Annotated in this window: 105 protein-coding genes and 1 pseudogene (2 of these 106 cut by a window edge); 52 read left to right on the top strand and 54 right to left on the bottom strand. The window is 72.1% G+C overall.

From position 1 onward, the window contains the following. The 5 genes from O7617_RS27840 to O7617_RS27820 all read left to right on the top strand — a co-directional run. On the top strand, positions 1-356 hold the final stretch of the coding sequence (locus O7617_RS27840) for an enolase C-terminal domain-like protein (protein ID WP_282259182.1). The gene continues 949 nt to the left of window position 1, outside the view; only the last 356 of its 1,305 coding nucleotides appear in the window; its start codon lies beyond the left edge, outside the window; its stop codon occupies positions 354-356. Continuing rightward, positions 347-1,840 (top strand): mannitol dehydrogenase family protein, encoded by a 1,494-nt coding sequence (locus tag O7617_RS27835; protein ID WP_282259181.1) that lies wholly within the window; start codon positions 347-349, stop codon positions 1,838-1,840. Before O7617_RS27840 ends, O7617_RS27835 begins: the two co-directional genes overlap by 10 nt. After that, positions 1,830-3,044, top strand: coding sequence for a Gfo/Idh/MocA family oxidoreductase (locus O7617_RS27830; RefSeq protein ID WP_282259179.1), 1,215 nt, complete (start codon positions 1,830-1,832; stop codon positions 3,042-3,044). The genes O7617_RS27835 and O7617_RS27830 overlap by 11 nt, the downstream gene beginning before the upstream one ends. 87 nt (positions 3,045-3,131) lie before the next feature. Then, the gene (locus O7617_RS27825) at positions 3,132-3,857 is read left to right on the top strand and encodes an HD domain-containing protein (protein ID WP_282259178.1); all 726 of its coding nucleotides are present in this window, start codon (positions 3,132-3,134) and stop codon (positions 3,855-3,857) included. A gap of 146 nt (positions 3,858-4,003) precedes the next feature. Further along, positions 4,004-5,491, top strand: a complete 1,488-nt coding sequence (locus O7617_RS27820) for an FAD-binding oxidoreductase (RefSeq protein ID WP_282259176.1) — start codon at positions 4,004-4,006, stop codon at positions 5,489-5,491. A 208-nt stretch (positions 5,492-5,699) separates the two neighbouring features. Here the strand turns inward: O7617_RS27820 and O7617_RS27815 are convergent, their stop codons facing one another. From O7617_RS27815 to mptB, 17 genes are all read right to left on the bottom strand, one after another. Continuing rightward, the gene (locus O7617_RS27815) at positions 5,700-6,482 is read right to left on the bottom strand and encodes a BTAD domain-containing putative transcriptional regulator (protein ID WP_282259175.1); all 783 of its coding nucleotides are present in this window, start codon (positions 6,480-6,482) and stop codon (positions 5,700-5,702) included. A gap of 137 nt (positions 6,483-6,619) precedes the next feature. After that, on the bottom strand, positions 6,620-7,747 hold the full coding sequence (locus tag O7617_RS27810; RefSeq protein WP_282259174.1) for a hypothetical protein: 1,128 nt from the start codon (positions 7,745-7,747) through the stop codon (positions 6,620-6,622). Positions 7,748-7,760: 13 nt separating this feature from the next. After that, positions 7,761-10,106 (bottom strand): hypothetical protein, encoded by a 2,346-nt coding sequence (locus O7617_RS27805; protein ID WP_282259173.1) that lies wholly within the window; start codon positions 10,104-10,106, stop codon positions 7,761-7,763. An 11-nt stretch (positions 10,107-10,117) separates the two neighbouring features. After that, positions 10,118-11,554 carry a baseplate J/gp47 family protein gene (locus O7617_RS27800; protein WP_282259172.1) on the bottom strand — a complete coding sequence of 479 codons (1,437 nt, stop codon included), beginning with the start codon at positions 11,552-11,554 and terminating at the stop codon, positions 10,118-10,120. After that, on the bottom strand, positions 11,547-12,050 hold the full coding sequence (locus O7617_RS27795) for a hypothetical protein (RefSeq protein ID WP_282259171.1): 504 nt from the start codon (positions 12,048-12,050) through the stop codon (positions 11,547-11,549). The genes O7617_RS27800 and O7617_RS27795 overlap by 8 nt, the downstream gene beginning before the upstream one ends. Position 12,051: 1 nt before the next feature. After that, positions 12,052-12,375, bottom strand: coding sequence for a hypothetical protein (locus O7617_RS27790; protein ID WP_282259170.1), 324 nt, complete (start codon positions 12,373-12,375; stop codon positions 12,052-12,054). 11 nt (positions 12,376-12,386) lie between these two features. Further along, the gene (locus O7617_RS27785; RefSeq protein WP_282259169.1) at positions 12,387-14,414 is read right to left on the bottom strand and encodes a hypothetical protein; all 2,028 of its coding nucleotides are present in this window, start codon (positions 14,412-14,414) and stop codon (positions 12,387-12,389) included. After that, positions 14,411-15,061 (bottom strand): hypothetical protein, encoded by a 651-nt coding sequence (locus tag O7617_RS27780; protein WP_282259168.1) that lies wholly within the window; start codon positions 15,059-15,061, stop codon positions 14,411-14,413. The genes O7617_RS27785 and O7617_RS27780 overlap by 4 nt, the downstream gene beginning before the upstream one ends. After that, positions 15,061-15,561: a hypothetical protein gene (locus O7617_RS27775; protein ID WP_053659787.1), complete on the bottom strand. Its 501-nt coding sequence runs from the start codon at positions 15,559-15,561 to the stop codon at positions 15,061-15,063. Before O7617_RS27775 ends, O7617_RS27780 begins: the two co-directional genes overlap by 1 nt. A gap of 2 nt (positions 15,562-15,563) precedes the next feature. Continuing rightward, complete coding sequence (locus tag O7617_RS27770; protein WP_282259167.1) at positions 15,564-17,042, bottom strand: hypothetical protein; 1,479 nt, start codon at positions 17,040-17,042, stop codon at positions 15,564-15,566. Continuing rightward, positions 17,039-20,260, bottom strand: coding sequence for a hypothetical protein (locus O7617_RS27765; RefSeq protein ID WP_282259166.1), 3,222 nt, complete (start codon positions 20,258-20,260; stop codon positions 17,039-17,041). Before O7617_RS27765 ends, O7617_RS27770 begins: the two co-directional genes overlap by 4 nt. 2 nt (positions 20,261-20,262) lie before the next feature. Then, a complete protein-coding gene (locus O7617_RS27760; protein ID WP_282259165.1) occupies positions 20,263-20,517 on the bottom strand; it encodes a hypothetical protein in 255 nt (84 codons plus the stop codon). Between the two features lie 28 nt (positions 20,518-20,545). After that, the gene (locus O7617_RS27755; protein ID WP_234582446.1) at positions 20,546-20,974 is read right to left on the bottom strand and encodes a hypothetical protein; all 429 of its coding nucleotides are present in this window, start codon (positions 20,972-20,974) and stop codon (positions 20,546-20,548) included. Positions 20,975-20,991: 17 nt separating this feature from the next. Next, positions 20,992-22,161: a hypothetical protein gene (locus O7617_RS27750; RefSeq protein ID WP_282259164.1), complete on the bottom strand. Its 1,170-nt coding sequence runs from the start codon at positions 22,159-22,161 to the stop codon at positions 20,992-20,994. Positions 22,162-22,198: 37 nt separating this feature from the next. Further along, positions 22,199-23,140, bottom strand: a complete 942-nt coding sequence (locus O7617_RS27745; RefSeq protein WP_282259162.1) for a hypothetical protein — start codon at positions 23,138-23,140, stop codon at positions 22,199-22,201. Positions 23,141-23,390: 250 nt separating this feature from the next. After that, positions 23,391-24,668 (bottom strand): glycosyltransferase 87 family protein, encoded by a 1,278-nt coding sequence (locus tag O7617_RS27740; protein WP_282259161.1) that lies wholly within the window; start codon positions 24,666-24,668, stop codon positions 23,391-23,393. Further along, entirely contained in the window at positions 24,665-26,068 is a 1,404-nt protein-coding gene (gene mptB, locus O7617_RS27735; protein ID WP_282259160.1) for a polyprenol phosphomannose-dependent alpha 1,6 mannosyltransferase MptB, read from the bottom strand. Before mptB ends, O7617_RS27740 begins: the two co-directional genes overlap by 4 nt. Before the next feature lie 187 nt (positions 26,069-26,255). Here mptB and O7617_RS27730 point away from each other — a divergent pair, with 187 nt between their 5' ends. The 3 genes from O7617_RS27730 (at position 26,256) to O7617_RS27720 (ending at position 28,467) form a co-directional block, all read left to right on the top strand. After that, positions 26,256-27,065, top strand: a complete 810-nt coding sequence (locus tag O7617_RS27730; RefSeq protein WP_282259159.1) for a hypothetical protein — start codon at positions 26,256-26,258, stop codon at positions 27,063-27,065. 261 nt (positions 27,066-27,326) lie between these two features. Further along, the gene (locus tag O7617_RS27725; RefSeq protein ID WP_282259157.1) at positions 27,327-27,929 is read left to right on the top strand and encodes a hypothetical protein; all 603 of its coding nucleotides are present in this window, start codon (positions 27,327-27,329) and stop codon (positions 27,927-27,929) included. A 37-nt stretch (positions 27,930-27,966) separates the two neighbouring features. Further along, a complete protein-coding gene (locus O7617_RS27720) occupies positions 27,967-28,467 on the top strand; it encodes a hypothetical protein (RefSeq protein WP_282259155.1) in 501 nt (166 codons plus the stop codon). A 311-nt stretch (positions 28,468-28,778) separates the two neighbouring features. Here the strand turns inward: O7617_RS27720 and O7617_RS27715 are convergent, their stop codons facing one another. Together O7617_RS27715 and O7617_RS27710 are read right to left on the bottom strand one after the other, a co-directional pair. Further along, positions 28,779-30,404, bottom strand: coding sequence for an anibiotic ABC transporter (locus O7617_RS27715; protein ID WP_282259154.1), 1,626 nt, complete (start codon positions 30,402-30,404; stop codon positions 28,779-28,781). A gap of 185 nt (positions 30,405-30,589) precedes the next feature. Next, positions 30,590-31,486, bottom strand: a pseudogene (locus O7617_RS27710) (ABC transporter ATP-binding protein); the annotation flags it as partial. Between the two features lie 108 nt (positions 31,487-31,594). Here O7617_RS27710 and O7617_RS27705 point away from each other — a divergent pair. Then, the gene (locus O7617_RS27705; RefSeq protein ID WP_282259153.1) at positions 31,595-32,377 is read left to right on the top strand and encodes a TetR family transcriptional regulator; all 783 of its coding nucleotides are present in this window, start codon (positions 31,595-31,597) and stop codon (positions 32,375-32,377) included. A 46-nt stretch (positions 32,378-32,423) separates the two neighbouring features. On the opposite strand, the gene O7617_RS27700 is transcribed toward O7617_RS27705, so the two are convergent. After that, complete coding sequence (locus O7617_RS27700; RefSeq protein ID WP_282264884.1) at positions 32,424-34,202, bottom strand: ABC transporter ATP-binding protein; 1,779 nt, start codon at positions 34,200-34,202, stop codon at positions 32,424-32,426. Positions 34,203-34,299: 97 nt separating this feature from the next. On the opposite strand from O7617_RS27700, the gene O7617_RS27695 reads away from it, so the two are divergent. After that, positions 34,300-34,722 (top strand): MarR family winged helix-turn-helix transcriptional regulator, encoded by a 423-nt coding sequence (locus O7617_RS27695; RefSeq protein WP_282259151.1) that lies wholly within the window; start codon positions 34,300-34,302, stop codon positions 34,720-34,722. Between the two features lie 142 nt (positions 34,723-34,864). After that, on the top strand, positions 34,865-36,649 hold the full coding sequence (locus tag O7617_RS27690; RefSeq protein ID WP_282259149.1) for an N-acetylglutaminylglutamine amidotransferase: 1,785 nt from the start codon (positions 34,865-34,867) through the stop codon (positions 36,647-36,649). Between the two features lie 17 nt (positions 36,650-36,666). Here the strand turns inward: O7617_RS27690 and O7617_RS27685 are convergent, their stop codons facing one another. After that, positions 36,667-37,800 (bottom strand): glutamate--cysteine ligase, encoded by a 1,134-nt coding sequence (locus tag O7617_RS27685; RefSeq protein WP_282259148.1) that lies wholly within the window; start codon positions 37,798-37,800, stop codon positions 36,667-36,669. Between the two features lie 159 nt (positions 37,801-37,959). Here O7617_RS27685 and O7617_RS27680 point away from each other — a divergent pair, with 159 nt between their 5' ends. Next, on the top strand, positions 37,960-38,688 hold the full coding sequence (locus tag O7617_RS27680; protein WP_282259147.1) for a hypothetical protein: 729 nt from the start codon (positions 37,960-37,962) through the stop codon (positions 38,686-38,688). A 12-nt stretch (positions 38,689-38,700) separates the two neighbouring features. Here the strand turns inward: O7617_RS27680 and O7617_RS27675 are convergent, their stop codons facing one another. Then, on the bottom strand, positions 38,701-39,909 hold the full coding sequence (locus O7617_RS27675) for an RNA polymerase sigma factor (RefSeq protein WP_282259146.1): 1,209 nt from the start codon (positions 39,907-39,909) through the stop codon (positions 38,701-38,703). A gap of 2 nt (positions 39,910-39,911) precedes the next feature. Continuing rightward, positions 39,912-40,271 carry a YciI family protein gene (locus O7617_RS27670; protein WP_282259145.1) on the bottom strand — a complete coding sequence of 120 codons (360 nt, stop codon included), beginning with the start codon at positions 40,269-40,271 and terminating at the stop codon, positions 39,912-39,914. 176 nt (positions 40,272-40,447) lie between these two features. Here O7617_RS27670 and O7617_RS27665 point away from each other — a divergent pair, with 176 nt between their 5' ends. Then, a complete protein-coding gene (locus O7617_RS27665; RefSeq protein ID WP_282259144.1) occupies positions 40,448-41,773 on the top strand; it encodes an FAD-dependent oxidoreductase in 1,326 nt (441 codons plus the stop codon). Positions 41,774-41,869: 96 nt separating this feature from the next. On the opposite strand, the gene O7617_RS27660 is transcribed toward O7617_RS27665, so the two are convergent. Together O7617_RS27660 and O7617_RS27655 are read right to left on the bottom strand one after the other, a co-directional pair. Further along, positions 41,870-44,095 carry a discoidin domain-containing protein gene (locus O7617_RS27660; RefSeq protein WP_282259143.1) on the bottom strand — a complete coding sequence of 742 codons (2,226 nt, stop codon included), beginning with the start codon at positions 44,093-44,095 and terminating at the stop codon, positions 41,870-41,872. A 599-nt stretch (positions 44,096-44,694) separates the two neighbouring features. Then, a complete protein-coding gene (locus tag O7617_RS27655; protein ID WP_282259142.1) occupies positions 44,695-45,897 on the bottom strand; it encodes an ROK family transcriptional regulator in 1,203 nt (400 codons plus the stop codon). 236 nt (positions 45,898-46,133) lie between these two features. Between O7617_RS27655 and O7617_RS27650 the strand changes: the two genes are divergently transcribed. From O7617_RS27650 to O7617_RS27630, 5 genes are all read left to right on the top strand, one after another. After that, positions 46,134-47,432 (top strand): sugar ABC transporter substrate-binding protein, encoded by a 1,299-nt coding sequence (locus tag O7617_RS27650; RefSeq protein ID WP_282259141.1) that lies wholly within the window; start codon positions 46,134-46,136, stop codon positions 47,430-47,432. A 70-nt stretch (positions 47,433-47,502) separates the two neighbouring features. Continuing rightward, entirely contained in the window at positions 47,503-48,495 is a 993-nt protein-coding gene (locus O7617_RS27645; RefSeq protein WP_282259140.1) for a sugar ABC transporter permease, read from the top strand. Beyond that, positions 48,488-49,327, top strand: a complete 840-nt coding sequence (locus tag O7617_RS27640; protein WP_145781198.1) for a carbohydrate ABC transporter permease — start codon at positions 48,488-48,490, stop codon at positions 49,325-49,327. The genes O7617_RS27645 and O7617_RS27640 overlap by 8 nt, the downstream gene beginning before the upstream one ends. A 29-nt stretch (positions 49,328-49,356) precedes the next feature. Next, complete coding sequence (locus O7617_RS27635; protein WP_282259139.1) at positions 49,357-50,733, top strand: GH1 family beta-glucosidase; 1,377 nt, start codon at positions 49,357-49,359, stop codon at positions 50,731-50,733. Positions 50,734-50,839: 106 nt separating this feature from the next. Then, complete coding sequence (locus O7617_RS27630) at positions 50,840-51,508, top strand: TMEM175 family protein (RefSeq protein ID WP_282259138.1); 669 nt, start codon at positions 50,840-50,842, stop codon at positions 51,506-51,508. Here O7617_RS27630 and O7617_RS27625 read toward each other — a convergent pair. Continuing rightward, positions 51,482-52,072 carry a nucleotidyltransferase family protein gene (locus O7617_RS27625; RefSeq protein WP_282259137.1) on the bottom strand — a complete coding sequence of 197 codons (591 nt, stop codon included), beginning with the start codon at positions 52,070-52,072 and terminating at the stop codon, positions 51,482-51,484. The two genes, O7617_RS27630 and O7617_RS27625, sit on opposite strands and share 27 nt — an antisense overlap. A gap of 72 nt (positions 52,073-52,144) precedes the next feature. Between O7617_RS27625 and O7617_RS27620 the strand changes: the two genes are divergently transcribed. From O7617_RS27620 to O7617_RS27595, 6 genes are all read left to right on the top strand, one after another. Then, positions 52,145-52,696, top strand: a complete 552-nt coding sequence (locus tag O7617_RS27620; protein ID WP_282259136.1) for a 2Fe-2S iron-sulfur cluster-binding protein — start codon at positions 52,145-52,147, stop codon at positions 52,694-52,696. Further along, the gene (locus O7617_RS27615; protein ID WP_282259135.1) at positions 52,693-53,676 is read left to right on the top strand and encodes a xanthine dehydrogenase family protein subunit M; all 984 of its coding nucleotides are present in this window, start codon (positions 52,693-52,695) and stop codon (positions 53,674-53,676) included. Before O7617_RS27620 ends, O7617_RS27615 begins: the two co-directional genes overlap by 4 nt. Further along, positions 53,673-55,754 carry a xanthine dehydrogenase family protein molybdopterin-binding subunit gene (locus O7617_RS27610; RefSeq protein ID WP_282259134.1) on the top strand — a complete coding sequence of 694 codons (2,082 nt, stop codon included), beginning with the start codon at positions 53,673-53,675 and terminating at the stop codon, positions 55,752-55,754. Before O7617_RS27615 ends, O7617_RS27610 begins: the two co-directional genes overlap by 4 nt. A gap of 28 nt (positions 55,755-55,782) precedes the next feature. Further along, the gene (locus O7617_RS27605) at positions 55,783-56,148 is read left to right on the top strand and encodes a metalloregulator ArsR/SmtB family transcription factor (protein ID WP_282259133.1); all 366 of its coding nucleotides are present in this window, start codon (positions 55,783-55,785) and stop codon (positions 56,146-56,148) included. Beyond that, entirely contained in the window at positions 56,148-56,789 is a 642-nt protein-coding gene (locus O7617_RS27600; RefSeq protein ID WP_282259131.1) for an SRPBCC domain-containing protein, read from the top strand. Before O7617_RS27605 ends, O7617_RS27600 begins: the two co-directional genes overlap by 1 nt. Before the next feature lie 143 nt (positions 56,790-56,932). Continuing rightward, a complete protein-coding gene (locus tag O7617_RS27595) occupies positions 56,933-57,448 on the top strand; it encodes an NUDIX domain-containing protein (protein ID WP_282259129.1) in 516 nt (171 codons plus the stop codon). 104 nt (positions 57,449-57,552) lie between these two features. Here O7617_RS27595 and O7617_RS27590 read toward each other — a convergent pair whose 3' ends face one another. Both O7617_RS27590 and O7617_RS27585 read right to left on the bottom strand, forming a co-directional pair. Beyond that, the gene (locus O7617_RS27590; RefSeq protein ID WP_282259128.1) at positions 57,553-59,001 is read right to left on the bottom strand and encodes an ATP-binding protein; all 1,449 of its coding nucleotides are present in this window, start codon (positions 58,999-59,001) and stop codon (positions 57,553-57,555) included. Continuing rightward, a complete protein-coding gene (locus O7617_RS27585; RefSeq protein ID WP_282259127.1) occupies positions 58,998-60,656 on the bottom strand; it encodes an FAD-dependent oxidoreductase in 1,659 nt (552 codons plus the stop codon). Before O7617_RS27585 ends, O7617_RS27590 begins: the two co-directional genes overlap by 4 nt. A 149-nt stretch (positions 60,657-60,805) precedes the next feature. On the opposite strand from O7617_RS27585, the gene O7617_RS27580 reads away from it, so the two are divergent. The 3 genes from O7617_RS27580 (at position 60,806) to O7617_RS27570 (ending at position 64,237) form a co-directional block, all read left to right on the top strand. After that, positions 60,806-63,061, top strand: coding sequence for a hypothetical protein (locus O7617_RS27580; protein ID WP_282259126.1), 2,256 nt, complete (start codon positions 60,806-60,808; stop codon positions 63,059-63,061). Between the two features lie 65 nt (positions 63,062-63,126). Further along, positions 63,127-63,618, top strand: coding sequence for an SsrA-binding protein SmpB (gene smpB / locus O7617_RS27575; protein WP_282259125.1), 492 nt, complete (start codon positions 63,127-63,129; stop codon positions 63,616-63,618). A 226-nt stretch (positions 63,619-63,844) separates the two neighbouring features. Then, entirely contained in the window at positions 63,845-64,237 is a 393-nt protein-coding gene (locus O7617_RS27570; RefSeq protein WP_282259124.1) for an SCO5389 family protein, read from the top strand. A 47-nt stretch (positions 64,238-64,284) separates the two neighbouring features. Here the strand turns inward: O7617_RS27570 and O7617_RS27565 are convergent, their stop codons facing one another. Beyond that, positions 64,285-65,151 carry an aldo/keto reductase family oxidoreductase gene (locus tag O7617_RS27565; protein ID WP_282259123.1) on the bottom strand — a complete coding sequence of 289 codons (867 nt, stop codon included), beginning with the start codon at positions 65,149-65,151 and terminating at the stop codon, positions 64,285-64,287. A gap of 142 nt (positions 65,152-65,293) precedes the next feature. Here O7617_RS27565 and O7617_RS27560 point away from each other — a divergent pair, with 142 nt between their 5' ends. From O7617_RS27560 to O7617_RS27535, 6 genes are all read left to right on the top strand, one after another. Continuing rightward, positions 65,294-65,737 (top strand): helix-turn-helix domain-containing protein, encoded by a 444-nt coding sequence (locus O7617_RS27560; RefSeq protein WP_282259122.1) that lies wholly within the window; start codon positions 65,294-65,296, stop codon positions 65,735-65,737. A 163-nt stretch (positions 65,738-65,900) separates the two neighbouring features. Next, positions 65,901-66,320: a MerR family DNA-binding transcriptional regulator gene (locus tag O7617_RS27555; RefSeq protein ID WP_282259121.1), complete on the top strand. Its 420-nt coding sequence runs from the start codon at positions 65,901-65,903 to the stop codon at positions 66,318-66,320. Then, a complete protein-coding gene (modA, locus tag O7617_RS27550) occupies positions 66,320-67,105 on the top strand; it encodes a molybdate ABC transporter substrate-binding protein (protein WP_282259119.1) in 786 nt (261 codons plus the stop codon). The genes O7617_RS27555 and modA overlap by 1 nt, the downstream gene beginning before the upstream one ends. Beyond that, on the top strand, positions 67,102-67,917 hold the full coding sequence (locus O7617_RS27545) for an ABC transporter permease (protein WP_282259118.1): 816 nt from the start codon (positions 67,102-67,104) through the stop codon (positions 67,915-67,917). The genes modA and O7617_RS27545 overlap by 4 nt, the downstream gene beginning before the upstream one ends. Further along, positions 67,914-68,981, top strand: coding sequence for an ABC transporter ATP-binding protein (locus O7617_RS27540; RefSeq protein WP_282259117.1), 1,068 nt, complete (start codon positions 67,914-67,916; stop codon positions 68,979-68,981). The genes O7617_RS27545 and O7617_RS27540 overlap by 4 nt, the downstream gene beginning before the upstream one ends. Positions 68,982-69,130: 149 nt before the next feature. Then, complete coding sequence (locus O7617_RS27535) at positions 69,131-69,709, top strand: dihydrofolate reductase family protein (protein WP_282259114.1); 579 nt, start codon at positions 69,131-69,133, stop codon at positions 69,707-69,709. On the opposite strand, the gene O7617_RS27530 is transcribed toward O7617_RS27535, so the two are convergent. From O7617_RS27530 to O7617_RS27515, 4 genes are all read right to left on the bottom strand, one after another. Next, complete coding sequence (locus O7617_RS27530) at positions 69,691-70,401, bottom strand: helix-turn-helix domain-containing protein (RefSeq protein ID WP_282259113.1); 711 nt, start codon at positions 70,399-70,401, stop codon at positions 69,691-69,693. The genes O7617_RS27535 and O7617_RS27530 overlap by 19 nt on opposite strands. 82 nt (positions 70,402-70,483) lie before the next feature. Continuing rightward, the gene (locus O7617_RS27525) at positions 70,484-70,897 is read right to left on the bottom strand and encodes a type II toxin-antitoxin system Phd/YefM family antitoxin (RefSeq protein WP_282259112.1); all 414 of its coding nucleotides are present in this window, start codon (positions 70,895-70,897) and stop codon (positions 70,484-70,486) included. 39 nt (positions 70,898-70,936) lie between these two features. Continuing rightward, the gene (locus O7617_RS27520; protein ID WP_282259110.1) at positions 70,937-71,509 is read right to left on the bottom strand and encodes a GNAT family protein; all 573 of its coding nucleotides are present in this window, start codon (positions 71,507-71,509) and stop codon (positions 70,937-70,939) included. Between the two features lie 144 nt (positions 71,510-71,653). Next, on the bottom strand, positions 71,654-72,868 hold the full coding sequence (locus O7617_RS27515) for a hypothetical protein (protein WP_282259109.1): 1,215 nt from the start codon (positions 72,866-72,868) through the stop codon (positions 71,654-71,656). A 174-nt stretch (positions 72,869-73,042) separates the two neighbouring features. Here O7617_RS27515 and O7617_RS27510 point away from each other — a divergent pair, with 174 nt between their 5' ends. From O7617_RS27510 to O7617_RS27500, 3 genes are all read left to right on the top strand, one after another. Further along, on the top strand, positions 73,043-74,602 hold the full coding sequence (locus tag O7617_RS27510; RefSeq protein ID WP_282259108.1) for an NAD(P)/FAD-dependent oxidoreductase: 1,560 nt from the start codon (positions 73,043-73,045) through the stop codon (positions 74,600-74,602). Positions 74,603-74,719: 117 nt separating this feature from the next. Beyond that, a complete protein-coding gene (locus O7617_RS27505; RefSeq protein WP_282259107.1) occupies positions 74,720-75,238 on the top strand; it encodes a sigma-70 family RNA polymerase sigma factor in 519 nt (172 codons plus the stop codon). Further along, a complete protein-coding gene (locus tag O7617_RS27500) occupies positions 75,235-75,702 on the top strand; it encodes a hypothetical protein (RefSeq protein ID WP_282259106.1) in 468 nt (155 codons plus the stop codon). Before O7617_RS27505 ends, O7617_RS27500 begins: the two co-directional genes overlap by 4 nt. A gap of 5 nt (positions 75,703-75,707) precedes the next feature. Here O7617_RS27500 and O7617_RS27495 read toward each other — a convergent pair whose 3' ends face one another. Next, positions 75,708-76,205, bottom strand: coding sequence for a YcxB family protein (locus tag O7617_RS27495; protein WP_282259105.1), 498 nt, complete (start codon positions 76,203-76,205; stop codon positions 75,708-75,710). A 74-nt stretch (positions 76,206-76,279) separates the two neighbouring features. On the opposite strand from O7617_RS27495, the gene O7617_RS27490 reads away from it, so the two are divergent. Together O7617_RS27490 and O7617_RS27485 are read left to right on the top strand one after the other, a co-directional pair. Next, entirely contained in the window at positions 76,280-77,206 is a 927-nt protein-coding gene (locus O7617_RS27490; protein ID WP_282259104.1) for a PaaX family transcriptional regulator C-terminal domain-containing protein, read from the top strand. Between the two features lie 172 nt (positions 77,207-77,378). Beyond that, the gene (locus O7617_RS27485) at positions 77,379-78,581 is read left to right on the top strand and encodes a cellulose binding domain-containing protein (RefSeq protein WP_282259103.1); all 1,203 of its coding nucleotides are present in this window, start codon (positions 77,379-77,381) and stop codon (positions 78,579-78,581) included. A 58-nt stretch (positions 78,582-78,639) separates the two neighbouring features. Here the strand turns inward: O7617_RS27485 and O7617_RS27480 are convergent, their stop codons facing one another. Further along, a complete protein-coding gene (locus O7617_RS27480) occupies positions 78,640-79,227 on the bottom strand; it encodes a hypothetical protein (protein WP_282259101.1) in 588 nt (195 codons plus the stop codon). Next, positions 79,224-80,078, bottom strand: coding sequence for a protein phosphatase 2C domain-containing protein (locus O7617_RS27475; protein WP_282259100.1), 855 nt, complete (start codon positions 80,076-80,078; stop codon positions 79,224-79,226). Before O7617_RS27475 ends, O7617_RS27480 begins: the two co-directional genes overlap by 4 nt. A 48-nt stretch (positions 80,079-80,126) precedes the next feature. Here O7617_RS27475 and O7617_RS27470 point away from each other — a divergent pair, with 48 nt between their 5' ends. After that, positions 80,127-81,122: a DUF1152 domain-containing protein gene (locus tag O7617_RS27470; RefSeq protein WP_282259099.1), complete on the top strand. Its 996-nt coding sequence runs from the start codon at positions 80,127-80,129 to the stop codon at positions 81,120-81,122. Positions 81,123-81,139: 17 nt separating this feature from the next. Here the strand turns inward: O7617_RS27470 and O7617_RS27465 are convergent, their stop codons facing one another. Further along, on the bottom strand, positions 81,140-81,961 hold the full coding sequence (locus O7617_RS27465) for an SAM-dependent methyltransferase (protein ID WP_282259098.1): 822 nt from the start codon (positions 81,959-81,961) through the stop codon (positions 81,140-81,142). A 177-nt stretch (positions 81,962-82,138) separates the two neighbouring features. On the opposite strand from O7617_RS27465, the gene O7617_RS27460 reads away from it, so the two are divergent. Beyond that, positions 82,139-85,600 carry a ThuA domain-containing protein gene (locus tag O7617_RS27460; RefSeq protein WP_282259097.1) on the top strand — a complete coding sequence of 1,154 codons (3,462 nt, stop codon included), beginning with the start codon at positions 82,139-82,141 and terminating at the stop codon, positions 85,598-85,600. Positions 85,601-85,767: 167 nt separating this feature from the next. Next, positions 85,768-86,304 (top strand): AAA family ATPase, encoded by a 537-nt coding sequence (locus O7617_RS27455; RefSeq protein ID WP_282259096.1) that lies wholly within the window; start codon positions 85,768-85,770, stop codon positions 86,302-86,304. A gap of 58 nt (positions 86,305-86,362) precedes the next feature. On the opposite strand, the gene O7617_RS27450 is transcribed toward O7617_RS27455, so the two are convergent. Further along, on the bottom strand, positions 86,363-89,470 hold the full coding sequence (locus tag O7617_RS27450) for a S8 family peptidase (RefSeq protein WP_282259095.1): 3,108 nt from the start codon (positions 89,468-89,470) through the stop codon (positions 86,363-86,365). Between the two features lie 562 nt (positions 89,471-90,032). On the opposite strand from O7617_RS27450, the gene O7617_RS27445 reads away from it, so the two are divergent. After that, on the top strand, positions 90,033-90,614 hold the full coding sequence (locus O7617_RS27445) for a GNAT family protein (protein ID WP_282259094.1): 582 nt from the start codon (positions 90,033-90,035) through the stop codon (positions 90,612-90,614). A gap of 6 nt (positions 90,615-90,620) precedes the next feature. Here the strand turns inward: O7617_RS27445 and O7617_RS27440 are convergent, their stop codons facing one another. Genes O7617_RS27440 through O7617_RS27410 form a run of 7 tightly spaced genes read right to left on the bottom strand, consistent with a single transcriptional unit; the run spans position 90,621 to position 96,056 of the window. Then, positions 90,621-90,878, bottom strand: coding sequence for a hypothetical protein (locus O7617_RS27440; RefSeq protein WP_282259093.1), 258 nt, complete (start codon positions 90,876-90,878; stop codon positions 90,621-90,623). Further along, complete coding sequence (locus O7617_RS27435; protein ID WP_282259092.1) at positions 90,871-91,674, bottom strand: sugar phosphate isomerase/epimerase family protein; 804 nt, start codon at positions 91,672-91,674, stop codon at positions 90,871-90,873. Before O7617_RS27435 ends, O7617_RS27440 begins: the two co-directional genes overlap by 8 nt. Beyond that, positions 91,671-92,846 (bottom strand): dihydrodipicolinate synthase family protein, encoded by a 1,176-nt coding sequence (locus O7617_RS27430; RefSeq protein WP_282259090.1) that lies wholly within the window; start codon positions 92,844-92,846, stop codon positions 91,671-91,673. Before O7617_RS27430 ends, O7617_RS27435 begins: the two co-directional genes overlap by 4 nt. After that, complete coding sequence (locus tag O7617_RS27425) at positions 92,843-93,994, bottom strand: Gfo/Idh/MocA family oxidoreductase (protein ID WP_282259089.1); 1,152 nt, start codon at positions 93,992-93,994, stop codon at positions 92,843-92,845. Before O7617_RS27425 ends, O7617_RS27430 begins: the two co-directional genes overlap by 4 nt. Positions 93,995-94,032: 38 nt before the next feature. Next, entirely contained in the window at positions 94,033-94,827 is a 795-nt protein-coding gene (locus tag O7617_RS27420; protein WP_282259088.1) for an ABC transporter ATP-binding protein, read from the bottom strand. A gap of 4 nt (positions 94,828-94,831) precedes the next feature. After that, the gene (locus O7617_RS27415) at positions 94,832-95,836 is read right to left on the bottom strand and encodes an ABC transporter substrate-binding protein (protein WP_282259087.1); all 1,005 of its coding nucleotides are present in this window, start codon (positions 95,834-95,836) and stop codon (positions 94,832-94,834) included. A 34-nt stretch (positions 95,837-95,870) separates the two neighbouring features. Continuing rightward, complete coding sequence (locus O7617_RS27410; RefSeq protein ID WP_282259086.1) at positions 95,871-96,056, bottom strand: hypothetical protein; 186 nt, start codon at positions 96,054-96,056, stop codon at positions 95,871-95,873. 93 nt (positions 96,057-96,149) lie between these two features. Between O7617_RS27410 and O7617_RS27405 the strand changes: the two genes are divergently transcribed. Next, a complete protein-coding gene (locus O7617_RS27405) occupies positions 96,150-97,223 on the top strand; it encodes a LacI family DNA-binding transcriptional regulator (protein ID WP_282259085.1) in 1,074 nt (357 codons plus the stop codon). Then, positions 97,220-98,239: a phosphotransferase gene (locus O7617_RS27400; protein ID WP_282259083.1), complete on the top strand. Its 1,020-nt coding sequence runs from the start codon at positions 97,220-97,222 to the stop codon at positions 98,237-98,239. Before O7617_RS27405 ends, O7617_RS27400 begins: the two co-directional genes overlap by 4 nt. An 87-nt stretch (positions 98,240-98,326) precedes the next feature. Here the strand turns inward: O7617_RS27400 and O7617_RS27395 are convergent, their stop codons facing one another. Further along, entirely contained in the window at positions 98,327-99,106 is a 780-nt protein-coding gene (locus O7617_RS27395; protein ID WP_282258046.1) for a transposase family protein, read from the bottom strand. A 71-nt stretch (positions 99,107-99,177) separates the two neighbouring features. Between O7617_RS27395 and O7617_RS27390 the strand changes: the two genes are divergently transcribed. Beyond that, the gene (locus O7617_RS27390) at positions 99,178-99,663 is read left to right on the top strand and encodes a GNAT family N-acetyltransferase (protein WP_282259081.1); all 486 of its coding nucleotides are present in this window, start codon (positions 99,178-99,180) and stop codon (positions 99,661-99,663) included. A gap of 271 nt (positions 99,664-99,934) precedes the next feature. Here O7617_RS27390 and O7617_RS27385 read toward each other — a convergent pair whose 3' ends face one another. Further along, entirely contained in the window at positions 99,935-101,215 is a 1,281-nt protein-coding gene (locus O7617_RS27385) for an MFS transporter (RefSeq protein ID WP_282259079.1), read from the bottom strand. A gap of 125 nt (positions 101,216-101,340) precedes the next feature. Here O7617_RS27385 and O7617_RS27380 point away from each other — a divergent pair, with 125 nt between their 5' ends. After that, positions 101,341-102,543 carry an FAD-dependent oxidoreductase gene (locus O7617_RS27380; RefSeq protein WP_282259077.1) on the top strand — a complete coding sequence of 401 codons (1,203 nt, stop codon included), beginning with the start codon at positions 101,341-101,343 and terminating at the stop codon, positions 102,541-102,543. After that, positions 102,540-103,457, top strand: coding sequence for an RNA polymerase sigma-70 factor (locus O7617_RS27375; protein WP_348774154.1), 918 nt, complete (start codon positions 102,540-102,542; stop codon positions 103,455-103,457). Before O7617_RS27380 ends, O7617_RS27375 begins: the two co-directional genes overlap by 4 nt. 91 nt (positions 103,458-103,548) lie before the next feature. On the opposite strand, the gene O7617_RS27370 is transcribed toward O7617_RS27375, so the two are convergent. Next, the gene (locus O7617_RS27370) at positions 103,549-104,109 is read right to left on the bottom strand and encodes an NAD(P)H-dependent oxidoreductase (protein ID WP_282259076.1); all 561 of its coding nucleotides are present in this window, start codon (positions 104,107-104,109) and stop codon (positions 103,549-103,551) included. A 138-nt stretch (positions 104,110-104,247) separates the two neighbouring features. Between O7617_RS27370 and O7617_RS27365 the strand changes: the two genes are divergently transcribed. Beyond that, positions 104,248-104,721: a MarR family winged helix-turn-helix transcriptional regulator gene (locus O7617_RS27365; RefSeq protein ID WP_282259075.1), complete on the top strand. Its 474-nt coding sequence runs from the start codon at positions 104,248-104,250 to the stop codon at positions 104,719-104,721. 12 nt (positions 104,722-104,733) lie between these two features. Here O7617_RS27365 and O7617_RS27360 read toward each other — a convergent pair whose 3' ends face one another. From O7617_RS27360 to O7617_RS27335, 6 genes are all read right to left on the bottom strand, one after another. Next, on the bottom strand, positions 104,734-104,904 hold the full coding sequence (locus O7617_RS27360) for a hypothetical protein (protein WP_282259074.1): 171 nt from the start codon (positions 104,902-104,904) through the stop codon (positions 104,734-104,736). A gap of 2 nt (positions 104,905-104,906) precedes the next feature. Beyond that, positions 104,907-106,646 carry an IucA/IucC family siderophore biosynthesis protein gene (locus O7617_RS27355; protein ID WP_282264882.1) on the bottom strand — a complete coding sequence of 580 codons (1,740 nt, stop codon included), beginning with the start codon at positions 106,644-106,646 and terminating at the stop codon, positions 104,907-104,909. 101 nt (positions 106,647-106,747) lie between these two features. After that, on the bottom strand, positions 106,748-107,356 hold the full coding sequence (locus tag O7617_RS27350) for a GNAT family N-acetyltransferase (protein WP_282259073.1): 609 nt from the start codon (positions 107,354-107,356) through the stop codon (positions 106,748-106,750). Then, a complete protein-coding gene (locus O7617_RS27345) occupies positions 107,353-108,630 on the bottom strand; it encodes a lysine N(6)-hydroxylase/L-ornithine N(5)-oxygenase family protein (protein ID WP_282259072.1) in 1,278 nt (425 codons plus the stop codon). The genes O7617_RS27350 and O7617_RS27345 overlap by 4 nt, the downstream gene beginning before the upstream one ends. 52 nt (positions 108,631-108,682) lie before the next feature. After that, positions 108,683-110,221 carry an aspartate aminotransferase family protein gene (locus O7617_RS27340; RefSeq protein WP_282259071.1) on the bottom strand — a complete coding sequence of 513 codons (1,539 nt, stop codon included), beginning with the start codon at positions 110,219-110,221 and terminating at the stop codon, positions 108,683-108,685. A gap of 79 nt (positions 110,222-110,300) precedes the next feature. Next, entirely contained in the window at positions 110,301-111,332 is a 1,032-nt protein-coding gene (locus O7617_RS27335; RefSeq protein ID WP_282259070.1) for an ABC transporter substrate-binding protein, read from the bottom strand. A 157-nt stretch (positions 111,333-111,489) separates the two neighbouring features. Between O7617_RS27335 and O7617_RS27330 the strand changes: the two genes are divergently transcribed. The 4 genes in view from O7617_RS27330 to O7617_RS27315 are tightly spaced (at most 29 nt apart) and all read left to right on the top strand, a layout consistent with a single transcriptional unit that may run on beyond the window. Next, positions 111,490-112,518, top strand: coding sequence for an iron chelate uptake ABC transporter family permease subunit (locus tag O7617_RS27330; protein WP_282264881.1), 1,029 nt, complete (start codon positions 111,490-111,492; stop codon positions 112,516-112,518). Further along, positions 112,515-113,543: an iron chelate uptake ABC transporter family permease subunit gene (locus O7617_RS27325; protein ID WP_282259069.1), complete on the top strand. Its 1,029-nt coding sequence runs from the start codon at positions 112,515-112,517 to the stop codon at positions 113,541-113,543. Before O7617_RS27330 ends, O7617_RS27325 begins: the two co-directional genes overlap by 4 nt. A 29-nt stretch (positions 113,544-113,572) precedes the next feature. After that, positions 113,573-114,385: an ABC transporter ATP-binding protein gene (locus O7617_RS27320; RefSeq protein ID WP_282259068.1), complete on the top strand. Its 813-nt coding sequence runs from the start codon at positions 113,573-113,575 to the stop codon at positions 114,383-114,385. Continuing rightward, positions 114,382-115,343, top strand: partial view of a penicillin acylase family protein gene (locus O7617_RS27315; protein ID WP_282259067.1) — the beginning only. The gene runs 1,093 nt beyond the window's last position; 962 of the gene's 2,055 nt are visible here — the first part of the coding sequence; it begins with the start codon at positions 114,382-114,384; its stop codon lies off the right edge, out of view. Before O7617_RS27320 ends, O7617_RS27315 begins: the two co-directional genes overlap by 4 nt.

Genomic DNA, 115,343 nt, shown 5'->3' with positions numbered 1-115,343 from the left:
AGGCCGAGGCGATCGGCGTGATGCAGGTCGACGCCTGCCGGGTCGGCGGCGTCGACGAGGTCCTGGCCGAGCTGCTGCTGGCGGCGAAGTTCGGGGTGCCGGTCTGCCCGCACGCCGGTGGGGTCGGCCTCTGCGAGTACGTCCAACACCTGGCGATCTTCGACTATCTGCGGGTGGGCACCGCGCTCGACGGTCGGATGATCGAGTACGTCGACCACCTGCACGAGCACTTCGTCGACCCGGTGCGTACCCGCGGTGGCCGTTACCTCCTGCCCGAACGGCCCGGATACAGCGCCACCATGAAACCGGCGTCGATCGCCGAGTTCCGCTTCCCGGACGGTCCGGCGTGGCGGTGACCGTCGGCGCCTCCCGGCTCGGCCTGGGCATGGTGCGCCACCTCCCCGTCGAGGCCCGCCCCCTGATCCGGCCCGGTACGGTGCCGACCGGCGTCGTACACCTGGGATTGGGCGCGTTCCACCGCGCCCACCAGGCGGTCTTCACCGAGGCGGCGATCGGCGCGGCCGGCGGCGACTGGGGCATCGTGGCCGTCGCGCCGCGCAGCACCGCGGTCGTCGAGGCGCTCGCCGCCCAGGACAACCTGTTCTCCGTCAGCGCCCTCTCCGCGACCGGCAGTGCCACCCGGGTGGTGGGCGCGCTGAGCGGTGTCCGGCACGCGGCCGGCGACCCGGACGCCGTGGTGGCGCTGCTCGCCGACCCGGCCGTACGGGTGGTGACGCTGACCGTCACCGAGAAGGCGTACCAACTCGACCCGGTGACCGGCCGCCTGTCCCCGGACTCGGCGCTCGCCGCGGACCTGGCCGGGGGCCGTCCGCCGACCACCGTGCCGGGGCTGCTGCTGCGCGGGCTCGCCGCCCGGGCCGCCGCGGACGCCGGACCGGTGGCAGTGGTCAGCTGCGACAACCTCCCCGCCAACGGCCGGCGGCTGCGGGGCATGCTCGACCAGACCGTCGGACGGGCCGCCGGGGTGCCCGCCGGGCTGGTCGAGTGGGTGGCCGCCAACGTCTCCTGCCCGGGCACGATGGTGGACCGGATCGTCCCGGCCAGCACCCCGGAGACGATCGAGGCGGTACGCCGGGCGCTCGGCGTGACCGACTTGGCGGCGGTCGCCGCCGAACCGTACGCGCAGTGGGTGATCGAGGACGACTTCCCCGGCGGTCGGCCGGGCTGGGAGCACGCCGGGGCGGTGCTCACCGACGACGCCGGCCCGTGGGAACGGTTGAAGCTGCGCGCGCTCAACGGCGTCCACTCGGCCACCGCGTACCTCGGCGCGCTCGCCGGTCGGGAGACCGTAGCCGAGGCACTGGAGATCCCGCACCTGGGCGACGTGCTGCGCCGGCTGATCGCCGAGGACGTCGCCGCCAGCTTCACCCCACCGGACGGGGTCCGGGTGGTCGACTACGGCGAACAGGTCCTCGCCCGGTTCGCGAACCCGGCGATCCGCCACCGCACCCTCCAGGTGGCGATGGACGGCTCGCAGAAACTGCCCCAGCGCGTCCTGCACACCATCGTCGACCTGCGCGCGGCCGGACGGTCCGCGCGCTGGGGCGCGCTGGTCGTGGCCTCCTGGTTGCGCTTCGCGCTCGGGTACGCCGACGACGGCCAGCCGTTGCCGTTCCAGGACCCCCTCGCCGGGCCGATCCGCGCCGCGCTCGACGCCGGCCGGCAGAGCCCGGCGGGCGCCGTCGACGCGCTCTTCGCGCTGCGTGAGGTCATCCCGGTGGAGGTCGCCGAGGACGACGAGGTCCGCGCCGACGTGGTCGCCTGGCTGACCGCGCTCGAGCGGCACGGCGTAGAGGCGACAGTGGCCGGTGCCCGATGAGCGGACCGACACGGGCCGGTGGGCGGTGAACGGGGCGACGCCGCCGCCCCGGGTGGCGGTGATCGGGGCGAACGGGCACGGCCGGTGGCATCGGCGGACGATCGCGCCGCTGCACGCCGACGGCCGGTTGCGACTGGTCGCCCTGGTCGACGTCCGGCCGGTGGAGGACGACCCGGCGGCGCCGGTGCCTCCCGGCGTCCAGGTGTTCACCGACCACCGGGCGATGCTCGCCGCCACCCGGCCGGACGTGGTGGTGATCTGCACGCCGCCGCACACCCACCTGGCGATCGCCCGCGACGCGCTGGCCACCGGCGCGGACCTGCTGGTGGAGAAACCCCCGGTGCTGTCGCTGGCCGAGCACGAGGAGCTGACCTGGGCCCTCGCCGCCGCCGGACGGGTGGCCCAGGTCGGCTTCCAGGCGCTCGGTTCGGCGGCCCTGACCGCGCTGACCGACGCGCTGGCCGCGGGTCGACTGGGCACCGTCACCCGCATCTCCACGGTGGCCGCGTGGCAACGGCCGGACGCCTACTACGCCCGCTCCCCGTGGGCCGGCCGGCGGAGCCTGGACGGCCGGCCGGTGCTGGACGGCGCGTTGGCCAATCCGCTAGCGCACGCGGTGATGCAGTGTCTGGCCATCGCCGAGGCGCTCGGCGGCGCGACGCCCTGGCCGGTGGCGATCGAGGTGGAGCGTTACCGGGTCCGCCCGATCGAGGTGGAGGACACCGCCGTGCTGCGGGTCCGGTTCCGCGCCGGCCCGCCGATGCTGGTGGCGGTGACCCTGGCCGCCGAGGAGTTCGTGGCGGGCGAGGTCGTGGTGACCGGCACGGCCGGGCAGGCGGTCCTGGAGTATCCGACGGACCGGCTGCGGCTGCCCGGCGACGTGGTGACCCGTCGGGTGCCGGGGCGGTCGGGACTGCTGGAGAACCTGCTCGCGCACCGGGCCGACCCGGCCGGGGTGCCGCTGATCGCGCCGCTGGCCCGTACCGCGCCGTTCACCGCGCTGCTGGACGCGTTGCGGGCCGCCCCGGAGCCCCGGCTGCTCGACGGTGACCTGGTGACCACCGTCGGCGAGGGCGGGGAACGGGTCCGTCACCTGCGCGGCGTCGTCGACGTGCTGCGGCGGGCGGCCGAGCGGGGGGCGCTCCCGAGCGAGCTGGCGGTGCCCTGGGCGGTCGCCGCGTACCGCGCCGAACTGACCAGATAGCCGGACCCCCGGGTCCGGGCGGAACTCATGGTCGGGTCGGCGACGTACGGGCTCATCGATGTGGGGAAGATCGGTTATAAGTGACGCATGGATTTCCCGCCGCACCTGGGCAGCATGCCGATGCACGCGATCACCGAGATCCACGGCGAACCGGGCCTGCTGGAGCGCTTCCGGTTGGAGGTTCAGCAGTTCGACGACGCCGCCCGGGCGCGGTTGACCGCCGCGCTCGATCTCGCCGCCGACCTGCACCGCCACGACCGACGCGTCCGTGAGCCTTACCTCAACCACCTGTTGCGGGTGGCGATCCGGTTGATGCACCACTACCAGGTGCGCGACGTGGATGTGATCGTCGCCGGTCTGCTGCACGACGCGGTCGAGGACCACCCGTCCGAGTTGGCCGGCGGTGACCCGGGGGCCGACCCGACCGCTGCCGCGTTGAGCGCGCTCGCCGCACGGTTCGGGCCGCGGGTGGCCACCCTGGTCGCCGCCGTCACCAACCCGGTGTACGACCCCGAGCGCGACCGCAACGCGCAGTACCGGGAGCACCTGGCGGTCAGCCTGGACCGGGAGCCCTGGGCCCGCGTGATCAAGGTGTCGGACTTCACCGACAACGGTGTGGGGGTGATCCACACGGTCGGGCCGAAGGTGGTGTCCTCGGCTCGCAAGTACCGGCCGCTGGTGCCGCTCTTCCGGGACCTGATCGGCCGACCGGACACACCGCTGTCGCCCGCGGTGAAGCGGCACATCTTCGGCCAGCTCGACCTCGCCGAGGAGCGCTTCAGCGCCATCCTGGACCAGCCGGCCCCGAACTGACACTCGCCGCGTCACCCGACCGGGTTCTGCGACAAGTTCTCGGGTCTGCGTTCACGTCCTCGACCTTACGGTTGGTCTGCGCCAGATGAGGCATTCGCCCTCTCGTTCCCGATTCCTGGCGTACCCCGATCGAGAGGACTCGGACCATGCGCGACCTGTCCCGTCGCGATCTGCTCAGGGCGACGGCCGCCGGTGCCGGCGCGTTCGCTCTTCCGAGCGTGATCGCCGGCAGTTCCGCGACCGCGGCCGACGGCCCGTCCTCCGGTGACAGATTCCCGCCGGCCGAGCTGACCGGCCGCGTCGTCCGTCCGCAGAGCCCGAACTACGCGGACGCGAGCCTCGGCTGGGACGAGTTGTTCGTGCACTACCCGCTGGTCATCGTCTTCGCCCAGGAGACCCGGGACGTGGTCAACGCCCTCACCTGGGCGCGGCAGCACAACGTCGCGCTGCGGGTGCGCAGTGGACGCCACAGCCTCGAGGGCTGGTCGAACGTCGACAACGGCATCGTGATCGACGTCAGCGAACTGAAGGCCAGCCACATCGATCCCGCCGGTCGCATCGCGAAGGTCGGCGCGGGGCTGAACCAGTTGGAGGCGGTGACCGCGCTCGGGGAGCACGACCTGGCCGCCACCACCGGCACGGAGGGGACGGTCGGCCTGTCCGGCGCGACCCTCGGTGGCGGCTTCGGGTTCCTCACCCGCTACCTCGGGATGGCCTGCGACAACCTGATCGGGGCGGAGATCGTCGTAGCGGCGGGCGCGGACGGCGCGAAGGTGCTCGAGGTGGACCCGTGGAACCACTCGGACCTGCTCTGGGCGCTTCGCGGCGCGGGAAACGGCAACTTCGGGATCGTCACCGCACTGACCTACAAGGTCGCCCCACTCACGAGCGTCGCCTACCTCCAGGCGACCTGGCCGGGCCTCGACGACCTGCACGGGGTCTTCGACACGTGGCAGCGCACCGCGCCGTTCAGCGACCCTCGCCTCGGCACCCAACTGGAGATCCACCGAAACGAGATCCTGCTGTTCGGGGTGCTCGCGGAAGGGTCGGAGGCCGAGGCCAGGAAGCTGTTGGCGCCGATCCTGTCCATCGGCGATCCCACCGTCACCGTGCAGATCGGCGGCTGGGGCGACACCTACGCCGGGTTCCAGATCCCCACCGAGGACGAACCCGCGAACTGGAAGTTCTTCTCCCAGTTCACCAGGGAGCCGTTCCCGGAGAAGGCGATCAGCGTGATCCGCGACTTCATGCGGAAGGCACCCACCGACGACAGCAACTTCTTCACCCAGGCATTCGGCACCGGGGCGCAGCGACACGAGCCGTTCGGTGGTGCGGCCTTCCCGCACCGCGACGCGCTCTTCTACTCCGAGCCGGGAGCGGGTTGGGGCACCCGCGGCGAGCCCGACAGCGGCGACGCCCTCACCCCGATCGCCCAGGCGTGGATCGCCGAGTTCAGCCAGGCACTGCGGCCCTACGTGGACGGGGCCTACGTCAACGTGCCCAACGTCGGGATGGCCGAGTGGGAGACCGCCTACTGGGGACGCAACGTCGACCGGCTGCGCCGGATCAAGGCGAAGTACGACCCCCACAACGTCTTCCAGTACGAGCAGAGCATCCCACCGGCGACACACTGACTGACCGCACCGCGCCCCCCACCCACCGCGCCTCGCTCACCTCACCTCGTGCGCGTCCTTTGCTCTGCACCCATGGGCGCACCGGCTACAGACGGTGACTGTCGCCTCCGCGGGTGCAGAGCAAAGGACGGAAGGGAGGTGTCCGGGGGACGCGGCTGTGGACGGCCGAGAGAGGGCGGGCGAAAGTGCGGGGCCGGGAAGGCGCCGGCTACGGAGACGGCACTGTCGCACCGGTCGCACCGGCGCGGACCAGCTGCTCCAGCCAGGGTGTCGGGGCGACGCCCAACTCCCGGCCCAGGTCGGCGCGGAACAGCTCGAACCGCCGTACCGCCTCGTTGATGTTGCGCTCGGCCAGGTGCACGGCGATCAACGCCCGGGTGGCGCTCTCCCGCAGCGGCTCCAGGTGCACGGCGGTCAGCGCCACCTGCACCGCCTCGCTGAACCGGCCCTGCGTGGTGAGCCGCTCGGCGAGGGCCTCCAGCGCGTACAGCCGGGTTTGGCGCAGGCGTTCCCGCTCGGTCAGGACCCAGTCGTCGTACCAGCCGGGCAGCAACTCGCCGATCGCCAGCGCGGGCACGCCCGGGCCGACACCGACCGCCGGTGATCCACCGGCCAGGAGGGCGGTGGCCGCCGCGCCCAGGGCGGCCACGTCGCTGGTGACCCCGGGGGCCAGGGCCAGCCGGTCGTCCTCCCGCACCAGCGGTTCGGGGGTCACCCGGTGCAGCCGCCAGAGCATGGTGCGCAGGTTGGCGCGGGCACGCTCCTCGTGCGAGCCGGGCCAGAGCGTGCCGGCGGCCTCGGACCGGGCACAGCGCTGACGGACGCCGAGGTAGGCCAGCAGTCGACGGGCGCCCTGCGGCACCGGCACCGCCCGGCCGTCGCGTTCCAACCCGAACCCGCCGAGCAGCCGTAACGCGTACCGGGGAGGCACCCCCGTGTCGGTCTCGGGTGTCCCGGTGCGATGGTCCCGCGTCACCTCGTGAACAGCCATGCATGCGCCCTTCGCACCCGATCGCCCCGTGGGAGTTCCACGGTCGGGTGTGGACGATGGTCACACCAGCGCAGTGTCGTCACACCGACCCGGCGAGCGGCGTGGATCAACCGTTCGCCGGAGTCGGTGCCAGCCGTTCAGCGCAGCTTGCTCAGCGTCTGGGCGTAGCCGGTCCACTCGGCGGCATCGCCGACGTCGGCGCGTACCCCGGCCTCCTTCATGATGCCGAGCACCTGCTCGGCGGGCGCGTCGGCCAGCTTCCCGAGGGTGCTGATCCCGGCGCGGGCCAGCGCGGCGCGGGCCTTGGTCGGCACCCCGGCGAGCATGGCGATGTCGGCGTCGGCGATGTTCTCCAGCTCGGCTTCGACGCCGAGCGCGGCGGAGACCGCCGACTGGGCGCCGACCGTCGTGCGGACGATGACGGCCTCCCGCTCGCTCACCTCCGCGAACATCGCGTCCAGGCTGGGGTAGCTGGTGTCGGCGGGCAGCACCTTGAGCACGTCGCGGATGGTCCGGCCGTCGGCCACCTCGTCCTCGCCGAAGAACCGGATGAACTCCACCAGCTTCACCTCGCGCGGGAAGCGCTGCCGGACGTCGCCGTGCTCGGCGGCGTACCGGGCGAGTTGGGCGGCACCACGGACCTTCGGTCCGACCACCACGTCCACCCCGAGGGTCTCCACGGCGGGCAGCACGATCGTGCCGGCCTTGGTCTGCCAGATGCTGACCTTCTTGTCCATGAACATCGTGGTGCCCATGTACTTGCCGAAGTCGAGCGCGCCGATGTAGTTGGGGATCTGCTCGAAGGTGTACGGACCGGGCACGATCTTGTTCTCGTGCACCGTCGAGTGCAGCCGGTTGATCTCCGCGCGGATCTCGTCGAGCAGCCGGCGCAGGCTGACCCGCATGGCCGCCATACAGGAGAACGCCTTCGCCAGGTCGGCGCCGAGGTGGTCCAGATCGTGCTCGATGCGGTGGAACCGCTCGTTGAAGCCCTGCTCGCCGGGGGTCTGCCCGGCCTGCACCACGTCCTCGCCGTCGACCCAGTCGGTGTGCGCGAAGGTACGCGCGAACGGTGGCGGCGCGCAGCCCGGCTCCACCGCCGGGAACGACTCGGCGTAACTGAACACCCGCTTCGCGGTGCCCACGTTCTCGTAGATCCAGGACGAGACCAGCACGCTGGCGTCGGACGCCGGAATGCCGTGCTTGGTGAACGCCTCGTACAGCTCGGTGACGGTCACCCCGTCGTAGTTGATCTCACTCGCCATGGTGGTGTCCCTCTCAGAGCTGGTCGTACACGCCGCGGTGCCGGCGTTGCTGGAAGGTGCGGAAGGTGCGGGCCACCGCCGGGCGCAGCGGCTCAGCGGTGCCGTCGTCGTCGAGGTCGACGTGGTCGCGACGGATGCCGAACGTGTTGACCTCCACGCCGAGCGGACAGACCCGCGACAGCGCGTTCATCAGCCGCTCGTACTGCTCCAGGTTCACCGTCACCCCGTCGGGCAGCTCCACCCGGAACTCGTACGGGTCGGTCCGGCCGGTCCGCACGTAGGACAGCGCCACCACGGCGACCAGCCCGGTGTGGGTGGGCCGCAGCACGGTCCGCGCGCCGACCGCCTTGATCTCCGCGGTGCCGCCGCCGAGCCCCACCGTGTACCAGCGGAACCCGGTGGCCCGGCGCTCGGCCAGGTTCAGCCCGGCCTGCGGCAGGCCGATCACGCTGCACACCAGCAGGATCCGGTTGCCCGTCTCGACGAGGGGCAGCGCGGCGGCGAGGTGCTGGTCGCGCAGCAACCCGACCAACCGGGCGAGCCGGTCACCGGCGGCCGGCTGGCCCGCGATCAACGCGGCGGCCAACGCGGCCGGCAGTTCGATGGTCTCCACCAGCTCGTCGGGGAGGCGGTTCAGTGCGGCCACCACCGGCGCCGGGTCCCGTACCGCCGGCAGACCGGCGGCGGCCAGGACCGCGTCGACCGGTTGACCGGCCGGTCGGGTCGGCACGGCCGCCCACCGGGTTCGCGCCACCGCGTCGGTCAGCGGGTTCCACGCCGTCTCACCGGCGCTGGTCCAGGCCGTCCCGGCCGCGGCCAGCCCGGCCAGCAGCAACGCGTTACCGCCCGGGTCGCCGGGCGCGTGGAACTGCGCCTCGACGTTCGTGTCCGCGCCGACCGCCGCGCTCAGCGGCGCGGTCACCGCCAGCCCTCGGGTGGGCAGGTGCGACAGGTACATCCGGGTGGTGCTGATCCGGTGCGTGGTCGGCAGCCCGCAGACCCGCCACAGCCACGCCACCTCGCCGTCGGCCGCCACGGTGGGCACACCGGCGGCGCGGGCGGCGGCGATCAGTGCCTCGGCGGTCCGGTCGGCGGTGACCGCGCGCCCGGTGTCCAGCACCCGGTTGCGCAGGTCGGTCGCCTGCGCGGGGGTCGGCCAGCTCACGTCCACGCCGAGACCCAACTCGTAGCGGCTGCCACCGGCGTCGTCCTGGGCCCGGGTCACCTGCCACACGATCGACGAGCCGAGCGCCCGACAGACCCGCCCCGCCCGGTCCAGCGCGGCGGCCAGCGGCGGCGCGATGCCGTGCGTGCTGTCGAAGGTGTACGACTGGCGCAGGCTGGCCCGCAGCGCGGTGATCTCGGTCAGCCGGTTGGCGGGCAACGCCCGGCCGGCGTGCACCGTGTTGTTCGGCGGGGTGTTCGCGGGCAGCACGAGACGGTCCCGGCGCAGGTGGGCGAGGAAGTTCGTGCGGTGCTGGGGATCACCGGCGGCGACCAGCCGGATCGCCACCGCGAACCGGTCGTCGTCCTCGCGCAGGGTGAACCGTGCGCCGCCGGGCAGGTCGGCGAAGAGCCCGGTGTTCGGGTCGGTGTCCGCGCCGGGGCCGTTGAGCAGCGTGCGTACCGCACCCGGTGTGGGCAGCAGGAACCGTCGGTAGAGCCCGAGCCGGTGGGCGTACGCGGCGTCCGGCTCGCGGGCCGGTGGGGCCAGGCGGCGGGCGTACACCTCGCCGTTGGTGGGCTCGTGCACCAGTTCGTCGACGAAGCGGGCCACCCCGACGTCCGCGCCGATCCGGTCCAGCGCGTCGCGGCGGGCGTGCGCCAGGGTGCGGTAGGCGTGCACCTCCCGGGCCGCGCGGCGCAGCCGGTTTTTCTCGTACGACACCAGGTAGAGCAGTCGACCCAGGTTGCCCTCCAGCACGGCCAGCTCGATCAGCCCGGTGAGCGCGGCACCGGTGACCGCCGTGGCGGCGGCGCCGTCGACGGCGCGCTCGGCCGTGACGGCGACGGCGAACGAGGCCACGAGGGGCTCGTCGGTGGTGTCCGGGACGTACGCGGGCACCGACGCCCCGGCCGCCGACCACGGCGCGAAGACCACCGGCGGTAGCGCCCGCTCCCCCGCGCCGCCCGGGTCGACGGTGACGGTCACCCGCACGGTCTCCTCGGCCAGGTCGCGGCGCAGCACGACGGTGAGCAGCGGATGCCGGCTGGTCCAGTCCAGCACCGCGGCGCCGGTGCCGGTGAGGGGCACCACCACCCGCCGGACCGTTCCGGGGTAGGGGCCTTCCAGCTGGTCGACGAGGTTACGTTCGACGGACGGGTCGGCGCCGTCCACCGGTACCCGGATGTCGGTCATCGGGCCCCCGCTCAGACGATCCGGAACGGCCGGGGGTCGTCCCGGTCGACGTAGACGGGCACCTGGTTCGCGGCGAGTACCGCGTTGTCGCCGACCGGCAGTCGCTGCACGCCGTCGCCGGTGGGCGCGGTGCCGGTCACCACCACCGCCGAGTCGGCCGGGAAGCGGACCAGCCGCAGGTCGCGCACGTCGGCGACGCCCGGCTCGTTCATCAGCGTCCAGATCACCTCGGCGGCGCGGACCGGCTCGCCGAAGGGCAACTCGTCGACGTAGCGGCGCAGTCGGGCGTGCAGTCGGGCCCGCAGCTCGGCGGCGGCGGTGGACGCGTTCACCGTCTCCTTCGAGCCGGTGGGCAGTGGCAGGCCCCGGATCACCAGGTCGGCCTCGACGCCGATGCCCACCTCGTCGGCGCGGTCCACCGAGGCGAAGATGCCCACCGGGCGCAGATCCTCGATGACCGACTCGACGGCGGCGTGCAGACCGTCCGGGCCGTCCCAGATGGCGGCGGCGGTCGGCGCGACGAGGACCGTGACGTAGTACGGGTTGCCCAGGTCGCGTTCGGTGCTGAAGACCCGCTCGATGAAATTGAAGTTGCCGAAGATGGACTGGTTGAGGTCCAACCCGCCCCGGCCGTCGAAGACCTGCACCTGACGTACGCCGGGCACGGTGGCCACGGCGAGGCCGATCGCCTCGGCGGTCCAGATGGAGCGGGGCGCGGCCAGCAGCAGTTGCCGGTAGCGGGCGTCGGGAACCTGCTGTTCGCCCCCGGTGAGCGCGACGGTGTGGGTGATCTCCACCAGCTCCGACCCGGCGGCCTGTTCGGCGTCGTCCAGGTCGGCCAGCAGGGTGTCGGCCCGGTTCCACCTGTCGATCTTCTGGTTGGGTTGTGCGGGGTCGAGGTTGTGCGCGGGGCCCGGGTAGAAGGCGGCGACGGCCGGCACCCGTTCGGCCACGGCGGTGGAGAGCACCACCGTCTCGTCCAGGGCCACGTGGTGCCCGCCGGGGGTGGACAGTCGGGCGCCCCGGGGCAGGGTGAGCTGCGTGCGGCCGGTGGGCAGTGCGGCCTTCAGTTTCAGCTTCACCGTGCCCCGCGCCGGCAGGTACGGGCGGGGGATGCCGAGTTCCTCGCCGAGGCGGGTCAGCGCGTCGGCGGTCGCGGACACCACGTACGAGTTGTCGTAGACGGCGCCGAGCGCCGCCCAGAGACGGGCGTCCTCCAGCGCGGCCAGTTCGAGGACCTTGCGCAGCACCGCGCCGCTGGTGAGGTCGATGTCGTCGCCGAGAAGCAGCCGGGCGGTGGCCAGCTTCTCGGCGAGCAGTCGGGCGAAGGACTTCGGTACGAAGCCGCTCTCGACGATGCCGAAGCCGGTCGAGCCGGTGGACCGCAGCGCGGCGGCGTCGACGGCCAGCACGTCGGCCAGCTCGGCCGGGACTGTCGGATCAGACATTGGGCAGCTCCCCGAGATGCACCGAGAGCCGGTCGTCGGTGATGGTTTCGAACTGGACCTGGACCTGGAGGGTGCGCGACGCGCGCAGCGCGGCCGCCGCCGCGTCGTCGGCACGGCCCGCGCCGAGGCGACCGTCGTCGAGGTTCACGTCGACGATCTTGCGGACGCGCGGGTCCCGGTCGAGCAGGGTGATGATGCCGATGCGTACCTGTTCGCGGATCAGGTTCGGCTCGATGTGCTCGGCGAGGGCGTTGAGACCGTCGAAGCCGAAGGTGGCGTCGAAGACGTTGGAGCCGCGCAGCGTGGTCAGCGCCACCGCGAGGCTCTGGGCCACGTTGTCGGTGCCGGCGACCAACGCCAGCACCCGGCCGTTGGGCCCGTCGTCGAAGACGACGTCGCGGGCCAGGTCCACACCGGGCATGGTGGGTTCGAAGGCGAGGCCCCAGCCGAGGTAGCGGCGCTGGGCGGCCTGCCGTTCCCGTTCGGTCCGGTCCATCTCAGACCGCCTTCAGCTTGCTCTGCCCGGCGGTGGCGGCCAGGCCGGAGGTGCTGCCGTCGGTGGCGCCGCTGAGCGAGCCCAGTGCCACCCCGACCCCGCCCACGGTGAGCTTGCCGGCGGCTCCGGTCGCCGAGACCACGGTGCTGCACTGCTTGGTGGAGTTGCTGGTGGCGATGGTGCAGCCGGCCACCGACTTGCCGGTGATGCCGTCCAACCGGACCACCGGGACGCGGTTGACTGTCACCTTGCCCTGCCCGGCCGGGGAGACCTTCCCCTGGCTGGGGCAGTGCACGTCGCTCGACGTGGTGAGCACGAAGGCCATGTCGGTCTCCCTCAGTGGACGTTCATCGCGTTGGCGACCTGGACGTCGACGTCGTCGGCGGCGATGTTGACGGTGCCGCCGCTGATGTTCACCGGGCCGTCGCCCGCGTCCAGGTCGATCTGAGTGGCGGTGATGGTGATCGAGCCGTCCTGCTTCATGACGATCGACGACCCGCCGGCGGCGTGTTCGATGGTGATGCTGTCGGCCTCGTCGGCCCGGGCCGGGCGCTGGCCGCGACCCCTCAACTGGGCTCGGCCCACCCGTACGGTCAGCTCGCCCAGCTCGATGACCCGGTTGCCGTCGCCGTCGGTGAGGTCGTGCGCCACCTTGCCGTCGTGGTCGGCGGGCACCACCGTGTCGCCGATCGACGAGCGACTGTCGGTGGCCACCCCGACCGGCAGCGACAACCACCAGTCCCCCGGCTGGGACACCGGGGCGTGCCCGGTGGGCCAGAGCGCGCCCACCTCCACCGGGTCGTCCGGCGCGCCGTTGCGGTAGGCCAGCGCCACCCGGGTGCCCGGGTAGCGGGGCAGGATGAGCCCGCAACCACCCCACGCGAACGGGGTCAGGTAGGTCACCCCGGGCAGCGGGGCGGGCTGTTCCCGGCGGACCGGCAGGCGGCGGGCGGCGTTGGGGCGGCCGTCCGGGCGAACGAGGCCCTCCCACACCGTCTCGGTCTGCGCCGGTGGTTCGACCGCCCCGCTGGCGTTGGTGGCCGCCGCGCGTACCTCGCCGATCTCCAGGCCGCGGGTCTCGCCCCGGGCCGCCCGGGCGGCGCGGCGTACCGCCTCGGCGGCGGCCGCACCGGGCGACGACGCCGGTCCGGCGGGCTCGGCGGCGGCCACGCCGGAGGCGTCACTCCAGCTGTCCCACGCCTGCGCGCCGGAGGCCACCTCGACGCCCTGCACCACGGTGACGAACCCGGCGGTCCGCGACACTGTGTGCCGGGCGGCGCTGAGGTAGAGCAGTTTCGCCCCCGCGCCCAGCTCCCCGGTCGACGGGGCGAACGGCGCGGCGAACGACCCGAGCAGGGCCGCGCCGACGCTGCCCAGCGTGGTGGCCTCGTCGGTGGCGGGCGGGTCGAAGCGCACCAGGTCGCCGGGCTTCAGGTCCGGGCGGCCCTTGAGGGTCAGCGTCCACGCCTTACGGCGCGGCGCGGCGGTGCCGCCGGATTCGGTGGCCGCGTACGGGTCGGTGTCCTGGCTGCCGTTCTCGGTGCAGGCCAGCAGGCCGGTGGCGAGGGTGAGCGGCTTCGGTTCGCCCTCCGGGTACGGGATCGGCCGCTTGCCGACGTGCACGGTGCCGTCGCGGATCAACAGCATTCCCCGCCCGTACGCGTTGAGCGACTGCTGCACCGCGCCGCCGATCCGCTCCAGCGCGGCCCGGTAGAGCAGCCCGGCGCCGAAGGCGGCCCGTTCGTCCCCGGCCGCCTCGGTGGCGCCGGAGGTCATCGTGCCGTCCGGGTCGGCACCCCAGGTGGTGATGTCCACTCCGGTGCGCCGGGCGATGGCCGAGACCGCGGCGCTGAAGGTGGCGGCCTCGAAGCGTTCCGCGACCCGCTGACCGAGCCGGGCGTACGCCTGCTCGACGAGGGTCAACTCGGTGTCGTAGGTCCGTTCGCCGGTGAGTCGGCGGACCTTCGTCACCCGCAGTACGGCGACCAGCGCCTGGGTCAACTCGGCCGGGGTGGGGCCGGCGTTGACGCCGACCAGGTTGGTGAAGAACGCGCCGACCGAGGTGTTGGCGTCGCGCCAGTACAGGTGCAGCTTCGCCACCAGCGGCGGTTGCCCCTCGGCGGTGCGCAGCGCGGCGAAGTGTTCGTCGATGAGCCCCTGCACGGTGACCGTGTACGCGCCCGGGCCCAGCCCGTCGGGCAGGGCGGCGTCGATGGCCGCGTAGTAGTCGGCGCTGGTCAGGGTGAGCGCCACGTCGGGGCTGAGCCCGGTCGGGGTCTCCCGGTGGAAGGTGATGGTCCAGCCGGCGTCGTTGCCGACCGCGCCCTGACGGACCTGACCGGTCTGGAACGGCGTGAGCGTCATCGCAGCACCCTCCGCAGCTTCTTGTCGAGCAGGTAGCGGTAGCGCAGGCGGGCCGGGCCCAGCTCGGACTCGACGCGCTGCGCGGGTGGGCGGCGACGCCAGACGAACTCGTTGATCGGCGGCGGCCCGAACTGGTCCACCGCGCGGTCGGCCCGTCGCCAGGCCAGCGCCATGGACGAGCCGTAGTCGCCGGAGCCGCGTACCGTCCCGGCGTGCAGCAGCCAGGCGAGCACCAGCACCTCGACGGCGACCGGGGCGGACCCGGTGGGGTCGGCGGGTGCGCCGGCGTCCGGGCAGACCCGGCGCAGACCGGCGGCGAGCGGCACCGAGCCGAGGATCCGGGTGCCCTGGCGGACGACGAGGCGCAGCGGCACCCGGCCGACCAGCGCCGGGGGCGGGGGTGCGGTCGGCGGCGCGGGCCGGGGGGCCAGGTCGTCGGCGGAGCTGCTCACCACGGCGAGCGGGTCGGTGGCCAGCCATTGCCGGGCCAGCCCGGTGGGCAGGATCAGCACCGCGTGCACACCGGCGCCCAGCTCGACGCGGTGCGGGAGGCCGGCGGTGAGGTTCTGCCGTACCTCGGTGAACCCGTCGGGCACCTCGACTGGTGTCTCCGGCAGCAGGTAGCGGTCGATCGGGAACGGTGGCATCAGTTGCCCAACCCGTCGGCGAGCGCGCCGACTCCGATGCTGGCCACGTCGAGCAGCTTGCCGAGCAGGCTGGGACGGGGCACGTGGACGAGGGTGATGGTGGTGTCCAGGACGTCGCGGCGCGCGGCGGAGGCGTTGAAGGTCAACGACTGCACCTGCATGTCGGTGCGGATGGTCATCGAGGTGACCAGGATCAGCCCGCCGAACTTCCCCCCGGAGTACGCGGCGAGGGCGGTTCCGCGTTTGCTCGCCTCGGCCATCGTCTCCAGGGCGAACTTCCAGGCGTAGCGTTCCGCGCCGACGAGCACGCCGGTCAGCGTGATGGTGTCGTCGTGGGTGGCCACGATGGCCTTGTGCGCGGTGGAGCCGATCGGCGGCAGGTGGTACGTCTGCGCCAGGGAGATGGCGGTGACCGCCCACAGGGGGATCGGCAGCACCCCGTCGCTGATGATCGCCGACGGCACCGTTCCGTACCGCATGAAGCTGCTGGTGATGGCCATGCTCAGCGCCCTCCGACGGGTGGCAGTGGCACCGGCGTACCGGTGGGTTCGACGGCCAGGCCGAGGTCGCGCAGGGCCTGGGTGATCTCGCGTACCTCACCGGCGGCGCTGGTGACGCGAAGCCGCAGCCGACGCTCCGCCAGCGCGGCGCTGATCCGCGCGGGTCGGGTGGACGCGGAGCCGCGCCGGTTGATCCGGTCGATCTCGGCGGCGGCGTCCTCCATCCGGGAGATCGCGTCGAGGATCCGCGGGTCGGGGGTGAACCCGGGGTCGTCGCGTTGCAGTCGGGTGACGGCGTCGCGGAAGTCGGCGGCGTCTCGGCGCAGGTTGGCGACGAGGTTGTCGGTGAGCGCGCTGACCCCGGTGACGCTGGTGGCCCGGTGCGACTTGTCGTCGATCAGCCACACCCACCCGTCGTGCCCGATGCCGACCAGGTCGGTGCCGGCGACCTTGACGTTGGCGTCCGGGCCCTTGAGGAACAGCTCGATGCTGCTCAGTGAGAACGCGGCGCTGTACTCGCCGAGGACACCCCGGCCGTAGGTGACCATGTCGTGGCGCAGGTAGGCGCGGAAGCCGGGGCCGTCGTCGGCGCGGCCACCCCGGTCGCGGAAACGCCGCCACAGGGTGGTCAGGGCCTCCGGGTTGTGCAGGGCGAGTTGCTGGGTGAGCCAGACGTCGCCGCCGGCCACCACCGCCCGCAGGTCCGCGTCCCCGATCCGGGCGAGGGCCTCGGCGAGCCGGGCGTCGTTCACCTGCAGGGCGCGGGAGCGGGCCCGACCGAGGTCGTCGACGGCGGTTCGCAGCCGCGCCAGCTCGTCGGGGGTCAACCGTCCGCCCAGGCGGGTCTCCAGGTCCGCGACGGCGGCCCGCTTGGCGCTCTCGCTCTCGGCGGCCACCGTGCGCCACAGCGCGGCCGGTTCCAGCTCGGCGGCGCGGCGCAGCGCGGCCTGCCGGTCCGCCGGCATGGCCCGGAACGCGTCGCCGACCATCGCGGCGGGCTCGACGTGCCGGCCGGCCGCGCCGCCGCCGGCGTCGAACTCCCGCAACAGCGAGTCGGCGTACGCGGCGGAGTCGTCGGCCAACCGCAGCGGCGCGTCGCCGACGATGCCGTCACGGGGTCGGCTCAGCTCGCGCATCTCGGTGCTGAGCTGGTCGAAGTACTCGCCGAGGGTGGCCACCCGCACTCCCTCGGGCAGGGTGCCGCCCTCCAGCACGTGGTCGAGGATCGCGGCGATGTTGTCGCGCAGCACGGCGATGCGTTCCAACCGGTTGAGCGCGTTGCCCAGGTGCAGGTCACCGACGTCGTCCACGATGCGGCGGATGAGGTGTTCCAGCAGCCGCCGCGAGCGCACCTCACCGGCCTCGCTGTGCTCCGCGACGGTGCGCATGAAGCGGCGCAGCCGGGGGTTCGCGTCGGCGGCGGCGTGCACGGCGGCGGCGTCGAGGAACCGGCCGGCGCGGAACCGGCGCGGCCCGGTCACGGCCGCACCACCGGTACGCGCGGCCCGGCGGCGGCACCAGCGGGCGGGGAGTCGAGCACCATGAGGATGAACCGGGCGCCCTCCGGGCCGCCGACCGCGCCGCTGAGCATCGCCTCGCGTTCCACGTACGCGAGGATCGGCTCCATCAGCTTCTGCACGACCCGTTCCAGCACCTCGTTGAGGAGGATCTCGGTGAGGAAGCTCTGGAGCAGGTCGCGGGACGCGGCCTCGACGATCTGCCGGGTGACGCGGCGCACCACGTACCCCCGGGCGGCGCGCAGCCCGGCGCGGACGCCGAAGCGCAGGGCGACCCGGCCGCCGCGCACGGCCGCGCCGCCGATGGTGCCGACCTCCGGGATCAACGACATCGCCAGCCCGAGGTACGCGGCGAACAGCTCGACCTCGACCTCGGTGCGGGTGAGCACCACCTCCGGGTCGAGCATGGAGCCGTACAGGCGCTCGCGCTGGTGGGCGTGCGCCACGTCGACGGCGGCGACGGCCACCCCGACCACGAAGCCCAACGGTGGGCAGAGCACGGACAGCGCGATGATCCCCACCATGGTGGCGAACGCGCTCAGCGCCTCCCGGCCCAGTTCGGTGCCGAACAGGTCGTCGACCCCGGTGGCGTAGTACAGGTTGCCGCCGAAGAACTCGCCGATCTGCTGGTGGGTGACCAGGTGGATGCCCTGCAGCGCGAACCGTCCGCCGGGGATCGTCGCCGACGGGATGTGTTCGCTGATCCGGCTGGACCGGAACGCGAACCGGGCGTCGGTGCGGGCACGGCCGAGCATCTCGGTGTTGTTGCGCCGCATGTCCTGCAGCACCCGCCACAGCTCGTCGCGGATCGCCGCGCGGTTGCCGGCGAAGCGGGCCAGCACGTCGGGCAGGTCGGTGATCTGCTTGACCAGCGGGTCGACGCCCTCGGCCTCGCCGCGCTGGATGACCAGTGCCTGTTCGATCTCGGCGAGGGTCCACAGCACCGCGTGCGAGTCGCGGATCCGGGTGGCGCCGTCGCGTTCGACGATCTCACCGGCCGCGCCGGGGCTGCTCAGCGCGGCCTCGGTGGCGAGGAAGGCGCTGGAGACGGCGCGGGCGGCTCCGTACCAGGCGGTGGACGGGTTGGCCATGCTCAGCGTGGCGACGGTGCCGCCGCCGAGGTCGGTGTGCGCTTGCGTCCACCGGGCGGCCTCGTGGCGGCGCAGCCGCTCCCGCAACCCCTGCAACTCGGCGTAGTCGGTGAGCTGGGAGACGATCAACCGCTCGAAGATCGGGGCGTACCTGTCGAAGTTGGTGATCCGCGCGTCGATGCCGGTCCGCGAGCTGAGCAGCAGTTGCACCAGCATCGCCTGGCTGCCGACGACGAAGAGCTGCCCGACGGAGCCCTTCATGGCCGCGCTGAACGGCTGGACGAAGTGCAGGTTCCAGGACGCGGACGTGTCGATCCAGCCGCCCTGGATCCGGGCGAAGTGCTCGGGCCGGCTGTAGCGGTCCATCACGAGGTGGGCGAGGCGGTCCAGGCGGGGCACCACCCCGGCCAGGTGGCGCAGGAACTGCACGGCGGGCGAGGCGACCGGCCGGAAGTCCAGCGGGCCGAGCCGTCCGGTGCCCTCCGGAACGGGTCGGGCGAACGCCTCCCGCTCGGCCGAGCCGACCAGCAGGCTGATCGCCGCGGCCCGACCGCGCAGCATGGCGGCGGCCTGGAGGCAGAAGTTCGCCGGATACCGGCAGGGCTCGCCCATCTGGAGCCGGAACGCGATGTCGTCCATCAGTCGGCGCAGTTCGTCGCCGTCCGGGCCGAGCGCGGCCAGTTCCGGTTCGCCGTTGAAGGGGGCGCAGGCCGGCATCTCGGAGTGTGCGCCGGTGACGGCGGGGAACCGTCGACCGTCGGTGCCGGGTGGGGCGCTGGGGGTGCTCGGGTCGAAGACGAACCCGCCCCGACGTGCCCCGCCGGTGCCGTCCCCGCTGCCACCGGCACCCCCGCCGGGTCCGGTGCCGGTGCCCAGTCCACCCGGCCCGCTGCCACCCGGCCCGCTGCTCGTACCACCGGGTCCGCTGCCGGGGCCGGATCCACTGCCCGCGCCCGCGTCGCTGCCGTCGCCGATGCTTCCCCCGGGCGGCGCGTTCGGATCGGGTGGGGTGGCCGGTCGGTGCTCGACGCTGATCGGCAACAGGTTCGCCGTACCGGTCCAGTGCAGCGTGCTGTCGGTCTCCTCGGTGCCCACCAGCAGCAGCGAGACCCCGCCGATGCTGACCACCACGAGGCAGGTCGGCACCGCACCGCCCACCGAGGCGAGGATCGCGTCGACCCGCCGGGTCACCTCGGCGTCGACGGCCCGTTCGATCTGCGCCTGGTACTCGTCCACGCTGGTGGTCTCGCCGCGCGGCTGGGCAGCGCGCAACCGTTGCCGGATGTCGGCGCTCAACTCCTCGTCCACCATCGCCACCAGAGCGCTGCGGTCGGCCACCGGCCGCCGCTGCACGGTGCCCGGCTGCGGGCTGGGCACCCGCTCCTCCACCTCGAAGTGCGGCTGCGGAGTGGGCCGGAACACCGTCTCGCCGAACCGCTCGAAGGTGAGGACCGACAGTGGAGTCGTGGTCACCATGATCGCCCAGACCGGCCGCCCGTCGGAGCCGCTCACCCGCGCGATGATCCCCTGCGGGGTGCCGGACGGGAGGCCACCGTGCTGGCGTACCGCCTCGCGGGCCAGCTCGGCGAAGTGACCTGCCAGGTAGGAGGCCGGGCGCAGCAGCCACTGGTAGGTCACCCGGGGCGGCTCGTCGCCGTCCACCGGCACCTCGGCGGCGTCCCCACCGTCGTCGTAGGACGGCACCCGGTAGACCGCGAGGAGGTGACGCATCCGCTGCGGGTCGAACAGCTCCTCCGCCGGCTCGCTCAACGGCACGGCCACCCCGGGCGGCAGCCCCGGGTCCAGTCGCGCCGCGGTGACCACCTCGTCGACGCGCCGGCGCAGCCGGGCCTCGAACGCCCGCCGGTCGTCCGGGGACACCGCCTGCACACCCGCGCCGGTCCAACCGAACTCCGGCGCTTCGGCGCGTACCTCCAGGTAGCCGCCACGGGGCGCGACCACCTCGCGGCGGGAGCGTTCCAACGCGCGGGCCATGGCCGCGGCGAGCGCCTCGGTCACGGCCTCCGGCCGCTCGGTCACCGACCGGGCGTCCAGCCGGATCCGCACCGGCACGTGCACCGAGATGGCCACCGTCAGGACCGCCCGTCCAGGTGCTCGGCGAGGCGGGCCAGCGCGAGGTCGGCGAGCGCGTCGGCGTCGAGGGCGCCGCCGGCGGCGACCACCTCGATCTCCACCGGGAAGTGGTACGCGATGACCGCGCGGTCGTCCTCGGCGACCTGCTCGGCCTCGGCCTCGCTACCGGCCGCCGGCAGCACCAACTCGCCCGCGTGCACCAGGGCCAGCCCGGTACGGGTGACCCGGGCGGCACGGCCGGCACCGGTCGTCATTCGTTACCTCCGGTTGATCGTGGTGGGGTTACGGCAGGACGGACGGGTCGCCGGTCTTCGGGTCGACCGAGGCGGCCAGGCTGAAGCCGCTGAAGGTCGCCGCCGGAGCGCCGGAGATGGTGGCGGTGGTCGGGGTGGCGCTGGTGATCAGGCAATCCCGCAGGACGAAGGACGAGAACGCCCAGTCGTCGCCGGTGTGCTCCAGCAGCGCGATGTCGAACAACTCCCCGTCGAGGGCCAGCTTGGTGAGCCGGCCGGCGACGTCCCCGATCGCCTTGACGGTCATCGTGAAGTTCATCGACACCGGCGCGTGGATGACACCCATATGGGTCACCTCGCACGAGTGCAACGCCTCGACGTTGAGCGAGAAGGACGGGCTGAACGAGTCGATGGGGCTGATCAGCACCGTCTCGGTGCCCTTGGTGTACTGCACCGCGAGGCGGGTCTTCCACTCCATGGTCTGGTTCCTCCGGGTCAGAACTTGGCCACGAGCGTGACCAGCAGGCGGCTCACGGCCGGGCCGTAGGTGACGGTGACGACCAGGTCGACGGTGCGGTCGGCCCGGGCGGCGGTGACGATCGAGGTGTCGGTGGCGGTGCGCGCGACCTCGGGGATGGTGAGGATGTCCAGCACCGGGATCTCGATGGTGTAGTCGTCGATCACCGCCTGCCGCTTGAGGGGGCCGAGGATGCCGTCGACCTGGGTCTTCAGCAGCGTCATGCCGGGCTTGGTGATCCGCGCGTCGCCGACCAGGCCGATCAGGCCCGCGCGCAGCATGAACTCGATCTGGTCGAGGGTGCGCACCAGGTCGACGTGCAGCAGGCTGGCGTCGGAGGTGAACAGTCGCCCGTCGGCGAAGTGCAGGCTTTCCCCGGTGATCAGGGTCGGATCGATGATCGGCGTGAGGTTGGCCTCGGAGAGGGCCTTGATCTCGGCCGGGCTGTACTGCTCGGCGACCGGCATGGCGACCCCGCGGATCTTCTTGAGCACGATGCTGTGGTGCACCGGCAGCCCGGCCACGGCGGCCATCGCGGCGGTGGCCGCGTCGCCGTCCGCGCCCCGGGCGGCGATCATCACCATCCGGCTGGTGCTGCTCTTGAGCGGGTTCGCGGTGGCGGTGACGTCCGCGACGTAGGTGGGGCTCTTGTCGGTGGCCGGGTTGACCATGGCGAACCCGATCCGCCGCTGCCCGGCTGCGGACATCGTCTCCACGTGCGCCTTCAGGGCGTGCAGTCCGGTGGGCGCGCCCGTGCCGGCGGGGTTGCCGACGCTCGACTCGTTGGCCAGCGACACCATCGTCACGTCGTCGGCGGCCTCCAGACCGCCGAGCGCGGCGGCGTAGTCGTCACCGGCGACCTTGACCCCGTACACCTTGGACGGGCGCGGGTCCTGCAGGAACGCCAACTCCAGCGAGTTGTAGAGGGCGTTGCGGACGACGTTGCCGGCCTGCCGCCGGGCGAAGTTGGTGACCGCGTCGTCGAGGGTCTCGATCCGGACCGGCGTGTTCGCCGGCGCCGAGCCGCCGTCGGCAGTGGACGGCGCCTTGCCCACCACGGCGATGACGCCCGGGGAGCGCTGCGCCAGCGGGGCCGGTGGTGGCACGATCCGGACCTCGATGAACGGGAATGCTGCTGTCGGTGCCACGGGTCCTCCCGGACGATGTCGCTACTGGTCTGAGTTCTCAGCTGGAGACGGCGGCGAGCCCGATGCCGCTGCGGGAGAGCCACTGGCCGGCCCTCGCGAACCGGGCGGCCCGCTTCTGTGCGTCGGTGCCGGTGTCGCCGCCGGGCCACCCGTCGTCGTCGAACGTCTCGATGGGGACCACCCAGACGGCGACCACCCGGTGCCGCCGTCGGACGTCGTCCGGCGCGGGCACGTCCAGCCCCGACTCCTCGGCGCGGGCCCGCACCAGGCGGGTTTCGACGAGCAGGTCGGCCAGGGAGAAACCCTTGTCGCGGACCAGCACGGCGGCGGCGAACGGCAGTGGGCGCGGGGTGGGTGGGGCGGCCGACGGCGCGGCGTAACGCAGCTTCACGGTGGCACCGGCGGCCTGCCCGCGCATCCGTGTCACCAGGTCACCGGCGTTCGTGGCGCCGACCCCCGCGAGCAGCCGGTCCAGGTGCGCGTCGGTGAACGCGGCCGGTTGGTGCAGCCCGGCTCGCAGCCGGGTCACCAGCCGCGTGCGGCGCTCGGCCTCCAACTGCGCCGGATCGGTCGGCAACGCACCCAGGTCGGCGATGATCTGCGGGTCCACGTCGAACGCGGGCACCGCCACGTCGAGGTCCTCGACCCGGTCCCGGGCAGCGCTGGTGCGCACCACCAGACTGCCCCGCCACAACGCGTCGATGCGCAGCGCCGAGCCGCCCAGGCCGTGCAGGCGTACGCGCAGTTCGGTGCGGGTGGTCCCGCCGGAGCCCAGCCACTCCCCCTCGGCCACGGTGACGGGGGCGGCGGCGAAGCCGAGGGTCAGCTCGTCGAAGACCGCCGCGTACGGCGGCGCGACAGGCATCGCCTCGGTGTCGTACGCGGCCTCGACCAGGTGCGCCAGCGACGCGTCGTCGAAGAGCGACGCGCGGGTGCCCGGGTCGGCCAACCGCACCAGCACCCCGTCGACGAAGTCCACCGCACGGCCTCCCCGCTACCCGCGCCGAGGCACAGTGCCCGGCTCGGCACGAGGATCGCGAAGAGCCCGTCACCCGACCGTCACCACCACCGTCACCGGCCCCGCGTACCGCCCCGACTGTCGGGAACTGAGCACCCACACAGGCGATGCCGAGGCGGGCGGAGTTACTACCGAGCGATATACCTCAGAGTCATATTCATACCTCTGAGTCATATCGCCTATCGGACCATCCGCCGCCGGACTCCGTCACTCACCGTGAGTCGTCGCGGACCCCTGCAGCCGGCAGCGACTCAGCGCGCGGCGGCGAGGTCGCCGAGCACTGTGAGCGGCAGGGCACCTCAACTGCTCCGCAATGCTCGGTCGACCGAGGATGATCCTTCCCCGGGTCGGCACGTCCGACCGGAAGGAGCACGAGCATCCCGATGCTGACCCAGACGTACGCGTTGGCGCCGAGGAACCCCAGCGGCCCGGTCGACCCGTTGGCGAAGACCCAGACCAGCCCGCTACAGAGCACGACGTACCCGGCGACGCCCGCACGTGCCCGACGGCGGGCGCTCGGGTCGGCCGGCGGCCACGGCAGCGTGGACGCCGCGAGCACCACCAACCCCGGCACCAGCCACACCAGGTGGTGGACCCAGGTGACCGGGCTGACCAGGCACGCGACGACACCGGTCAAGGCGAAGCCGGCCCGTTCGTCGCCGACGCGCACCGCGCGGCGTGCCCGCGTCGCCCACACCACCAGCACGACGGCGACCAGCGCCACCCACAGCCGCCGTTCCGGGTGCGTCGGGTCGAGCCGGGCGACCACGCCGAGCAGGGACTGGTTCGACACGTACGCCAACCGGCCCACCCGGTCGGTGTCCCACAGCGCCTCGGTGAAGAACGTGCGGGTGGCGTCGGGCGCGAGCGCCGCCGTGACGGTGGTGGCGGCGACGACGGTGCCGATGGCCGTGGTGGCGGCCCGCCAGCGCCCGGTGACCAGCAGATAACCGATGTAGACCGCCGGGGTGAGCTTGACCGCGGCGGCCAGCCCGGTCCCGACGCCGGCCAGCCGACTGCCCCGCTCCACCAACCACAGGTCCAGGTAGACCAGCGCCACCAGCACCAGGTTGACCTGCCCGAAGCTGACCGTGTCCCGCACCTGGTTCAGACCGGCCAGCAGGCAGCACGACAGCGCGAGCGCGTACCAGCGGCTCCACCCGTGCCGCCGCGCCAACGGGTCCACGAGCAGGTGCAGCAGGAACGCGACGGCCAGGGCGGTGAGCAGCAGGTTCGCCACGATCGTCGGGTACCAGGCCAGCGCGGCCATCGGCAGCATGGTCGCGGCGGCGAACGGCGGGTAGGTGAAGCCGTAACCGTTGCCGGTGGTCCACTCGTACAGGTCACCGCCGCGCGCCCAGTGCCCGACCGCGCCGTGGTAGACGCCGACGTCGAACCATCCCCGGTGACCGGGGAGCACCGCGATCACCACAGTGAGGACGGCGGCCAGCCCCGCCACCGTGGCCGCCCGACGCCGGTTGACACTCATCGCGCCACCCGCAGGGCGACCGGTGGCACCAGCAGGCGCAGTGAACCGACCGCGAGCAGCCCGACCAGCACCCCGGCGGCGGCCAGCATCGCCTGCCCCGCGTCCGGTCCGAATCCACTGGGCAGCGCCACGAACGCGAGCACCACCGCCCCCGACGCCGCCACCGGCCGGGCCCGCCCGTGCGCCGCCGCCGCGACCAGGACCAGACCCCAGAGCGCGTACCAGGGCCGGGTAGCCGGGCCGAGCAGCGCCGCCGCCAGCAGCACCAGCCCCAGCGCGTACGCCGGGCCGAGTCGCCGCCGATGCCACCACGCGGCGACCGCCACCGCCAGTGCGGCGACCACCCCCAGCGCCAGGCAAAACCGCATCGGGGCGTCGCCCAGGTGCAGACCGGACCGTCCGGCCGCCCGCACCGCCACCCGACCGAGCGCGCTGGACACCGACCAGCTGTGCCGGTACACCGGAGTGCCGAGCGCGCCGACCCACCCGTACCCGATGCCGGTGGCCCAGGTGACAGCGGCGGCGGTGCCCACCGCGACCCCGGCCGTGCGCGCCACCGAGGTCGGAAGCCCGCGGTGCCGCGCGGCGAGCGACACGACCACCAGCAGCGCGACCACTGCCGGCACCTTGACCAGCGCGGCGAGGGTGACCAGCACGGTCGCCGCGCCGTAGCGGTGCTCGAAGGCGAGGCTGAGCCCGGCCACCAGCAACCCCAGCATCACCGCCTCGTTGTGCGCCCCGGCGATGAGATGCAGCGGTACGAGAGGGTTGAGCACGCCCAGCCAGAGCGCAGCCGACGGGTCGACGCCACAGTGCCGGGCCAGCCGGGGCAGGTACGCCACCAGCAGCGCCACCCCGGCCACCGCGACCAGGCGCAGGCCGAGCACACCCAGCACCAGCTCACCGCCCGTCACACCACTGATCGCGGCCGCCACCGCGAGGAACACCGGCCCGTACGGCGCGGGGGTCTGCTGCCACATCTGCGGCACCTCCACCGCCAACGCGCCGCCCAACCGGGCCACGCCGTGCCGGTACACGTCGATGTCGGCGAGGACCATCGCGCCCTGCGCCAGATAGCTGTACGCGTCCCGGCTGAACAGCGGCGGCGCCACCAGCAGCGGTCCCGCCCAGCAGGCCAGGGTGAGCGCGGCAGACCGGCGATCGACGACCTCGTCGGGTGCGTGCCGGTGCCGCCCCGCCCACCACCAGGCGGCGACGAGGAGGGTCAGGCCGGCGTACCCGCAGAGCAGCCCCGGCCCCGCGAGCTGCCGCAGCGCGCTCCACCAGGCCGGGTGCGCGCCGACGGGCAGCGCCCCGGCGGCCAGGCCGGCGCCGGACAGCAGCGTGGCACCGACGCCCCCGAGCAGCCGGTACGCGACGACGGTCGGCAGTGTGCGCACCCGGGCAGGATGTCGTTCCGGGCTGACCGGCACGCGACGCCCCGACGATCACCAGACGACGGCGTGGTGTCGTACCGGCTTCGTCGTCGACGGCGCTCCCGGCCCGGCCCGCCGACGGCGTGGCTACGGGCATATCGGGCATTGGTTGTTAGCGTGGGACGCGGATCCGAGGCCGTGGAGGGGTGCCATGACGGACGCCCCCGACGGCAGACCGAGGCCCCCTGCTCAGTGGCGGCGCCGAGGCACTCGCGCACTGGTCGTCGCCCGCGACGGCAGCGTCCGCGGTTGGCGGTGGTGGGCGCGGAGCTGGGATCGACTTGTCGCCGCGCTCCAGGACGAGGCACCCGTCGGACCCGCCGCCGCACCGGCACCGTCCGGCCCCCTCATCGAGCAGCGCGACGCGCCCCGACTGATCGCCGTGCCCGCCAAGGGCTACGTGTACTCGTTCTACGTCCGCGCCACCTTCGCCTGGTCGTCACCGGCGACCATGCGGGCGGAGGTGCTGAGCTGGTACGTGCAGTACTTCCAACCCAACGCGATCCAGCGGCTGACCCGCCTCGCCGCCGACGCCGCCCGGGACCTGCCCCCACACCGGGCCGCTGACCTGGAAGTGGCGTTGCAGCAGGCGCTGGCCGAAGACCCCCGGTGGCACTACCAGCGGGGCGACATCGTCATCACCTGCCGCCCCGACGCCGCCGTCCGCCTCGACGAGCGGATCATGCCGGCGCTCCAGCCGCACGTCGACCGGATGGTGGAACTCGAATACCAGTTCGAGGAGCAACTCCGCAAAGCCCGGTACGCCGAACACCTGAGCCGCCAGTGGGCGACCATCCTCAGCGACGACGCCGACGACCAGGACGTGGCCGACGCCCGCGACCAGCTGCTCACGGCGCAACGGGACGCCGCCCGCTGGATCACCGACCTCCTCCGCCGCCACGGCGACCACCCGTCAGACCCGCCGACCACACCCCCGATTCCTGCCCAGCCGACCCCGTAGGCCGTCCTGTCGGGTGCGCAGCAATCACTTCTTGCCGATAACGGCAAGCAGAATAACTGTCTGATTATTGTCAAAGGCCGTGCGATATGAGGCCCGTGGCGAACTCTCTGATCTGGCAGGTGCCCGTAGGTCACATTACCTCGACCGTTCTGACGATAGGCGTCGTCCGCTAGGTGGCGAGAATAAGCAAGCACGAACGCCGAGATATCGGTGCCATCGTCTGCGGAACCCGCTCTAACATGGTCAGCCGGGGAGGATTACATGGGACTGTTCAGCAAAAAAGAGAAGCAGAGCCGGAAGCTACCACCGCAGCCGCCGACCGTGACGCGGGATGATCTCGACGACGCCCGTCAGGTCGTTCAGGATTTCCTCGCGGTGGTCGGAAACGACGCGATGATGCGAGTCACGGCACTGGCGGTTTCGCGCGCCGGCGGCGGTCCAGCTGATGTCGAGGCGTCCATGAGAAACGCCTTCGAGACCGGCGACAGCGGAATCGATCGACCATGGCACTGGCTCGCCGCAGTATGCCGGGAGGCTCGGGCGGCAGGAGACGTCTCACTGATCGCCGCAGTCGCCCTCTTCGTCAACATCTGGGACACCCAACTGCGCCACAAGATCCAGCTTGGCGACACGATCGACATGATGCTGGGAGCACCTCCGGCTCTTGTCACCGACGAGGTCTACTCGATTGCGGTGCTGACTCTACCCGGCACCTTCCCGAACCAGACGGTCGTCAGCAACGCGAGCGGGTCCGTATCGATCCGTCAGGTGCAGATGAAGTGCGCGATTGATGTCCTCGAGGCGGGCGCCGCGATTACCGCTGAGGTCAGATCTGCGGCACAACGGCTCCTCGACCACCCATGACGCCGTCGATCGAGCGCACTCGGCGAAGGGACTTCTGATGGATCTGCTGCAGCTGGCACGTCGACAACTCGAGCAGACCAAAAACGCCCTCACCAACATCGGCTTGGAGTACGTCGAGCTCGGCCCCTTTGTGATGGGAGTCGGCGTCGCAGTCCCCTACGGGCCGACGGATTACGTCGTCATCTCGATTTCCGGCGGCGGCAGTGAATCCGTCCTGAACCTGACCTCGGGCGTCCTCCAGGATGTCCCCCGAGACCCCCTTCCCATCCTCAGCGTCTGCAACGACATCACTCGCGACAATCCAACCTTCCCGCACTTTCTCCACGACGCGGAGGCCGGTTGGGCTGTGCTGGTGCAGCACCGCACACTCGCCACCGTCTTGTACGACGCGCCGGCGTTGATGCGCGTGGTCGTCGAGAACCTTCCCGTCGTCGCGCGTGACAGTCGCGAGAAGCTAGCTGCGGCTGGAGTGGTGGGCCGCCCCTACGCGTGGAACTCCGAGGACGCCAACCACCTGCTCATCCGCTCAATGATGTAGGAGTCCGGACTGCTGCAATGAGCAGACCGTCCGTCGATCGCCTACGTGTGGCCGAAAGACCCTGCCGGGAATGCCGCTTATCGTGGGCCGTCACGAGCAGGCAGCCGGCGGGTTGCGCGGGTGGCCCGGGTTCCCGGCGCCTGCTCAAGCCGGGTGACCTTCAGCCCTCGTCGCACGACCACGGGTGGCGGCTCGATGAGCGCGCCCCGTCGCATGTTAGCCGAGGTGATCGTTGACAACTCAGCAGTACAGAAGTCGGTGTCGATCTGCTCTACTGCCAACGATCATGGGAAGCACCTCGCGACAGCGCGTCAGCTCGGCACGTCACGCGCGCGGAAGGCCGTCACTCCGACGGCGAGGAGCGCCGCGGCGACCGCCGTCAGCACCACCAGGGGCAGCGCCGCCGGGTCGACGGCGGGCACGGACGGCACATGGGTGTACGGCGAGAGGTCGAGCGCGGCCTGGGGCAGCTTCAGCACCGCACCGAGTTGCCCGAGCAGCAGGAAGACCAGCAAGATCGTCCAGGACAGCACGACCGACCAGCGGGGCAGGAGTCCGAACACTGTGGTCACCACCCCGGCCACGACGAGCAGGGCGGGCAGCCGCAGCAGCGCGGCACCTCCCAGCTCGAGCGCCTCGCCGAGCGGGTCGCCGGTGACCAGCCCGTAGCCGAGGCCGGTGGTCAGGCCGGCGAGCAGCAGCAGCGCGACAGCGCCGAGGGTCGCGGCGAGCACCTGGGTGCCGAGCCAGCGGGTACGGCTGACCGCGGTGGCGAGGGCGGCTTCGAGCACCCCGTCAGCCTCGTCGCCGCGTACCCGAAGGAGGGCCTGCACCACGTACGCCCCGATGGTCAGGGCGAAGAGCCCGAGCATCGCGGCCAGGTACGCGTCGACGAGAACGGACCCGCCGCCCATCGCGCTGATCGCCTCGGCGGCTGCCGGGTTCTGGTCGATCATCGCGTTGAACTCGTCGCCCGCGATGCCCATGGAGAAGCCGAGGACGGCGACGCCGACCGCCCAGCCGAGCAGGGTGCCGCGCTGCATGCGCCAGGCCAGCCCGGCGGGGCTGAGCAGTCGTGGCGCGCCGTTCGCCGGTCCGCGTCGGGGCGCGATCAGCCCGGCGCCCTGGTCGCGGCGCTCCGCGAGGGCGTACGCCACGGCCACTCCGGCGAGCAGCAGCGCGACGGGCAGGGCGAGGACCCACCAGCGTTCCCCGCCGAAGGCCCGCACCTGGTTGCCCCAGCCGAGCGGGGAGATCCACGAGGGCCAGGCGCTCTGCACACGGGTGCCGTCGGCGCTCTGTTGGCCGAGGACGTCACCGGCGGCGCGCAGCACGAAGGAGAGCCCGACGGTGGCGGCGGCGAGCGCGTTGGCGCCCCGGGAGGTGACGGAGAGCTGGGCGGTGACCGCGGCGATCGCGGTGAAGGCGACGCCGACGCCGCCGATCGCGGCGGCGGCCGCCACGGAGCCGGCCAGCGGCAGACCCGCGCCGATCAGCGCGAGGGCGAGCAGCGCCGCCGCGCACACGTTCGCGGCGACGATGACGAGCAGCGCGGCGGTCAGCGGCGCGTACCGGCCGACGACGGAGGCCCCGAGCAACTCCGCCCGGCCGGTCTCCTCGTTCTGCCGGGTGTGCCGAGTCACCGCGAAGGTGCTCAGCAGGGCGACGATCAGGGCCAGCGTCACGTACGTCTCGGCGACCACCACGGCACCGAGGTCGGTGCCGGCGATCGGACCGTTGAACGCCCGGGCGACGAGGCTGGACGCCGACGTGGTGGCGTAGCCCTGGCGGGCCGCCTGGTCGGGGTAGATGCCGGCGACGCTACCGGCGAGGGCGTAGCCGAGCAGCGGCGTGCCGAGGACCCAGATGGCGAGGCGGATCCGGTCGCGACGCAGCACGAGCCGGGCCAGCAGGGCCGTGCCGGTGAGGGCGCTCACCGGGCACCGGCCTGCGGCGCGCCGGCCGACGAGTCGGCGTCCGAAGCACCGGGGGCCGGAGCATCACCGGCCGAGCCATCACCAGCGGAGCCACCACTGGCGGAGCCACCACCGGGCGAGCCACCGGCAGCCGAGCCACCACCGGCAGAGCCACCGGCAGCCGAGCCACCACCGGCAGAGCCACCGACGGCCGACGCGCCGGGGTCGTCGCCGTAGTGGCGCAGGAAGAGCTGCTCCAGGGTGGGCGGGGTGCTGGTCAGGGCACGCACGCCGGAGCGGACGAGCTGACCGAGCAGCTCGTCGAGGTGGGCCGGCTCCACCTCCAGGTGGGTACGCCCGTCGACCTCGTGCACGTCGTGCACACCGGGCAGCGCGTCCAGACCGGTGAGCGGACGGGCGGTCTCGACGGTGACCGCCGTGCGGGTGAGGTGGCGCAGCTCGGCGAGGGTGCCGGACTCGACGGTGCGGCCCTCGCGGATGATGCTGACCCGGTCGCAGAGGGCCTCGACCTCGGCGAGCACATGGCTGGAGAGCAGCACCGTCGCGCCATCCTGCTTGAGTCGCCGGACCTCGTCCTGGAACACCGCCTCCATCAGCGGGTCGAGGCCGGAGGTGGGCTCGTCGAGCACGTACAGCTCCACCGCCGAGGCGAAGGCGGCGACGATGGCGACCTTCTGCCGGTTGCCCTTGGAGTACGTGCGGCAGCGGCGGGTCGGGTCCAGGTCGAAGCGCTGCAACAGCTCGTCGCGGCGACGCCGGTCGAGGCCGCCGCGCAGCCGACCGAACAGGTCGATGGCCTCTCCGCCGGTGAGGTTGGGCCAGAGGCTGACGTCGCCCGGCACGTACGCCAGTCGGCGGTGCAGGCGGACCGCGTCGCGCCACGGGTCGGCGCCGAGCACCTGGGCGTCGCCGGAGTCACGGCGGAGCAGCCCGAGCAGGATGCGGATGGTGGTGGACTTGCCGGAGCCGTTGGGCCCGAGGAAGCCGTGCACCTCCCCCTGCTCGACCCGCAGGTCGAGCCCGTCGAGCGCCCGGATGGCGCCGAACGTCTTGACCAGGTTGTCGATCGAGATGACGGGCATGGCCCCTCCTGCGGTGGATGCGTCGACCAACCCCACTGTACTGACCGAAGGTCAGGCATATCAACGGTGATGGCGGCCACCGGTCAGGGCGCGGCTAGTCTTGCCGGCATGACCGCCGATCCCGCGGACGACACCCGCACCCGGATCCTGCGCGCCGCGCTCGACCTGTTCGCCGAGCACGGTTACCAACGCACCTCGCTGCGGCAGATCGGCGAGCGGTTACGGCTGACCAAGGCCGCGATCCTGTACCACTTCCCGGCCAAGGAACACCTGCTCGCCGCGCTGGTCGAGCCGTTGTTGACCGATCTGGAGGCGTTGCTCGACACCGCGCGGACGCAGCCCACCGAGCAGGCGCGGTGGACGGTGCTGGAGGGTTGGGTGGACGTCATGCTCGCCCACCGCCGCCCCCTCGGCATGCTCTTCCACGACATCGCGCTGATCGGCCGCGGCGACACGTACCACCGCCTGATGGAGGTCGCGATGCGGGCCAACGACCTCATCGCCGGGCCGGACGCCGGACGGCGGGAGCGGGTGCTGGCGACCCAGGCGGTCGCGGCGTGCAGCGATCCGATCGTCTTCTTCGTCGACGTGTCCGACGAGGTGCTGCGCGCCGACATGCTCGACGGCGTACGCCGACTGCTGACGCCGACCGCCGCCGTACCCGAGCGGGACGGGACCACGGCGGGCCCGGCGCCGGCGCGCGGCACCGCACCGGACGCCGCCCCGACGAGCGGGAGCCGACGACGGCCGGGACGACCGCGGGCGCTGGGTCGGGAGCAGGTGGAGACGGCCCGGCGGATGCACGCGGCGGGCACCCACTCGGTGGACGCCATCGCCGCAACGTTGGGTGTCTCGCGCGCCACCGTCTACCGACACCTCGACGCGGAATAATGAGACAGTTTTAGCGACGATTTCGAGACGGTTGTGAGGGAGAAGCTCAGGCCGCCAGTGTGGCGTAGCGGCCGTTGCGGTCCAGCAGGCTGTCGTGGGTGCCGGCCTCGACGATGCGGCCGTGGTCGAGCACCGCGATCTGGTCGGCGTCGCGGACGGTGGAGAGCCGGTGGGCGATGGTGATCGTGGTGCGGCCCTCGGCCAGCACGTCGAACGCGCGTTGCACGGCCCGTTCAGTCTCGGTGTCCAGTGCGCTGGTGGCCTCGTCGAGGACCAGGATGCGCGGGTCGCGCAGCAACGTGCGGGCGATGGCGAGCCGCTGCTTCTCGCCGCCGGAGAAGCGGTGACCGCGGGAGCCGACCGTCGTGTCGTACCCGTCGGGCAGCCCGGCGATCAGGTCGTGGATCTGGGCCGCGCGGGCGGCGTCCTCGATCTCCGCGTCGGTGGCGTCCGGCCGGGCGTAACGCAGGTTCTCCCGCACCGTGGTGTGCAGCAGGTACGTCTCCTGGCTGACCACGCCGACGATCGCGGCCAGGTCGGCCAGGCGCAGGTCCCGCAGGTCGACGCCGTCGACGGTGATCCGACCGGCGGTCGGGTCGTGCAGCCGGCTGACCAGCCCGGCGAGGGTGCTCTTGCCGGACCCGGTCTCGCCGACCAGGGCGAGGCTGGTGCCGGCGGGCACGTCCAGGCTGATCCCGGCGAGGGCTGCGGTGTCGCTGCCCGGGTAGCCGAAGGTGACGTCCTCCAGGCGCAGATGACCGCGCACCCGGGCGGGGTCGAGGCGGACCGGCTCGGCGGGGTCGGCCACATCGACCGGCAGGTCCAGGTACTCGAAGATCCGGGCGAACAGCGCCAGCGACGCGGTGAGTGAGACGCCCACGTTGAGCAGGCCCATCAGCGGCCGGAACAGGCCACCCTGCAGGGCCGTGAAGGCGACCAGGGTGCCGATGCTGAGCGTCCCGGCGGTGCCGGGCAGCCCGGCGGCGAGGTAGATGACCGCCGGTACGGCGGCGAAGATGATGCTCATCGAGGCCATCCGCCAGCGGCCGGCCAGTTCGCTGCGCAGCTCCAGGTCGACCAGCCGGGCCGAGGAGGCGCTGAACCGCTCGATGAGGGCCGGGCCGGTGCCGAGGGTCTTGGCCAACTGCACACCGCTGACCGAGAGCCCTTCCTCGACGGTGACGTTGAGGTCGGCGAGTTCGCGTTGCCGCTGGGCGGTGATCTCCCGGCGCATCCGGGCGACCCGGCGGGTCAGCCAGACGGCGGGCGGCAGCACCACGAGCGAGACGAGGGAGAGCTGCCAGGAGAGGGCGACCATGGCGACCGCGGTGGCGACCACTGTGGTGAGGTTGGCCGCGACGGCGGTGGCGGTGGAGGTGACCACCGACTGCATGCCGCCGATGTCGTTGGTGATCCGGGACTGCACCTCGCCGGTGCGGGTGCGGGTGAAGAAGCCCAGCGACTGGCGCTGGAGGTGGCTGAAGACGTCGGTGCGCAGCCGATGCATGACCTGCTGGCCGACCTGGGTGGAGATCCAGGTCTGCACGACGCCGAGGGCGGAGGTCACCGCGGCGACGGCGACCATGCCGAGGACCAGCCAGACCAGCAGGGTCACGTCGCCCTGCGGCAGCGCCCGGTCGATGACGGCACGCAGCAGGAACGGGCTGGCCATCGCGATGATCGAGGAGAGCACGATGATCGCGGTGACGGCGGCGAGCGCGGGCCGGCGGTTGGTGAACAGGCGGCCGATGCGACGCAGCGACACCTGGCGGGCCTGCGCCTTCTCGTCGGCGCTGACGGTGCGGTGGCCGCGGTCGCGGCCCATGGGGGTGGGTTCCAAGGAGCACTGCCCTTCGGTCGGAGACATTACTGAGGTTACCTCAACATGAGGGAACAACCACATCTGCTGCTACCGTATTCCGGTGACCGAGCACACCGCCGACGACGACAGCCTGGCCGAGACGTTCTGGGCGGTGGCGTCCCGCTTGCGGCGACAGACGCGCGAGTCGTTGGCGCCCTGGGACGTCACCCCCAGCCAGTCCCGGGCGCTCGGTGTCCTCAGCCGCTACGGCGAGGTACGCCCCGGCACCCTCGCCGAGCACCTGCGCATCGCGCCCCGCTCGGCGACCGAGGTCGTCGACGACCTGCAGACCCGTGGGCTCGTCGAGCGCCGAGGAGACCCGGCCGACCGGCGCGCCACCCTCGTCGCCCTGACCGAGGAGGGCAACCGGGTCGGCACCGCCATCCGGGCCGCCCGCCGGGCCGAGGCGGACCGCTTCTTCGGCCACCTCGACGACACCGATCGGGCCGAGTTGGCCCGCATCCTGCGCACCCTGCTCGACTGAGACGGCGTCAAGCCCTCGGGGTTTGTCCCCCGCGCGCCCGGGTAGCCAGCGGCCCCGTTTCCACCGCGGGCCCCGCCACCACCAGTCGGGGAGACCTGACAGGAGGGGCCATGTCCGCCCTGAACCAGCACCGTCCCACCTGATGTGCGGGATCAGCGGGGAGGCCCGGTTCGACGGCCGCTCGCCCGACGCGGCGGCGGTGACCCGGATGACCGAGGCGATGCGCTCCCGTGGCCCGGACGCCGAGGGCCTGTTCGCCGACGGCTGGGTGACCCTCGGGCACCGCCGACTGACCATCATCGACCTGTCCCACGCGGGCGGGCAGCCGATGGTCCGCGACGACCTCGGCCTCGCGCTGGTCTTCAACGGCTGCGTCTACAACTATCCCGAGCTGCGCGAGGAGTTGCAGAACGCCGGGTACGCCTTCGGGTCCACCAGCGACACCGAGGTGATCCTGGTGGCGTACGCACACTGGGGCGAGCGTTTCGTCGACCACCTGGTCGGCATGTTCGCGATCGGCCTGGTGGACCGGGCCCGGCAGCGGCTGATCCTGGCCCGCGACCGGCTCGGCATCAAACCGCTCTACCTCGCCGAGACGCCCGGGCGGCTCCGGTTCGCCTCCACCCTACCCGCGCTGCTGGCCGCCGGCGACGTCGACACCGGCATCGACGCGGTGGCCCTGCACCACTACCTGTCCTGGCACTCCATCGTGCCCGCGCCCCGGACGGTGCTACGCGGCGTGCGCAAGCTCCCGCCGGCCACCCTGCGGGTGATCGAGGCGGACGGGCGCAGCCGCGAGGAGGTCTACTGGCGGCCCGACTACGTGCGGGAGCCCGCCGACGCGGGGATGGACGCCGCCGACTGGCGGGCCGCCGTCGGGGACGCGCTGCGCGCGGCGGTACGCCGACGGCTGGTCGCCGACGTGCCGGTCGGCGTGCTGCTCTCCGGTGGTCTGGACTCCAGCCTCATCGTGGCGCTCCTCGCCGAGGCCGGGCAGCAGCACCTGCGGACGTTCAGCATCGGCTTCGACAGCCGCGACGGCGAGTCCGGCGACGAGTTCCACTACTCCGACCTGGTGGCCCAGGCGTTCGACACCGACCACCACCGGATCCGGCTGGCCGACGACGACCTGGTGCCCGCCGTACGCCGGGCCGTGCTGGCGATGACCGAGCCGATGGGCAGTCACGACGTGGTCGCCTTCCACCTGCTGTCCGAGCAGGTGGCGCGGCACGTGAAGGTGGCGCAGTCCGGGCAGGGCGCCGACGAGGTGTTCGCCGGTTACGGCTACCACCAGCCGCTCACCGAGGTGCCCCGGCACAGCGCCGCCGAGACGTTCGCCGCCGCGTTCTTCGACCGCGACCACGACGAGTTGCGCGACCTCGTCGCCCCGGAGTACGCGCTGGAGCACGACGCCAGCCGGGAACTGCTCGCCGGGCACCTCGCCGCGCCGGGCGCGCAGACCGCGCTGGACGCCGTGCTGCGCCTGGACACCCACCTGATGCTCCCCGACGACCCGGTCAAGCGGGTGGACAGCATGAGCATGGCGTGGGGCCTGGAGGTCCGCACCCCCTTCCTCGACCAGGACCTGGTCACCCTGGCCGCGCACTGCCCACCGGAGCACAAGGTCGCGCAGGGCGGTAAGGGCGTGCTGAAGGAGGTCGCCCGGCAGGTGCTGCCCGCCGAGGTGATCGACCGTCGCAAGGGCTACTTCCCCGTGCCGGCGTTGCGCAACGTGGACGGCCCGGTGCGGGAGCTGGTCGCCGAGGCGTTGCAGGCGCCCGCCGCGCGCAAGCGAGGGCTGTTCCGACCGGAGTACGTGGCACGCCTGCTCGCCGAGCCGGACCGGGCCGAGGCGGCGGCCGGCAGTAACAAGCTGTGGCAGCTCGGCCTCCTGGAGCTGTGGTTGCAGACGCACGACATCCACTGAGTCGCGCCGGGCCGCGGTCAGGCGGCGGCCGTGCGGGCGGCCAGGTCGTCGATCACGGCGCGCAGGTCACCGGTACGCTCCAGCACCCGGCGCTGCCGGGCCGCGCCGGTCCCGTCGCGACGCAGCCGGGCCAGGTGCGCCAACACGTAGCCGAGGTCGCCGTGGCGCAGCAGGGCCGGGGCGATCACCGCCATCAGCTCGTCGACGAGCACCCAGGCCGGTCGGGTGCCGCCGGCGCGCAGGTCGATCAGTTCACCGTCGAGGCCGTGGTGGGCGGCCCGCCAGTGCGCGGCGGCGACCAGGCAGTCCCGGGTGTGCGGCGCGGTCACCCCGGCGCGTACGTCGTCGGCGAGGGTGGCGACGAGGGACCGGACCAGTGCGGCGACGAGCACCGTGTCGTCCACGTCCGAGCTGACGTCGCCGACCCGCACCTCCACCGTCGGGTACGCCGACGACGGCCGCGCGTACCAGTAGACCATCGCGGCGTCGAGCATGACACCGGCGGCGATCAGCTCGTCCACGGTCCGGTCGTAGTCGGCGGCGGAGTCGAAGTACGGTGTCGGACCGATGCTGGGCCAGCGTTCCAGCTGCATCGACCGCCAGCTGGCGTGGCCGGTGTCGCGCCCGTCGTGCAACGGCGAGTTGGTGGTGATCGCCTGGATCACCGGCAGCCAGGTACGCAGGTGGTTGCAGACCTGCACGGCCAGTTCCCGGTCGGGCAGGCCGACGTGCACGTGACAGCCGCAGACCGCCGGGTCGTGCGCCACCGGGCCGTACCGGCGCGACATCGCGTGGTAGCGCGGCCGGTCGGGCACCGTCAGGTGCGGTTCGGCCACGGGGGTGGCACCGACGGCCACCAGTCGGGCCCCGGCGGCCGTGGCCGCCTCGGCGGCGGCGTGACGCAACGACACCAGGTGCGTGCGCAGTTCGTTGAGGTCGGCGCAGACCGGCGTGACCATCTCCACCATGCTGTGCCGGAACTCCTGGCGGCTCTGGTCGCGGGCGGGGCCGCGCAGCGCGGCCAGCACCCGGTCGGCCACCGGCAGGTTGCGCCCGGTGTCCGGGTCGAGCAGCAGGAACTCCTCCTCCACCCCGAGCGTGAGGGTGGACACGTCGGGCACCCTGTCGGCGACGGTCGGACGGTACGCCATGGCCGCCTCCATCCGACTGCGGCCACGGGTGGACCCGTGGCCGGGCCGCACGGGTTCCCGGCGCGTCCGCCCGCAAACGCGCCCGCCAGGTGTGGCCGCGCCGTCGAGCGAACCGGACACCGACGACACACAGTGGTGAATGTCTGGGACGATGCAGGAATGCTGATGCGTTGGCGTGGTTCCCGGTGGTTCCACATCGCCCTGGGCCTGGTGGCGGGTGCCGCCGTGGGGCTGGCGGTGTACCTGGCCAGTCGACTGACCGGGCCCGCCCTCTTCGCCCTCTGCGGCACGACGGCGGGTGGCGTCGCGGCCGTGGTGGCGTCGGCATACTCGCGGTTCTTCCAGCTGGCGGAGGTGACCGTCTCGGTTCCGCAGTTCAGCGAGCTGCGGTTCGCGGTCACCCGGGACAACAAGCAGACCGCCTGGCGGCTGTTCGTGGAGGCGGTCACCCGGGTGTCCGGTCAGCCGCTGGCGACCGGGACGGGCCTGGTCCGGGAGGCGTTGACGTCGCTCTACCAGTTGTTCGCGATCACCAGGGAGGTGCTGAGCCAGGCGGCGCCGACCATTCGGACCAATGGTCGCCCGACGGTCGAGCACCTCGGGATCGCCATGCTCAACAATGAGCTTCGGCCGTTCCTCGCCACCTGGCACCCGCGCCTGAGGGCGTGGGAGCAGGCCAACCCCGACGGGCCCGAGTCTGCCTGGCCGGACGACGCGCAGTGCCGCGCGGAGCTGGCGGCCATGCAACTGCGGTTGCTGCGCTACGTCGAGGGTCTGGGCGAACTCGCCCAGGTGCCCAATGTCGAGGACGTGATGGCGGGTGTCATCGCCGACCCGCCGACCGTTCCCGGCCAGCCGACGCGCCGGTCGACGGCGGCGGGCCAGTAGCGTCCGCCAGGGTCACTGCGGCGTCAGGGCCGCCGCGCGGGCGGTGAGGAAGGCCCGTTCGGCAGCGTTGTCGGTCAACGCGACGGCGGTCCGGTACGCGTCGACGGCCTCCGCGTCCCGCCCGAGCCGGGCCAGCAGGTCGGCCCGAACCGCGTGGTGTACGTGGTAGCCGTCCAGGTCGAGCCGATCCACCTCGGTCAGCGCCACCGCCGGTCCGGCGACCTCGGCGAGCGCGACGGCCCGGTTCAGCGCGACGACGGCACTGGGCGCGACGGCTGTCAGGTGGTCGTACAACGCGAGGATCTGACCCCAGTCGGTGTCGGCGGCGCGCGGCGCGGCGCTGTGCACGGCGGCGATCGCGGCCTGGATCTGGTACGGCCCGGGCCGGTCACGGCGCAGGCAGCGGCGGACCAGCGTCTGCCCCTCGGCGATCAGCGCGGCGTCCCACCTGCCCCGGTCCTGCCGGGGCAGCGGCACGAGGTCGCCGTCGGGTGTGGTCCGCGCGGCGCGGCGTGACTCGGTGAGCAGCATCAGTGCGAGCAGACCGAGGGCTTCCGGCTCGTCCGGCATCAGCTCGACGAGCAGCCGGGTCAGCCGGATCGCCTCCACGCACAGCTCGGCGCGGACCAGACGCCGCCCGGCACTGGCGGTGTGCCCCTCGTTGAAGATCAGGTAGAGCACCGCGAGCACGCCGTGCAGCCGGTCGGACAGGTCGGCGTCGCGCGGCACCCGGTACGGGATCCGGGCGTGACGGATCTTCGACTTGGCGCGGACCAGCCGCTGCGCCATGGTCGGCTCCGGCACCAGGAAGGCCCGGGCGATCTCGGCGGTGCTCAGCCCGCCGAGCAGGCGCAGGGTGAGGGCGACCCGGGCGGTCGGGGCGAGCGCCGGATGACAGCACGTGAAGATCAGTCGTAACCGGTCGTCGCGCACGGGTCCCTCCTCGACGATGCCGTCGGCGGCGAACAACAGGGACGCCTCGGCGTGTCGGTCGTCCCGGGACGCCTCCCGGCGCAGCCGGTCGATCGCCCGGTTCCGGGCGGTGGTGATGATCCAACCGGCGGGGCTGGGCGGCGGGCCGGTCGTCGGCCACCGCGCCACCGCGATGACGAAAGCGTCTTGGACGGCCTCCTCGGCGAGGTCGATGTCGCCGAGGAGGCGGACCAGGACGGCGACCGCGCGCCCGTACTCCGCGCGGAACACCGCCTCCACGTCCGGCACGGTCAGTCTCCGACCCCGCCGTGGAAGGGGCGGACCTCGATCGGCAACGTGGTGGCCACCGCGTAGCGGCGGCCCCACTCCAGGGCGACGTCCAGGTCCGGCACGTCGATGATGGTGATGCCGCCCAGGTACTCCTTGCCCTCGGCGAACGGCCCGTCGGTGACCAGGACCTCGCCGCCCTCACGGGCACGCAGCACGGTGGCGGTCTCCGGCCCGTGCAGGCCCTGCCCGAACACCCACGAACCGGTGGACGTCAACTCGTCGCGGAAGTCGGCGAGGCGGCGCATCACCCCGGCCAGGAACTCCGGGTCCGGCGGCAGCTCACCCTGCGGCTGGTGAAGGCTGAGCAAGTACAACGTCATCGTTCCTCCTCGCGGGGACGGCCGGCTCCGCACCGACCTCTCATCTTCCACACGATCGGCAGCCGCTCGAATCGACAGGCCGGCGGAAGAATCTCCGCGCCGCCCGACCCCGGTGTCGGCGACGCTGCCGCCGGAGCCCGCAGTCATGCCTGCGGCGGTTGTGGGTAGACCCCGGTGTGGACGACGGCTTGCGGGTGGTCGTGGTCGGCGCCGGCTTCTCCGGGCTCGCCGCCGCGCTGGCACTCAGCCGTGCCGGCGCCCGGGTGCGGCTGCTGGAGGCCCGCGACCGGGTGGGCGGTCGGGTGTTGACCCGCTGGCTACCCGACGTCACCCAACTCGACCTCGGCGCGCAGTGGATCGGCCCGACCCAGCATCGGATGTACGCGTTGGTCGCCGAACACGGGCTGGCCACGTTCGCGTCGGCGGCGTTCGGCGCACCCACCGTGCTCTGGGCCGGTGCGCGCCGGGCCGAGCCGCCGGCGCGGGCCGCCCGGGTCCTCGGCCTGCTCGACGAGTACGCCGCCCGGCTGGACCCGGCCACGCCCTGGCAGGCCCCGGAGGCCGCACAGTGGGACCGGACGATCCTCGGCGGCTGGTTGCGTGCCACGGCCGGGGACGACGACACCGCCGACTATCTGGGGCGGTTGCTCGCCGGCGGGCTGCTGGCCACCGGCGCGGACGAGGTGTCGTTGTTGCACCTGCTGTTCTACCTGCGCAGCGCCGGCGGGACCGGGCCCCTGCTGGGGATGGCGGGCGGCGCGCAGCAGGACCGGATCGTGGGCGGGCCACCGGCGCTGGCCGAGCGGATGGCCGCCGCTCTGCCACCGGGGGCGCTGACGTTGGCCGCACCGGTACGGGCCGTCGAACAGAACGCCGACGGGGTGACGGCGTGGACCGACGCCGGCCGCGTGAACGCTGACTTCCTGGTGGTCGCACTGGCTCCGGCTCTGGCGGGCCGGATCCGGTACGCTCCGCCGCTGCCCGCGTTGCGCGACGGGTTGACCCAGCGGATGCCGATGGGTTCGGCGCTGAAGGTGCACGCCGTCTACCCGGAGCCGTTCTGGCGTGCCGACGGGTTCTCCGGGGTGTCCACCAGCACCACCGGTCCGCTCACCGAGACGGTCGACAACTCCACACCCACCTCGCCGCTCGGCGTGTTGACCGGGTTCAGCTACGCCTCGGACGCCGCGGTGCTGCGCGGGATGTCTCCCGAGCAGCGTCGGCGGTGCCTGCTGGAGGCGTTCGCCGCAGTGGTCGGGCCACGCGCCGGTGACCCGGTCGACCTCGTCGAGTACGACTGGTCGACCGAGGAGTGGACGCGGGGCTGCTTCTGCGGTGCGCTCACCCCCGGGTCCTGGGCCGCGTACGGGCCGCATCTGCGGACGCCGGTGGGCCGGGTGCACTGGGCGGGCACCGAGACGGCGACCCGCTGGACCGGCTACCTGGAGGGCGCGGTGCGTGCCGGTGAGCGGGCGGCGGCCGAGGTGCTGGCACGACCGTAGCCGGCCCGGTCTCGGCGGGACCGGGCCGGCACGGCCCTGGGTGCCACCCGGCCGACCCGGTCCGATGAGACGACCGGGCCGGCGCGGGCGCCCCGGTCAGGGGTAGGTGGTCAGGTACACCGTCTGGTTGGCCGCGTTCGCGGTGCCTCCGGCGTTGTTGATCACCCGGTTGATGGTGCCGACGCCACCGAGCGAGACGGTGACCATGTTCGTGAAGCGCACGTTCGGGTTGACGGGCACCTCGAAGGACCGCTCCTCGACCACCGCGGGGTTGACGTTGAAGTAGCTGTAGCTGCCCAGCCCCCACGCCTGGTGACTGGTCACCGAGTCGGCGACCTTGTACGCGGCGTAGCCCCGGGTCGACCCGTTCATCCAGGCGGCCTGGTTGGGCGGGTCGTACGGCAGTTCGTTCTGGTAGAAGTACGTCCGGCCACCGTTGCCGTTCCAGATGGTCTGGTACTTCTGGTAGTGCTCGACGAAGAGGCCGTACATGGTGACGTTGTCGCCGTTGACGGTGAGCCCGGTGTCGGCGGTGTTCAGCGTCCACCCGGTCGGCACGCCACTGGCGGCGTGGTCGGCCCGCCACAGCCACATGTGGTCGCCGATCACGTTGTCGCTGTTGACGGTCAACGTGTTGGTGGCCTTGCCGACGTGTGGGCCGCCGATGCGGAAGAACACGTCGTGCAGCGAGGTCGGGTTCGAGGCGTGGCTGGCGGACGAACCGGACGGCCCGACCTCCATCAGCACCGGCGAGTTGGTGGTGCCGGCCTCGAACATGATGCCGGCGACCTTGACGCCGTCCACGTCGGCGACCCGCATGCCCACGGTGCCGTTGTCGGCCTGGATGGTGGCCAGGCCCAGACCGAGGATCACCGTGTCGGCCCGGTTGACCTGGATCGGCTCGGTGATGCGGTGCACACCCGGGGTGAAGAGCAGGTGCTTGCCCTGGGCGAGAGCCGCGTTGATGGTGGCGGCGCTGGTGCCGGGCTGGACGACGAAGAACTGCGACAGCGACAGGGACGAGCCGGCCGGGGTCTTGTTGTACCAACTGGTGCCGGTGGAGTTGGTGCGCAGCGCGGGCACGAACACCCGGTACTCACCGCTGCCCGTCACGTAGAGGAACGGCTTCTCCCGGACCTGCGGGGTCTGGCCGATGACGGTGTGCGACGGGTTGGGGAAACTCGGCGCGGGGGCACCGGTGACGCCCTGGAAGACCATGTTCCACACCGAGCCGGTCCAGCCGTTGCCGAACTCGCTGTTGCGCGAGTACCACTGCTGCTGCGAGCCGGAGACGACCAGCCCGTCGATGCGGGTGTCCGCCATCAGGCCGCCGCTGGACCAGCCGTCGCCGCCGTTCCAGAGCTGGATCTGGTTCTGCGCGCCGCGCAGGTGCATCCGCCGGTACGGGGCGGCCTGGGACACCGCCCAGCGCTCCACGGTCTGCCCGGCGGGCAGGGTGACGGAGAGGTTCTCGGCGGCCCGCCAGAAGTTCTGGGTGGCGTTGCCGCCGAACCAGAACGCCTCGGCGCGGACGTGCCCGTTGAGGTTGACGTCGTCCGGGCTCATCCCGAGGCCGGCGACCTGGGTGAAGAAGCCGAGGTTGACGTCGGCGGTGTAGGTGCCGGGCTTGAACAGCACCGCGTAGCGCTGCGGGCCGAACTGGTTGGTCTCCTGCTGGGTGAAGAGGGTGTTCAGTCGACTCTGGATCGTCGACGTGGGCGTGCTCGGGTCGAAGACGAACGTGTTCGACCCGAGGTTGGGGTTGTACGGGTCGGTGGGCGTCACCGGGGGCTCGTTGGTGCCGCCGTCGGTCTCGCCGTAGACCTGGAACTCCCAGAGCGAGTAGCCGTAGCCGGTGCCCCGGACGGTGCCGTACATGCGGACGTAGCGGCCGGCGCCGGAGACGGTGAGGTTCTGGGTGCCGCCGGTGCCGGTGGTGGTCGAGTAGATCGTGGTCCAGGTGGACCCGTTGTCGGAGGTCTGGAGCTGGAAGGCCCGGCCGTGGGCGGCCTCCCAGAGCAGGTTGACCTGGGTGATGGTGGCGCGGGCGCCCAGGTCGACCTGGAGCCACTGTGGGTCGCTGAACGCACTGGACCAGCGGGTGCCGGTGTTGCCGTCGACAGCGGCGGCGGCGGGGGTTCCACCGTTCTCGGTGGACGAGGCGGTGGCCGTGCGGCCCTGGGACAGCAGGACGGGGGCGGCCTGCGCGGGCGCCGTGGTGCCGGTCGGGGTGAGCGCCGCGACCAGGGCCACGGTGAGCCCGGCGAGCAGGTGCCGCACGACCCGAGGACGCGGGCGTACGGATGTAGCGCGAGATGTCATGACATCGCCTGTCGATAGAGGGGGCTACGGACTGCTGCACGGATGGGGGTCGGGCTCGCCCGTAGCGCCGGGGATGGTGCCGCCGAGGCGACGCCGCGGGATGGAGAGCGCTCTCGTAGGAGTGTTGCGGCGAGATTGCGACGGCGTCAAGACATCGATCTATAACTTCGTTATTTATCCCGAGGATTCTTTTTGTGTAATTCCCGACCCTCCACACCGGTCACGCACCCCGACCCTCCACACCGGTCACGCGCCCCGACCCTCCACACCGGTCACGCACCGCCCCCGACCAAGCGCCAGTCGGCTTCCCGCGAGGTCGGCCCCTCCCGGCGCCGCATCCGGAACCGCGTCGATCACCGCAAGATCCACACAGTTTCGGTGATGTTGCTGCCTCAAACCGCCCTGAGGCAGCAACATCGGGGATGTTGCGCGGATCTTGCGGGCGGGGACGGCCGGGACGGGCAGGGTGAGGCGGCGGGGGCGCAAGGGGCGGCCCGGGCGCACGGGCGGCGGGGGCGCACGGGCGGCGGGGGCGCACGGGCGGCGGGGGCGCAAGGGCCGGCCGGGCGCACGGGCCGGCCAGGCGGCGGGGCGGACGGTCAGGGGCGGCGGACGCCGCCCTCGGTGAGGAAGCGGGCGATCGGGAGGGTGGCCGCGCCGAGCGCCACCGCGTCGACGCCGAGTCGGCACAGCTCGATCGACGCCTGGCCGAACGGCTGGCGCAGCGCCTGCCGGCCGGCGGCCTCCCGGACGGCCGGGAGCAGGTCACCCAGCGCCATCGCCGCCCAGCCGCCGAGCACCACCCGCTCCGGGTTGAACAGGTTGATCAGGTTGGCGACCCCGGCCCCGAGGTAGCCGGCGGTGTCGTCGAGGACCCGTCGGGCGGTGGCGGAGGTCGCGGCGGCGTCGACCAGGGCCGCGATCTGGGACTCCTCGTCCTCGCCCGGCACCGGCCGACCCCGGCGCGCCTCGCGGTAGCGGTCGATGATCGCCTCCGCGCCCACGTACGCCTCCAGGCAGCCGCGCGCGCCACACCGGCAGGCCCGCCCGCCGTACACCAGGGTGGTGTGACCCCACTCCCCCGCGCTGCTGGACGCGCCCCGGTAGGTGGCCCCGTTGGTCACCACCGACGCGCCGACACCGGAGCCGACCAGCGCGAAGACGGCGTTCCGGGCCCCCCGACCGGCGCCGAACCACATCTCGGCCTGGCCGAGGGTCTTGGCGCCGTTGTCGATGTGCAGCGGCAGGTCGGTGCCGGTGCCGATCAGCCGTTCCAGTGGCACCCGGTCCCAGCCGAGGGCCTGGGCGTGCACGACGGCCTCGGTGCCCTGCTCGACGACGCCGGAGACGCCGATGCCGACGCCGAGCACGTCGGCGGCGGCCACCCCGGCGGTGCCGGTCACCGCGTCGATGCCGGCCAGCACGTGCCCGGCGACCAGGTCCGGTTCGGTACGCGCCGGGTCGAGCGGGTATTCGACGCTGGCCAGCAGGGTCATGGCGAAGTCGAACAGCTCCACCCGGACCCGGGTCTCGCCGACGTCCACGCCGACCAGGAAGGCGAAGCGGGGTGCGATGCGCAGCAGCATGCTGGGCCGACCGCCGTCGGACTCGGCGGCCCCGGCCTCGGCGACGAGCCCCTCGTCGATCAGGTCGGCCACCACGTTGCTGACCGCCGGCTGACTCAGCCCGGTGCTGCGCACCAGGTCCTGCCGCGTGAGCGGGCCGTCGAGGAAGAGCCTGGTCAGCAGGGCGGACCTGTTGCGCAGCCGCACGCTGCGGTTGGTGGCACGCGCCAGCTCCACTCGTCACCTCGTTCCCGTCGGCCGTTCGAGGCGACTGTAACCGCCTCGTGCTTGACGACCCACCGGCCAACAACTTTAATGACGACATAAATTAAGCCGTGATGTAACTCCTGGGAAACGCCGACGGACCCCCGACGGCGCACCCCCGAACCCTGTCCGCAGCCGGCCGCCCGTCGCCCGACCCCTATCGGCGACGGAGGTCGGCGGACCCCCACCACGCACCGGAAGGGCAGACCGTGTCGAGACGACACCTCGGGATATTCACCGCCGCCGTACTGGCAGCAGCATCGCTGACCGCCTGCGGCGGCTCCGGCGACGACTCCGCAGCGTCGCCCAAGACGCTCACCTACTGGGCCAGCAACCAGGGCGCCAGCCTGGAGGCCGACAAGACGATCCTCCAGCCGGAGCTGGACAAGTTCGAGAAGCAGACCGGGATCAAGGTCACCGTCGAGGTGGTCCCCTGGTCGGACCTGCTCAACCGGCTGCTCGCGGCCGCCACCTCCGGCAAGGGCCCGGACGTGGTCAACATCGGCAACACCTGGTCGGCGTCGTTGCAGGCCACCGGTGCGCTCGTCGAGTTCGACGACGCCACCCTGCAGGCCGTCGGCGGCAAGGACCGGATCGTGCCGGCCGCGCTCGCCGCCGCCGGGGCCCCCGGCAAGCCGCCGGCCGCCGTGCCGCTCTACTCCATGGCGTACAGCCTGTACTACAACAAGAAGATGTTCGCCGACGCGGGCATCACCGCGCCGCCGACCACCTGGGAGCAGGTCGTCGAGTACGGCAAGAAGCTGAGCACCGGCGGCAAGTGGGGCCTGGCGATCGAGGGGGCCAACCCGTCGGAGAACGCGCACCACGCCTTCACCTTCAGCCAGCAGTACGGCGGTGAGTGGTTCGACTCGGCCGGCAAGCCGACCTTCGACACCCCGCAGAACGTGTCGGCGATCAAGCGGTACATCGACTTCATGGCCGCCGACAAGATCACCAACCCGAGCAACGCCGAGTACGCGCAGAACCAGTCGGTCTCCGACTTCGCCAACGGCAAGGCCGCGATGCTGCTGTGGCAGTCCGCCGGCTCGAACCTGAAGACGCAGAACATGCCCGCCGACGCGTACGGGGTGGCCCCGGTGCCGTTCCTGGCCAGCCCGCCGGCCGGCGGCAAGAAGGTCAACAGCATGGTCGCCGGGATCAACATGGCAGTGTTCAAGCACACCAAGAACAAGGACGGCGCGCTGAGCTTCGTGAAGTTCATGACCAGCGACGAGGAGCAGACGATCCTCAACAAGACGTACGGCTCGCTGCCGGCGGTGAAGACCGCGGGCGCCGACCCGGCGTTCAGCGCCCCGGAGCAGAAGACCATCCAGGAGACCCTGGTCACCACGGCGGCCCCGCTGCCGCAGGTGCCCGAGGAGAGCACCTTCGAGACCCTGGTCGGCACCGCGATGAAGGAACTGTTCGCGGACGCGGCAAGCGGCAAGCCCGTCACCGAGGCATCGGTGAAGGCGAAGCTGACCGACGCGCAGCAGAAGATGCGCTGACCCAGGCGTCACCGGTGGCCGTGGTCGGGTGCTGAGCCCGACCACGGCCACCGACTCCGAGAGGACCCCGATGGCAACCAGCACCACCGCGCCGGACGCTGCCCGGCGCGAACCCCGGGCCGGGTCACCGGCACGAGGGCCGGCCCGCCGGCCCCGCGGCCCGCGCCGCTCGCTCCTGCCGTATCTGCTGCTCGCCCCGGCCATCGTGCTGGAACTCGCCATCCACGTGATCCCGATGGTCGTCGGGGTCTGGATGAGCATGCTGGAGCTGACCCAGTTCCACATCCGCGACTGGTCCACCGCGCCCTTCGTGGGGTGGGAGAACTACCGGGCGACGCTCGACCTGAACAGCGCCGCCGGCAAGGAACTGCTGCACTCGTTCTGGATCACCCTGGCCTACAGCGTGCTCTCGGTCGGGTTCGCCTGGCTGCTCGGCATCTCGGCGGCGGTCGTGCTGCAACGGCCCTTCCGGGGGCGGGCGATCCTGCGCGCGTTGTTCCTCACCCCGTACGCCCTGCCGGTCTACGCCGCGGTGATCACCTGGAGTTTCCTGCTGCAACGCGACACCGGCCTGGTCAACCACGTCCTCGTCGATCAGCTCGGGCTGCTGGGCGAGCGGCCGTTCTGGCTGATCGGCGACAACAGCTTCTGGTCGCTGCTGGTGGTGTCGGTGTGGCGCAACTGGCCGTTCGCGTTCCTGTGCCTGATGGCCGGCCTGCAGAACGTGCCCGGCGAGATGTACGAGGCCGCCGCGATCGACGGCGCCGGGTTCTGGCGTCGGCTGCGCTCGGTCACCCTGCCCATGCTGCGGCCGGTGAACCTGGTGCTGCTGCTGGTGCTGTTCCTGTGGACGTTCAACGACTTCAACACCCCGTTCGTGCTGTTCGGCGGCTCCGCCCCGGAGCAGGCCGACCTGATCTCCATCCACATCTACCGCAGCTCCTTCAAGACCTGGGACTTCGGCTCCGGCTCGGCGATGTCCGTGGCGCTGCTGCTGTTCCTGATGATCGTCTCGGCCGCGTACCTGCTGATCACCAACCGTCGGAGGGACGACCATGCGTGAGACCGCCGGTGAGCGCTGGGGTCGGCGCATCGTGCTGACCCTGCTCACCCTCTTCGTCGTCATCCCGCTCTACGTGATGGTCACCTCGGCCGCGAAGCCGTTGCAGGACGTGCAGAACGGCTTCACCTGGTGGCCCAGCCGGCCCACCCTGCAACCGTTCGTCGACATGTGGAGCACTGTGCCGCTGGCTCGGTACCTGGTGAACAGCCTGGTGGTGTCGAGCATCGCGGCGGTCTGCTCGGTGGCGATCGCCATCTTCGCCGCGTTCGCGGTGAGCCGGTACCGGTTCCGTGGCCGGGGCGTCTTCACGGTGACGGTGCTGTCCACGCAGATGTTCCCCGGCATCCTGTTCCTGCTGCCGCTGTTCCTCATCTACGTCAACCTGGGCAACGCCACCGGCATCGAGCTGTACGCCAGCCGTACCGGCCTGGTGATCACGTACCTGACGTTCTCGTTGCCGTTCTCGATCTGGATGCTGGTCGGCTACTTCGACTCGATTCCCCGAGGGTTGGACGAGGCGGCGCAGGTCGACGGTGCCGGGCCGCTGCGCACCCTGTTCCAGGTCATCCTGCCGGCCGCCGTGCCCGGCGTCGTCGCGGTCACCGTGTACGCGTTCATGACCGCCTGGGGTGAGGTGCTGTTCGCGTCGGTGATGACCGACGAGGGCAGCCGCACCCTGGCCGTCGGCCTGCAGGGCTACTCCACCCAGTTCAACGTCTACTGGAACCAGATCATGGCCGCCTCGCTGGTGGTCAGCATCCCGGTCGTCGTCGGGTTCCTGGCCCTGCAGCGGTACTTCGTCGCCGGCCTCACCGCCGGCGCGGTCAAGTGAGTCATCCGATCCCAGAGGAGAACCATCCCGTGCCCGACCTGTCCAAGCTGCCACCCGACTTCCTCTGGGGTGTCGCCACGGCGGCGTACCAGATCGAGGGGGCCGTCGACGTCGACGGCCGGGCGCCGTCCATCTGGGACACCTTCTCGGCGACCCCCGGCAACGTCGACAACGGCGACACCGGCGCGGTGGCCTGCGACCACTACCACCGGTGGCCGGAGGACGTGGCGCTGCTGCGTCGGCTCGGCGTGGACGCGTACCGTTTCTCGGTGGCCTGGCCCCGGGTGATGCCCGAGGGCGTCGGCCGGGTCAACCCGGCCGGGCTGGACTTCTACGACCGGCTCGTCGACACGCTGCTCGCCGACGGGATCCGGCCGTTCGTCACGCTGTACCACTGGGATCTGCCGCAGGCCCTGCAGGACCGCGGCGGCTGGCCGGAGCGGGCCACCGCCGAGGCGTTCGCCGAGTACGCGGCGGTGGTGGCCGCCCGCCTCGGTGACCGGGTGGCCGACTGGAACACCGTCAACGAGCCGCTCTGCGTGTGCTGGATCGGGCACCTGGAGGGGCGGATGGCCCCCGGCGAGCGGGACCTCACCCGCGCGGTGCACGCCTCGCACCACGTGCTGCTCGGGCACGGCCTCGCCACCCAGGCGATCCGCGCCAACGCCGCCCGGCCGGCCTCGGTGGGCCTGGTGCTCAACCTCAGCCCGATCGAGGCGGCGACCGACCGGCCGGAGGACGTCGCGGCGGCCCGCCGGGCGGACGGGCACGTCAACAGGTGGTGGCTGGACCCGATCCACGGGCGCGGCTACCCCGCCGACATGATCGCCACCTACGGGGTCGAGCCACCGGTACGCGGTGACGACCTGGCGGTGATCGCCACGCCCACCGACTTCCTCGGGGTGAACTACTACTTCCGTCAGTTGGTGGTCGACGACCCGACCGGAGCGGCGCCGTACGCCCGGCAGGTGCCGGTGCCCGGCTCGGTGGAGACCGCGATGGGCTGGGAGGTGTACCCGGCGGGGCTGGAGCGGCTGCTGGTCGACGTGCACGAGGAGTACCGACCGGGCCGGATCATCGTCACCGAGAGCGGTTCGGCCTGGCCGGACGAGGTCACCACGGACGGCACGGTGGAGGACAAGGAGCGCACCGACCACCTGGAGCAGCACCTGGCGGCGTGCGCGTCGGCGGTGGCCCGGGGCGTGCCGCTGGACGGCTACTTCGTCTGGTCACTGCTGGACAACTTCGAGTGGGCGTACGGCTACGACAAGCGCTTCGGGTTGGTGCACGTGGACTACGCCACCCAGCGGCGGACGATGAAGGCGAGCGGTCTGCGCTACGCCGAGGTGATCCGCGCCCACCAGGCGACGGCACGGGCGACCGGCACCGCGACGCCGGTGGCCTGATACACGGCAGTGTGATCGGCCGCCCGGGGCGACCCCGGGCGGCCGTTCGTGTTCCGGTCGGCCGAAACCGCCGCGAGCCACCGCGTCGAGTGGCTAGCCTGCGGCAATGTCCGCAGCACCCGACGAGGTCGACCATCCCGAGCCCACCGGTCGGGTCTCCGGCACCGACCGGATGACCGCCTTCAGCGACGGTGTCTTCGCCATCGTCATCACGCTGCTGGTCATCGACCTGCGGGTGCCGGAGTACCACGAGGGTGAGCTGCTGACCGGTCTGCTGGACGAAGGCCCCTCGTACCTCGCCTTCGTGGTGTCCTTCGTCTACATCGGGGTGCTCTGGCTCAACCACCACGCGCTGCTGCGGCTGATCCGCCGGACCACCCTCGCGTTGAGCTGGATCAACCTGGGCATCCTCTTCGGCGCGGTGATCATCCCCTTCCCCACCGCCGTGCTGGCGTCCGCGTTCACCCGGGGCGACATCGACGACCAGCGCGCGGCGGTCGCCCTGTACGCGTTGTCGGCGGCGTTGATGTCGGCCCCCTGGCTGGTGTTCTTCGGTTACCTGCACCGCCACCCGGCGCTGCTGGAGAACCGGGTCGGCCCGGGGTACGTGCGGGCGCAGCGACTGCGACCGGTCACCGGCCTCGTCCTGTACGGGATCGGCGGCCTGCTCGGCTGGTTCGTCAACCCGCTGTTGGGTCTGATCGCCGTCATCGTGATGATCACCTATCACGCGGTGACCAGCCAGGGGCTACCCCGGTGGCTGGTACGCCGCTGAGCGGCGCAGCCGGAGCAGGTCGGCCGGGGTGTCCACGTCGACGGGTCCGCCCACGTCGTCACAGGGCACCTCGACCACCAGGTCCGGACGGTCGCGGAGCAGGTCACGCGCACCCCGGTCGCCGACGGCGTACCGGTCCAGCAGCGGCCAGGTCGGTCGGCCCAGCAGGATCGGGTGGCCCGGCCGACCGCCGTAGGTGGCGACCACGATCCCTCCAACGATGTACGCCTCGCGTACCCGTCGGACCGCGACCGGGCTGAGCAGCGGCTGGTCGACGAGGACCACGACCACGGCCGGCACGTCGGCCGGTAGCGAGGCCAGGCCCCGGAGCAGCGACGAGCCCAGCCCGTCGGGCCAGCGGTCGTGGCGCACCGGCACCGCGCCGGGAAGCTCGGGCACCTGGTCGGCGCCCGCGCCGAGCACCACGTGCACCGGCGCGCAGCCACCGTCGATCAACAGCCGGACCCCGCGCCGCACCAGCGGCTCGCCGTCCACCTCGACGAGCGCCTTCGGACGGCCGTAGCGCCGCCCGGCTCCGGCGGCGAGCAGCAGTCCGGCGATCACCGTCGTCCTCTCCCGCCTGAAGAGCTTTGCGTTATTCGCACCGACATATGCCGACAAGGCTAATCTGACCCGATGCGGGACGGACCGGAGAACACGACCACGACCGACGAGCGGCACTCGTCCCGGGTGACGGTCGACGTCAACGGCGCGTCGCGCGAGGTGACAGTGGACAACCGGACCACCCTGCTCGACACGCTGCGCGAGCACCTCGGCCTGACCGGGGCGAAGAAGGGGTGCGACCACGGCCAGTGCGGCTCCTGCACGGTCCTGCTCGACGGCCGCCGGGTGAAGAGCTGCCTGATCTTCGCGGTCACCGTGGACGGCCGGTCGGTGCTCACCGTCGAAGGTCTGGCCGGGCCGGACGAGCTGTCGGATTTGCAGGCCGCGTTCGTCGCCCACGACGCGTTCCAGTGCGGCTACTGCACCCCCGGGCAACTCTGCTCCGCCCGGGGCATGCTCGACGAGGTGGCCAAGGGGTGGCCCAGCGCCGTCACCGACGACCTCGGTGCACCGGCCGAGCTGACCGACGCGGAGATCCGCGAGCGGATGGCCGGCAACCTGTGCCGCTGTGCCGCGTACCCCCACATCGTCGCGGCCGTGCGCGAGACGGCGGCGGCGACGTGAGGGCGTTCCGCTACCACCGGCCCGCCGACGTGGCCGACGCGGTCGCCGTGCTGACCGCCGAGCCGCAGGCCGCCTACCTGGGCGGCGGGACCAACCTGGTGGACCTGATGAAACTCGGGGTGCAGCGCCCGGACGTGCTGGTGGACGTGACCCGACTTCCGCTGGACACGGTCGAGGAGTCGCCCGACGGCGGGCTGCGGGTCGGCGCGACGGTGCGCAACAGCGACCTCGCGGCCCACCCGGTGGTCCGCCGGGACTACCCGGTGCTGGCCCGCGCCCTGCTCGCCGCCGCCTCCGGGCAGCTGCGCAACATGGCCACCACCGGCGGGAACCTGTTGCAGCGCACCCGCTGCGTCTACTTCCAGGACACCGGCAAGGCGTGCAACAAGCGGGAACCGGGCAGCGGCTGCGCCGCCCTGCACGGCCAGAACCGCGACCTGGCGGTGCTGGACTGGTCCGAGCAGTGCGTGGCCACCCACCCGTCCGACCTGGCGGTGGCGCTGGCCGCCCTCGACACGGTGGTCGAGGTGCACGAGGCCGACGGCCCCCGCGACATCCCGATCACCGCCCTCTACCGCTCCCCCGGCACCCATCCGGAGCGGGAGACCACGCTCGCCCGGGGCGCGCTGATCACCGCCGTCCGGCTGCCGCCGCTGCCGGCCGCGCGCCGCTCGACTTACCTCAAGGTGCGCGACCGGGCGTCGTTCGCCTTCGCCGCCGGTTCGGTGGCCGCCGTGCTGGACCTCGACGGCGACACGGTCCGCGACGTGCGGTTGGCGTACGGGGCGGTGGCGCACCGGCCGTGGCGGGCGTACCGGGCCGAGGAGGAGCTGCGGGGGCGCCCGTTCACCCCGGAGCTGGCGGCCCGGGCCGCCGACGCGGAGCTGGCCGAGGCGCGTCCGCTGCGGCACAACGGTTTCAAGCTGCCGCTGACCCGGGCCATCACCGTGCGGGCGCTCACCGAACTGGCCGCGTCGTGAGCGGCGGGGCGGTCGGGCGGGCGTACCCCCGGTTGGAGGGCGCGGCGAAGGTCACCGGCACGGCCCGGTACGCGGTGGAGTACCCGGTCGACGGGGTCACCTACGGCTGGGCGGTGCCGTCGGCGGTGGTCCGGGGCCGGATCACGCGGGTGGACACGGCCCAGGCGCTGGCGTCGCCGGGCGTCCTGGCCGTGCTGCACCACGGCAACGCGCCCCGGCTCGCGCCGGGCCCGGAGCGGGAGCTGTGGCTGTTGCAGGAGCCGGTGGTGCACTACCGGGGGCAGTACGTCGCCGTGGTGGTGGCGACCAGCCTGGAGGCGGCCCGCGAGGGCGCCCGGTTGGTCCGGATCGACTACGACGCGGGCCCGCACAGCACCGTTCTCACCGACGACCACCCCGGCCTGTACCAGCCCGACCACGTCAACCCCAGCTATCCGACGGACACCGCCGAGGGCGATTTCGACGCCGGGTACGCGGCCGCCCCGGTGCGGGTGGACGCCACGTACCGGACACCGGCGTACCACAACAACCCGATGGAGCCGCACGCCACCACGGCGCAGTGGCACGACGGGCACCTGCTGGTGCACGACTCCACCCAGGGCGCCACGCCGGTGCGCGCCACCCTCGCCGAGCTGTTCGAGCTGCCCCCGGAGTCGATCCGGGTCGTCGCCGAACACGTCGGTGGCGGCTTCGGCAGCAAGGGGTACGCCAAGGCCGCGGTGGTGCTGGCCGCCCTCGCCGCCCGGCACGTGGACCGCCCGGTCAAGCTGGCGTTGACCCGGCAGCAACTGTTCGGGCCGATCGGCTACCGCACCCCCACCATCCAGCGGGTCCGCCTCGCCGCCGACACCGACGGACGGCTCACCGCGATCTGCCACGACGCGATCAGCCAGACCTCGACCATTCGGGAGTTCGCCGAACAGACCGCCGTCTACACCCGCAGCATGTACGCCGCGCCGCACCGCCGCACCACGCATCGGCTGGTCCGCCTCGACGTGCCCACGCCGTTCTGGATGCGCGCCCCCGGCGAGTGCCCGGGAGCGTACGCGCTGGAGTCCGCGATGGACGAGTTGGCCGTCGCCGTCGGCATCGACCCGGTGGAGCTGCGCATCCGCAACGACACCGCAGTCGACCCGGACCAGGGGCGGCCGTTCACCAGCCGCAACCTGGTGGCGTGCCTGCGCGAGGGCGCCCAGCGGTTCGGCTGGACCGAGCGGGACCCGACGCCGCGCGCCCGCCGCGACGGGCGCTGGCTGCTCGGCACCGGGGTCGCCGGGTCGAGCTACCCGGCCCGGGCCCGGCCGTCGACGGCCACCGCCACCGCCCGGCCCGACGGAGGCTTCCTGGTCCGGATCAACGCCACCGACATCGGCACCGGCGCCCGGACGGCGATCTGGCAGGTGGCCGCCGACGCGCTCGGGGTGCCGCCCGAGCGGGTGGAGATCCAGATCGGGGACAGTGAGCTGCCGACCGCCCCGTTGGCCGGCGGCTCGATGGGCACCGCGAGCTGGAGCTGGGCGGTCATCCGCGCCTGCCAGGCGTTGCGGGAGAAGCGGCGCGACGACCCCGGCGAGGTGACCGCCGAGGCGGACACCACCGACGAGGTGGGCGGGCAGCCCGCACTCCCCCGGTACGCGTACGGGGCGCAGTTCGCCGAGGTGCGGGTGGACGCCGACACCGGCGAGGTACGCGTGAACCGGATGCTCGGGGTGTTCGCCGCCGGCCGGGTGGTGAACCCGACGACGGCGCGCAGCCAGCTCATCGGCGGCATGACGATGGGCCTGTCGATGGCGCTGCACGAGGAGGGGCTGCTCGACGAGCGGTACGGCGACTGGGTCAACCACGACCTGGCCACGTACCACATCACCGGCTGCGCGGACGTGGAGTCCATCGAGGCGTACTGGCTCGACGAGCGCGACGACGAGCTGAACCCGGCCGGGGTGAAGGGCATCGGTGAGATCGGCATCGTCGGCACCGCGGCGGCGATCGCCAACGCGGTGCACCACGCGACCGGCGTACGGATCCGGGAGCTGCCGATTCGACTCGACAAGCTCATCGGATCATCAAAGTTGGCTTAAATAAGCGGGCAGTGATACAACTGTCGTCGTGCACGCCTTCGACGTGCTGGGCGATCCGGTCCGGCGCCGCATCCTGGAGCTGCTCGCCGACGGCGAGCAGACCGCCGGTGCGGTCAGTGCGGTGATCGGCGACGAGTTCGGCATCTCCCAACCAGCCGTGTCCCAGCACCTCAAGGTGTTGCGGGACAACGGCTTCGCCACCGTGCGGCCGGAAGGCACCCGGCGGTTGTACGCGGTCGACCCACGCCCACTACGCGAGGTCGACGGCTGGCTGGAGCACTTCCGCCGGTTCTGGGCCCCACCTCTGGCGGCACTCGCCACCGAGCTGGCCCGAGGTCGACGCGAGCGTCGGCTGCGCGAGCCCGCCGATCCACCCGACGAGAGGAACACCTGATGTTCGACGCCACCGAGCAGATCAACGCCGTCCAGCGGAAGGTCGGCAGCCGCACCCTGGAAGCCGGCGAGGCTCGGGTGACCACGATCAGCCAGACCTACCAGGCGACGGCCGACGACCTGTGGGACGCCTGCACCAACGCCGAGCGCATCCCCCGCTGGTTCCTGCCGATCTCCGGCGACCTGCGGCTGCACGGCACGTACCAGTTGCAGGGCAACGCCCACGGCACCATCGAGACCTGCGAGCCGCCGCACCGGTTCACCGCCACCTGGGAGTACGGCGACGAGGTGAGCTGGATCGAGGTGCGCGTCACGGCGGTCGGCGACGAGCGGGCCCGCCTCGACCTGGACCACATCGCGCACGTCGACCAGGACCGGTGGGCGCAGTTCGGGCCGGGTGCCGTCGGCGTCGGCTGGGACCTGGGCCTGCTCGGGCTCGCCGCGCACCTGGCCGGCGACGGCAGCGGCATCACCCCGGACCAGGCCGCCGAGTGGACCGCCTCCCCCGAGGGTCGGCAGGCGATGGAGCTGAGCAGCCACCTGTGGGGTGAGGCGAGCATCGCCGCCGGCACCGACGCCGACGAGGCGAAGGCCGCCGCCGAGCGCACCACCGCCTTCTACACCGGCACCCCGGAGGTCTGAGCGCGGGCGGCGGCGCGGCGGGCTCCGGGGCCCTCGGAGCTTCAGGCGCGGGCGGCGGCGCGGCGGGCTCCGGGGCCCTCGGAGCTTCAGGCGCGGGCGGCGGCGCGGCGGGCTCCGGGGGCGTCGGAGTAGCGTGCTGCGGCATGACCGGCACGCCGTACTCGCACTGCTCCTCCTGTGGCGCCGCCTACCCGCCGGCCGCCGGTTGGCCCCGGGTCTGCGCGGCCTGCGGCGAGACCGTGTGGCGCAACCCCCTGCCGGTGGCGGTCGCGGTGCTGCCGGTCCGCACGGCCGAGGGCCTGGGCGTGGTGGTGGTCCGCCGGGACATCGAGCCGGCCCGCGGCCTGCTCGCGCTGCCCGGCGGCTTCATCGAGTACGGCGAGGAGTGGTCCGACGCGCTCGTCCGTGAGCTGCGGGAGGAGACCGGCCTGGTCGCGGCGGCCGAGGACGCCCGGCTGTTCGCGGTGCACGGCGCCCCGGCGGGCGGCACCATGATGGTCTTCGGGGTGCTGCCCGAGCAGCGGGCCGAGGACCTGCCACCGTCGGCGCCCACCGAGGAGGCGACCGAGTGGCTGGTGCTCACCGACCCGGTCGAGCTGGCGTTCTCCACCCACACCCGGGTGCTCGCCGACTTCCTCGCGGCGGAACGCCGCTTCTGAAGCCACCACGGCGGGGGTGATCGACTCCAGGTCGCCGATGCGGGGGTGTCCGGACGGCGAGATGGCACCACCTCGCCGATGTGGAGTCGATCATCCACCGTTCTCTAGGTAGTCGGCGCGTCGCCGGGCGCACCCTCCGCGATCGGCAGCAGCACCCGGAAGGTGGTGCGCCCCGGCTCGGTCTCCACCCGGATGTCGCCGTGGTGCTTGTGCACCACGATCCGGTACGAGATGTCCAGCCCCAACCCGGTGCCCGCCCCCACCGGCTTGGTGGTGAAGAACGGCTCGAAGATCCGTGGCCGCACCTCCGGCGGGATACCCGGGCCGGTGTCGGTGATCTCCACCGCCAGCAGGTCGCCGACGAGTCCGGTGCGGACGGTCAACACACCCTTCTCACCCATCGCGCCCAACGCGTTGTCGATCAGGTTGGTCCACACCTGGTTCAGCTCGGCCGCGTACGCCGGGACCGGCGAAAGACCACGGTCGTACTCGCGGACCAGCTTGACCTCGGCGGGGATCTTCCCCTTGAACATCACCAGCGTGGCGTCGAGCAGGTCGTGCACGTCCACCACCCGGTGCGGTGCCCGGTCCAGCTGCGAATACTGCTTGGCGGCGCCCACCAGGCCCGAGATCCGGGTCACCGCGTCGCCGATCTCCCGCATCAACAGTTCGGTGTCGACGGTGTAGGTGAGCCAGCGCACCGCCGCCTCCAGGTCGGCCGGGCCGACCGCCGCCTTCACCTGCGTCAGCCAGGCTGTGTCGAGGCCGCCACCGACCAGGATCGGCGCCAGGTCCCAGGCACCCTCGACCCCCTGGTCCTCCAGCCAGTCGGTGAGGGTGTCCTCGGCGTCCGCGGTGGCCACCGGCGACAGCTTCGGCGCGGTCGCCACCCGGGCGACGGCCTCCTCCTGCAACGCGACGAGACCGTGCAGGGCGCTCCCGTCGAGCCGACCGTCGGCGATCATCGCGAGCTTGTGCCGCATCCCGGCGACCCGGTCCCGCAACACCGACGTCGCCCGCACCGCCGCCGCGGCCGGGTTGTTCAGCTCGTGCGTCAACCCCGCCGACAGCGATCCCAGGGCCAGCAGCCGCTCCCGCTCACCGACGATCGCCTGCGAGTCCCGCATCCCGAAGAACAGCCCCTCCAACAGGTGCATGGGCATCGGGAACCAGGACCGCAGGGCGTACGCGAAGTCCTCCGCCGGCAGCACGAAGAAGTCCGCGTCGGTCACCGCCCGCAGGCTGTTGCGGTAGACCTGGTCGACCTGGTCACCCAGGTACGCCTGGGTGGCCCCGCCGTACACCCCACGCTGCTCGGTCCGGCTGACCTCCACGTCGTCGCCGTGCACCAGACGACTCAACGCCACCGCCCCGCGCACCAGGACGAAGAAGCAGGTGGCGGGCTCGCCCTCGCCGTACACGAGGGTGCCCCCGGCCCGCTGCTCGACCCGGCCGTGCTCGGCCAACCAGTCGAGCTGCGCGTCGTCGAGGGCCTCGAACAGGAACAGGGTACGCAGCTGCGCCGGTGTCAGCCGGTCGGACTCGGTGGTCATTGGCCCTCCAGGTAACGGTGCACCAGCGAAACAGCCATCGCGCCCTCGCCGACGGCCGAGGCGACCCGCTTGACCGACTCGGCCCGCACGTCACCCGCGGCGAACACGCCCGGCACGCTGGTCTCCAGGTGGTACGGGTCGCGGGACAACGACCAGCCCGTCGGCCGCCGCCCACCGGCAAGCAGATCCGGACCGGTCACGATGAAGCCGCGCCCGTCACGGACCAGCACCCCGTCCAGCCACTCGGTGCGCGGCTCGGCACCGATGAAGATGAACAGCCACGAGGTGTCGACCGAACGGGCCTCCCCGGTGCGGGTGTCGCAGAGGGTCAGCCGTTCCAGGTGCCCCTCCCCGGCCGCGCCGACCACGGCGGTGTGCGGGTGCACGGTGATCCGGTCGATCCGTTCCAACTGGTCGATCAGGTACCGCGACATCGAGGCGGTCAGGTCCGCGCCTCGGATCAGCAGGTGCACCCTCGACGCGTACCGGGAGAAGTGCACCGCCGCCTGCCCGGCGGAGTTGGCCCCGCCGACGATGTAGACGTCCTGCTCGACGCAGCTCGGCGCCTCGGTGGCGGCGGCACCGTAGAACACCCCCCGACCGGTGAAGTCGGCCAACCCGGGTGCGTCGAGCACCCGGTACGACACACCGGTGGCCAACACCACGGTGTGCGCCGCGATCTCGCTGCCGTCGCCGAAGCGCAGCAGCCGGGCACCGCCGGCCTCGCTGAGACCGACCACCTCCCGGGCGCTGAGCAGCTCCGCCCCGAACTTCACCGCCTGCCGCCGGGCCCGATCGGTCAACTGGGCGCCGGAGACGCCGTCCGGGAAGCCCAGGTAGTTCTCGATCCGGCTGCTCTGCCCCGCCTGCCCGCCGGTCGCCCGCCGCTCGACGAGCACGGTCCGCAGCCCCTCCGACGCCCCGTACACGGCCGAGCCGAGGCCGGCCGGGCCACCGCCGATCACCACCAGGTCGTAGAAGTCGGACGCCGGCACCACGGTCAACCCGGCCAGCGCGGCCAGCTCGGCCTCACTGGGGGCGATCAACGCCTTGCCCTCCGGGGTCACCACCAGGGGTACGTCCGCCTCGGTGGCCCCGGCCGCGTCGAGCAACCGGACACCCTCCGGGTCGTCGGACAGCAACCAGCGGTACGGCACCAGGTTGCGGGCCAGGAAGTCGCGGACCTTGAACGACGGCGCCGACCACCGGTGCCCCACCACCCGGATCTCGGCACTCGCCGCGTCCGGGGTGGCCGCCCACGCCTCCAGCAGCCCGTCCACCACCGGGTACAGCTTCTCCTCCGGCGGATGCCACGGCTTGAGCAGGTAGTGGTCCAGGTCCACCACGTTGATCGCCTCGATCGCGGCGTCGGTGTCCGCGTACGCGGTGAGGAGCACCCGGCGCGCCGCCGGGAAGATGTCCATCGCCGCCTCGAGGAACTCCACGCCGGTCATCTCCGGCATCCGGTGGTCGGCCAGCAGCAGCGCCACCTGCTCGCCGCGCAGCTTGACCTCGCGCAACGCCTCCAGCGCCTCCGGCCCCGACGAGGCCCGCAACACCCGGAAGCGGTCGCCGTAGCGGCGCCGGACGTCCCGGGCCACCGCCCGGGACACCACGGGATCGTCGTCGACGGTCAGGATCACCGGGTTCGCCATGGCGCCATGAAACCACCTGCCGTGGGTCCGCCGCACCAGGGCGTGAGGTCCGCCGCACGGTTGACCGGGCGCGGGACGGGTAAGCCGGGGAGCCGCGCGGGCCGCACCCCGGCTATCCGCCCGGTTGCCGCGCACACTTCGGGGGGCCTATGGCGGACGCGACACCGACCCGAGGAACGACGTCGGGCGCGATCGTGGAGCTGCGGGTGCACGGCGTCTCCGGCGCGGGGGCGGACCAGGTGTTGGACCGACCGCACGTGCACCAGGTCGCCGGAGACCGCAGCGGCGGGTTCTACCGACCGCGTCCCGGCTACCCGGACTCGACCGGGACCGACGGGGTGACGCTGGAGGCGTACCGCTGGGGCGACCTGCCGTCCGGCACGGCCGTCCGGACGCTGTCGCTGGTGTTCCTGCTGCCGTTCATGCTCTGCAACGTGGCGTTGTGGATGCGCCCGGCGAACTCCGCTTCGAAGCGCGGCTTCATGGCGCTGTGCCGGGTGCTCGCCCTCACGCTCACCATGCTCTACGTGCTCTCCATCGTCGGCGTGGCGCTGGACCTCGTCGCCTGGCGCTGCATGGGCAGCCCGGCATGCCTGGCCGGCCGGAGCTGGCTGTCCTGGCTCGGCGGGCGACCGACCGGGCTGCGCCTCGCTCTCCTAGCGTTGGTGCCGGTCGCCGCCATCGGGCTCGTGTGGCGGCTGGGCTCCCGCCCGAGCCACTCGTTCGACGCGTTCCGGACCCCCTCGACGCCGGTGTCGAAGCACCGGTTGAGCGCGGTCGGCCAGTGGGACGGCGCCCCACTGGTGGGTCGACTGCGCTCGGTCCACGTCGCGGCGGCGTTCGCCACGCTGGACGGCAGTCTGCTGGCCGCACGGGCCAGCCAGCACTCCTCGTGGACGATGGCGATACTCCTGACCGCCACCGGGGCGGTGCTGCTGACCTGCCTGGTCATGGTCACGATGGTGCCGAGCATCGATCGACCGAGTCCGTCACCCCGCGTCGACACCCTCTTCCGCACAGTGCGCACCCTCGCCTGCGGCCTGACCATCCTGGTGATCGTGCACATCGCCATCAGCCCGGCACCGTGGCCGCAGGGCGGCGTGCTGCCCGGCTACAGCGCCATCGTGGCCTGGGTGTTCGTCAGTCAGACGGTGCTGGTCGTCAGCCTCGCCGCGCTGGTGCTCTGGCGGCGCGGTGGCGGGCAACGACGGGCGCCGCTCCGCGCGTTGGGAGCGCCGGTCTTCATCACCGTCGCCGCCGAACTGGCGGTGGCCTTCTCCGCCGAACTGGTCTACCGGGGCGCGGATCTGCTCGACCGCAACGGAACCACGGCGGACAGCCTGGAAACCAGCCCTCCCCTGGCGTACAAATGGGCGATTTTCGGTTTCTTCTTGGCGATGGTGACCGCCCTGCTGGTCGCCGGTCTGGTCACCCGGCTGACCAGACCCGGACGCCGGCGGGCCGCGCGGGCGATCGTGGCCGCCGACTTCCCGGACGCCCCGCCGTCGGCGGCGAGCCGACTCCGCCGCGTCGAGCAGGCGGTGGCCCGGGCGCGCTTCACCGAACGACTCGAACCACTCTCGGTGGTGTACGCCGGCCTGGCGGCGCTCGGCCTGTCCACCAGCGTGCTCGGCCTGCTCCAACTGCTCCCCGGCGACGAGGCGCAGCGCTACGTCGGAGTCCCGGAGAGCCTGGTCGACTTCCTGATCGGGTTCGGCAGCTACCTCATCGCGGCGGTCGTGCTCGGGCTGGTGATCGGCGGCATCTTCGCCTACCGGACGGCCGGATTCCGACGGTACGTGGGCGTGCTGTGGGACCTGGGCACCTTCTGGCCCCGGGCCGCGCACCCCTTCGCCCCGCCCTGCTACGCCGAACGGGCCGTACCGGAGCTCGCCAAGCGGGTCAGCTACCTGGTGGAGCAGGGGCACGGGGTACTGCTCGCCGGGCACAGCCACGGTTCGGTGCTGCTCGCCGCGACAGTGCTCCAGCTACCCACCCGGATCACCGACCGGGTCGCCCTGCTGACCTACGGGTCCCCACTCGGACGGCTGTACTCACGGCTGTTCCCGGCGTACACCGACGACCCGGCGTTGCGGGAGATCGGCGAGCGGGTCGGTTGGCGGTGGCTCAACCTGTGGCGCGACACCGACCCGATCGGCGGCTGGATCTTCGCCTCCCAGCGGCCCGGCCGGGCGGAGAAACTGACCGGACCGGCGGCGACCGTGGATCGCCGACTGGTCGACCCGGTCGACGTGGTGCCCGCGCCCAGCGACAGCGTGCCGCCCCCGATCCTCGGGCACTGGCCGTGCGAGTCGCAGGAGGCGTTCACCGAGGCCGAACGGGACCTGATCGCGCGGCTGCGCCACGGACACCCGGCACACGGCGGACACCCGGCACACGAGTGAGCCGACCGGCCCGGTGCCGCCGATATCGGATGCCGTCGCCGGGTGACTCCGACTATCGTCGCGGGGTGACTCCGTCCAAGCAGCCCGAACGTCGGCTGATCGCCTCGAACAAGAAGGCCCGGCACGAGTACGAGGTGCTGCGCACGTACGAGGCGGGCATCGTGCTGGTCGGGACCGAGGTGAAGTCGCTGCGCGAGGGACGGGCCTCGCTGGTGGACGCGTTCGCGCACGAACGGGACGGCGAGATCGTGCTGTACGGCCTGCACATCGCCGAGTACGCGTACGGCACGTGGACCAACCACGCACCCCGACGCAACCGCAAACTGCTGCTGCACCGGGCCGAGATCGACCGGATCCTCGACAAGGTCCGCGAGGGTGGGGTGACCATGGTGCCCCTGTCCATGTACTTCGAGAACGGCTACGCCAAGGTCGAGCTCGCCCTGGCGAAGGGCAAACGCTCCTACGACAAGCGGCAGACGCTGGCCGAGCGGGACGCCAACCGGGAGATCGCCCGCGAACTGGGCCGACACCTCAAGGGCCACCCCCGCCACCCCTGACCGTCCTTCGTTCCGTCCGGGTCGCGCGGGGGCGCGGGGGCGCGGGGCCGTGCGGGTCGCTGCGCGTGCCTTCGCGCGGGTCGCTGCGCGTGCGGGTCGCGGCGCGGGTTTCGTGCGGCTCGCGGCGCGGCGCGTCCGGACATCGTTGACGTTCGACCGATGACGTGGTGTGCTGAGCTCGAATCGTTAATGACAACGGTTTTCGTTAGCGATACGGAGGAGAACCATGTCACTCACCGTCCCGCCCGCCCTGCTCGACGCCGCCGAGCGCGGCCCCGTCGACGACGAGGCGTTCATCGCCTGCGTCCGCGAGTCGCTCCCGTACGCCTGGGCCACCGTCAGCCGGGTGGTGGCCGAACTCGAGTCGGGCGACGCCGAGCTGGCCGACAACGTCGTGCCGCCGCCCAGCGACGCCGACCGGGGGCAACTGCTCCGGGCACTGGCCAGCGACGCCATCCGCGCCTGCCTGGAACGACACTTCCGCGTACGCCTGGCCTTCCAGAACTGCCACCGCGTCGCCGCGTTCCGCCCATCGGCCGTCGACGGCGAGCGCTACCGCCGCTTCGTGTCGACCCGTGGCCAACTGCTCAACCAGTCGCCGGAGTTGCGCAACTGCTGACGGCACGGGGTGGACCCGCCGGGAACGCCGACGGGTCCACCCGTTCGCTATCGGCCGATCCTGTCCAACTCGGCGAGGTCGTCGCCGGACAGCGGAAGGGCTGCGCCCGCGATGTTCTCGTGCAGGTGTGCCACGGACGAGGTGCCCGGGATGAGCAGGATGTTCGGCGAACGGCGGAGCAACCAGGCCAGGGCCACCGACATCGGCGCCGCCGCCAGCCGGGCAGCCACTGTCGAGAGCACCGAGGACTGCAGGGGGCTGAAGCCGCCGAGAGGAAAGAACGGCACGTAGGCGACGCCCTGCTCGGCGAGCGCGTCGATCAGCTCGTCGTCCTGGCGGTGCGCGAGGTTGTACATGTTCTGCACGCAGACGATCGGTGCGATCGCCTGCGCCTCGGCAACCTGTTCCGGCAGGGCATTGCTCACTCCGAGATGCCGGATCAGGCCCTGCTGCTGAAGGACGGCGAGCGTCTCGAACGCCTCGGCGACCGAACCGGGTTGAGGTCCGGCGGCGTCGCCGAGCCGGAGGTTGACGAGGTCGAGCACGTCGAGACCGAGGGTCTCGAGGTTCTCGTGCACGGACCGGCGCAGGCTCTCCGGGTCACGGGCCGGAGGCCAGCCGCCCTGCTGGTCGCGGTTCGCGCCGACCTTGGTCACGATGTGCAGCGAATCGGGGTACGGGTGCAGCGCTTCCCGGATCAGCTGGTTGGTGACGTGTGGCCCGTACGCCTCGGAGGTGTCGACGTGGGTGATGCCACGCTCGACAGCCGCGCGCAGGACGGCGAGTGCGCCGTCGTGGTCGGCCGGCGGTCCCATGACCCAGGGGCCGGCCAGCTGCATGGCGCCGTAACCGAAGCGGGTGACCATCAGGTCTCCCAGCGGCCAGGTGCCGCCGGGAAGGGAGGTGGAGACCATGTTTTCGTACCTCTGACTCTCGTGTCGCACCGAGCGGTACCGGTGCCTCGTCCTACCTGCTCCACTATCGGGGGGTAACTTCACTACAGGAAGTAGGCACCTGAAAGTGCGTAACTCCCTCAGCAGCAGGAGGAACGGTTCGATGACGACGACGACGGCGGCGCAGAAGAGAGCTCAGGCCAAGGCGGAATACGACACGTTCCTGGCCCAGTGCCCGAGTCGCAAGCTGCTCGACCGCATCGCGGACAAGTGGGTCACCCTGGTTCTGGCCGCGTTACGCACCGACGGCTCGCACCAGTTCGGTGCCGACTGCGCTGGCGATCCCCGGCCGATGCGGTACTCGGAGTTGTCGCGCCTGCTGGCCGGAGTCAGTCAGAAGATGCTGACCCAGACGCTGCGCTCCCTGGAACGCGACGGTCTGATCACCCGCACGGTGGTGCCGACCGTGCCCGTCACCGTCACCTACGAGCTGACTGAGCTCGGCGTCTCCCTGCACCAGGTGATCCGCGGTTTGAAGGGCTGGGCCGAGACGCACGTCGACGACGTGCTCGCCAACCGGGCGGCGTACGACAACCAGCGGACCTGAGCGCGGCCACGACGCCGGCCAGCGGCTCCGCACCACGGGACGGAACGACCCGGCCGAACGCACCATCAGGTGCGCACCTTCGGACACAGAAGCCCCCACGAGTACGCACACGCGGCACGTTCCGGCCTTTCGTGCCCGCAGGTGCGGCAGCTAGGGTGAACCGGTGACGATGTTCCGGATCGGTGAAGCGGCCGACCTGCTCGGTGTCAGCAGCGACACGATCCGCCGCTGGGTGGACGCCGGGCGGCTGACGGCCCGGCGCGACGAGCACGGCCACCGGGTGATCGACGGCGTCGACCTGGCCGCCTTCGCCCGCGCGCAGGCCGCCGACCCGGACGCGGGCGCCGAGTTCTCGTCGGCCCGCAACCGGCTGCGCGGCATCGTCGTGGACGTCCGCAAGGACACGGTGATGGCCCAGGTCGACATCCAGGCCGGCCCGTTCCGCGTCGTCTCGCTGATGAGCCGGGAGGCGGTCGACGAGCTCGATCTGCGGGTCGGTTCGGTGGCTGTCGCGGTGATCAAATCGACCACGGTCGTGGTGGAGCGGGCCGCACCGGCCGCGAGCAGGGGAAGGCCGAGCTGATGAGTGCGCGGGCGGTGCGGAGGGCGGTGGCCGTACTGATGGCACTGGCCCTCGCCGGTTGCGGTGCGGGCGACGACCGGGCCTCCGGCGGTGCCGCGGACGGTCGGGGCGTCGGCGCGGTGACGGTGTTCGCGGCCTCCTCGCTGACCGAGTCGTTCACCCGGATCGGGAAGGACTTCGAGGCCGCCAACCCGGGCAGCACGGTGACCCTGAACGTCGCCGGCAGCTCTGCCCTGGCCAACCAGATCAACCAGGGTGCTCCGGCCGACGTGTTCGCCTCGGCCGCCCCGGCGAACATGGCCACCGTCACCGAGGCCGGCAACGCCGATGGCACGCCGAACATCTTCGCCCGCAACCAGTTGGTCATCGCGGTGCCCCGGGGCAACCCGGAGGGGGTCAGCGGTCTGGCCGACCTCGGCAAGCCCGGTGTGAAGGTGGCGGTGTGCGCCACGCAGGTGCCCTGCGGCGCGGCGGCTCGTACCGCCCTGGACGCGGCCGGCATCACGCTGACGCCGGCGACCCTGGAGCAGGACGTCAAGGGCGCGCTCGCCAAGGTGAAGCTGGGTGAGGTCGACGCGGCACTGGTCTACCGCACCGACGTGCGGGCGGCGAGCGCCGACGTGACCGGTGTGGAGTTCCCCGAGTCGGCGAAGGCGGTCAACGACTACCCGATCGTCGCGCTGAAGGACGCGCCGAACCCGTCCGGCGCGCGGGCCTTCGTCGCGTACGTCCGCTCGGCGGCGGCGCAGGCGGTCCTCGTCGAGGCCGGCTTCCAGGCTCCATGAGCCAGCTCCTCGATCACGCCACGGCCCGGCGGCGGGGGCGGGTGCCGGCGGCGCTGCTGATCCCCGCCGGGCTGGGGCTGCTCTTCCTCGTCCTGCCGTTGGCCGGGCTGGTGGTCCGGGCACCGTGGACGACCCTGCCCGCCCGGCTCACCGAACCGGGCGCGCTGACCGCTCTTCGGCTGTCGGTGCAGACCGCGACCCTGGCCACCGTCCTCTGTCTGCTGCTCGGGGTGCCGCTGGCCTGGATGCTGGCCCGGGTCGACTTCCCCGGCCGCCGACTGGTACGCGCGCTGGTCACCGTGCCGCTGGTGCTGCCGCCGGTGGTCGGTGGGGTGGCGCTGTTGCTGGTCTTCGGTCGGCGTGGGCTGCTCGGCGGTTGGCTCGACGCCACCTTCGGCATCACCCTGCCCTTCACCACCGCGGGTGTCGTGCTGGCCGAGTCGTTCGTGGCCATGCCGTTCCTCGTCATCGCGGTGGAGGGGGCGCTCCGTGCCGCCGACCACCGCTTCGAGGAGGCCGCCGCGACGCTGGGCGCCAGCCGGTGGACCACCTTCACCCAGGTGACCCTGCCGCTGGTGGCGCCCGGGCTGGCCGCCGGCGCGGTCCTCTGCTGGGCGCGGGCGCTCGGCGAGTTCGGCGCCACCATCACCTTCGCCGGCAACTATCCCGGCCGGACGCAGACCATGCCACTCGCCGTCTACCTGGCGTTGGAGACCGACCTGGAGTCCGCGATCGTGCTCAGCCTGGTGTTGCTCGTCGTGTCGGTCGGCATCCTGGTCGCGCTGCGGGACCGCTGGATGACCAGCGCATGACCGGCCCGCTGCTCGACGCCCGGCTCATCGTCGACCGGGGGACGTTCCGACTCGACGTGCCGTTACGGGTGGTGCCCGGCGAGGTCGTCGCGCTGCTCGGCCCGAACGGCGCCGGTAAGACCACCGCGCTGCGTGCCCTGGCCGGGCTGCACCCGCTGACCGACGGCCACGTCACGCTCGACGGCGTCGACCTGGACCGTCCGGCGACGCGCGACTGGGTGCCCACCGAACGCCGGTCGATCGGTGTGGTCTTCCAGGACTACCTGCTCTTTCCGCACCTGAGCGCACTGGACAACGTGGCTTTCGGGCCGCGTCGACACGGCGTCGACCGGAGGACCGCCCGCGCGACGGCGCGTGGCTGGCTCGACCGGGTGGGGCTCGACGGGCACGCGCACCGCCGCCCCCGGCAGCTCTCCGGCGGTCAGGCACAGCGGGTGGCGCTGGCGCGAGCGTTGGCCCTCGTACCGTCGCTGTTGCTGTTGGACGAGCCGCTCGCGGCCCTGGACGCGCGCACCCGGCTGGACACCCGTGCCGAACTGCACCGCCACCTGTCCGCGCACCCGGGCGCGACGCTGCTGGTCACCCACGACCCGCTGGACGCCCTCGCGTTGGCGGACCGGCTGGTCATCGTCGAGGGCGGGCGGGTGGTCCAGGAGGGCGACGGGCCGAGCGTCACCGCGCGTCCGCGCACCGACTACGTCGCACGGCTGGTGGGGCTGAACCTCTACCGGGGCAGGGCCGACGGGTTCGGGGTACGGGTCGCGCCGGAGCTGACCCTCGCCGTCGCGGACCGGCTGGACGGCGAGGCGTTCGTGGCGTTCCGACCGGCGGCGGTGGCCCTGCACCCGAGCCGTCCGGAGGGCAGCCCGCGCAACACCTGGACGGGAACCGTGGCCGGTGTCCAACAGCACGGCGACAACCTGCGTGTGCAGGTGGACGGGCCGATCGAGGTGGCCGCCGACGTCACGCCGGCCGCCGTCGCCCAGTTGCGGCTGATCCCCGGTCAGCGCGTGTGGGTGGCCGTCAAGGCAGCCGAGACGCGCGCCTACCCGGCCACCGGCTGACCGCCGGGCCGCCGGCCACCTGGCTCGTGAACTGACGACCAGTCAGCCGCGACAGCGTGGGACCCGCTGTCGTTTTCGTCCAAGACGGCCGTCGCGTCCGCCCTCTAGCCTGGACCCGGCAGCTCGCCCGAGCATGAGGAGACAGCACGATGCGCAACCTGGTCTACACCGGTTTCATGTCGCTGGACGGCGTCGTGGACTCGCCCGGCGGCGGGCCTTCAGAGGAGCACCGCAGCGGCGGCTGGGTGTTCAAGGACCTCGAGTTCGTGCCGGAAGCCTGGTCGCTGAAGGGCGAGGAGCTCACCGACACTACGGCGTTGATGTTCGGCCGTCGCAGCTACGAGGCGTTCGCGCCGGTCTGGCCCGGCTCGGAGGACCACGCCGGCTACAAGGAGCTGCCCAAGTATGTGGTGTCGACCTCGCTGTCCGACGACGCCGTCGTCGACGGGTGGGGGCCGACCACGATTCTGCGCTCGACCGGGGACGTGGCCGCGCTCAAGGAGGGCGACGGCGGTGCGATCTTCATCCACGGGAGTGCGGAGTTGGCTCGGCGGCTGTCCGACGCGGGCCTGATCGACCAGTACAACCTGCTCGTCTTCCCCGTGTTGCTCGGTGCCGGCAAGAGCCTGTTCGGCCGGGCCGACCGGGACAAGTACATGCTGACGCTGCGGGAGTCGGAGAGCTACCCCAACGGGATCCTCAAGCTGGTCTACGACGTCAAGCGGTGATCCAGGTCGAGGGCGATCGCGCCGCCACCTCCCTCGCGGAGTTGCCGGGCGGTGCGGCCGACGTAGGAGCGCAGTGCTCGGGCCAGGTGCGGCTCGTCGAAGTAGTCGAGCTTGACGACGACGTCGGCGGCCGGGTCGCCGGCAGCCAGTAGCTCCGCCGCGGTGCGGGCACGCTCGATCTGCCGAACGGCGCTCTGCGTCAGCCCGGTCGCGGCGCGGAACCGGCGCTCGACCGTGCGCCCCGACACGGCCGGGCGGTGACCCCGCAGCACGTCGACGACGAGCGCGTCACGGACCACGATCCCGGCCCGGACGAGCCGGTCGACCAGAGCCTCGGTGTCGTCGGGTGACGGCGTCTCCCAACGTTCCCCGTCCAGTCGGAACGTCCGTCGAGTGGTGTCGGGAAGCACGATGCCACCGTCGGTCAGCGCCGGGGTGGGCACGGCCCGCAACGAGGTGCCCACGGCGAACTCGATGCCCGTGAAGGTCGCGCCCTCCGGCACCGGCGCCGTGCCGGTCCGGGTCTCGGGACCGGTGATGCTCGTGTGCGCCCGGCCGGCCTGTTGCCAGAACACCAGGCCCCACCGCACCCCGGCGACGGACGTCATTGCGGTGACCTGCTCGCTCGTGCAGGTCCACACGATGTCCACCCAAGGCGAGTCCGATCCCCGCGTCGTGAACCGTAGTCCCACGGGCGAAGGATACGCGCTGCGCGTTCTGCCGTGGCTCGCCGACGACGGAGCCGATCCCCGCCACCTGGCGGCGGGGACGCGGTCAGCCGGCGAGCAGGTCGGTGTGCGCGGCACGCAGTCGGACCAGCGTGGGGTCACTGCCCGGGATGACGCGGCGATCCAGCTCGGCCCATGCCTCGGCGAGCGCCGCCCGGACCGCACTCAACTCGGCGGCGTGCCGCTGACTGCTGCGGCGGTGCTGCTCGTCGAGGCGACGGGCCCAGCCGGCGGTGACGGCGGCGAGCCGGTCGGCGTCGGCGCGGGCCTGGGCGCCGCTGCGGGCGGCCGCGGCGGGGACGATCGCGGCGACCGGACGGGGGTCGCCGTCGCGGGTGACGACGGTGACCGCGTCGGTCAGCTCGGCCAGCGCGACGAGCTGACTGAACCGGGTGCGCGCCTCACGCAGCGGCACGGAACGCGGCGGGTCGGAATGAGGGGTGAGCGCGGGGACGGCCATGAATGCATGGTGGCGACCGGGTACGACAGAAATCCGTCGTCAGTGGACGGTGGCCGGCGATCCGCTCGCCGCGGACAGCCACTCGTCGGCCAGCACCGACCAGATTTCGAGGTCGATCCGGCCGTGCGGACCCGGTCGGAGCTGGCGGAGCGTGCCGTCGAGGCGCAGACCGAGCCTCCGCGCGAGGGCCCTGCTGCGGGTGTTGTCGGCGTTGGTCCGCCACTCCACCCGCTGGATGCCGCGCTCGCGGACCGCCCAGTCGACGATCCGGCGGATCGCCGGTGCGACCATGCCCCTGCCCTCGGCCGCCGGCTCCACCCAGCAGCCGACCTCGCAGGCGCCGCCGGCCGCGTCGAACGACACGAAGATGACCCCGCCGACGAGGGTGCCCCGCCACCACAGCCCCCACATGCCTCCGCTGTCACCGGCCCAGCGGTCGGCGTACCGCTGCAGCACCGCCCGCGCCGAGGCCAGGTCGGTGGCGGCGAAGGACGGCGACACCCAGGGCTTGATGTGTTCGCGGGCGCGGTCCATGTGGGCGAGGAACTCCTCGGCCCGCCACGGCTCCAGCGGGCGCAGCTCGACATCCTCGGTCAGCGGCAGGGCGAACACCGGGCCTCCAGTCAGGTGCGCGTGGATCGTCGGTTGCAGGCTCGCACAGGCCCGTCGGTCCGCGCCCCACCGGGGCCACGCGACGGCACTCGCGCGCCGGGGAACGCCGACCCAGAAGACCACCGGCTGACCGGCTGCGGCCCATCAGATGATCATGTGGGTCCAGTAGCTGAGCCAGAGCACGAACAGCACGCCCTGCACCACGGCGAGCGTCGCGGTCAGCCATACGTCGACACCGGCCTGGCGGGCCCAGCGGGCCAGCACCAGCGCCACCGGGAACGCGGCGAGCAGGTAGCGCAGCAGGCTCTTGTACGCCGCCGGGCCCATCGAAAGCGGCACCAGCACCATGAGCACGCCGTACACCAGGTAGGGCAGTTCCCGACGGCGGAACCCGGCGGCCAGCACGGCCAGCACGGCCACGGCGAACCAGACCCGGGCGGCGTCGCGCGGCTCTCCGACCAGCCCGTGCCACAGCACCGGCAGCGGGTTCTGCACCCGGATCCCCCAGCCGGTCTCCTGGGCGTGCTGGTAGGCGAACCAGTCGCCGCCGCGCCACCGGCAGTACGCCATGAAGGTGAACCATCCGGCGGGCAACAGCAGCAGCGGCCAGCCGATCCGTAGGTAGCCGAGCAGGGCGCGCGGACCGAGCCGCCAGTCGTGCTGGCGCAGCAGCACCAGCGCCAGCGGCAGCGCCACGAGCAGGCCGACGGACCGGCTCATCGCCAGGAAGTAGCCGATCACACCGACGAGCAGCCAGCGGCGCCGTTCGGCGTGGTAGAAGGCGGCCAGGGAGAGACAGACGAACAGCGATTCGGTCAGCGCGGCCTGGAACAGGAACGCGGTCGGCAGCAGCACCAGGTACCTGCTGAACCGGCGAGCCGAGTCCGCGTCACCGAGCAGCAGCTCGGCGAGTCGGTAGCCGTACCAGAGGGCCAGCAGGAAGGCGACGTTGCTGATCAACAGGAGGGCGAGCGCGGTGTCGCCGCCGAGCAGCGCGCCGAGCGGCCGGGCCAGGAACGGGTACAGCAGGGGGAAGCCGAAGTCGCGCCACGGCCCGGTCAGGGGCAGCTCGCTCAGCCGCAGGTAGAGCAGCGAGTCCCAGGCGAACCAGAAGGAGATCCAGCGGTGCCCGGAGATGTCCCGCTGCTGGGCCCACATCAGCGCCTCGTCCGCCGGGGGCGCGCCGGGGATGCCGTCCCAGGCGTGCAGGACCAGCAGACCGAGCAGTGTGAGCAGCAGCTTCGCGCCGAGGAACAGGCTGATCACGTACGCCCAGGGCGGCGGCACCCGACGGGCCAGCCGGGCCGCGCCGTGGCCGGCCGCGACCAGCGTGGCCGCGCCGCCTCGCCACCGGTGCATCCGCCCCGCTCCCCCGGTCCGCCGGCCCACCCGCCGCGCGGGGGTGTCGCCCCTCCCGTTGTACGCCGCAGGGCGGCCCACCGACGCGAAAACCACCCAGACAAGGGTGACAATCCTCGCATAACGGGTACGCGCGGCGCCTCAACCATGACGGTGGGCAGGGAGCACGGCACCATGAGCGAGCAACACGGCACGGTGGTCATCGGTGCGGGGCCGGCAGGGCTCACGGCAGCGTACGAGCTGCTCCGGCACGGTCTGCCGGTCCAGGTCTTCGAGGCCGACGAGGTGGTCGGCGGGATCAGCCGGACCGTGGAGCGCGACGGGTGGCGGTTCGACATCGGCGGGCACCGGTTCTTCACGAAGGTGCCCCGGGTGGAGGCGTTCTGGCACGAGATCCTGCCGGACGAGGACTTCCTGACCCGACCCCGGATGAGCCGGATCTTCTACCGGGGCGCGTTGTTCGACTACCCGCTCAGCGCCATGAACGCGCTGCGCAACCTGGGGCTGCCGGAGGCCGCCCGCTGTCTGGGCTCGTACGCCCGGGCCCGGCTGCGCCCGCCACGGGACCAGTCGCACTTCGAGGGCTGGGTGTCGGCCCGCTTCGGCTGGCGGCTGTACTCGATCTTCTTCAAGACGTACACCGAGAAGGTCTGGGGGATGCCTGCGGACCGGTTGCAGGCCGACTGGGCCGCGCAGCGGATCAAGAACCTGTCGCTGGCGACGGCGATCCGCAACGCGCTGCTGCCCAGCCGTCGGCGCACCGACGTGACCAGCCTGATCGAGCAGTTCCAGTACCCGAAGTTCGGGCCGGGCATGATGTGGGAGCGCTGCGCCGAGCAGGTCCGCAAGCGTGGCGGTCACCTGTCGACCGGCAGTTGGGTCACCGCCGTACACCGGGATCCGAAGCGACGGCGGGCCGTCAGCGTGACCGTCGACGGCGCGGGCGGGCAGCGGACCCAGTCGGCGGATCACGTGATCTCGTCCATGCCGATCTCGGAGCTGGTGGCCGCGATGCGCCCGCCGGCCCCCCCGGAGGTGCTGGCCTGCGCCGCCGACCTGCGCTACCGCGACTTCCTGACCGTCGCGCTGGTGGTGCCGGCAAAGTTCTCGTTCCCGGACAACTGGATCTACGTGCACGACCCGGGAGTGCGGGTGGGCCGGATCCAGAACTTCGGCTCCTGGTCGCCGTACCTCGTCAAGGACGGCCGCACCTGCCTGGGCCTGGAGTACTTCGTGTTCGAGGGCGACGAGATGTGGCGTACCCCCGATGCCGAGCTGGTGGCCCTCGCGACCGCGGAGCTGGAGCGGTTGGGGTTGGTCCGACCCGGCGTGGTGGAGGCCGGCTACGTCGTGCGGATGCCGAAGGCCTATCCGGTGTACGACGAGCGCTACCAGCACAACGTCGACGTGATCCGGGCCTGGCTGGCCGAGGCGGTGCCGAACGTGCACCCGGTGGGCCGCAACGGCATGCATCGCTACAACAACCAGGACCATTCGATGCTCACCGCGATGCTCACCGCCGAGAACATCGCCACCGGCAGTACGCACGACGTCTGGTCGGTGAACGTGGAGCAGGACTACCACGAGGAATCCGGCGGCGGCGACGGCCACCGGGGCACCGGTCGGGACGCGCCGGTGCTGCCCAGCCGCATCGTCACCGCCCCGATCACGGCACCCGTCGGGGTCCGGGCCGGCGACGACGGCGGCCGGTCCGCCCAGGTGCCGCTGGCCTGACGAGGGTACGCCGCCGAGCGGTCCCGCCCGGGTCGCCGACGCCGCGCCCTGCGATCGTGGTGGCCGGACGTGAACCTGCCGGGCCCTCACGCCGACTGAACAGGCGAAGGAGGGCCGATGAGCGATGAGTTGCTGGTGGTCCGCTGTCAGCTCGGTGAGCGGGAGGCGTTCGCCGAGCTGGTGCAGGGCTGGCATCCGGCGGTCGAGCGGTACGTCGGGCGGATGCTCGGCGGGTCCGACGACGACGTGGTGCAGGAGATCTGGTTGGCGGTCTTCCGGGGCCTGCCGAAGCTGCGGCAGGCGGACCGGTTCGCTCCGTGGCTGTTCGCCATCGCCCGCCGGGCGGTGATGAACCGGCTGCGGGACGCGTACAGCCGTCCGGAGCCGGAGCCGATCGACGACCTGCCGGGCGACGACGAGGCGGAGGAGATCGTCAACCGGGAGACGCTGGCGGGCGCGCTGGCGGCGCTGCCCGCCCGGGAACGGGAGCTGCTCCTCCTCTTCTACCTCGAGGATCAGTCGCTGGAGGCGTGCGCGCAGATCTGCGCCGTACCCGTCGGCACCGTCAAGTCGCGGCTCAACCGGGGCCGCAGGTTGTTACGCAACGAGCTGGTCCGGAAGGGGTACGAGGCATGACGCCGGAAGAGGTGCTGGCGCGACTGGACGCGCCGCTGTCGCTGCGTCGACGGGTCGGTTACTCGGCCGTGGCTCTCGCCGGTCTCACCGGGAGCGCCCTGATCAGCCTGCTCTGGGCCACCGAGCCCGGGTTGCCGCCGCGTACGGCGGTGGCCTTCGCGGTCCTGGTGGCGATCGGGCTGTGCTGGGCGGTGTTCGGCGCCTGGGCGGTGACCCGGAGGACCTCGTTGTTCGCCCGGGACCGGGTGGTCGCCGGATGGCTCGGCCTCGGTGCGTGGCTGGTCTTCACCGTCGGCGCGTTGGTCATCACCGTGCCGCGACACCGGCTCGCACCGTCGCTGCCGGCCGTCGTGCTCACGCTGGGCGTGGTGGCGGTGGTGAACCTGTGGGCAGCGCGCCGGGCGAGAGCGGCGCTGCTGCGCCGTCGGGACGCGCTGGTCGGGGCGGCGACGCGCGACGAGTGACCGGGTCAGCGCGGTGCGAGCAGGCCGCGTTCGGTCATGTGGGTACGCAGCGTCTCGGCGTCCTCGGCGGTCATCAGCCAGCGGGGGATCACGGTCGCCGGCATCCGGTCGACGTACACGATCCAGAAGTCCCGGGTGTCCTCCACCCGGGTGACCCCGTCCCAGGCGATGCCGCCGGACTCCGAGCCGCTGCGCATCATGATGTTGTCGTCGGTGATGTCGTAGGAGCCGTCGACGGCGTACCCGCCGGACCGGCGGCGGGCGCGCCACCGCACCCACGGCAGGAACAGCATCGACAGCACTCCGGCGAGGACCAGGGTCGTCCACAGCGAGGTGAGCCGCTCGCCGGTCGCGGACCCCCGCGAGACGGCGAATCCGATCACCCCGACCGCCGCCAGCACCGCGCCGATGTAGCGGAACCTGCGCAGCCGGACACCGCCGAGCGCGGCGGCCACCCGGCCGGGATAGGCGGGATCGGCTGGTACGTCGAAACGGATGTGCACGCCGAAACGATAGTGCCCCCGAAGCGACTGGACACTCGCCCGCCCCCTGTCACCGCCCGGTGAGGCAGTCTGGGATGGTGAGCGTCCACCAGCGCCCCGACGACGTCCGAGTGCCCCGGGCCCAGGTGGGGTCCAGCCCGCAACACCTGCTGGCGACGGTGCTCGGCGAATATCTCGACTCCTCGGACGCCCACCTGCCGTCGGCGGCGGTCATCGCGATCCTGCGGGAGTTCGGAGTCAGCGAGGCCAGCGCCCGTTCCGCGCTGTCCCGGCTGGTCAAGCGTGGTCTGATCGCGAGCCGGGGCAACGGGCGGCCGCCGGTCTACCACCTCACACCGGGGGCGATCGCCCGGCATCGCTCCCGGATGCGGCACTTCCTGACCTTCGGCGCCCACCCGCCGCGCTGGACGGGTGACTGGGTGCAGGCGTCCTTCTCGATCCCGAGTTCCGGCCAGGCGTTGCGGCACGCGGTCCGCAGGTCGTTGAGCGCGCTGGGGTTCGTGGGCCTGTACGACAGCGTGTGGATCCGCCCGGGCTCCGACGCGGCACCGGTGCGGGCGGCGCTGGACGACCTGCTGCACCACGTGGCCGGCGCGCGATGGTCGATCATGCACGTCCGGTTCGACGAGGAGTCCGGGCCACACGGCCCGGCCTCCGCGTACGACCTGGCCGCGCTCGCCTCGGCGTACTCGGATTTCGTCGAGCGGTACGCGCGAGTGCGGACGGCCGCCCGCGACGGGACGCTGGACCCGGCCGGGGCGCTGGTGGCGCGGACCTCGGCGATGGACTCCTGGCGCAGGTTCGCCGACATCGACCCGGACCTGCCCGCGCATCTGCTGCCGCGGCCCTGGCCTCGCCGGCAGGCCAGGGAGACCTTCCTGGACATCCACTCCGCGCTCGGTTCGCCGGCCCAGGCGCGTCTGGTCGAGGTGGCCACTCCGCACTGGCCGGACGCCGCCTCGTGGATCACGCACTTCCAGGCTTCGAGCCCTTCAGATTGACACTTATCGTTGCGACGGTGATAGTAACTGCACACAGCTCCCGTCGGATCGCCGCGTGGTGGACCCCGCCCACCTCCACCCGGCCCGCGGCCGGCGCCGACCACAGGGGTCGTGGCGCAGACGGACGACCGCCGCCGTCGGGAGCACCGCCGCGACACCCGCTGGAGGGCGAATGAGAAGGAAACCGAAGATCTACGTGGCCCTGGCGGCCATCCTCGTCCCGGTCACCTCGCTGATGATGGCGCTCGGCGTGGCACCGGCCAGTGCGGCGGTCGGCGGCTCCGGGCCCTACCCCGCCGACTACGAGACCTCGACCGGCCTGGCGAACCACACCATCTTCCGGCCCCAGACCCTGCCCGCCGAGCGCCTTCCCATCGTCGTATGGGGCAACGGCGGCTGCTCCGGCAACGGCCTCTCCCAGGGCAACTTCCTGCGCGAGATCGCCTCCCACGGTTTCCTCGCCATCGCCAACGGAGCCCCGAACGGCTCCGGCTCCACCACGTCGCAGATGCTCACCCAGTCCATCGACTGGGCCTTCGCGGAGAACTCCCGGCAGGGCGGCAAGTACTACAACAAGATCGACACCACGAAGGTCGCCGTCGCCGGCTTCTCCTGCGGAGGGCTGGAGGCGTACGCCGTCTCCAACGACCCGCGCGTCACCACGACCGGCATCTTCAGCAGCGGCCTGCTGAACGACGCCGACGACTACCAGCTCCGGAGGCTGACCAAGCCGATCGCCTACTTCGTCGGCGGGCCCAGCGACATCGCCTACCCGAACGCCATGGACGACTGGGGCAAACTGCCGGCCGGACTGCCCGCGTTCATGGGCAACCTGAACGTCGGGCACGGCGGCACCTACGACCAGACCAACGGCGGCGAGTTCGGCCGGGTCGCGACGCTGTACTTCAAGTGGCGCCTCAAGGGTGACAGCACCGCCGGCGCCAACTTCGTCGGCCCCAACTGCGGCCTGTGCCGCACCCAGTGGACCGTGCAGCAGAAGAACCTGACGCTCGACGGCACCCCGCCCACCACCCCACCGCCCACGACGCCGCCGCCCACCACGCCGCCGCCGCCCACCGGTGGCGCCTGCACCGCGGTCTACGCCGTCCAGGACCAGTGGAACGGCGGTTTCGTCGCCAACGTCAGCGTCACCGCAGGCACCGCCGCCCTCACCGGCTGGCGGGTCACCCTCACCCTGCCGAGCGGAGCGGCGGTCACCTCGCTGTGGAACGGCGTCGCCAGCGGCAGCAGCGGCACCGTCACCGTCGCGAACCAGAGCTACAACGGACGCCTGGCCGCCGGTCAGGGCACCAGTTTCGGATTCCAGGGCACCGGAAACGGCAGCGGGGCCACCGCCACCTGCACCGGAAGCTGACACCCCTCGGCGGGCCGGCGCACCGACGCCGGCCCGCCGAGAGCGGTCCGCCTGGCGGTCAGTGACCCTGGGGCGATGCCACGTCCGTGGCCGTGGCGGGCTTTCGCCTCATCATCCACTCGACCGGCCAGACGCCATCCGTCAACCTGGCGTCCGGGATGTTCAGACTCCGCCGGGCCGCCGCATAGAATTCGGTACGCGCGCGGCTGGCATCGGCCACCGCCTCTTCCCATCCGTCGGCATCGGCCTCCTCGATCCAACCGTGCGCGTACCACTCCATGAGCCAAACGCTCCGGTGCCAGGTTCGCGCCGCTTCCACGGTTGCGGGATCGCCCAGCAGGAGGACGTGCTCCCAGTCGCGCTCCCGCTGGGCCGCGGCCGCTTCGAGCTGCGGCAAGCCGTCCTCAGGGGACAACGCAGGGGTTTGCGCATGCAACCCCCTGCCTGCTGCGATTCTGTTCGACAACTGGTAACAGGCCTTGATGGCGCGGCCGTAGCCCGCGTAGGCCGCGGAACGCTGTTCGAACAGCTTTGCCGTGTGGTCACGGCGAAACCGGGCCCGGTCGTTCAGCCCGGTGCCCAGGAACGAGAGGACCGCGCCCGCGAGAACGGCTCCCACCGTGAGGAGCTGTTGAGTCACATTCATCGGGATGCTCCCCCTGGTCGGCGGTCCTCAGGGTGACAGGTGGTGTCGAACGTGCAGTGGGCGACCGTGGCGTCGTCCGGCACGCGAAAGTCGGAGCCGCCGCTCGGGGCTTCGGCCTGTCGGACGCGACGGATGACACCGGTTGGGCCTTCGGCGGCGAGCAGTCCCAGCACGCCGGGCCAGTCGGTCACGGCGTACGGGCTGACGATCCGGCCGGCGCCGTTGCTGAACAGCGCGAAACCGTTCAGGTCGGCGAGGGATGCGCTGCCGGTCACCGCTTCCTGGGCCGCGCGCGGGTCGTCCTTGGCGATCCAGTACCCGCCCACCTGGTTGCGGCGGGCACGCAACGCCTCGGCGCAGGAGTCGCGGACGCGGTCATACTCCGGCGTTCCCGGTGCCAGGCCGTCCAGGGGCGCTGAGCAGTCCCGCCTGGCCAGCCCTTCACGCTCGTCAGTGATCACCTGAGGGCCGCCGTCGGCCGGGTCGAGGACGAGGTAGCAGTCCGCGAGCAGGAGATAGTCCAGACTGCCACGGGCGGCGCGGACCATCGCGACGGTGGCCTGCGGGCTGCGCGGATCCGCGATGTCGCAGGTGTCGCAGTGCTCGGCGGCTGTCTCGCCGATGGCGGTGGCGAGGACCGCCGCGAGGTCTCCCCCGTCATCACGCGACAGCTGCGCGAGCAGTGCGGCACCGAGGCGGCGCGTGTACCAGACGACACCGTGGGAGCAGAGCGACTCGGCTCCCGGGATGCCGGCACCGTCCAGCAGGACGACGGCACCGGGCACCGCGCCGACGAAGTCCTCGTTCGGTCGACCGGGCCTACCTGCGCTCGTCGCCAGACTGACGTACACCGTGTGCGCTCCTCTCCCTGGACGAGACGGACCCGTCATCATTGAGCGGTGACGACCTCCGCGGCACTACCCGCCGATCTCGGTGTGTTCTCGTTGGCCGTACCCCCACTGTTCGCCGCGCTGGCTCCGGCGCGCAACGTCCTCATCGCCGGCGCGGGCGGAGGCTTCGACGTGTACGCGGGTCTGCCGTTGGCCCTCGCCCTGTGGCGCGGCGGCACACAGGTGCACCTGGCCAGTCTGTCCTTCTCGGAACTCGAACTGATCGACCAGGACGCGTGGAGCGCGGAGCACGTCGCTGCCGTGCAGCCGGGCACCACCAGCCCGGACTGGTACTTCCCGGAACGGACGCTCGCCCGGTGGCTGGCGGCCCAGGATCTGCCGTCGACCGTGTACGCCTTCCCGCCGCTCGGTGTCCAGCCCCTTCGGGCCGCGTACCGGCACCTGGTCGAACAGCTCGACATCGACGCGGTCGTGCTCGTCGACGGCGGCACCGACATCCTGCTGCACGGCGACGAGAGCAATCTCGGCACGCCGGTGGAGGACATCACCAGCCTCGCGGCGGTGACCGCGCTGGACGTCCCGATCAAGCTGGTGACCAGCCTCGGCTTCGGCATCGACGCGTACGACGGCGTGAACCACGTCGAGGTGCTGGAGAATCTCGCCGCGCTCGACCGCGACGGCGCCTACCTCGGCGCCCTGTCCATCCCCGGTTCCAGCCGGGAGGCCGTGCTTTACCGCGATGCCGTCGCCGACGCCCAGGCCGCCACCCCGGACCGGCCGAGCATCGTGCAGGGACAGATCGCCGCCGCCACCAGTGGAGCGTTCGGAGACGTCCGGTTCACTCGGCGTACCGGCGGCGGAGACCTGTTCGTCAACCCGCTGATGGCGATGTACTTCACGGTCGACCTCGACGAACTCGCCACCCGATGCCTCTACCTCGACCGCATCGAGAACACCGTCGGCAGACGGCAGGTGATCACGCGCATTCAAGCCTTCCGCGAGGAGCTCCGGAACACCCGCATCCCCCGCGCGTTCCCCCACTGAGGCGAACCAGGCCCCGGTCAGGGCTTGCGACCGACCGCACCGTAGATGGAGGCGTCGGCCAGCGGCGGTCGTTGCTCCGCCGGCACCTGCGGGCGCCACTCGGTGACCGGGACGATGCCCGGCTCGGCCAGCTCCAGACCGGTGAAGAAGCGGGCGAACTCGGCCCGGTCGCGGGGCACGGCGTCCTGCTTCATCCGGCCGGAGGCGAACTCGGCTTCCATCCGCTCGACGATCTCGGTGGGGATGTGGTCGGTGGTGAAGTGGGTCAGCGCCAGCCAACTGCCTGACGGCAGCGCGTCGAGCAACCGGGCGACGTGCTCGTGCGGGCGGTCGTCGTCGCTGAGGAAGTGCGTCACCGCGATCAGCACCAGAGCCACCGGCTGGGACAGGTCCAGCGTGGCGTGCAGGTGCGGGTCGGCGAGGATCTTCTCCGGGTCCCGCAGGTCGGCGTCGAGGTAAGCGGTGGCACCGGACGGATCGCTGGTCAGTAGCGCACGGGCGTGGACCAGCACCATCGGGTCGTTGTCGACGTAGACCACCCGGGACTCGGGGGCGACGGACTGGGCGGCCTCGTGGGTGTTGTCGGCGCTCGGGATGCCCGTGCCGATGTCGAGGAACTGCCGGACACCGGCCTCCCGGGCGAGGAACCGCACCGCCCGCCCGAGGAAGGCCCGGTTCTCCCGCGCGAGGGTGCGCACCCCGGGGTAGACGGCGGCGATCTGGTCCCCGGACTCCCGGTCGACGGCGAAGTTGTCCTTGCCGCCGAGCCAGTAGTTGTAGCGGCGAGCCGGATGCACCACGCTGGTGTCGATCCGGTCCGAAGGCGATGCTGTCGTCACGTGACCTCCCCAGGTCGACCGCCACCGATCGTAGGGGAGAAACTCCGATGCGGTGACCCCGCGCCAGGAAACCGCTTGCCTCCGTGCTATTGACGCTCGTCACTGGCTGTCAGTACCGTGATGCGGGCAGCGAGAAAGCGCTTTCCGGCCCCTCACCGTCCAACAGGGAGCGCCCCCATGCCCCGAAACCTCCGTTCGCTCTGCCTCATCCTGCTCGCCGTCATCGCCGTGGTGAGCACCACCACCGCCCTGCCCGCCGAGGCCGCCCCCCGCTTCCGGGTGCTGGTCTTTTCCAAGATCACGAACTTCTACCACGACTCGATCCCGGCCGGCATCGCCGCCATCCAGCAACTCGGCACCGCGCACAACTTCGAGGTCGTCGCCACCACCGACGCCGCCGCGTTCACCGACGCCAACCTCGCCACCTTCGACGCCCTGGTGTTCAACAACACCAACTCGCTGCCGACCTCGGGTGACCTGCTCAACGCCAGCCAGCGGGCCGCGTTGCAGACCTTCATCCGCAACGGTGGCGGCTGGGCCGGCCTGCACGCCGCGTCGGCGAGCGAACGTGACTGGCAGTGGTACGAGGGCCTGGTCGGCACGATCTTCGACTACCACCCCGACTTCTCGTCCACCGGCGGCACGTTCCCCGGCCGCGTCAAGGTGCTCGACCGGGCGCACCCCTCCACCCGCAACCTGCCGGAGCTCTGGGAGCAGAGCGAGGAGTGGTACAACTGGCGGACCAACCCGACCGGCAACGTGCACACCCTCGCCCAGATCAAGGTGCGGGACGGGATCAACGGGCTGGACGAGGGCGTCGACCATGCGTACTCCTGGTGTCAGCGCTACGACGGCGGCCGGTCCTGGTTCACCGCCGGCGGGCACGCCAGCGCGCAGTTCAGCAGCGCGACCTTCCTGGAGCACCTGCGCTACGGCATCGAGTGGGCCGCCGGCGCGGTCGCCGGCGACTGCTCGGCCACCAAGACCAGCAACTTCGAACGGGTTGGTCTGGTCACCGAGAACCTGGCCGACCCGTTCGAACTGGCCGTCGCCCCGGACCGGAAGGTCTACTACATCCAGCGCACCGGCGCGTTGAAGGTGGTCGATCAGGACACCCTCCAGGTCACCACCCTGCTGGACTTCGCGTACACCTCGGCGATGACCGACCAGTCCGACGGGCTGCTCGGGATGACCCTGGACCGCAACTTCGCCGGCAACGGCTGGATCTACCTGCTCTGGTCGGACAAGACGCTCAAACAGCTCAACCTGTCCCGCTTCACGGTCGCCGACAACAGCGTCGCGCTCTCCTCGGAGAAACGCCTGCTGACCATCCCCACCTACCGGGGCGAGGGCCGGGCCAACTCGCACATGGGCGGCTCGCTGGCGATGGACGGGGCCGGGCGACTCTACGCGGCGATCGGCGACAACACCGACCCGTTCGCGTCCAGCGGCTACACCCCGATCGACGAACGCTCCGGCCGCGCCGCCTGGGACGCCCAGGGCACCGCCGGCAACACCAACGACCTGCGCGGCAAGATCCTGCGCATCACCCCGCAGTCCGACGGTACGTACACCGTGCCCAGCGGCAACCTCTTCACCCCCGGCACCGCGCGGACCCGGCCGGAGATCTACGCGATGGGCATGCGCAACCCGTTCCGGATCACCGTCGAGCCACAGACCAACGCGGTGCTGGTGGCCGACTACGGCCCGGACGCCCGCGCCGCCGACGCGAACCGCGGCCCGGAGGGGACCGTCGAGTTCAACCGGATCACCACGGCCGGCAACTACGGTTGGCCGTACTGCGTGGGCAACAACATCCCGTTCAACGACTTCGACTTCGCCACCAACACCTCGGGGGCGAAGTTCAACTGTGCCGCGCCGGTCAACAACTCCCCCAACAACACCGGCCTGACCAGCCTGCCGGCGGCGAAGTCGGCACTGGTCTGGTACGCGTACTCCGCGTCCACCCAGTTCCCGGAGCTGGGCACCGGTGGTGGCGGGCCGATGAGCGGCCCGGTCTACGACTACGACCCGGCCAACACCCGCACCACGAAGTTCCCGGAGTACTTCGAGGGTAAGTGGATCACCTACGAACTGACGCGCAGGTGGTTCAAGACGCTCTCGATCCACAAGACGGCGCAGACGTTCAGCAACGCGCGCTTCGGGCCGACCGCCGTCGGCGACCTCCAGTCGATCAACGGCATCTTCGGCACGATGAGCTGGATCCAGCCCTTCGAGGCGGAGTTCGGCCCGGACGGCTCGCTCTACGTCATCGACTTCGGCGAAGGCACCGGCAGCGGTCGCGGCGGCAGCAACGCCGGCGCGGGCATCTACCGGATCGACTACGTGGCCAACGGCCGGCCACCGACCGCGAAGATCGCCGCCACCCCGGACAGCGGACGCGCGCCGCTGACGGTCGGCTTCTCCTCGGCCGGCACGACTGCGGGTGACGGCACCGCCCTCGGCTACGCCTGGGACTTCACCAACGACGGCACCACCGACTCGACCGCCGCCAACCCGACCTTCTCCTACACCAGCGCCGGTAAGCACACCGCCCGACTGACCGTGCGCAACAGCGGTAACGGGTTGACCGCCACCGCGGTCACCGACGTGGTGGTCGGCAACACCCGACCCACGGTGACCCTCAACGTGCCCGACGGCGGCTTCTTCGACTTCGGCGACAAGATCCCGTTCACGGTGACGGTCACCGACCCGGAGGACACCACGATCGACTGCACCAAGGTGACGGTGCAGACGCAGCTCGGCCACGACTCGCACGCGCACCCCCTGGACGTCTACACCGGCTGCTCGGGGCTGCTCTCCACCGAGGCGGACGCCGGTGACGGGCACGGGCCGGGGCAGAACCTCTACACCCTGATCACGGCGCAGTACACCGACGGCGGCGCGACCGGCGCACCGGCGTTGACCGGCTCGACCCGCGTGCAGTTGCAGCCCAAGAGCAAGGAGGCCGAACACTTCAGCGCCCAGTCCGGCGTCACCGTCAACGACCGGGCCACCGCCCGCGCCGGGAAGCGGCTCGGCGACGTCGACCACAACGACTGGATCGCGTACGGGCCGGTGGACCTGCGTAACGTCGGCTCGGTGACGCTCGGGGTGACCAACGGCGGCCTCGGCGGCACCATCGAACTGCGCACCGGCTCGCCGACCGGCACGCTCATCGGCTCGGCTGCCATCGGCTCCACCGGCGGGTGGGACAACCTGGTCTCCCCCACCGTCACGCTGACCAACAAGCCGACCGGCACCACCACCCTGTACGCGAAGTTCGTCAACACCGCCCAGATCGGCGGCACCCCTGACCTGCTCGCATTGGACTGGCTGCGGTTCAACGGCGCCGGCGTCAAACAGGAACCGGGCGGGACCCTGTCCCTGGCCGCGAACCCGGCCAGCGGCACCGGGACACTGAACACCACGCTCACCGCCACCGCGACAGCGCCGTCCGGGCAGAGCATCACCGACTACGCGTGGGACTTCGGCGACAACAGCGCCATCACGCACGGGGCGACGCTGCGCTCGATCGCCCACACCTACCCCCGCAAGGGCACGTTCACGGCTCGGGTGACCACCACCTACACGAGCGGGGAAACCCGCTCGATCAACCTGACCGTCACGGTCAACTGACCGCCTGGGGGTGGCGGGCGACCCCGCCCGCCACCGCCGCCGGTTCGGGCGTGAACTGACAACCGAGATCTTGGACAGTTTCCGTTACGCGAGAACAGTTACGCGAGAACGGAAACTGTCCAAGATCTGCGTTGCGTGCCCATCGCCGACCGTTTCAGGGAGCCCGCATGAACAACCGGTACGTCGTCATCACGGGTGGACCGGGATCCGGAAAGACCACGCTGCTCGAGAGCCTGCGGTATGCCGGACATGCCTGCGTCGAGGAAGCCGGGCGGCAGATCATCCAGGACCAGCTCCGGATCGGTGGGCGCGCCCTGCATGGCACGGATTCACGGCTGTACGCCGAGATCACGCTGAGCTGGGAGATCCGCTCCTACCGCCAAGCCGGCCAGCACACCGGCCCGGTCTTCTTCGATCGTGGGATCCCGGATGTGCTCGGCTACCACCTTCTGCTCGGCTGGCCCGTACCGGACCACGTGGCGGAGGCGGCACGGCAGTTCCGTTACCACCGGCGCGTCTTCGTCGCCCCTCCGTGGCCCGCGATATACGCCAACGACAGCGAGCGACACCAGGACTTCGCCGAGGCGGTACGCACCCACGACGCGATGGTCGCCGCCTACACCCAGCTCGGCTACGAGCTGACGGCCCTGCCGCTGAGCGACGTCAGCTCGCGCCGCGCCTTCGTCGAGCGACTGGCATTCTGATTCTGGACCAGGGCCGTGGGGCGGTGCGCGACGGCACCGCCCCACGGTTCACGACGATTTACTCCCAGGAGCTCTGCGACGTGGAGACGAGGTTGCCGGGGACGACCGTGCCGTTGATGTTCCACTCGGTGTACGCCCAGAAGTCGCCGTCGCCCAGCGGCCTCTTCGGCTTCAGCGTGAACCCGTACGTCAGGCCGCGCTCCACGGTGGAGGGCGCCTCCAGCGTGGCACCCGCGTACGTGGCGTTGCGGCCGATGACGGCGTGCCCGAGTTGGAAGTCGACGACCGGGCCACCGGGGTACTGCGCGAACACGTACGCGGTGTAGCGCCCCGGCTCGGGCAGGAACTTGTAGGCCTGCTCCGTGCTGGTCCAGTACCTGTCACTGCTGTAGATCAGCTTGTCGCCCTTGTACAGGTACAGGTCGAGGTTCGTGTTCGGGTCGTCGGTGGTGGTCTCGACCACGATGCCCGCGGTGTTCGCCGGCACTGTGAAGTCGACCTTCTTCACTCCGGTGGCCTTCGGGTCGAAGACGCCGCCGTAGACGCCGGCCGGCATCGAGTACGACGTCCGCTGCATCGGCGTGTAACCGGTGCTGCGGCCGGCGAACGGCCCGGTGAAGCCGGGCTGGAGCGAGCCGAACGCACCGTTGGTCATCCGGCCGAACTCCTCGCCGTCGTCGGCGTACGGCCGGGGGGTGATGCCCCACGGGCGGGCGGCGACCGGGATCCGGGCGCTGTGGGCCTTGCCCTGCCAGGTGATCGACCCGGTGACGTACCGGTCCCAGGGTGCGCTGCCCCGACGCACGGTGATGGTCACCGTCGCGGAGGTTCCGGGTGCCAACGTGACCGATGCCGGGGACACGGTGACCTTCATGCCGGGCAGGCCGGACACCGACGACCGGTAGGTCTCCTTCGCCTTGCCCACGTTGGTCAGGGTGCGGGTGACGGTCACCGGCCGGGTGCCGTCGTACTCGCGCAGCGAGACGGCCGGCAGGTTGAGTTCCTTGCCGTCGGGCTGGGCCGTCTCGCTGAACGTGACCAGCTCCTTCGCCGTCGGTTGGATGACCAGGCCGGGGTCGGTGGCCTTGGCCAGGTTGATGAAGCCGCTGCCCTGCTCCAGCGGGTCGCTGGTGCCGACGGTGTCGGTGGCGGTGGTCCGCAGCGCGGAGGCGACCGAGCCCGGTGACCAGTCCGGGTGGGTGGCGCGCAGGATCGCCGCCGCGCCGGCCACGTACGGCGAGGCCATCGAGGTGCCGGAGTACGCGTCGTAGTTCCGCCCGAAGTTGCCGGCCGGCGAGACCGCGGCGATGATGTTCGATCCCGGCGCGACCAGGTCGGGCTTGAAGACGCCGAGGGTCACCTTGTCCGGGCCGGTGGAGGAGAAGTCCGCCACGCTGGGCAGGCCCGGAACGCTGGAGCCGTCACCGCCGGCGCGCACCGATGCCGTCGCGTCGGTGGGGTGGCGCATCAGGTAGTTGAAGAGTTCACCGGCCTGCTTCTCGGTCGGCAGGTAGACCACGGGGAAGTTGAAGATGGAGTTGATCCGGTAGTTGCCGACCGGGTCGAACACCACCATCGCCGCCCCGCCCTTGGCCTTGATCTCGGCGGCGGAGCCGAACATGTCGGACAGCGCGCAGGCGACGACCTTGCCCTTGATCTTGGCAGGGTCGAGGCTGCCGGGCTCGCAGTAGACCGCGCCCAGGTCGGGCGAGCCGGCCTGGTCACCGAAGACCATCGGCAGCGAGCCGCCACCGGGCAGCGCGTCCAGCGAACCGCCGACGAGCTTCGTGCCGTCGCCCAGCTTGACCGTCGCCTCGTCGAGCTTCGTCACCGCCGCGCCGACCGTGGTCACCCACGGTGCCGCGTTGCTGATCGCCCCGCTCACGATGCCGGTGTTGCCCGCCGACGCCGCCACGAAGACCCCGGCCAGCGTGGCGTTGAGGAACGCGATACCGATGGGGGTGTTGGCCTCCCAGTCGCCGAGCTGGGAGCCGATCGAGAAGTTGATGACCTGCACGCCGTCGGCGACGGCGGCGTCGATGCCGGCGATGATGTCGGCGTCGTAGCCCATGCCACCCCAGAGCACCTTGTAGACGGCGATCTGGGCGTCCGGGGCCACCCCGGAGACGGGACCGAAGCGGCGACCGTCGATCGTGACGTTCGGCAGCGGCAGACCAGCCGCGGTGGAGGCGGTGTGCGTGCCGTGTCCGGACAGGTCGCGGGGGGAGAGGAACTCACCCTCGGGCACCGTGCCGCCGTAAGCCAGCCACGAGTCGGCGAAGTACCGCGCGCCGACGATCTTGCCGTTGCAGTGCTCGGCCACGAAGGCCACACCGGTCTGGCAGGTGCCGCGCCAGTTCGCCGGGGCGGGCATCTTCTTGGCGAACGACGCGCTCTCCGGCCAGATGCCGGTGTCGAGGACGCCGATGACCATGCCCGCACCGGTACCCGGGCCGGGCTTACCGGGCTTGTCCGGCTTGCCGGCGGGATCCGCACCCGGGCCGGGCTTACCGGGCTTGTCCGGCTTGCCGGCGGGATCCGCTCCCGCCGACTGGTCCAGCTCGCCAGGAGTCGGCGTGGCCGGGGCACTGGGTGCCGGGGCGCCGGGGGCCGGCGCGGTCGGCGGAGGCGTCGGGGTGCCGAGCGCCCGTGAGGCGGTGACGGCGCGGACGCGCTTGTCCGCCCGCAACGCGGTCACCTGCTCGGCGGTCAGCTTCGCGGAGAACCCGTTGAAAGCGGTGGTGTACGAGGCGGTGACCTGCACCTTCGCGGCGGCGGCGACGGCGCTGCGCTGGGCGTCGAGGTGGCCGCGGTAGGCCCGTGCCGGTGCCGACGTCACGTCCAGCCGGTCACCCGCCTGCGGGCGGGTCCGCGCCAGCCCGGCCGAGCCGCCGGCGTACGAGGTCAGGGGTTCCTCGGCCAGCTCGACGATGTACATGCCGGGACGGGTCTCGTCCGCCGTGGCCTGTTGGTCGGCAGCCTTCCTGCCGCCCGGCCGGCGGTCGGCGCCGTCGGTCAGGGTGACCTTCTTGTCGGACCCGGCGGTGAAATAGCCGATGCCGCCGCCACCCGACGGTCCTGCGGGTGCCGCCGCCGCCGTTCCCGCGACGCCGGTGGTTCCGGTGACCAGGGCGAGGACCAGCGTCGGTATCGCTAGTCTTCGCACCCTGTTTCCGCTCGTGCTGGTAGCCACGAGGCTCCTTTCGATGGCTCCTTTGTGGAGCACTGTTCCGATCGCGACCCGCTCATGGGAGCGCTCCCCCACCTAAGCCGCCGATGGTTAATCGAGGGTTCGGAGAGTGTTTCGGATCGCCGGTGCGTATAAGATCACGTTCCGCCGGCCACGCCTAGATCATGTTTTGCCGATGCCGCCGGAGCAGCGACCCCGCCGACGGCGCCCACCCGCGCTCCGCAGTGGTCACTCATGATCAGGCCGCGCACGCGTTCGCGCTGCTCGACGGATGGTCACCGAGTGGCCGTGACAGGTCCTCGGCGATCCGGTGGAGAAGTTCACCGCCTCCCGCGACTGGGTGGCCACGAACCGAGGTGCCGCCTGAGCGAGTGGTGCCGGACCTGCGCCCGCCACCTCGACGACCCCGACAGGCGTCACGGTCGACGACCGGGCGACCGCCCGCGCCGGCGGATATGTGGTTGCCCACCCCGGACCTCGACCGGCTAAGGTCAGGCGGCCAGGCCGTGACATCCGGGAGTCCACGGGGGAGAGCCCGATGATCGATCTCAGCCACAAGCCGACTCTGACCGGACGCCTGGTCACGCTGCGGCCACCGACCGCCGACGACGCCGAAGCCATGACCGCGGTCATGGCAGACCCCGACGTGGCCCGTCTGACCGGCAGTGTGACCAGCAGCGCCGATCTGGGACAGCCCCCACCGTTGGAGCGCAGCCGCGACTGGTACGGCTCACGGGGCGCCACCGACGACCGGCTCGACCTGGTCGTCGTGGACAAGGCGACAGATCGTGTCGTCGGCGAGGTCGTCCTCAACTCCTGGGACCCCGACGCCCGCAGCGTCAACTTCCGCACCATGGTCGGGCCGGAGGGCCGTGGTCGTGGTCTGGGCACCGAGGCCGCCCGGCTCGTGCTCGGCTACGCCTTCGACCAGTTGGGGTTGCACCGGGTGGGGTTGGAGGTCTTCGACTTCAATCCCCGCGCCCGACACGTCTACGAGAAGATCGGTTTCGTCCACGAGGGCACCCGACGCCACGCCCTGTGCTTCGACGGCGACTGGGTCGACGCCCACGACATGTCCGTCCTGGAGCACGAGTGGGCTGACCACCGCGGCAACTCCTGAGCGACATCACCGCGCGCCCCGACGCCGCCAGAGCACCGTGCACACCCCGGCGAGAGCGAGGCCGAGCAGCGGCGCGACACCCACGCCGGCGAGCGTGCAGGCCACCGCCAGCAGCGCCCCGCGGACCAGCAGACCGGCCACCGGCACCGCCCCGCCGTGCCGGGCGGCCATCGCCGCGCCGAGCACCAGCGTGGCGGGTGCGGTGCCGATGCCCAGCCACGCGCCGACCGCCGACGGCCAGCGCCGTACGGCACCCTCAGACAACGTGGCGCAGGTAGCCGTCCACCGCCGCGTCCAGCACCTCGGCACCCGGGCGCGCCCACACCTCGGCGGAGAAGACCTCCACCTCGATCGGGCCGGTGTAACCGGCCGCGTCCACCGCCTCGCGCAACCGGCGCAGCTCGATGCACCCGTCGCCGGGCAGCGCCCGGCCGAGCAGCACCCCCTCCGGCAGCGGCGTCACCCAGTCGCAGACCTGGAACGCGGCGATCCACTCACCGGCCCGGGCGATCTGCGCGTACACCGTGTCGTCCCACCAGACGTGGTACGCGTCCACGACCACGCCGACCACCGACGGGTCGAACCGTTCGGCGATGTCCAGCGCCTGGCCCAGAGTGGCGATCACGCAGCGGTCGGCGGCGAACATCGGGTGCAGCGGCTCGATCGCCAGCCGCACCCCGGCCGCCTCGGCGTGCGGGGCCAACTCGGCGATGGCGTCGGCGACCCGCCGCCGGGCACCGTCGATGTCCCGGCTGCCCGGCGGCAGCCCACCGGACACCAGCACCAGCTCCGGGGCACCCACCGTGGCCGCCTCCTCGATGGCCCGCAGGTTCTCCGCGCGCCAGTCGTCGGCGGAGAAGAACCCGCCCCGGCACAGCGAGGTGACGGCGAGACCGGCGTCGCGGACCAGCTTCGCCGAGCGGGCCAACCCGTACTCGGCGACCGGCTCGCGCCACAACCCGATGCCCGGCACCCCGGCCGCCACGCAGCCGGCCACCACGTCCGGCAGCGGCCAACGCTGGGCGGTGGCCTGGTTGAACGAGAAGCGCGCGAGGCTCATTGCGATACTCCCGCCACGCTGAAGAACGCCCGCGCCCGGGCCGCGGCGAGGTCCGCGTCCGGCAACAGCCCGGCCGCGTCGGCCAGGGTGAGCAGGGTGGCCAGGTGCGCCGGGGACCGGCCGGACTGCGCACCGCCGACCATGGTGAAGTGGTCCTGGTGCCCGGCCAGCCAGGCCAGGAACACGATGCCCGTCTTGTAGTGCCAGGTCGGGGCCGCGAACAGGTGCCGGGCCAGTGGCACGGTCGGCGCGAAGATCTCGTCGTACGCCGCCAGATCCCCCCGGTCCAGGGCGGCGAACGCGGCGGCGGCGGCCGGCGCGATCGCCGCGAACACCCCGAGCAGCGCGTCGGAGTGCCCCACCTCGTCGCCCCGGATCAGCTCCGGGTAGTGGAAGTCGTCACCGGTGTAGAGGCGCACCCCGGCGGGGAGCCGACGGCGCAGCGCGACCTCCCGGTCGGCGTCCAGCAGCGACACCTTGATGCCGTCCACCGTGGACCGGTGCGCCTTGATCAGCTCGACCACCGTGTCGGCGGCCGGGTCCAGGTCGACGGCACCCCAGTAGCCGGTCAACGCCGGGTCGAACATCGGGCCCAGCCAGTGCAGCACCACCGGCTCGTCGGCGGCACTCAGCAGCTCGTCGTACACCCGGAGGTAGTCATCCGGGCCGCGCGCCGCGGCGGCCAGGTGCCGGCTGCACATCAGCACCGGGCGGGCGCCGGCCGCGCGGACGTCGCCGAGCTGTTCGAGGTACGCGGCGGTGACCGCCGCCAGGGTCGCCGGACCGGTCGGCAGCTGGTCCGTGCCCACCCCGGCGACGATCCGACCACCCACCGCGCGGGCCTCGGCGGCGCTGCGGCGAATCAACTCCCGGGTGGCCGGGTAGTCCAACCCCATCCCCCGCTGGGCGGTGTCCATCGCCTCGGCGACCCCCAGCCCGTACGACCAGAGGTGCCGCCGGAACGCGAGTGTGGTGTCCCAGTCCACGGCCGCCGGGGCACCCGGCACGTTCTCCGCCGTCGGGTCGGCGACGACGTGCGCGGCGGCGTACGCGATGCGGCTGGTCGCCGGAGCGGTCGGGCGGGCGAAGCCCTCGGCGGCGCTGAACCGGTGCCGCCGCCCGCCCGGCAGCACCACCTCGGCCGTCACCGGTGGCATCACCTCGGCCGTCATGAGCGCAGCTCCGGCACCTCGACCCGGGCACCCTCGCGGGCGGAGCGCAGCCCCAACTCGGCGAGCTGCACGCCGCGCGCGCCGGCCAGGAAGTCCCAGCGGAACGGTTCACCGGCGACGACGTGCCGCAGGTACGCCTCCCACTGCACCTTGAAGCCGTTGTCGAACTCCTCGTTGTCGGGCACCTCGGCCCACTGGGCCCGGAAGTCCTCGGTGGCCGGCAGGTCCGGGTTCCACACCGGCTTCGGGGTGACCGCCCGGTGCTGCACCCGACAGGTGCGCAGCCCGGCCACCGCGCTGCCCTCGGTGCCGTCGACCTGGAACTCCACCAGCTCGTCGCGGTACACCCGCACGTTCCAGGACGAGTTGATCTGCGCGATGATCCCGCCGTCGAGTTCGAAGACGGCGTACGCGGCGTCGTCGGCGGTGGCCGGGTACGCCTGACCGGCCTCGTCGACGCGCTCGGGCACGTGGGTGGCGGTCACGCAGGACACCGCCCGCACCCGGCCGAACAGCTCCTCCAGCACGTAGTGCCAGTGCGGGAACATGTCGACCACGATGCCGCCGCCGTCCTCGGCCCGGTAGTTCCACGACGGTCGCTGGGCGGGCTGCCAGTCACCTTCGAAGACCCAGTAGCCGAACTCGCCGCGCACCGAGAGGATCCGGCCGAAGAAGCCACCGTCGACGAGGCGCTTGAGCTTGCGCAGACCCGGCAGGAAGAGTTTGTCCTGCACCACGCCGGTGCGTACGCCGGCCGCGTCCGCCGCCCGGGCCAGGTCGAGCGCGGCGGCGGTGTCCTCAGCGAGGGGCTTCTCCGTGTAGATGTGCTTGCCGGCCTCGATGGCCTGCCGGATCGCCTTCTCCCGCTGCTGGGTGACCTGGGAGTCGAAGTAGATCTCGACGTCGTCGCGGGCCAGCGCGGCGGTCAGGTCGGTGGTCCAGTCGGTCAGCCCGTGCCGCTCGGCGATCTCGCGGAGCTTCGTCTCGTTGCGCCCGACCAGGACCGGTTCCGGCCAGATGGTCGTGCCGTCGGCCACCGTCACGCCGCCGGACTCGCGGATGGCCAGCAGCGACCGGACGAGGTGCTGGCGGTAGCCCATCCGTCCGGTCACACCGTTGACGATGATGCCGATCGACCTGCGGGTCATGGTGTTCCTTCCGTCGTGCTGGTCGTGCCGATCCGCGCTCAGTGGTTGGCGGCCGCGCTGCCGAGCAACCCACGCAGGTCGGTGGCGAGCCGGTCGAAACGGGGATCCGACATCACCGTGGCGTAGTCGCGGTGCGCCGGCAGGTCGACCGGGAAGGTGCGGATGATCCGGCCGGGCCGGGGGCTCATCACCACGACCCGGGTGCCGAGGAAGACCGCCTCGGCGATGGAGTGGGTGACCAGCACGACGGTGGTGCCGGTCTCCCGCCAGATCCGGTGCAGCTCGGCGTTCATCTGCTCCCGGGTCAGCGCGTCCAAGGCGCCGAACGGCTCGTCCATGAGCAGCACCGGCGGGGAGTGCAGCAGCGCGCGGCAGAGCGCCACCCGCTGCTGCATGCCGCCGGACAACTCGTGTGGCAGGGCCTTCTCGAAGCCGGTCAGGCCGGTCATCTCGATCAGCTCGTCGGCCCGGCGGGCCGCCTGCGCGCGGTCCATGCCGCGCATCTCGGCCTGGAGCAGGATGTTGGCCCGGGCACCGCGCCACTCCAACAGGGCGGCCTTCTGGAAGACGAAGCCGATCTCCTTCTGCGGGCCGCGTACCGGGCGTCGGAGCAGCGACACCGCGCCGCTGGTCGGCGTGACCAACCCGGCGACGATCTTCAGCAGGGTGGACTTGCCGCAGCCGGACGGGCCGACGATCGTGACGAACTCGCCGGGTTCGATGTCCAGCGACACGTCGTCCAACGCGGTGGTCTGCGACCGCCGGGAGGTGAACCGGACGGTCACCCCGGACATCCCGATGGCGGTGCCGGTGGCTGCCGGCGCGGCGGTCACCGGGTCACCCCTGCGCCGCGTACGAGGAGTCCCAGTACGCGTCGGGCGCGCCCGGGTCCTTCAGCTCCGCGTAGCGGGACATCAGGTCGATGGTCTCGGTCCACTGGGCCTCGGTGTTCACCCCGGGGGGCCCTTCGCCGCCGAGCAGCGGCAGCACGAGGGTGAGTTGTTTGGTGAGCACCTCGGGAGCCGGCTCGTTCTCGGCGAGCGCGGCCATCGCGGTCACCGCGCCGGCCGGGTCGCGGGCGGCGTCGGCCCAGGACTTCTGGGTGGCCTTGACGAACTTGCGGGCCAACTCCGGGTCCTTCTGCAGGGTCTGGGTGTTGGCGATCAGGCCGGTGCCGAGCAGGTTCATCCCGTAGTCGGCGAAGAGCAGGACGTCGACCTTCTTGCCGGTCTTGCTCTCGATGGTGGGCGCCTGGTCGTGGAAGAAGCCCATGATGGCGTCGACCCTGCCCTCGGCCAGCGCTGCGATCTTGCCGGCGGCGTCGACGTTGACGACCTTGACGTCGGTCTGCTGGAGGCCGTTCTTCTCCAGCCAGGCCGGGAAGGTCGCGTAGAGGGCGTCGCCGGGCGTACCCCCGACGGTCTTGCCCTTGAGGTCCGCCGGTGTCTTGACGGCCTTGTCGGCGAAGAACTCCACCGAGGAGGGGCCCTTCTCCAGGTACGCGCCGAGGCTGCGCACCGGCATCCCGGTGGCCACCGACTTGAGCAGCACCGGGCTGTCGGCCCAGCCGAAGTCGGTCTGCTTCTGGGCGACCTGCTTGACCGTGTTGCCCGACCCGTTGCCGGGCAGGATCTTCAGGTCGATGCCCTCGGCGGAGTAGTAGCCGTTCTGCAGCCCGTAGTAGAACGGCGCGTGCTCGCCGTAGGGCACCCAGTTCAGGGTCAGGGTGACCTGCTTCCTGCCGTCGGCGCCGGTAGTGCCGGCGGAGTCGTCCCCACCGCAGCCGGTGGCGGCGAACAGCAGGGCGGCGGTGACCAGGATGGTGGTGGCGGTGCGTTTCATCGGTGCCTCCGTGATGGGGTCGGTCAGGAGGTGGTCAGGGACACGCCGGCCCGTACTCGGTGGCGATCCGGTGGTGGTGGGTGACCGCGTCCTGCACCTGGAGCAGGTGGACGCTGGCCTGGCCGTCGCTCTCGGCGATGAAGCCTCGGCGGGTGGTCCCGCACGAGCAGCGCCGGGCGGGAAGTTCGTCGAGTTGAAGTACCGCGAAGCTGTCGGACACGGCCGGGCCTCCCTGCGGGAAAGGGCTTTCTCTGCGGTACCGTGACGCTAGTCGGCACGACGAAACGCCGTCAACAGATCGAGGGGGCGGGCCATGGCGACCCTGTCCGATGTGGCGCGCCGCGCGGGCGTCTCACCCGCCACCGCCTCCCGTGTCATCAACGGCAGCAGCAAACCGGTCACCGACGAGCTGCGTGAGCGGGTGCTCGCCGCCGTCGCCGAGTTGCAGTACGTGCCGAACGCGCACGCCCAACTGCTGGCGCGCTCACACCGCAGCGCGGTGGGCGTGATCGTGCACGACGTCTCCGACCCGTACTTCGCCGAGATCACCCGTGGGCTGCAACGCGTCGCCACCGACCAGGGCCGGCTGCTGATGATCTGCAACAGCTACCGGGACCCGGACCGGGAGTTGGAGTACGTGGAGCTGCTGCGCGGGCACCAGGTGGCGGCGTTGATCCTGGCCGGCTCCGGCTACCACGACGAGGCGTTCACCAGGCAGCTCAACGAGAAGCTCGCCGCGTACGAGGCGACCGGCGGGCGGGTCGCGGTGATCGGCCGACACGAGCACTCCGGCGACGCGGTGATGCCGGACAACCGGACCGGCGGCTACCTGGCCGGTCGGGAACTGTGCGGGCTGGGGCACCGGGCGATCGGTGTCGTCGCCGGGCCACGGATCCTGACCACCACGACCGATCGGCTGGCCGGCCTCCGTCAGGCCCTCACCGAGCAGGGCCGCGAGCTGCCGGAACGGCGCATCCGGTACGCGGAGTTCGACCGCGACGGCGGCGCGGAGGCGACCGCTCGACTGCTCGACGCCGATCCGGAGCTGACCGCGATCGTGGCGCTCAACGACTCGATGGCCATCGGCGCGCTCGCCACCCTGCGAGCGCGCGGGCTGGCCGTGCCGCAGCAGACGTCAGTGGTGGGCTTCGACGACATGCCGATCGCCCGCGACGTGACCCCGGCGCTGACCACCGTCCGACTGCCCCTCGTCGACATGGGAGCGCGGGCGATGTCCCTGGTGCTCGGTCCCGGGGCACCGGCGCCCCGGGTCGAGGTGCTCGCCGCCGAGCTGGTCCGCCGGGCCAGCGCCGGGCCCGTTCCGCCTGCCGTCCGCGCCACCGCCGGCGCGATGCCGCGCGCACGGCGGGGGGAGGCGGCGACGTGACCGAGGTCAGCCCGACCCAGCGGCCTCTCACCAGCACCGACGTGGCGCATCTGATCAGTGCGTCGTTCGGGCCGCACACCCGGGTCCGGGACACCGGGCCGCTGACCGGAGGTGGATACGCCACGGTCTGGTGGGCGTCGCTCGACGACGACCGCCGGGTGGTGCTGAAGGTGGCTCCGCCGGCCGGGACTCCGCTGTTGCGCTACGAGCGCGGGCTCTGCGCGGCCGAGGCCGACTACTTCCGGCTCGTCGCCGACCGTGCGCCCGAGGTGCCGACGCCGGTCGTGTTGCATCACGGCGCCGACGCGGCGTACGGCGAGTGGTTGGTCACCACGATGCTGCCCGGCCGGTCGCTGTCCGACCTGGCCGGGGCCGGTGTCGCGGGCGACGACGGCCCGGCTCGCCACGATCTCGGGGCGGCCCTCGCCGCGGTGCACCGGATCACCGGCGACCGGTTCGGCTACGACGGAGACCGGCCGTCCGGGTCGACCTGGCGGGCCGCGTTAACGGCGATGCTCGACGCGCTGCTCGCCGACGCGTCCGACTGGGACGTCCGGCTGCCGTTCTCCCCGGAGCGCCTGCACACGTTGGTGGATCGGCACGCCGACGTGCTGGACGAGGTGCGTCGCCCGGCGCTGCTGCACTTCGACTGCTGGGACGGCAACGTGCTGGCCGCGCCCGACGCGGACGGCCGGCTGCGGCTGCGCGGTCTGGTGGACGGCGAACGGTTCCTCTACGGCGATCCGCTGCTGGACCTGGTCTCGCCGCTGCTGTACCGGCGGGTCGAGGACGACCCGGAGCATCCGTTGCTGCGCGGCTACCGGGCTGCCGCCGCCGAGCCGCTGCTGCTGGACGCCTCGGCGCGTCGTCGGCTGGGTCTGTACCGGCTGCATCTGTACCTGCTGATGACAGTGGAGATGCCCAGCCGTGGCATGACTGCTCGCACCCACCCGGGGCGGCACGCCCGACTGACGAGTCTGCTCGATGAGGAGATCGCCGCGCTCGCCACGAGCTGACCGAATTCTCGTTGCTCCGACGCCGGGCCGCCGCCTAAGGGATGTCTCGTAACTGGGTGAAGGTGTTGCCCTGGACCGGGCCGGTGGTCAGCCGGTCAGGATGATGTTGTGGAGGTTGGCGATGCCGGAAGCGGCTTCGGCCAATGTGTGGCCGGCGCGGCGGTAGTCGCGCAGGATCTTGAAGTTCTTCATCCTGGCCAGGGCGTGTTCTACCCCTGCTCGAACCGTGCGGTGTTCGACGTTGAGGGCTTCCTTCCAGTCCGGCAGGGAACTGCCGTCGGAGGGCTTGCGGTACGGCATGATCACCTCCGGGTTGCCCCGGTAGCCGCCGTCGGCCATCACCGGCCGCCCGTCCAACGTCTCGGCGATGCCCGAGGTGCGGTAGACGATCGTGTCGTTGCGGTTGCCCGGCTGCGGGTCGCCGACGGCGATGACCAGGCGGGTGGAGGCGTCGATGGCGACCTGCAGGTTCGTCGAGTACCGGTAGTTCTTGCTCCGGGCGGCCAGCCGGTGATCGCGGGTCGGGACCAGAGTCCCGTCGACGATCGCGATCTGCTCGACCGGTCGCTTGCGCACCGGCGCCAGGGCCAACAGCGGCGCGAGGGTGTCGATGACCCGATGCGCCGCGGAGTGCGACACCCCGAACAGCGGACCGATCTGGCGCATCGTCAGGTTCGTGCGCCAGTACGCGGCGACGAGCAACACCCGATCGGCGAGGTCAAGAGCCCACTGCCGGCCCGGCCGGCCATCGGCGATGCCCTCACCGCCACGCTCGGCGACCAGCCGGACCAGCTTGCGGAACTGAGCGGGCTGCAACCCGGTGAACGGAAAGATCCACTCCGAGCGAGCTGCCGTGATCACCTGCACCCCGGCATCCTGCCCGACCATCCTCAACGGACAGACGCCAGGGTTACGAGACATCCCTTAGCGTGCCGACCGTGCGGATTCGGGATTTCGAAGCGGCGGACTGGTCGCAGGTGTGGCCGATCATCCAGGAGGTGATCCGGGCGGAGGAGACCTTCACCTACGACCCGGCGATGACCGCCGAGCAGGCGTACGCCGTGTGGGTGGAGATGGCACCGGGCCGGACGGTCGTCGCGGTGGACGGCGAGCGGGTGCTGGGCACCGCGAAGATGGGCGCCAACAAGCCGGGGCCGGGAGGGCACGTCGCCACCGCGAGCTTCATGGTCGCCGCCGACACCCGGGGCCGGGGCGTCGGCACCGCGCTGTGCCGCGACGCCCTGACCTGGGCCCGCGAGCAGGGGTACGCGGGCATGCAGTTCAACGCCGTCGCGGAGAGCAACAGGTCGGCGGTGGAGCTGTACCGGCGGGAGGGCTTCGCGGTGATCGGCACGGTGCCGGGCGCATTCCGTCACCCCACCCTCGGCCGGGTCGGTCTGCACGTCATGTACCAGGAGTTCTGATCGACTCTCGCTCGGGGCCCCGTGGCGGTGGTCGGGTCCTGTGGAGCTGATGTCACAAACGAATCGGGACCCGCCGCGCCGCCGTTGCGTCTGCCGCCACCCGGCGCGATCGATCCCGCCACCCCGGCTCGACCGCCTCCCGCCACCCCGGCGCGACCGCCCCCGGCCTCCCGGCCGCGATCGCCCCGCCACCCCGCGCGATCGCCTCGCCGCTGCCCGGGCCGGCCCTCTCAGACAGGTGAATCGTTTGTGGCATCAGCTCGACAGGGCCTCAACCGCCGATGGTGCCGCCGGCCGGGGCCGCGCTCAGCCCCGACGGCGCCGCGGTCGGCTCCGCTCCGGCGCGGCGGATCGGGCTGAAGAGGCCGCCGACCGCGACCAGCAGGCATCCCGCGCCCGCAGCGAGGGTGACCACCGCCACACCGTATCGACCGGCGGCCCAGGTCAGCACGACCGCACCGGCCGGGCCGAGGGCGTAGTGCGTGCTCCAGAAGGCCGACGTGACCCGGCCGAGCAGGTGGTCGGGGGTGATCTCCTGGCGCAGCGACATCGAGCAGATCCCGCCGACGCTCAGACAACACAGGTACACGGCGGTCAGCGCGGTGACCGCCGGCACGCTCGTCGCGAGGCCGACGCCCGCCACCGCGAAGCCGCAGACGGCGTGCGCGCCGATCCAGGTGGCGCCGAATCCGCGTCGTCGGCGCAGCGGGGCCACCAACAGCGCACCGGTGACCGTGCCCAGCGCCGCCAGCCCGAGCACCGTGCCGACGGTGCCCTCGGAGCGGCCGAGGTCATGGGTGACGTGGTAGATCAGCACGTCGACGAAGCCGTAGGTCAGGAAGATGAAGACCGACAGCAGGACGGTCAGCGCGCGCAGGACGGGCTGCCGCCACAGGAACCGCGCACCGGCGAGGAACTCGACCAACGGGCGCTCCCGGGTGCCGGTGTCGACAGGTGCGGGGCGCAGACGGATCAGCCACAGTCCGGCGGAGGAGAGCGCGAAGCTCGCCGCGTTGACGGCGACGGCGGTCGCCGGGCCGAAGCGGGCCGCCACCACACCGGCGAGCAGCGGCCCGAGCACGGCGGCCGCCGCGTACGTCGCCTGCAACCGGCCGTTGGCCTCGGTGATCCGATCCCGGTCGACGAGGTTGCGCACCGCGGTCACCGCGGCGACCTGGAACACCATGCCGGCGGCCTCGCAGATCGGCAGCACCACGAAGAGCAGCCACACCTGTGGGCCGGCGAGCCACGCCAGCGGCACCAGGCCGTAGAGCACCAACCGGGTCAGGTCCGCCACGATCATCAGGGTGCGGCGGTCGTACCTGTCGACAAGCACGCCGCCGAAGACCCCGGCGGCGACGGACGCCGCACCCGCGACGGCGGTGAGCAGGCCCATCCGCGCCACCGACCCGGTCGCCTGGAGGACCAGCAGCGGCACCGCGAGATAGGCGAACGAGTCGCCGGCCGCCGAGAGCGACTGCGCGACCCAGTACGTGCCGAAGGTGCGGTCCCGCCACAGCGGTGCCCTACCAGCGGCGCCTGATCGGCTCATCGCGTCAACGCTAGTGGGCACAGCCGTACGACGCAGGCCGTGGCGGGCGTCACATCGCACCGATGTCACGAACCGGCGTGCGCCCCGCATCTCGTGGTCGTCAACCTGATCAGAGAGGCGAAACAATGAGTGCGTCACATCCACAGGCCACGGCGGGCCCGCATCGCGTTCTGATCCTGGGTGCGGGCTACGCGGGCATGGCCGCGGCGACCCAACTCGCGGCACGGACCAGGCGGGCCGACGTACAGGTGACCGTCGTCAACGCGCGGGAACGGTTCACCGAGCGCCTCCGGCTGCACATGGCGGCGACCGGGCAGCAGTTCGCCGAGCTGGACATCCCCGAACTGCTGGCGGTGACCGGTGCGCAGTTCGTGCGCGGCTGGGTCACGGCAGTCGACGCGCAGGCGAAGACCGTCCGGGTCGACGACAGCCGGGAGCTGCGCTACGACACCCTGGTCTACGCGTTGGGCAGCGTGACTGACACGGCGGCCGTGCCGGGCGCCGAGGACCACGCGTACACCCTGGACGGCCCGAGCGGCGCGCCAGCGCTGGCCGACCGGCTGGCCCGGCTCGGCGGCGGCACCGTCGTCGTCGTCGGCAGCGGGTTGACCGGTGTGGAGGCGGCTGCGGAGATCGCGGACCGACACCCGGGGCTCGACGTCACGCTGGTGGGCCGGCAGGATCCCGGCGCGGCCATGAACACGAAGGCCCGAGCGTACCTGCGGGCCGCGCTCACCCGCCTCGGTGTCCGCGTGCTCAGCGGCGCCCCAGTCACGGCGGTCCTTCCCGACGGGGTGGTGCTGGCCGGTGCGGAGACAGTGGCGGCGGACGTCGTCCTCTGGACGGCCGGGACACGGGCGGCGCCGCTGGCGGCCGCCGCAGGTCTGACCGTCGACGAACGCGGCCGGGTGGTCACCGACACCACGTTGCGGTCGGTGTCGCACCCCGACGTGTACGCGATCGGCGATACGGCCGCGATCCGGCAGGGCTACGGAGTCCTGCACGGCACCTGCCAGAGCGGCATGCCGACCGGCGTGCACGCGGCGGTGTCGATCGCCCGCACGCTGCGGGGTCGGCGGCCCAAGCCGTTCCGGTTCGGCTACTACCACACGCCGGTGAGCCTGGGCCGCAACGATGCGGTCGTTCAGTTCACCCGCCCCGACGACAGCCCTCGCCGAGGATGCCTGACCGGGCGGACGGCGGTCTGGTACAAGGAGACCGTGAGCGCCTCGCCCTGGCCGACCTACCGCCGCATGTCCCGGCTGCCCGCCTCCGGTGCTTTCTGGCCACGCGGCGGTCGCTTCACTCGGGTGCGGGACGCGCGGTGACCCACCCGTCCGACGTCGACGAGCAGATGTTCCACAGCCATCGCAACCTGCTGTTCTCGGTGGCCTACCGGATTCTCGGGACCGCGGCCGATGCCGAGGACGCGGTGCAGGACGCCTGGATCAGATGGTCCTCGGCGGACCGTTCCCAGGTCGCGGATCCCAAGGCGTACCTCGCCCGCATCGTGTCGAACCTCGCGATGCAGCGATTGCGCTCGGCCCGACGACAACGCGAAACCTATGTCGGACCGTGGTTGCCCGAGCCGATCCTGACCGACGGGGACACCGCCGACGCCGTCACCGACGCGGAGTCCGTGTCGATGGCGATGCTGGTGGTGCTGGAGACTCTCAGCCCACTGGAACGGGCGGTGTTCGTCCTGCGGGAGGTCTTCGCGTTCAGCCACGCGGAGATCGCGGTGGCGGTGGAGCGCTCCGAGGCCGCGGTCCGGCAGACCGCCCACCGCGCCCGCGAGCACGTACGGGCCCAGCGGCCACGCTTCACCGCCGACCCGTCGCAGCAGCGCGGCGTCACCGAGCGATTCCTCGCCGCCTCGACCGGTGGCGACATCAACACCCTGCTGGAACTCCTGTCCCCGGACGTCACGTTGTGGACGGACGGTGGTGGGAAGGTTCGCCAGGCCCTGCGTCCCATCCGGGGCGCGGATACGGTCGCCGCCTGGTTCGCGGCCATCGGCACCGTCCCCTACCAGGGCGTTCAGCCGCACGACATGCGCGCCGACCTGGTCGAGATCAACCGTGGACCGGGACTGGTGTTCAGCGGTGCCGGCCGGGTGGTCGCCACCGTCTCCTTCGACATCGACGCCGGCGGCCGGATCGTCACCATCCACAACGTCGCGAACCCGGACAAGCTTCGGGCGGTCGCCGAGGGCACCACCCACCCACTGGCGACGCGCTGAGCGCAGCAGGGCTGGGGGCGCGCACTGGACGCCGGAACGCACGGAAACGGCCGCGGGATGGTCCCGCGGCCGTTTCCGAGGAGCGGAACGCTCAGGCCTTGCGCAGCGGAGCGAGCGCGGCGCTCCAGGCGACCACCTGGTCGAGCGTGGTGGTCAGCGCGTCCTGCTGGAACGGGCCGGGCTTGAAGGTGCTGAAGTTCTCGAAGTCGGTGAACAGCGACAGCGCGACCTGCGAGCGCACGTCCGCCATCTGCAGCTCACCGGAGATCAGCCGCAGGTGCTCCACGGCGCGGGCGCCGCCGACCGAGCCGTAGCTGACGAAGCCGACGGCCTTGTTGTTCCACTCGGCGTACAGGAAGTCGATGGCGTTCTTCAGGGCGCCTGAGGTGGAGTGGTTGTACTCCGGGGTGACGATGACGAAGCCGTCGTACGAGGCGATCGTCTCGGCCCACCGCTTGGTGTGCGGCTGGGAGTACTGGCCCATCGAGGGCGGGTACGCCTCGTCGAGGTGCGGCAGCTGGTAGTCGAGCAGGTCGATCAGTTCGTACTCCGCGTCGTTGCGCTGCTTGGCGATCTCGAGCACCCAACGGGCGACGGCTTCGCCGTTACGCCCCGGACGGGTGCTTCCGAGGATGATCCCGATCCTGGTCATGTGTGGCGCCTTTCAGAGGGTCCTTACCTGACGGCGAGAACGCTAACCGGTGCTTGATTGGTCAAGCAAATACCTCGCCTATGGTCGTCGTCACACGGAGGGTAACCATTTGCTCAGTCAAACAAGTATGGTATGAGGATGTCCAACCCCTCCGCGGAGACTCCGCAACCCCTCACCCCTGACGAGGAGGCCCTGGTCCGCGCCCTGGGGCAGGTGATGTACACGCTGCCCCGCACGATCGACGCGGACATGGTCGGTGACCGTCAGCTACCACTCACCGAGTACACCGCCCTGATGAACCTCTCCGAGGCACCGGACCGGCGGCTGCGCATGCACGAACTCGCCGCGCTCTGCTACCTGTCGCTCAGCGGCATGACCCGCACGATCATCCGCCTGGAGACGCAGGGCCTGGTCAAGCGGGAACGCTGCGAGGAGGACGCCCGGGGCTGGAACGCCGTCCTCACCGACGCGGGCTTCGCCCGCCTGGAAGAGTCCTGGCCCAGCCACCTGGCCGCCGTCCGTCGCCGGTTCCTCCAACACTTCGAGGGTCACGACCTGGCCCGGCTGGCACGCGCGTTCCGGCAGGCCGGTGCGGCGGAGCCGACCGACTGAGCCGCGACCGGCTCAGCCGGAGTGCCGTGCCGACACCACCAGGGCCCAGGCCAGCAGCCCGAACGCGCCGGTCGACGCGACGGCCCGCACCACGTTGTCGCGTACCCAGGTGGTCTCGAAGCGCTCCCGCACCGCCGCGCCCCATTGCACCCGTTCGCCCGCCCGCTGGCCAGACCCCGGCACGGTCACCGGGCCGGGGCGTGGGCGGCGAGGGGGTTGGTGAGGGTGCCGACGAACTGCAGAGCCGCCGACGGGTCGGCCAGGTCGACCATCTGCTGGTTGTTGCGCAGTTGGAGCCGGTTGAGGCAGGACAACGTGAACTCCGGTGCGAACAGGTCGTAGTGGCGGACCCGCTCGGCCAGGTGCGGCACCCGGTCGAAGTAGTCGACGGCGCAGGCCGCGACGGTACGCCAGAGGTCGTCCTCGGCGATCACGCCGGCCTCGACCAGGACCGCGTTGAGGTGGCGCAGGAAGCAGTCCACCACGTCGGTGAAGATGCTCAGCAGCTTGGTGTCGTCGGGCACGTCGACCCGGATCCGCTCGACCGCCTCCGGCAGCTCGACGTCGGCGCTCATCACCGCGATCTCCTCGGCGATGTCCTTGAAGATCACCCGCTCGACGGTGTCGTTCTCGTCGAGGACGAGGATGACGTTCTCGCCGTGCGGCATGAACGCCAGGTCGTGGGCGTAGAAGCTGTGCAGCAACGGGGTGAGGTAGGCGTCCAGGTACCGGCGCAGCCACACCTCGGGCGTCAGCCCGGACCGGGCGATCAGCGCCGCCGCGAGCGACCCGCCGTCGGGGTCGACGTGCAGCAGCGCGGCCATGGTGGACAGTCGACGCCCCGGCGCCAGGTCGGGCACCGGGCTCTCCCGCCACAGGGCGGCCAACATCTTGCGGTACGGGGAGGTGCGGTCGGTCGCCGCCTCGTACTGCCGGTGCCGGTAACCCACCGCGGCCCGCTCCCGGATCACGGTCAGACCGGTGCCGGTCAGCACCTCGTCGCCGGCGATCAGGTCGGCCAACCAGTCGTTGATCGCCGGGGTCGCCGCCATGTACGCGGCCGACAGGCCCCGCATGAAGCCCATGTTCAGCACCGACAGCGCGGTCTTCACGTAGTGCCGGCTCGGCTCGCTGACGTTGAAGAACGTGCGGATGGACTGCTGGGCCAGGTACACGTCCGGTCCGGGGCCGAGGTGCACCAGGCGGCGCTCGGCCAGCTCCCCGGCGAAGGTGACCGCCAGCTTGTTCCACCACTGCCACGGGTGCGCGGGGATCAGGTGGTAGTCGGCCAGGTCCAGGCCCAGAGCGGTCATCGTGGCGGCGAAGCGGGCCCGGGTCTCCGCGTCCAGCTCGCCCTCGATGAGCCGCTCGTAGTCGAGGTCGGCGGCACTGCTGAACGTCGAGTGGTCCCGGTGCGCGGCGAGCCACTCCAGCCGGACCGGCGCGGCGACCTCCGGGGCGTAGCTGTGGTACTCGTCCACGCCGAAGCCCAGCCGACCGTTGTTGGCCACGAAACACGGGTGGCCCTCGGTCATCGACGTCTCGATGGTCTGGAAATCGGCCTCGGCCAACTCGGCGGCGCTCGGCGCGGCCTGCGCCAGCTTGTACGCGGTGCCGGCCAACGTCGAGGTGATCTCCTCCAGGTAGACCGGGAGCACCCGCGCGGAGAGCCCGAGGGTGCCGCGAAGCTCGACGACGAGGTCCACCGCGTCGGGCGGCAGCGACGTGCCGTCGCGGTGCCGGGTGATGCTGTCCGCGTCGATCTGCCAGTGCTCCAGGGCGAGCACCCGGGCGGCGAACCGGTAGCTGACCGTGTCGTCGTCGCTGCGGACCTCGTACCACTGGCGGTCGTCGGAGCCGGGCACGGGCTGCGGGGTGAGCAGCCGCTCGTGGGTGAACTCGGCGAGCGCCTTGCGGACCAGCAGCCGGTTGGCCCGGGCCCAGCGCTCCGGGGTGAGGTGGCCGACCGGGCTGCCGGCGGCGTTCCCGGCGGTGGCGGACGTCGGGGTGGGGACGGCGGTGGCGGTCACGCCGGGGCTCCTTCGGTTCGGGTGGTGGCGGCGCGATCCGCTGCGGCGCGGGCGACGGCGGCTTCGAACTGTGCACGGGTGCAGACGCTGAGCAGGGCGTCCTTCTCCGGTTTGGCGATCGGGCCGACGACCTCGAACCCGACGGCCGCGTTCAGCGCGTGCACGGCGGTGTTGCGGACGTCCGGTTCGACCACCACCCGCCGGGTCGTCGGGTCGGCGAAGAGCCAGGCCATGACGGTGGTCAGCACCGCCCGGGTGAAGCCGTGCACCGGCGTGCCGACCGGGGCGCAGAGGAAGTGCATGCCCACGTCACCGGGTTCGTGGTCGTAGCGGCCGACCAGCTCGACGTGGGCCGGGTCGTACCGTTCGGCGAGGAAGGCGGGACTCCTCCGCCACAGCCCGAGGTACGCGTCGTGGTGCGGGTGCGCGGCGATGCGCGCGTACTCCTCGGTCACCCGGGCCTCGTCGGCGTCCTGCATCAGCCAGAACGCCGCCTTCGGGTGGGTCACCCACCGGTGCAGCAGCGCGGCGTCGGCGTCCGGGTCGAGCGTACGCAGAGCGAACTCACCGAGCCGGTCGTCGACGCGGGCGAAGACGACGCTCACGACGGCACCCCGAACTCCTGGAAGGTGATGCTCTTCTCGATCGGGTAGTGCTCCCGGCCGAGCAGCTCGCGGATGATCCAGGAGTTGCGGTAGGGGCCCATGCCCAGGTCCGGTGACGTGATGCTGTGCGTGTGGGTGCCCGCGTTCTGCAGGAAGATCCCCCGCCCGCTGTGGTCGATGCTGTAGTTGCGGGCCACGTCGAAGCGGCCGTGCGCGTCCCAGCGGATCCGCTCGCGCACCGGGTCGAGGAACTCCGGCACCCGGTAGTGGTAGCCGGTGGCGAAGACCAGGCCCTCGGTCCGCAGCGTGAAGTCGCGCTCCTGCTCCACCTGACGCAACCCGAGGGTGTAAGTCCCGTCCTGGTGGTCGGCGCCGACCAGCTCGGTGTTGGTGAGCAGGCGGGTGTTCACCGGCCCGTCGACGCTGTGCGCGTACAGCAGGTCGAAGATGTCGTTGATCAGGTCGGAGTTGATCCCCTTGAACAGCCCCTTCTGCTCGCTCTCCAGCCGGTAGCGGGTCGCCTCGGGCAGCGCGTGGAAGTAGTCCACGTAGTCCGGTGAGGTCATCTCCAACGTCAGCTTGGTGTATTCCAGTGGGAAGAACCGCGGCGAACGGGTCACCCAGTTGAGCTGGTAGCCGTACCGGTCGATGTCGCCGAGCAGGTCGTGGTAGATCTCGGCGGCGCTCTGCCCACTGCCCACGACGGTGATGCTGCGCTTGGTGCGCAGCGCGTCGCGGTGCTCCAGGTAGCGGGAGTTGTGCACCGCGTCGCCGGGCAGCGCGGCGACGGCGTCGGGCAGGTAGGGCGGGGTGCCGGTGCCGAGCACCAGGTGCCGGGCCCGGTACTCCACCGTCTCGCCCGCGCCGGTGTCGGCCCGGACCACGTACCGCTCGTCGGCGTCGTCGTATTCCACGGTGGTCACGGTCTGACCGAAGCGCAGGTTCGGCAGTTTCGCCGCCGCCCACCGGCAGTACGCGTCGTACTCGCTGCGCAGCGGGTAGAAGCTCTCCCGGATGTAGAACGGGTAGAGCCGGCCGATCTCCTTGAGGTAGTTGAGGAAGGAGTACGGCGACGTCGGGTCGGCGAGGCTGACCAGGTCAGCGATGAACGGGGTCTGCAGCCGGGCCGACTCCAGCAGCATGCCGGGGTGCCAGGCCAGGCTGGGGCGGGCCTCCAGGAACACCCCGTCCAGGTCGTCGATCGGCGCGGTGAGGCAGGCCAGGCCCAGGTTGTACGGGCCCAGCCCGATGGCGACGAAGTCGTGGGTGGACATGCGAGTCTCCAGGCGCGGTCGGCGTCAGCCGACGTGGCGGGTCAGGTCGGCGTCAGCCGACGTGGCAGGTCAGGTCGGCGGCCGTGCGCTCGTGCACGTACCGGCCGGCGTGGTGGGCGATCAGTTCCAGCACGTGGTCGACGTCGTCGACGGTCGTCGCCGGGTTGAGCAGGGTGAACTTCAGGAAGTGGTGACCGTCCACCCGGGTTCCGGCGACCACGGCGAGGCCGGACGCCGCGAGGGCCTCCCGGGCGTGCAGGTTCGCCGCGTCGGCCAGCTCCCGGCCGGGGCCGGTGGGCAGGTAGCGGAAGACCACCGTGCTCAACTCCGAGCGGGTGACCACCTCGAACCGGGGGTCCTCGCTGACCAACTGCCAGGCGTCGGCGGCCCGGTCGATCACCTCGTCGAAGAGCGCGCCGAGCGCGTCCGGGCCCATCACCCGCAGCGTGAGCCACAGCTTCAACGCGTCGAAGCGGCGGGTGGTCTGCAGGCTCTTGTCGACCTGGTTGGGGATGCGCTGCTCGACCATCCGCGCCGGGTTGAGGTAGTCGGCGTGGTACGTGGCGTGCCGCAGGGCCCGCCGGTCGCGGACGAGCAGCGCGCTGGAGCTGACCGGCTGAAAGAACGACTTGTGGAAGTCGACGGTGACCGAGTCGGCCCGCTCGATGCCGTCGAGCAGGTGCCGGCGCGTCGGCGAGACGAGCAGACCGCAGCCGTACGCGGCGTCCACGTGCAGCCACACCCCGGCCGACCCGCAGATCGCGGCCAGCTCCGTCAACGGGTCGATCGAGCCGAAGTCGGTGGTGCCGGCGGTGGCGACGACAGCCATCACCACCAGCCCGGCCTCCCGGCACCGCGCGATCTCCGCGCTCACGGCGGCCGACCGGATCCGTCGACGGCTGTCGGTGGGGACCACGATCACCGCGTCCGGGGAGAGCCCGAGCAGCTTTGCCGACTTCTGCACGCTGAAGTGACCGGCGGCGGAGGTGAGCACCCGCAGCCGGGGCAGCAGCTCGGCGCGGGCCGCCGGGCCGATCGCGCCGACGCACGCCTCCTCGCGGGCCAGCAGCAGCGCCTGGAGGTTGGACTGGCTGCCACCGCTGGTGAAGACACCGTCGGCGTCCGGGCCGAGCCCGATCCGCGCGGCGGTCCAGTCGATCAGCCGCCGCTCGATGAGCGTCGCCCCGGCACTCTGGTCCCAGGTGTCCAGTGAGGAGTTGACGGCGGTGAGCACCGCCTCGCCGAGCAGCGCCGGGATGGCCACCGGGCAGTTGAGGTGGGCGAGGTAGCGGGGGTGGTGGAACCAGACGGCGTCGCGCAGGTAGACGTCCTCCAACTCGTCCAGCGCGGCGCCGGTGTCACCCAACGGCCGGTCCAGGTCCACCCGGTCGACCAGGGGGGCCAGCTCGGCCGGGGTGATCCCGGTGCCGGGCCGGTCGGCGGTGGCGACCCGGCGGGCGACCCGGTCGACGCCGTCGGCGATCGAGCGGCGGTACTGCTCCACCGACGCGTCGTGCAGCAGGTGGGCCCGCGCGGCGGCGGGCGTCGGTGACGGCGCGATGGTCTCGACGGGGTACGTCGGCACGGTCACGGGATGTCCTTCCACGTTCTCGACGAGGGCAGCGGAGACCCACCCCGGGCGCGGCGGTGCGCCCGGGGCGGTGGGTTGTTCAGCTGACCTTCTTCGCGTTCCGGATGGCGGTGGCGAGGTTCTCCAGCAGCGGGGCGGAGCCGGCGTACGAGAAGCGGGGCACCGCGTCCCACGGGGTCACCTGGTCGGCCTTGACCGCCGGCAGTTGCTGCCAGGTCGGCTTGGCGGCGAGGTCCTTGGGCTGAAGGGCGGTGCTGCGGTTGTCCAGCAGGATCAGGTCGGCCGGGAACTTGGCGGTGTTCTCCCAGCTCAGCGCCTCGAAGTAGTCGCCTGCTTCGAGCTTGGTGGGGACCACGATGTCGACGCCCAGCTCGGCGAAGTACATCAGGTCGGTGCTGACCTTCGGGTTGGAGACGTAGAAGAGGTCGGGGCTGCCGGAGCAGGCCATCACCTTGATGCCGGGGTTGGCCTTGACCGCCTGCCGGACCGACTCGGCGGCGGCGTCGAAGCGGGCCTTCGCGTCGGTGACCTTCTTCGCGGACAGGTCCGCGCCGAGCGACTCGGCCAGCGCGGCGTAGCGCTCGATCGGCTTGGTCATCGGCACCCGGGCGGTGGTGACCGCCACGCTGGGCGCGAGCGGAAGGATCTTCGCCTTGCTCTCGTCCGGCACGTACCAGAGCGCGTCCGGGTCGTACATGTGGGTGACCAGCAGTTCGGGGCGCAGCGCCGCGTACTTCTCCAGGCTGAACTCGCCCCACACGTTGCCGAGGATCTCGACGGCCTCGACGTCGAGGTCACCGGCCTGCGGGTCGGCGGTGCCGTCGGCACGCTTCGTTTCACCGAACACGCCCACGAGCTGCCTGTCGAGACCGAAATCGATCAGGGCCGCCGCCACGCCGGTGAAGGCCACCACACGCGTCGGCCGGGCCTTCGCCTCGACCTTCGTGCCCCGGTCGTCGGTGAACGACCAGGGGCCGTTTCCGTTGCCGGCGGCGGGCTTCGCGGTGTCGTCAGTGCCGCATCCGGCGAGCAGGGTGGCCAACGTGGCGGCACCACCGGCGGCCAGGAGGCCACGGCGGGAGAGACGACGTGCGGACAGGGCATCGGGCATGGTGTTGTCTTTCGATCAAAGGTTGGCCGGACTCGACCAGGGCAGCGGGGTTAGGTTAGCCTAACCTCGGTCATTGTCAACAGCGGCCGGTCGTGCCGCCATCACTCCGGAGCCCACACTGGACGCCACACCCACCGTCACCAGACCGGCACCACGCGTGCCGGACCGGGCCCCGGCGGTCTTCCCGGTCCGACGCGGCCGTCAGGCGGCCCGCGCCGCCGGTCTGATCGCCGCCGTGACACTGCTCGGAGTGATCGTGCTGCTCAGCATCGCGGTCGGGGCGAAGGCCATGCCGCTCGCCGACGTCTGGTCCGGCCTGCTGCACCGCGACGCCGCCGAGTACGCGGTGGTGCACCGGATGCGCCTGCCGCGTACCCTCCTCGGGCTCCTCGCCGGCGCCGCGCTCGGCGTGGCCGGCGCCGTCATGCAGGCCCTCACCCGCAACCCCCTCGCCGACCCCGGGCTGCTCGGCATCAACGCCGGGGCGTCCGCGGCCGTCGCCACCGCCGCCGCGTTCCTGGGCGTCACCGCCGTCGGCGGGTACGTCTGGTTCGCGCTGCTCGGCGCGGCGGCCGTGACCGCCCTCGTCTACGCCGTCGGCGGCGGACGTGGGGCCACCCCGGCCCGCCTCGCGCTGGCCGGAGCGGCGCTCAACGCGACCCTCTACTCCTACGTGATGGCGGTGATGCTGCTGGACACCGCCTCGCTGGACCGGCTGCGGTTCTGGACGGTCGGCTCGCTGGCCAGCGCGGACACCGCGACAGTGCAGCGGGTGCTGCCGTTCATCCTCGTCGGCCTGCTGGTCGCGCTCGGTTCCGCCCGCCCGCTGAACGCGCTCGCCCTCGGCGACGACGCGGCGCGGTCCCTGGGCGCCCGGCCGGTGCTGATCCGCGCCGCCGTGATCGTGGCGGTCACGCTGCTGTGCGGTGCGGCGACCGCCGCCTGCGGGCCGATCGTCTTCGTCGGGCTGCTGGTGCCGCACCTCGTCCGCGCCCTGACCGGTCCGGACCTGCGGTGGCTCCTGCCGTACTGTGCGGTGCTCGCGCCCGCGCTGCTGCTCGGCGCCGACGTGCTCGGCCGGGTGCTGGGTCGACCGGGAGAACTCCAGGTCGGCATGGTGACCGCCGTGCTGGGCGGCCCGCTCTTCCTGTGGCTGGTCACCCGTCGACGGGTGGCGCAACCGTGACCGTTCTGCGTACCCCCGGGGGTTTGTCGCTGCGGTTCCGTCCCCGGGCGCTGGCCGTCGGCGTCGGCGCGGCGTCGCTCGCGGTCGGCCTCGGCCTGGTCGCCCTGGGCAGCGGTGACTATCCGATGGGCCCGGCCGACGTGCTGGGCACGCTCGTCGGCGGTGGCACCCCGGCGGAGCAGTTCATCGTGCACGACCTGCGACTGCCCCGACTGGTCACCGCCCTGCTGGTGGGCGCGGCGCTGTCACTGGCCGGTGCGGTGTTCCAGTCGCTGGTCCGCAACCCGCTGGGCAGCCCGGACATCCTCGGCTTCACCCAGGGCGCGTCGGCCGGCGCGCTGGTGGTGGTCGTCCTCGGCGGCAGCAGCCTGGCCCTCGCGGGCGCGGCGGTCGCCGGCGGGCTCGCCACCGGGCTGGTGATCTACGCGCTCGCCTGGCGGCGCGGTGTGCACGGCTACCGCCTCGTCCTGGTCGGCATCGGCATCGCCGCGATCCTGACCGGAGTCAACGGCTACCTGCTGACCCGGGCGCCCCTGATGGACGCCGCCCGCGCGGTGCTCTGGCTCACCGGCAGCCTGGACGGGCGGGGCTGGGCGAACGCCGGGCCGCTGCTCGGCGTCCTGGTCGTGGTGGCACCAGTGGTCCTCGTCGTCTGCGGTCCGGCGTTGCGGATGATGGAGTTGGGTGACGACACGGCCGGCGCTCTCGGCGTGCCGGTGCGCCGGCTGCGCCTGGTGCTGCTCGCGGCGGCGGTCCTGCTGGTCTCGTTCGCGGCGGCTGCCGCCGGGCCGGTGTCCTTCGTGGCGCTCGTCGCGCCGCACGTGACGAAACGGCTCACCCGGGCGCCCGGCCCGAACCTGCTGCCGTCGGCGGCCGTCGGAGCGGCGCTGCTGGTCGGCGCCGACCTGCTGGCCCAGCGCGCATTCCCCGGGCACCAGCTTCCGGTCGGCGTGGTGACCGGAGTGATCGGCGGCGGCTACCTGGTCTGGCTGCTCGCGACGGAACGCCGGGCGGGTCGGCTGTGAACACCCGCGAAGCCCTCGAAGGAGCACCCATGCACCCCGGCACCTCCCGGCTCGGCGGCACCGCGCTGACCCTCGCCTACGACCAGCGCACCATCGCCGAGGACCTGACCGTCGCGGTTCCGGACAACTCGTTCACGGTGATCATCGGCCCGAACGCCTGCGGCAAGTCGACACTGCTGCGCGCGCTGTCCCGGATGCTGCGGCCGAACGCCGGCACCGTGCTGCTGGACGGGCGCGACATCCACGACCAGCCGGCTCGCACCGTCGCCCGCACACTCGGCCTGCTCCCCCAGTCGTCGATCGCGCCGGACGGCATCAGCGTCGCCGAGTTGGTCGCCCGGGGTCGCTACCCCCACCAGGGGCTGCTGCGGCAGTGGTCGCGCGAGGACGAGAGGGTGGTCGAGGAGTCGATGGCCGCGACCGGCGTCGACGACCTCGCCGACCGGCCGGTGGACGAACTCTCCGGCGGGCAACGGCAGCGGGTCTGGATCGCCATGGCGCTGGCCCAGCAGACCCCGCTGCTGCTGCTCGACGAGCCGACCACGTTCCTCGACATCGCCCACCAGATCGAGATCCTGGACCTGTGCGCCCGGCTGCACGAGGAGCAGGGACGCACCCTGGTCGCCGTGCTGCACGACCTGAACCACGCGGCCCGCTACGCCACCCACCTGATCGCCATGCGCGACGGCCGCGTGGTGGCCGCCGGTGAACCGGCGTCGGTGGTCACCGCCGATCTGGTGGCTGAGGTGTTCGGGCTGCCCTGCCGGGTCATCGACGACCCGGAGACCGGCACCCCGCTGGTCGTCCCCGCCGCCCGCCGCCGCGCTGTCGAGCCCGCGTGAGCACCGGGCGTTTCCGCGACCGGTGGGGCGTGCCGCACCTGCGTGCCGACGACCCCCTGACGCTGGTGACGGCGCAGGGGCGGGTGACCGCGTACGACCGGGCCTGGCAGATCGAGGTGGAACGACACCGGTCGCAGGGCACCAGCGCGGCGTTCCTCGGCGTCGACGCGCTCGACTGGGACCGGTTCGCCCGACGGGTACGACTCGACGACACCGCACGCCGCTGCCACGCCGCGCTCGACCCGGCGACCGCCGAGTGGGTGGGCGCGTACGTCGCCGGGGTCAACGACGGCCTCGCCGCCGGGGCGGCCCGCGCGCCGGAGTTCGCCGCGACCGGGCTGCGCCCGGGCCGGTGGGAGCCGTGGACGCCCCTCGCCGTCTGGCTGGGCCATCACATCCTGTTCGCCGGGTTCCCGAGCAAGCTCTGGCGGGAACACGTGGCGCAGCGGCTCGGCCCGGACCTCATCGAGGCGTTCGCCACCGACGGACCGGCCGTCGCCGGCAGCAACGGATGGCTGCTCGCCGCCGAACGTACCGGCACCGGGGGCGCGCTGCTCGCCGGTGACCCGCACCGGTTCATCGAGGACCCGGGGGTCTACCAGCAGATCCGGTTGGCCTGCCCGGAGTACGACGTGATCGGGCTTGCGATGCCCGGCGTGCCGGGCATCGCGCACTTCGGGCACGCCGGTCCGGTCGCCTGGGCCATCACCAACGCGATGGCCGACTACCAGGACCTGTACGCCGAGCGGCTGCGCCGCCAGGACGGGCGGGTGCAGGCCCTCGGCCCGGACGGCTGGCAGCCCGTGCACCGCCACGTCGAGACGATCGAGGTGGCCGGGGCGAGCCCGGTCGAGGTCGAGGTGCTGGAGACCGACCGGGGTCCGCTGATCGTCGGCGGGTCCGGTGACGAGACGGCGATCAGCCTGCGCTACCCGCCCCGGGTGCGCGCCGAGCTGGG

Origin of the sequence: Micromonospora sp. WMMD1155 (assembly GCF_029581275.1) — a bacterium.
Lineage (GTDB): Bacteria > Actinomycetota > Actinomycetes > Mycobacteriales > Micromonosporaceae > Micromonospora.
The sequence above is the reverse complement of the archived record's forward strand: the minus strand, read 5'-3'. Positions and strand labels throughout refer to the sequence as shown.

Excerpts from the sequence above, each read along its gene's own strand:
- O7617_RS27825 (WP_282259178.1), top strand. The coding sequence starts at position 3,132 with ATGGATTTCCCGCCGCACCTGGGCAGCATGCCGATGCACGCGATCACC.
- O7617_RS27820 (WP_282259176.1), top strand. The coding sequence starts at position 4,004 with ATGCGCGACCTGTCCCGTCGCGATCTGCTCAGGGCGACGGCCGCCGGT.
- O7617_RS27815 (WP_282259175.1), bottom strand. The coding sequence starts at position 6,482 with ATGGCTGTTCACGAGGTGACGCGGGACCATCGCACCGGGACACCCGAG.
- O7617_RS27810 (WP_282259174.1), bottom strand. The coding sequence starts at position 7,747 with ATGGCGAGTGAGATCAACTACGACGGGGTGACCGTCACCGAGCTGTAC.
- O7617_RS27805 (WP_282259173.1), bottom strand. The coding sequence starts at position 10,106 with ATGACCGACATCCGGGTACCGGTGGACGGCGCCGACCCGTCCGTCGAA.
- O7617_RS27800 (WP_282259172.1), bottom strand. The coding sequence starts at position 11,554 with ATGTCTGATCCGACAGTCCCGGCCGAGCTGGCCGACGTGCTGGCCGTC.
- O7617_RS27795 (WP_282259171.1), bottom strand. The coding sequence starts at position 12,050 with ATGGACCGGACCGAACGGGAACGGCAGGCCGCCCAGCGCCGCTACCTC.
- O7617_RS27790 (WP_282259170.1), bottom strand. The coding sequence starts at position 12,375 with ATGGCCTTCGTGCTCACCACGTCGAGCGACGTGCACTGCCCCAGCCAG.
- O7617_RS27785 (WP_282259169.1), bottom strand. The coding sequence starts at position 14,414 with ATGACGCTCACGCCGTTCCAGACCGGTCAGGTCCGTCAGGGCGCGGTC.
- O7617_RS27780 (WP_282259168.1), bottom strand. The coding sequence starts at position 15,061 with ATGCCACCGTTCCCGATCGACCGCTACCTGCTGCCGGAGACACCAGTC.
- O7617_RS27775 (WP_053659787.1), bottom strand. The coding sequence starts at position 15,561 with ATGGCCATCACCAGCAGCTTCATGCGGTACGGAACGGTGCCGTCGGCG.
- O7617_RS27760 (WP_282259165.1), bottom strand. The coding sequence starts at position 20,517 with ATGACGACCGGTGCCGGCCGTGCCGCCCGGGTCACCCGTACCGGGCTG.
- O7617_RS27755 (WP_234582446.1), bottom strand. The coding sequence starts at position 20,974 with ATGGAGTGGAAGACCCGCCTCGCGGTGCAGTACACCAAGGGCACCGAG.
- O7617_RS27740 (WP_282259161.1), bottom strand. The coding sequence starts at position 24,668 with ATGAGTGTCAACCGGCGTCGGGCGGCCACGGTGGCGGGGCTGGCCGCC.
- O7617_RS27730 (WP_282259159.1), top strand. The coding sequence starts at position 26,256 with ATGACGGACGCCCCCGACGGCAGACCGAGGCCCCCTGCTCAGTGGCGG.
- O7617_RS27725 (WP_282259157.1), top strand. The coding sequence starts at position 27,327 with ATGGGACTGTTCAGCAAAAAAGAGAAGCAGAGCCGGAAGCTACCACCG.
- O7617_RS27720 (WP_282259155.1), top strand. The coding sequence starts at position 27,967 with ATGGATCTGCTGCAGCTGGCACGTCGACAACTCGAGCAGACCAAAAAC.
- O7617_RS27705 (WP_282259153.1), top strand. The coding sequence starts at position 31,595 with ATGACCGCCGATCCCGCGGACGACACCCGCACCCGGATCCTGCGCGCC.
- O7617_RS27700 (WP_282264884.1), bottom strand. The coding sequence starts at position 34,202 with ATGGGCCGCGACCGCGGCCACCGCACCGTCAGCGCCGACGAGAAGGCG.
- O7617_RS27690 (WP_282259149.1), top strand. The coding sequence starts at position 34,865 with ATGTGCGGGATCAGCGGGGAGGCCCGGTTCGACGGCCGCTCGCCCGAC.
- O7617_RS27685 (WP_282259148.1), bottom strand. The coding sequence starts at position 37,800 with ATGGCGTACCGTCCGACCGTCGCCGACAGGGTGCCCGACGTGTCCACC.
- O7617_RS27680 (WP_282259147.1), top strand. The coding sequence starts at position 37,960 with ATGCTGATGCGTTGGCGTGGTTCCCGGTGGTTCCACATCGCCCTGGGC.
- O7617_RS27670 (WP_282259145.1), bottom strand. The coding sequence starts at position 40,271 with ATGACGTTGTACTTGCTCAGCCTTCACCAGCCGCAGGGTGAGCTGCCG.
- O7617_RS27660 (WP_282259143.1), bottom strand. The coding sequence starts at position 44,095 with ATGACATCTCGCGCTACATCCGTACGCCCGCGTCCTCGGGTCGTGCGG.
- O7617_RS27645 (WP_282259140.1), top strand. The coding sequence starts at position 47,503 with ATGGCAACCAGCACCACCGCGCCGGACGCTGCCCGGCGCGAACCCCGG.
- O7617_RS27640 (WP_145781198.1), top strand. The coding sequence starts at position 48,488 with ATGCGTGAGACCGCCGGTGAGCGCTGGGGTCGGCGCATCGTGCTGACC.
- O7617_RS27630 (WP_282259138.1), top strand. The coding sequence starts at position 50,840 with ATGTCCGCAGCACCCGACGAGGTCGACCATCCCGAGCCCACCGGTCGG.
- O7617_RS27620 (WP_282259136.1), top strand. The coding sequence starts at position 52,145 with ATGCGGGACGGACCGGAGAACACGACCACGACCGACGAGCGGCACTCG.
- O7617_RS27600 (WP_282259131.1), top strand. The coding sequence starts at position 56,148 with ATGTTCGACGCCACCGAGCAGATCAACGCCGTCCAGCGGAAGGTCGGC.
- O7617_RS27595 (WP_282259129.1), top strand. The coding sequence starts at position 56,933 with ATGACCGGCACGCCGTACTCGCACTGCTCCTCCTGTGGCGCCGCCTAC.
- O7617_RS27590 (WP_282259128.1), bottom strand. The coding sequence starts at position 59,001 with ATGACCACCGAGTCCGACCGGCTGACACCGGCGCAGCTGCGTACCCTG.
- O7617_RS27585 (WP_282259127.1), bottom strand. The coding sequence starts at position 60,656 with ATGGCGAACCCGGTGATCCTGACCGTCGACGACGATCCCGTGGTGTCC.
- O7617_RS27580 (WP_282259126.1), top strand. The coding sequence starts at position 60,806 with ATGGCGGACGCGACACCGACCCGAGGAACGACGTCGGGCGCGATCGTG.
- O7617_RS27570 (WP_282259124.1), top strand. The coding sequence starts at position 63,845 with ATGTCACTCACCGTCCCGCCCGCCCTGCTCGACGCCGCCGAGCGCGGC.
- O7617_RS27565 (WP_282259123.1), bottom strand. The coding sequence starts at position 65,151 with ATGGTCTCCACCTCCCTTCCCGGCGGCACCTGGCCGCTGGGAGACCTG.
- O7617_RS27560 (WP_282259122.1), top strand. The coding sequence starts at position 65,294 with ATGACGACGACGACGGCGGCGCAGAAGAGAGCTCAGGCCAAGGCGGAA.
- modA (WP_282259119.1), top strand. The coding sequence starts at position 66,320 with ATGAGTGCGCGGGCGGTGCGGAGGGCGGTGGCCGTACTGATGGCACTG.
- O7617_RS27545 (WP_282259118.1), top strand. The coding sequence starts at position 67,102 with ATGAGCCAGCTCCTCGATCACGCCACGGCCCGGCGGCGGGGGCGGGTG.
- O7617_RS27540 (WP_282259117.1), top strand. The coding sequence starts at position 67,914 with ATGACCGGCCCGCTGCTCGACGCCCGGCTCATCGTCGACCGGGGGACG.
- O7617_RS27535 (WP_282259114.1), top strand. The coding sequence starts at position 69,131 with ATGCGCAACCTGGTCTACACCGGTTTCATGTCGCTGGACGGCGTCGTG.
- O7617_RS27525 (WP_282259112.1), bottom strand. The coding sequence starts at position 70,897 with ATGGCCGTCCCCGCGCTCACCCCTCATTCCGACCCGCCGCGTTCCGTG.
- O7617_RS27515 (WP_282259109.1), bottom strand. The coding sequence starts at position 72,868 with ATGCACCGGTGGCGAGGCGGCGCGGCCACGCTGGTCGCGGCCGGCCAC.
- O7617_RS27510 (WP_282259108.1), top strand. The coding sequence starts at position 73,043 with ATGAGCGAGCAACACGGCACGGTGGTCATCGGTGCGGGGCCGGCAGGG.
- O7617_RS27505 (WP_282259107.1), top strand. The coding sequence starts at position 74,720 with ATGAGCGATGAGTTGCTGGTGGTCCGCTGTCAGCTCGGTGAGCGGGAG.
- O7617_RS27500 (WP_282259106.1), top strand. The coding sequence starts at position 75,235 with ATGACGCCGGAAGAGGTGCTGGCGCGACTGGACGCGCCGCTGTCGCTG.
- O7617_RS27490 (WP_282259104.1), top strand. The coding sequence starts at position 76,280 with ATGGTGAGCGTCCACCAGCGCCCCGACGACGTCCGAGTGCCCCGGGCC.
- O7617_RS27485 (WP_282259103.1), top strand. The coding sequence starts at position 77,379 with ATGAGAAGGAAACCGAAGATCTACGTGGCCCTGGCGGCCATCCTCGTC.
- O7617_RS27480 (WP_282259101.1), bottom strand. The coding sequence starts at position 79,227 with ATGAATGTGACTCAACAGCTCCTCACGGTGGGAGCCGTTCTCGCGGGC.
- O7617_RS27460 (WP_282259097.1), top strand. The coding sequence starts at position 82,139 with ATGCCCCGAAACCTCCGTTCGCTCTGCCTCATCCTGCTCGCCGTCATC.
- O7617_RS27455 (WP_282259096.1), top strand. The coding sequence starts at position 85,768 with ATGAACAACCGGTACGTCGTCATCACGGGTGGACCGGGATCCGGAAAG.
- O7617_RS27445 (WP_282259094.1), top strand. The coding sequence starts at position 90,033 with ATGATCGATCTCAGCCACAAGCCGACTCTGACCGGACGCCTGGTCACG.
- O7617_RS27435 (WP_282259092.1), bottom strand. The coding sequence starts at position 91,674 with ATGAGCCTCGCGCGCTTCTCGTTCAACCAGGCCACCGCCCAGCGTTGG.
- O7617_RS27430 (WP_282259090.1), bottom strand. The coding sequence starts at position 92,846 with ATGACGGCCGAGGTGATGCCACCGGTGACGGCCGAGGTGGTGCTGCCG.
- O7617_RS27425 (WP_282259089.1), bottom strand. The coding sequence starts at position 93,994 with ATGACCCGCAGGTCGATCGGCATCATCGTCAACGGTGTGACCGGACGG.
- O7617_RS27415 (WP_282259087.1), bottom strand. The coding sequence starts at position 95,836 with ATGAAACGCACCGCCACCACCATCCTGGTCACCGCCGCCCTGCTGTTC.
- O7617_RS27405 (WP_282259085.1), top strand. The coding sequence starts at position 96,150 with ATGGCGACCCTGTCCGATGTGGCGCGCCGCGCGGGCGTCTCACCCGCC.
- O7617_RS27385 (WP_282259079.1), bottom strand. The coding sequence starts at position 101,215 with ATGAGCCGATCAGGCGCCGCTGGTAGGGCACCGCTGTGGCGGGACCGC.
- O7617_RS27380 (WP_282259077.1), top strand. The coding sequence starts at position 101,341 with ATGAGTGCGTCACATCCACAGGCCACGGCGGGCCCGCATCGCGTTCTG.
- O7617_RS27370 (WP_282259076.1), bottom strand. The coding sequence starts at position 104,109 with ATGACCAGGATCGGGATCATCCTCGGAAGCACCCGTCCGGGGCGTAAC.
- O7617_RS27365 (WP_282259075.1), top strand. The coding sequence starts at position 104,248 with ATGTCCAACCCCTCCGCGGAGACTCCGCAACCCCTCACCCCTGACGAG.
- O7617_RS27345 (WP_282259072.1), bottom strand. The coding sequence starts at position 108,630 with ATGTCCACCCACGACTTCGTCGCCATCGGGCTGGGCCCGTACAACCTG.
- O7617_RS27335 (WP_282259070.1), bottom strand. The coding sequence starts at position 111,332 with ATGCCCGATGCCCTGTCCGCACGTCGTCTCTCCCGCCGTGGCCTCCTG.
- O7617_RS27320 (WP_282259068.1), top strand. The coding sequence starts at position 113,573 with ATGCACCCCGGCACCTCCCGGCTCGGCGGCACCGCGCTGACCCTCGCC.